General features: G+C 61.8%; 110 protein-coding genes, 1 pseudogene and 1 riboswitch (2 of these 112 cut by a window edge). Of the genes and pseudogenes, 72 read left to right on the top strand and 39 right to left on the bottom strand.

What is annotated here, in order from left to right:
• Positions 1–157, top strand: the 3' end of a protein-coding gene (locus ACOZJV_RS22965; protein WP_421548582.1) for a hypothetical protein. 443 nt of this gene lie to the left of the window's left edge; the window shows 157 of its 600 coding nt (coding positions 444–600); its start codon lies beyond the left edge, outside the window; the stop codon is at positions 155–157.
• The gene (locus ACOZJV_RS22960; protein WP_421548581.1) at positions 154–891 is read left to right on the top strand and encodes a hypothetical protein; all 738 of its coding nucleotides are present in this window, start codon (positions 154–156) and stop codon (positions 889–891) included. The genes ACOZJV_RS22965 and ACOZJV_RS22960 overlap by 4 nt, the downstream gene beginning before the upstream one ends.
• Before the next feature lie 963 nt (positions 892–1854).
• On the opposite strand, the gene ACOZJV_RS22955 is transcribed toward ACOZJV_RS22960, so the two are convergent.
• Both ACOZJV_RS22955 and gap read right to left on the bottom strand, forming a co-directional pair.
• Positions 1855–2319, bottom strand: a complete 465-nt coding sequence (locus ACOZJV_RS22955; RefSeq protein ID WP_020295785.1) for a methylglyoxal synthase — start codon at positions 2317–2319, stop codon at positions 1855–1857.
• Positions 2320–2361: 42 nt separating this feature from the next.
• Positions 2362–3366, bottom strand: a complete 1005-nt coding sequence (gene gap, locus ACOZJV_RS22950) for a type I glyceraldehyde-3-phosphate dehydrogenase (RefSeq protein ID WP_020295784.1) — start codon at positions 3364–3366, stop codon at positions 2362–2364.
• 222 nt (positions 3367–3588) lie between these two features.
• On the opposite strand from gap, the gene edd reads away from it, so the two are divergent.
• The 11 genes from edd to ACOZJV_RS22895 all read left to right on the top strand — a co-directional run bounded on the left by edd (position 3589) and on the right by ACOZJV_RS22895 (position 17142).
• Entirely contained in the window at positions 3589–5415 is a 1827-nt protein-coding gene (gene edd, locus ACOZJV_RS22945; RefSeq protein ID WP_078470932.1) for a phosphogluconate dehydratase, read from the top strand.
• Positions 5412–6368, top strand: coding sequence for a glucokinase (locus ACOZJV_RS22940; protein WP_421548580.1), 957 nt, complete (start codon positions 5412–5414; stop codon positions 6366–6368). The genes edd and ACOZJV_RS22940 overlap by 4 nt, the downstream gene beginning before the upstream one ends.
• Positions 6369–6442: 74 nt before the next feature.
• Positions 6443–7174, top strand: a complete 732-nt coding sequence (locus tag ACOZJV_RS22935; protein ID WP_078470930.1) for a response regulator — start codon at positions 6443–6445, stop codon at positions 7172–7174.
• Between the two features lie 31 nt (positions 7175–7205).
• The gene (locus ACOZJV_RS22930) at positions 7206–8633 is read left to right on the top strand and encodes an ATP-binding protein (RefSeq protein ID WP_421548591.1); all 1428 of its coding nucleotides are present in this window, start codon (positions 7206–7208) and stop codon (positions 8631–8633) included.
• 367 nt (positions 8634–9000) lie between these two features.
• A complete protein-coding gene (locus ACOZJV_RS22925; RefSeq protein ID WP_421548579.1) occupies positions 9001–10260 on the top strand; it encodes an AGE family epimerase/isomerase in 1260 nt (419 codons plus the stop codon).
• A 116-nt stretch (positions 10261–10376) separates the two neighbouring features.
• Positions 10377–11669, top strand: a complete 1293-nt coding sequence (locus tag ACOZJV_RS22920; protein WP_421548578.1) for an ABC transporter substrate-binding protein — start codon at positions 10377–10379, stop codon at positions 11667–11669.
• Positions 11670–11782: 113 nt separating this feature from the next.
• Positions 11783–12691, top strand: coding sequence for a carbohydrate ABC transporter permease (locus ACOZJV_RS22915; RefSeq protein WP_020295777.1), 909 nt, complete (start codon positions 11783–11785; stop codon positions 12689–12691).
• Positions 12684–13529, top strand: coding sequence for a carbohydrate ABC transporter permease (locus ACOZJV_RS22910; RefSeq protein ID WP_421548577.1), 846 nt, complete (start codon positions 12684–12686; stop codon positions 13527–13529). Before ACOZJV_RS22915 ends, ACOZJV_RS22910 begins: the two co-directional genes overlap by 8 nt.
• A 3-nt stretch (positions 13530–13532) precedes the next feature.
• Entirely contained in the window at positions 13533–14693 is a 1161-nt protein-coding gene (locus ACOZJV_RS22905) for an ABC transporter ATP-binding protein (protein WP_020295775.1), read from the top strand.
• A 90-nt stretch (positions 14694–14783) separates the two neighbouring features.
• The gene (locus ACOZJV_RS22900) at positions 14784–16133 is read left to right on the top strand and encodes a carbohydrate porin (protein ID WP_421548576.1); all 1350 of its coding nucleotides are present in this window, start codon (positions 14784–14786) and stop codon (positions 16131–16133) included.
• A gap of 154 nt (positions 16134–16287) precedes the next feature.
• A complete protein-coding gene (locus ACOZJV_RS22895; RefSeq protein WP_078470925.1) occupies positions 16288–17142 on the top strand; it encodes a D-hexose-6-phosphate mutarotase in 855 nt (284 codons plus the stop codon).
• 67 nt (positions 17143–17209) lie between these two features.
• On the opposite strand, the gene ACOZJV_RS22890 is transcribed toward ACOZJV_RS22895, so the two are convergent.
• Positions 17210–18070: a MurR/RpiR family transcriptional regulator gene (locus ACOZJV_RS22890; protein WP_177326756.1), complete on the bottom strand. Its 861-nt coding sequence runs from the start codon at positions 18068–18070 to the stop codon at positions 17210–17212.
• A gap of 207 nt (positions 18071–18277) precedes the next feature.
• Here ACOZJV_RS22890 and zwf point away from each other — a divergent pair, with 207 nt between their 5' ends.
• The 3 genes from zwf to ACOZJV_RS22875 are packed head-to-tail and all read left to right on the top strand — an operon-like array spanning position 18278 to position 21130.
• Complete coding sequence (zwf, locus tag ACOZJV_RS22885) at positions 18278–19747, top strand: glucose-6-phosphate dehydrogenase (RefSeq protein WP_078470924.1); 1470 nt, start codon at positions 18278–18280, stop codon at positions 19745–19747.
• Positions 19734–20447 carry a 6-phosphogluconolactonase gene (pgl, locus tag ACOZJV_RS22880; protein WP_201132050.1) on the top strand — a complete coding sequence of 238 codons (714 nt, stop codon included), beginning with the start codon at positions 19734–19736 and terminating at the stop codon, positions 20445–20447. The genes zwf and pgl overlap by 14 nt, the downstream gene beginning before the upstream one ends.
• A gap of 17 nt (positions 20448–20464) precedes the next feature.
• On the top strand, positions 20465–21130 hold the full coding sequence (locus tag ACOZJV_RS22875) for a bifunctional 4-hydroxy-2-oxoglutarate aldolase/2-dehydro-3-deoxy-phosphogluconate aldolase (protein WP_078470922.1): 666 nt from the start codon (positions 20465–20467) through the stop codon (positions 21128–21130).
• Between the two features lie 198 nt (positions 21131–21328).
• Here ACOZJV_RS22875 and ACOZJV_RS22870 read toward each other — a convergent pair whose 3' ends face one another.
• Both ACOZJV_RS22870 and ACOZJV_RS22865 read right to left on the bottom strand, forming a co-directional pair.
• Complete coding sequence (locus ACOZJV_RS22870; RefSeq protein ID WP_421548575.1) at positions 21329–22516, bottom strand: aminotransferase class V-fold PLP-dependent enzyme; 1188 nt, start codon at positions 22514–22516, stop codon at positions 21329–21331.
• Between the two features lie 11 nt (positions 22517–22527).
• Entirely contained in the window at positions 22528–22764 is a 237-nt protein-coding gene (locus tag ACOZJV_RS22865) for a DUF3820 family protein (RefSeq protein WP_421548574.1), read from the bottom strand.
• 209 nt (positions 22765–22973) lie between these two features.
• On the opposite strand from ACOZJV_RS22865, the gene ACOZJV_RS22860 reads away from it, so the two are divergent.
• The 4 genes from ACOZJV_RS22860 (at position 22974) to ACOZJV_RS22845 (ending at position 26650) form a co-directional block, all read left to right on the top strand.
• Complete coding sequence (locus tag ACOZJV_RS22860; protein WP_020295766.1) at positions 22974–23441, top strand: ferritin-like domain-containing protein; 468 nt, start codon at positions 22974–22976, stop codon at positions 23439–23441.
• A gap of 156 nt (positions 23442–23597) precedes the next feature.
• Entirely contained in the window at positions 23598–25586 is a 1989-nt protein-coding gene (locus ACOZJV_RS22855) for an FUSC family protein (RefSeq protein ID WP_421548573.1), read from the top strand.
• The gene (locus ACOZJV_RS22850; protein WP_020295764.1) at positions 25573–25779 is read left to right on the top strand and encodes a DUF1656 domain-containing protein; all 207 of its coding nucleotides are present in this window, start codon (positions 25573–25575) and stop codon (positions 25777–25779) included. Before ACOZJV_RS22855 ends, ACOZJV_RS22850 begins: the two co-directional genes overlap by 14 nt.
• A gap of 10 nt (positions 25780–25789) precedes the next feature.
• A complete protein-coding gene (locus ACOZJV_RS22845) occupies positions 25790–26650 on the top strand; it encodes an HlyD family secretion protein (RefSeq protein ID WP_078470919.1) in 861 nt (286 codons plus the stop codon).
• A gap of 131 nt (positions 26651–26781) precedes the next feature.
• On the opposite strand, the gene ACOZJV_RS22840 is transcribed toward ACOZJV_RS22845, so the two are convergent.
• Together ACOZJV_RS22840 and ACOZJV_RS22835 are read right to left on the bottom strand one after the other, a co-directional pair.
• A complete protein-coding gene (locus ACOZJV_RS22840; protein ID WP_020295762.1) occupies positions 26782–27252 on the bottom strand; it encodes a MaoC family dehydratase in 471 nt (156 codons plus the stop codon).
• Positions 27253–27300: 48 nt separating this feature from the next.
• Positions 27301–28245: an alpha/beta hydrolase gene (locus ACOZJV_RS22835; RefSeq protein ID WP_421548572.1), complete on the bottom strand. Its 945-nt coding sequence runs from the start codon at positions 28243–28245 to the stop codon at positions 27301–27303.
• Positions 28246–28456: 211 nt separating this feature from the next.
• On the opposite strand from ACOZJV_RS22835, the gene fadD2 reads away from it, so the two are divergent.
• Both fadD2 and fadD1 read left to right on the top strand, forming a co-directional pair.
• Positions 28457–30145 carry a long-chain-fatty-acid--CoA ligase FadD2 gene (gene fadD2 / locus ACOZJV_RS22830; protein WP_421548571.1) on the top strand — a complete coding sequence of 563 codons (1689 nt, stop codon included), beginning with the start codon at positions 28457–28459 and terminating at the stop codon, positions 30143–30145.
• A 358-nt stretch (positions 30146–30503) separates the two neighbouring features.
• Positions 30504–32195: a long-chain-fatty-acid--CoA ligase FadD1 gene (gene fadD1, locus ACOZJV_RS22825; RefSeq protein WP_421548570.1), complete on the top strand. Its 1692-nt coding sequence runs from the start codon at positions 30504–30506 to the stop codon at positions 32193–32195.
• Positions 32196–32256: 61 nt separating this feature from the next.
• Here the strand turns inward: fadD1 and ACOZJV_RS22820 are convergent, their stop codons facing one another.
• A complete protein-coding gene (locus ACOZJV_RS22820) occupies positions 32257–32634 on the bottom strand; it encodes a hypothetical protein (protein ID WP_421548569.1) in 378 nt (125 codons plus the stop codon).
• Positions 32635–32844: 210 nt separating this feature from the next.
• On the opposite strand from ACOZJV_RS22820, the gene ACOZJV_RS22815 reads away from it, so the two are divergent.
• The 3 genes from ACOZJV_RS22815 to def all read left to right on the top strand — a co-directional run bounded on the left by ACOZJV_RS22815 (position 32845) and on the right by def (position 34702).
• Positions 32845–33036, top strand: coding sequence for a CsbD family protein (locus ACOZJV_RS22815; RefSeq protein WP_010208215.1), 192 nt, complete (start codon positions 32845–32847; stop codon positions 33034–33036).
• Positions 33037–33212: 176 nt separating this feature from the next.
• Positions 33213–34160, top strand: a complete 948-nt coding sequence (locus ACOZJV_RS22810; RefSeq protein ID WP_421548568.1) for a YihY/virulence factor BrkB family protein — start codon at positions 33213–33215, stop codon at positions 34158–34160.
• 2 nt (positions 34161–34162) lie between these two features.
• Complete coding sequence (gene def / locus ACOZJV_RS22805; RefSeq protein ID WP_201132046.1) at positions 34163–34702, top strand: peptide deformylase; 540 nt, start codon at positions 34163–34165, stop codon at positions 34700–34702.
• A gap of 81 nt (positions 34703–34783) precedes the next feature.
• Here def and ACOZJV_RS22800 read toward each other — a convergent pair whose 3' ends face one another.
• The 3 genes from ACOZJV_RS22800 to gstA form a co-directional block, all read right to left on the bottom strand.
• A complete protein-coding gene (locus tag ACOZJV_RS22800) occupies positions 34784–35605 on the bottom strand; it encodes a class I SAM-dependent methyltransferase (RefSeq protein ID WP_201132045.1) in 822 nt (273 codons plus the stop codon).
• A gap of 56 nt (positions 35606–35661) precedes the next feature.
• Positions 35662–36099: a GNAT family N-acetyltransferase gene (locus tag ACOZJV_RS22795; RefSeq protein ID WP_078470911.1), complete on the bottom strand. Its 438-nt coding sequence runs from the start codon at positions 36097–36099 to the stop codon at positions 35662–35664.
• 329 nt (positions 36100–36428) lie between these two features.
• On the bottom strand, positions 36429–37031 hold the full coding sequence (gene gstA, locus ACOZJV_RS22790) for a glutathione transferase GstA (protein ID WP_421548567.1): 603 nt from the start codon (positions 37029–37031) through the stop codon (positions 36429–36431).
• Positions 37032–37135: 104 nt separating this feature from the next.
• Between gstA and ACOZJV_RS22785 the strand changes: the two genes are divergently transcribed.
• The 3 genes and pseudogenes from ACOZJV_RS22785 (at position 37136) to ACOZJV_RS22775 (ending at position 39816) form a co-directional block, all read left to right on the top strand.
• A complete protein-coding gene (locus tag ACOZJV_RS22785) occupies positions 37136–38005 on the top strand; it encodes a LysR family transcriptional regulator (protein ID WP_421548566.1) in 870 nt (289 codons plus the stop codon).
• 491 nt (positions 38006–38496) lie between these two features.
• Positions 38497–39222 (top strand): annotated as a pseudogene (locus ACOZJV_RS22780) (PAS domain-containing protein); the annotation flags it as partial.
• A 54-nt stretch (positions 39223–39276) separates the two neighbouring features.
• Positions 39277–39816 (top strand): methyl-accepting chemotaxis protein, encoded by a 540-nt coding sequence (locus ACOZJV_RS22775; RefSeq protein WP_371106516.1) that lies wholly within the window; start codon positions 39277–39279, stop codon positions 39814–39816.
• Positions 39817–39875: 59 nt separating this feature from the next.
• Here the strand turns inward: ACOZJV_RS22775 and ACOZJV_RS22770 are convergent, their stop codons facing one another.
• The 4 genes from ACOZJV_RS22770 to ACOZJV_RS22755 all read right to left on the bottom strand — a co-directional run bounded on the left by ACOZJV_RS22770 (position 39876) and on the right by ACOZJV_RS22755 (position 42492).
• Positions 39876–40385, bottom strand: a complete 510-nt coding sequence (locus ACOZJV_RS22770) for a hypothetical protein (protein WP_421548565.1) — start codon at positions 40383–40385, stop codon at positions 39876–39878.
• A 177-nt stretch (positions 40386–40562) separates the two neighbouring features.
• Positions 40563–41306, bottom strand: a complete 744-nt coding sequence (locus ACOZJV_RS22765) for an NAD-dependent epimerase/dehydratase family protein (protein WP_421548564.1) — start codon at positions 41304–41306, stop codon at positions 40563–40565.
• Between the two features lie 41 nt (positions 41307–41347).
• The gene (locus tag ACOZJV_RS22760) at positions 41348–41968 is read right to left on the bottom strand and encodes a glutathione S-transferase (RefSeq protein ID WP_421548563.1); all 621 of its coding nucleotides are present in this window, start codon (positions 41966–41968) and stop codon (positions 41348–41350) included.
• A 77-nt stretch (positions 41969–42045) separates the two neighbouring features.
• Entirely contained in the window at positions 42046–42492 is a 447-nt protein-coding gene (locus ACOZJV_RS22755) for a PACE efflux transporter (RefSeq protein WP_020295745.1), read from the bottom strand.
• 133 nt (positions 42493–42625) lie between these two features.
• Between ACOZJV_RS22755 and ACOZJV_RS22750 the strand changes: the two genes are divergently transcribed.
• Positions 42626–43534 carry a LysR family transcriptional regulator gene (locus ACOZJV_RS22750; RefSeq protein WP_078470905.1) on the top strand — a complete coding sequence of 303 codons (909 nt, stop codon included), beginning with the start codon at positions 42626–42628 and terminating at the stop codon, positions 43532–43534.
• 13 nt (positions 43535–43547) lie between these two features.
• Here ACOZJV_RS22750 and ACOZJV_RS22745 read toward each other — a convergent pair whose 3' ends face one another.
• Positions 43548–44579 (bottom strand): LacI family DNA-binding transcriptional regulator, encoded by a 1032-nt coding sequence (locus ACOZJV_RS22745; protein WP_078470904.1) that lies wholly within the window; start codon positions 44577–44579, stop codon positions 43548–43550.
• A 216-nt stretch (positions 44580–44795) separates the two neighbouring features.
• On the opposite strand from ACOZJV_RS22745, the gene ACOZJV_RS22740 reads away from it, so the two are divergent.
• Both ACOZJV_RS22740 and ACOZJV_RS22735 read left to right on the top strand, forming a co-directional pair.
• Positions 44796–45329: a gluconokinase gene (locus ACOZJV_RS22740; RefSeq protein WP_078470903.1), complete on the top strand. Its 534-nt coding sequence runs from the start codon at positions 44796–44798 to the stop codon at positions 45327–45329.
• 82 nt (positions 45330–45411) lie between these two features.
• A complete protein-coding gene (locus ACOZJV_RS22735; RefSeq protein ID WP_020295741.1) occupies positions 45412–46764 on the top strand; it encodes a GntP family permease in 1353 nt (450 codons plus the stop codon).
• 90 nt (positions 46765–46854) lie between these two features.
• Here the strand turns inward: ACOZJV_RS22735 and alaC are convergent, their stop codons facing one another.
• The gene (gene alaC, locus ACOZJV_RS22730) at positions 46855–48069 is read right to left on the bottom strand and encodes an alanine transaminase (protein WP_078470902.1); all 1215 of its coding nucleotides are present in this window, start codon (positions 48067–48069) and stop codon (positions 46855–46857) included.
• A gap of 245 nt (positions 48070–48314) precedes the next feature.
• On the opposite strand from alaC, the gene ACOZJV_RS22725 reads away from it, so the two are divergent.
• The 3 genes from ACOZJV_RS22725 to ACOZJV_RS22715 all read left to right on the top strand — a co-directional run bounded on the left by ACOZJV_RS22725 (position 48315) and on the right by ACOZJV_RS22715 (position 50436).
• Positions 48315–48977: a LysE family translocator gene (locus tag ACOZJV_RS22725; RefSeq protein ID WP_421548590.1), complete on the top strand. Its 663-nt coding sequence runs from the start codon at positions 48315–48317 to the stop codon at positions 48975–48977.
• 69 nt (positions 48978–49046) lie between these two features.
• Entirely contained in the window at positions 49047–49535 is a 489-nt protein-coding gene (locus tag ACOZJV_RS22720; protein WP_020295738.1) for a GyrI-like domain-containing protein, read from the top strand.
• 403 nt (positions 49536–49938) lie between these two features.
• Positions 49939–50436 carry a GNAT family N-acetyltransferase gene (locus ACOZJV_RS22715; protein WP_078470901.1) on the top strand — a complete coding sequence of 166 codons (498 nt, stop codon included), beginning with the start codon at positions 49939–49941 and terminating at the stop codon, positions 50434–50436.
• Positions 50437–50446: 10 nt separating this feature from the next.
• On the opposite strand, the gene ACOZJV_RS22710 is transcribed toward ACOZJV_RS22715, so the two are convergent.
• Positions 50447–50932: a GNAT family N-acetyltransferase gene (locus tag ACOZJV_RS22710; RefSeq protein ID WP_421548562.1), complete on the bottom strand. Its 486-nt coding sequence runs from the start codon at positions 50930–50932 to the stop codon at positions 50447–50449.
• A gap of 139 nt (positions 50933–51071) precedes the next feature.
• Here ACOZJV_RS22710 and ACOZJV_RS22705 point away from each other — a divergent pair, with 139 nt between their 5' ends.
• The 4 genes from ACOZJV_RS22705 (at position 51072) to ACOZJV_RS22690 (ending at position 53690) form a co-directional block, all read left to right on the top strand.
• A complete protein-coding gene (locus ACOZJV_RS22705) occupies positions 51072–51506 on the top strand; it encodes a YybH family protein (protein WP_421548561.1) in 435 nt (144 codons plus the stop codon).
• 68 nt (positions 51507–51574) lie between these two features.
• Positions 51575–51919, top strand: coding sequence for a YciI family protein (locus tag ACOZJV_RS22700; protein WP_020295733.1), 345 nt, complete (start codon positions 51575–51577; stop codon positions 51917–51919).
• A 26-nt stretch (positions 51920–51945) separates the two neighbouring features.
• Complete coding sequence (locus ACOZJV_RS22695; protein WP_020295732.1) at positions 51946–52437, top strand: SRPBCC family protein; 492 nt, start codon at positions 51946–51948, stop codon at positions 52435–52437.
• Positions 52437–53690, top strand: a complete 1254-nt coding sequence (locus ACOZJV_RS22690) for an RNA polymerase sigma factor (protein WP_421548560.1) — start codon at positions 52437–52439, stop codon at positions 53688–53690. Before ACOZJV_RS22695 ends, ACOZJV_RS22690 begins: the two co-directional genes overlap by 1 nt.
• Positions 53691–53725: 35 nt before the next feature.
• On the opposite strand, the gene ACOZJV_RS22685 is transcribed toward ACOZJV_RS22690, so the two are convergent.
• Positions 53726–54580, bottom strand: a complete 855-nt coding sequence (locus ACOZJV_RS22685; protein WP_078470895.1) for a LysR family transcriptional regulator — start codon at positions 54578–54580, stop codon at positions 53726–53728.
• An 89-nt stretch (positions 54581–54669) separates the two neighbouring features.
• Here ACOZJV_RS22685 and ACOZJV_RS22680 point away from each other — a divergent pair, with 89 nt between their 5' ends.
• From ACOZJV_RS22680 to ACOZJV_RS22660, 5 genes are all read left to right on the top strand, one after another.
• The gene (locus ACOZJV_RS22680) at positions 54670–55104 is read left to right on the top strand and encodes a multidrug/biocide efflux PACE transporter (protein WP_201132038.1); all 435 of its coding nucleotides are present in this window, start codon (positions 54670–54672) and stop codon (positions 55102–55104) included.
• 307 nt (positions 55105–55411) lie between these two features.
• Positions 55412–56020 carry a paraquat-inducible protein A gene (locus ACOZJV_RS22675; RefSeq protein WP_078470893.1) on the top strand — a complete coding sequence of 203 codons (609 nt, stop codon included), beginning with the start codon at positions 55412–55414 and terminating at the stop codon, positions 56018–56020.
• A complete protein-coding gene (locus ACOZJV_RS22670) occupies positions 56020–56634 on the top strand; it encodes a paraquat-inducible protein A (protein WP_078470892.1) in 615 nt (204 codons plus the stop codon). Before ACOZJV_RS22675 ends, ACOZJV_RS22670 begins: the two co-directional genes overlap by 1 nt.
• Positions 56627–58309 (top strand): intermembrane transport protein PqiB, encoded by a 1683-nt coding sequence (locus tag ACOZJV_RS22665; protein WP_078470891.1) that lies wholly within the window; start codon positions 56627–56629, stop codon positions 58307–58309. The genes ACOZJV_RS22670 and ACOZJV_RS22665 overlap by 8 nt, the downstream gene beginning before the upstream one ends.
• Positions 58306–58911, top strand: a complete 606-nt coding sequence (locus ACOZJV_RS22660) for a PqiC family protein (protein WP_078470890.1) — start codon at positions 58306–58308, stop codon at positions 58909–58911. Before ACOZJV_RS22665 ends, ACOZJV_RS22660 begins: the two co-directional genes overlap by 4 nt.
• A 5-nt stretch (positions 58912–58916) precedes the next feature.
• Here the strand turns inward: ACOZJV_RS22660 and ACOZJV_RS22655 are convergent, their stop codons facing one another.
• Entirely contained in the window at positions 58917–59834 is a 918-nt protein-coding gene (locus ACOZJV_RS22655) for a LysR family transcriptional regulator (RefSeq protein WP_421548559.1), read from the bottom strand.
• A 259-nt stretch (positions 59835–60093) separates the two neighbouring features.
• Between ACOZJV_RS22655 and ACOZJV_RS22650 the strand changes: the two genes are divergently transcribed.
• The 3 genes from ACOZJV_RS22650 (at position 60094) to ACOZJV_RS22640 (ending at position 62870) form a co-directional block, all read left to right on the top strand.
• Entirely contained in the window at positions 60094–60852 is a 759-nt protein-coding gene (locus ACOZJV_RS22650) for a 5-oxoprolinase subunit PxpA (RefSeq protein WP_078470888.1), read from the top strand.
• Between the two features lie 174 nt (positions 60853–61026).
• Positions 61027–61899, top strand: coding sequence for a 5-oxoprolinase subunit B family protein (locus tag ACOZJV_RS22645; protein WP_421548558.1), 873 nt, complete (start codon positions 61027–61029; stop codon positions 61897–61899).
• Positions 61896–62870 (top strand): biotin-dependent carboxyltransferase family protein, encoded by a 975-nt coding sequence (locus tag ACOZJV_RS22640; RefSeq protein WP_421548557.1) that lies wholly within the window; start codon positions 61896–61898, stop codon positions 62868–62870. The genes ACOZJV_RS22645 and ACOZJV_RS22640 overlap by 4 nt, the downstream gene beginning before the upstream one ends.
• Positions 62871–63016: 146 nt before the next feature.
• On the opposite strand, the gene ACOZJV_RS22635 is transcribed toward ACOZJV_RS22640, so the two are convergent.
• Together ACOZJV_RS22635 and ACOZJV_RS22630 are read right to left on the bottom strand one after the other, a co-directional pair.
• Positions 63017–64633, bottom strand: a complete 1617-nt coding sequence (locus tag ACOZJV_RS22635) for an inorganic phosphate transporter (RefSeq protein ID WP_078470885.1) — start codon at positions 64631–64633, stop codon at positions 63017–63019.
• 289 nt (positions 64634–64922) lie between these two features.
• Positions 64923–65945: a transporter gene (locus ACOZJV_RS22630; RefSeq protein ID WP_078470884.1), complete on the bottom strand. Its 1023-nt coding sequence runs from the start codon at positions 65943–65945 to the stop codon at positions 64923–64925.
• A 417-nt stretch (positions 65946–66362) separates the two neighbouring features.
• On the opposite strand from ACOZJV_RS22630, the gene ACOZJV_RS22625 reads away from it, so the two are divergent.
• Together ACOZJV_RS22625 and ACOZJV_RS22620 are read left to right on the top strand one after the other, a co-directional pair.
• Complete coding sequence (locus ACOZJV_RS22625) at positions 66363–67988, top strand: methyl-accepting chemotaxis protein (protein ID WP_421548556.1); 1626 nt, start codon at positions 66363–66365, stop codon at positions 67986–67988.
• A gap of 111 nt (positions 67989–68099) precedes the next feature.
• Positions 68100–68546 (top strand): hypothetical protein, encoded by a 447-nt coding sequence (locus ACOZJV_RS22620; RefSeq protein ID WP_201132033.1) that lies wholly within the window; start codon positions 68100–68102, stop codon positions 68544–68546.
• 15 nt (positions 68547–68561) lie between these two features.
• Here ACOZJV_RS22620 and ACOZJV_RS22615 read toward each other — a convergent pair whose 3' ends face one another.
• The gene (locus ACOZJV_RS22615) at positions 68562–69749 is read right to left on the bottom strand and encodes a GAF domain-containing sensor histidine kinase (protein WP_421548555.1); all 1188 of its coding nucleotides are present in this window, start codon (positions 69747–69749) and stop codon (positions 68562–68564) included.
• 190 nt (positions 69750–69939) lie between these two features.
• On the bottom strand, positions 69940–70257 hold the full coding sequence (locus tag ACOZJV_RS22610; RefSeq protein WP_078470880.1) for a PepSY domain-containing protein: 318 nt from the start codon (positions 70255–70257) through the stop codon (positions 69940–69942).
• 151 nt (positions 70258–70408) lie between these two features.
• Between ACOZJV_RS22610 and ACOZJV_RS22605 the strand changes: the two genes are divergently transcribed.
• Positions 70409–71296 carry a sterol desaturase family protein gene (locus tag ACOZJV_RS22605; protein WP_421548554.1) on the top strand — a complete coding sequence of 296 codons (888 nt, stop codon included), beginning with the start codon at positions 70409–70411 and terminating at the stop codon, positions 71294–71296.
• 1 nt (position 71297) lies between these two features.
• Here ACOZJV_RS22605 and ACOZJV_RS22600 read toward each other — a convergent pair whose 3' ends face one another.
• Together ACOZJV_RS22600 and ACOZJV_RS22595 are read right to left on the bottom strand one after the other, a co-directional pair.
• Positions 71298–71996 (bottom strand): helix-turn-helix domain-containing protein, encoded by a 699-nt coding sequence (locus ACOZJV_RS22600; protein WP_421548553.1) that lies wholly within the window; start codon positions 71994–71996, stop codon positions 71298–71300.
• 2 nt (positions 71997–71998) lie between these two features.
• Entirely contained in the window at positions 71999–73126 is a 1128-nt protein-coding gene (locus ACOZJV_RS22595; protein ID WP_201132029.1) for a glycerophosphodiester phosphodiesterase, read from the bottom strand.
• A 341-nt stretch (positions 73127–73467) separates the two neighbouring features.
• Between ACOZJV_RS22595 and ACOZJV_RS22590 the strand changes: the two genes are divergently transcribed.
• On the top strand, positions 73468–73803 hold the full coding sequence (locus tag ACOZJV_RS22590; RefSeq protein WP_078470876.1) for a DUF2025 family protein: 336 nt from the start codon (positions 73468–73470) through the stop codon (positions 73801–73803).
• A 12-nt stretch (positions 73804–73815) separates the two neighbouring features.
• Here the strand turns inward: ACOZJV_RS22590 and ACOZJV_RS22585 are convergent, their stop codons facing one another.
• Both ACOZJV_RS22585 and ACOZJV_RS22580 read right to left on the bottom strand, forming a co-directional pair.
• Positions 73816–74139, bottom strand: a complete 324-nt coding sequence (locus tag ACOZJV_RS22585) for an antibiotic biosynthesis monooxygenase family protein (RefSeq protein ID WP_421548552.1) — start codon at positions 74137–74139, stop codon at positions 73816–73818.
• On the bottom strand, positions 74136–74855 hold the full coding sequence (locus tag ACOZJV_RS22580) for a CTP synthase C-terminal region-related (seleno)protein (protein ID WP_421548551.1): 720 nt from the start codon (positions 74853–74855) through the stop codon (positions 74136–74138). The genes ACOZJV_RS22585 and ACOZJV_RS22580 overlap by 4 nt, the downstream gene beginning before the upstream one ends.
• 25 nt (positions 74856–74880) lie before the next feature.
• Here ACOZJV_RS22580 and ACOZJV_RS22575 point away from each other — a divergent pair, with 25 nt between their 5' ends.
• The gene (locus tag ACOZJV_RS22575; RefSeq protein ID WP_078470943.1) at positions 74881–75828 is read left to right on the top strand and encodes a LysR family transcriptional regulator; all 948 of its coding nucleotides are present in this window, start codon (positions 74881–74883) and stop codon (positions 75826–75828) included.
• Positions 75829–75832: 4 nt separating this feature from the next.
• On the opposite strand, the gene ACOZJV_RS22570 is transcribed toward ACOZJV_RS22575, so the two are convergent.
• The 4 genes from ACOZJV_RS22570 to ACOZJV_RS22555 all read right to left on the bottom strand — a co-directional run bounded on the left by ACOZJV_RS22570 (position 75833) and on the right by ACOZJV_RS22555 (position 80039).
• Positions 75833–76375 carry a DUF1003 domain-containing protein gene (locus ACOZJV_RS22570; protein ID WP_201132026.1) on the bottom strand — a complete coding sequence of 181 codons (543 nt, stop codon included), beginning with the start codon at positions 76373–76375 and terminating at the stop codon, positions 75833–75835.
• A gap of 89 nt (positions 76376–76464) precedes the next feature.
• On the bottom strand, positions 76465–77784 hold the full coding sequence (locus ACOZJV_RS22565; protein WP_421548550.1) for a methyl-accepting chemotaxis protein: 1320 nt from the start codon (positions 77782–77784) through the stop codon (positions 76465–76467).
• A gap of 363 nt (positions 77785–78147) precedes the next feature.
• The gene (locus ACOZJV_RS22560; RefSeq protein WP_421548549.1) at positions 78148–79218 is read right to left on the bottom strand and encodes a diguanylate cyclase; all 1071 of its coding nucleotides are present in this window, start codon (positions 79216–79218) and stop codon (positions 78148–78150) included.
• A gap of 212 nt (positions 79219–79430) precedes the next feature.
• Positions 79431–80039: a TetR/AcrR family transcriptional regulator gene (locus tag ACOZJV_RS22555; RefSeq protein ID WP_078470870.1), complete on the bottom strand. Its 609-nt coding sequence runs from the start codon at positions 80037–80039 to the stop codon at positions 79431–79433.
• A gap of 209 nt (positions 80040–80248) precedes the next feature.
• Between ACOZJV_RS22555 and ACOZJV_RS22550 the strand changes: the two genes are divergently transcribed.
• Positions 80249–81307, top strand: coding sequence for an MBL fold metallo-hydrolase (locus tag ACOZJV_RS22550; protein WP_421548548.1), 1059 nt, complete (start codon positions 80249–80251; stop codon positions 81305–81307).
• Between the two features lie 82 nt (positions 81308–81389).
• On the opposite strand, the gene ACOZJV_RS22545 is transcribed toward ACOZJV_RS22550, so the two are convergent.
• Together ACOZJV_RS22545 and ACOZJV_RS22540 are read right to left on the bottom strand one after the other, a co-directional pair.
• A complete protein-coding gene (locus ACOZJV_RS22545; protein WP_020295700.1) occupies positions 81390–81707 on the bottom strand; it encodes a helix-turn-helix domain-containing protein in 318 nt (105 codons plus the stop codon).
• Between the two features lie 128 nt (positions 81708–81835).
• A complete protein-coding gene (locus ACOZJV_RS22540) occupies positions 81836–82606 on the bottom strand; it encodes an AraC family transcriptional regulator (RefSeq protein ID WP_421548547.1) in 771 nt (256 codons plus the stop codon).
• A gap of 114 nt (positions 82607–82720) precedes the next feature.
• Between ACOZJV_RS22540 and ACOZJV_RS22535 the strand changes: the two genes are divergently transcribed.
• From ACOZJV_RS22535 to ACOZJV_RS22520, 4 genes are all read left to right on the top strand, one after another.
• Positions 82721–83536: a sulfite exporter TauE/SafE family protein gene (locus tag ACOZJV_RS22535; RefSeq protein ID WP_421548546.1), complete on the top strand. Its 816-nt coding sequence runs from the start codon at positions 82721–82723 to the stop codon at positions 83534–83536.
• A gap of 130 nt (positions 83537–83666) precedes the next feature.
• Positions 83667–84902 carry a hypothetical protein gene (locus ACOZJV_RS22530; protein WP_421548545.1) on the top strand — a complete coding sequence of 412 codons (1236 nt, stop codon included), beginning with the start codon at positions 83667–83669 and terminating at the stop codon, positions 84900–84902.
• Positions 84903–84948: 46 nt separating this feature from the next.
• The gene (locus tag ACOZJV_RS22525; protein WP_421548544.1) at positions 84949–86139 is read left to right on the top strand and encodes a hypothetical protein; all 1191 of its coding nucleotides are present in this window, start codon (positions 84949–84951) and stop codon (positions 86137–86139) included.
• Positions 86140–86189: 50 nt separating this feature from the next.
• Positions 86190–87371, top strand: a complete 1182-nt coding sequence (locus ACOZJV_RS22520) for a hypothetical protein (RefSeq protein WP_421548543.1) — start codon at positions 86190–86192, stop codon at positions 87369–87371.
• Here the strand turns inward: ACOZJV_RS22520 and ACOZJV_RS22515 are convergent.
• A complete protein-coding gene (locus ACOZJV_RS22515; RefSeq protein WP_421548542.1) occupies positions 87368–88360 on the bottom strand; it encodes a hypothetical protein in 993 nt (330 codons plus the stop codon). The two genes, ACOZJV_RS22520 and ACOZJV_RS22515, sit on opposite strands and share 4 nt — an antisense overlap.
• 223 nt (positions 88361–88583) lie before the next feature.
• Between ACOZJV_RS22515 and ACOZJV_RS22510 the strand changes: the two genes are divergently transcribed.
• Positions 88584–89429, top strand: coding sequence for a tetratricopeptide repeat protein (locus ACOZJV_RS22510; RefSeq protein WP_238596150.1), 846 nt, complete (start codon positions 88584–88586; stop codon positions 89427–89429).
• A 133-nt stretch (positions 89430–89562) separates the two neighbouring features.
• On the opposite strand, the gene ACOZJV_RS22505 is transcribed toward ACOZJV_RS22510, so the two are convergent.
• The 3 genes from ACOZJV_RS22505 to ACOZJV_RS22495 all read right to left on the bottom strand — a co-directional run bounded on the left by ACOZJV_RS22505 (position 89563) and on the right by ACOZJV_RS22495 (position 92213).
• Complete coding sequence (locus ACOZJV_RS22505) at positions 89563–90810, bottom strand: ribonucleotide-diphosphate reductase subunit beta (RefSeq protein ID WP_020295692.1); 1248 nt, start codon at positions 90808–90810, stop codon at positions 89563–89565.
• 518 nt (positions 90811–91328) lie between these two features.
• On the bottom strand, positions 91329–91622 hold the full coding sequence (locus ACOZJV_RS22500) for a hypothetical protein (RefSeq protein ID WP_421548541.1): 294 nt from the start codon (positions 91620–91622) through the stop codon (positions 91329–91331).
• A 327-nt stretch (positions 91623–91949) separates the two neighbouring features.
• Complete coding sequence (locus ACOZJV_RS22495) at positions 91950–92213, bottom strand: DUF2790 domain-containing protein (protein ID WP_020295690.1); 264 nt, start codon at positions 92211–92213, stop codon at positions 91950–91952.
• Positions 92214–92627: 414 nt separating this feature from the next.
• On the opposite strand from ACOZJV_RS22495, the gene acs reads away from it, so the two are divergent.
• The 14 genes from acs (at position 92628) to astE (ending at position 108718) form a co-directional block, all read left to right on the top strand.
• Positions 92628–94583: an acetate--CoA ligase gene (gene acs, locus ACOZJV_RS22490; protein WP_020295689.1), complete on the top strand. Its 1956-nt coding sequence runs from the start codon at positions 92628–92630 to the stop codon at positions 94581–94583.
• Between the two features lie 657 nt (positions 94584–95240).
• Entirely contained in the window at positions 95241–96014 is a 774-nt protein-coding gene (locus ACOZJV_RS22485; RefSeq protein ID WP_078470860.1) for an ABC transporter substrate-binding protein, read from the top strand.
• Positions 96015–96105: 91 nt separating this feature from the next.
• A complete protein-coding gene (locus ACOZJV_RS22480; RefSeq protein WP_020295687.1) occupies positions 96106–96795 on the top strand; it encodes an ABC transporter permease in 690 nt (229 codons plus the stop codon).
• Complete coding sequence (locus tag ACOZJV_RS22475) at positions 96792–97490, top strand: ABC transporter permease (protein WP_421548540.1); 699 nt, start codon at positions 96792–96794, stop codon at positions 97488–97490. The genes ACOZJV_RS22480 and ACOZJV_RS22475 overlap by 4 nt, the downstream gene beginning before the upstream one ends.
• 1 nt (position 97491) lies before the next feature.
• Complete coding sequence (locus tag ACOZJV_RS22470) at positions 97492–98604, top strand: succinylglutamate desuccinylase/aspartoacylase family protein (protein WP_421548539.1); 1113 nt, start codon at positions 97492–97494, stop codon at positions 98602–98604.
• A gap of 28 nt (positions 98605–98632) precedes the next feature.
• Positions 98633–99397 carry an ABC transporter ATP-binding protein gene (locus tag ACOZJV_RS22465; protein ID WP_020295684.1) on the top strand — a complete coding sequence of 255 codons (765 nt, stop codon included), beginning with the start codon at positions 98633–98635 and terminating at the stop codon, positions 99395–99397.
• 122 nt (positions 99398–99519) lie between these two features.
• Complete coding sequence (gene argR / locus ACOZJV_RS22460; RefSeq protein WP_078470857.1) at positions 99520–100500, top strand: transcriptional regulator ArgR; 981 nt, start codon at positions 99520–99522, stop codon at positions 100498–100500.
• Between the two features lie 449 nt (positions 100501–100949).
• Positions 100950–102170: an aspartate aminotransferase family protein gene (locus ACOZJV_RS22455; RefSeq protein ID WP_078470856.1), complete on the top strand. Its 1221-nt coding sequence runs from the start codon at positions 100950–100952 to the stop codon at positions 102168–102170.
• 132 nt (positions 102171–102302) lie between these two features.
• Positions 102303–103322, top strand: coding sequence for an arginine/ornithine succinyltransferase subunit alpha (aruF, locus tag ACOZJV_RS22450; RefSeq protein ID WP_078470855.1), 1020 nt, complete (start codon positions 102303–102305; stop codon positions 103320–103322).
• Between the two features lie 81 nt (positions 103323–103403).
• Positions 103404–104429, top strand: a complete 1026-nt coding sequence (gene astA, locus ACOZJV_RS22445) for an arginine N-succinyltransferase (protein ID WP_020295680.1) — start codon at positions 103404–103406, stop codon at positions 104427–104429.
• Positions 104429–105895: a succinylglutamate-semialdehyde dehydrogenase gene (gene astD, locus ACOZJV_RS22440; RefSeq protein ID WP_078470854.1), complete on the top strand. Its 1467-nt coding sequence runs from the start codon at positions 104429–104431 to the stop codon at positions 105893–105895. The genes astA and astD overlap by 1 nt, the downstream gene beginning before the upstream one ends.
• 99 nt (positions 105896–105994) lie before the next feature.
• The gene (gene astB, locus ACOZJV_RS22435) at positions 105995–107341 is read left to right on the top strand and encodes an N-succinylarginine dihydrolase (protein ID WP_020295678.1); all 1347 of its coding nucleotides are present in this window, start codon (positions 105995–105997) and stop codon (positions 107339–107341) included.
• Between the two features lie 63 nt (positions 107342–107404).
• Positions 107405–107695, top strand: coding sequence for a hypothetical protein (locus ACOZJV_RS22430; RefSeq protein ID WP_020295677.1), 291 nt, complete (start codon positions 107405–107407; stop codon positions 107693–107695).
• Between the two features lie 12 nt (positions 107696–107707).
• A complete protein-coding gene (gene astE, locus ACOZJV_RS22425; protein WP_078470852.1) occupies positions 107708–108718 on the top strand; it encodes a succinylglutamate desuccinylase in 1011 nt (336 codons plus the stop codon).
• A gap of 142 nt (positions 108719–108860) precedes the next feature.
• Here astE and ACOZJV_RS22420 read toward each other — a convergent pair whose 3' ends face one another.
• Positions 108861–109370, bottom strand: coding sequence for a 6,7-dimethyl-8-ribityllumazine synthase (locus ACOZJV_RS22420; RefSeq protein WP_078470851.1), 510 nt, complete (start codon positions 109368–109370; stop codon positions 108861–108863).
• 120 nt (positions 109371–109490) lie between these two features.
• Positions 109491–109661, bottom strand: a riboswitch (FMN riboswitch).
• 213 nt (positions 109662–109874) lie between these two features.
• On the opposite strand from ACOZJV_RS22420, the gene ltaE reads away from it, so the two are divergent.
• A protein-coding gene (gene ltaE / locus ACOZJV_RS22415) for a low-specificity L-threonine aldolase (RefSeq protein ID WP_421548538.1) crosses the window boundary here: on the top strand, positions 109875–110779 show its 5' portion. Its footprint extends 100 nt past the window's final position; only the first 905 of its 1005 coding nucleotides appear in the window; it begins with the start codon at positions 109875–109877; the stop codon falls past the right edge of the window.

Here is a 110779-nt window from a genome sequence, read left to right as displayed (position 1 = left end):
ACGTTTTTTTCAGGCGAATCCTGAAGTTTCTAAGGTGCCCGGAGACTGGGGGCAATACCACCAATCGTACGAGAAAAAAATTCTTGAAGATTACGGAACAACAAGGCAGATGACAGATGCCACTGCACGCTACCATGCGTTAAGGTCAAGGTTATGAAAGTATTGTCGTGTCTTGTCACTTCTATTTTTTTTATTACTGCTAATGCGAAAAGTCTGAGCGAGATGCCCTCCGACTTAGATCAACCTGCACGCGTGGAGTTGCTTAGGGAGAAGCGAGAGGTAGTGACAGGTGACGCATGTGGGAAGATTGATTTTTTTGATGAGTATTTCAACAATAAGCAAGCCGAAAAAACCTACATGAAGGTAAGGTTCTCAAGTGATAGGGTTACCACTGATTACATCGATTTGGGGCAGATGAATATTCCATTTGTTAAAGATGACCTATCTGGCCACTTTTCACCCTCTTGCAAGCTGGCCTGGGTAGGCGCGCTAGACAAGGGGGAAGTGACTGATGACACAGGTGAGGTAGTAGGAAATCATGAGCGTTACTATTGTGTTTTTATCGCGCTTCCCCAAGCCTGTGTATTGGCAATTCACACCGATATGATGTGTTCTGGGAAATTTGATCGCTCAGATCAATGGATCAGAGATGATGGTTATCCCTCTTTAGATCTACTTTCTAAAGGCTTTCCAAATATAAAGAAATATATAAGTGGTCCGAATAGTCGAGTGGATCCTACGCTTGATGTAAATAATGTACTTCGTTGTGATCCTGTCTCCCGGGATAACGTGGGAGATTATCTAAAGGTGGTTAATGACGAGCGCCTGGGTGTGAGTGAAAATTTAAGGGGTAAAATAAGGGTTGAGGTGGATGCGTTAAATATAAAGTAAGTTGTCCGTAAAGTGTGGAACAATTGCCCGGTTGTGTTTCGGATGCGGTGGAACCTCTGTAGTACGAAGGTGCCCAACAAAGGACTGTAGTATCCTACAGTAGGAGTAGAAGAGTGAAAAAATGTCAGCTTGTCTACTTGCGTTCTTCTCCGTATCGATATTTGCAAACGACCGCGGAGGTGACAAACACGAAGTGTCAACTCGAGTCACCCAGGTCATATACTCGGAAGGTTGGGTCGGCTGCTACAAAATAAGAAGCACACTGTACACTTCTCCTGTCGACGGGAAGTCCTGTACAGATGTTTTTGCTGATACGTTGAAAGTCGAGCTTGTCAGCCAAGGCTATAGAGTTAGTCTATATAGCATTCAAGCTAGCCAGAATGTCTGCTCTTTCTCTTTTGATATGAATGAAAACAATGGCAGTCTAGTGCGCATGACAGAATTCGGTCCTGTGTTTCTTAATAGCGTTAGTGATCACCTAGCGCTATCATCCAAAGGCACTGACCCAATAGCAATTGGTTTGGGTGTGTGTGGCATTGACGCCGAAGTCGACGGATTAAAATTTCCGTTATCCAGCAAACAAGATATAGCATCGATATGCCCCGACGGAACATAGCGAAGGTCTTCTGCATTTATGAATTTCACGACTATTCGAACTGCTGATTGTAATTCTGAGCTGGTATTAGGTTAACTTGTGTGCTGAGTATTTCAGTACTAAAGCAAGGCGAAATTCCGCTCGATATGTTCAAAAAATGCCGTGGGGGTTAAATGTAACTGAAATAACTATTTGTCCCCTTAAAAGGAAAACTGGGCGATTTCGAAATCGCCCATCTTTATTTCAATACGATCAACACCATCACTTCAGTTGTTGACGTTTGTACCTCATCTTGTAACTCGAACATCGCAACCTTCTGTTTGCCTATCCATACCCACATCTTCAAGCCGCATTAATCCCCGAGTAACTTACCCACGCCCAGCCAGGTAAGCCTGATAATCGGGAATCCGATGGGTATGCGCCTGGCTCATCAACGGGCTGCTGAGCAGGTAGTCGGCGCTGCACTCGTTGCAGGCCACCGGAATATTCCACACGGCCGCGACTCGCAGCAGGGCCTTGATGTCCGGGTCGTGGGGTTGGGGTTCGAAGGGGTCCCAGAAGAACACCAGCAGGTCGACCCGCTGTTCGGCGATTTGTGCGCCGAGCTGCTGGTCGCCGCCCAAGGGCCCGCTGATCATGCTTTGCACCGGCAGGCCGAGGCGTTTGGTCAGCAGCAGGCCGGTGGTGCCGGTGGCCACAAGGTCATGCTCGGCGAGCGTGTCCTTGTGCCGTTCGGCCCAGTCCAGCAGGAATACTTTGCAGTGGTCATGGGCGACCAGGGCGATGCGCTTGCGCGCCGCCATGGTCTTTTCGGTGAAGCTGATACCGATCATCGGTTGCTGTTCCACGCTATGTCCGTTATTCCCGCAATGCGCTTATTCGGCGTTGCACAGGGCCAGGCAGTTATCCAGCATGCGGTTGGAGAAACCCCATTCGTTGTCGTACCAGGCCAGCACCTTGAGCAGTCGACCGCCGCTGACCTTGGTGTGGTTGGCGTCGAAGATCGACGACAGCGGGTTGTGGTTGAAGTCGCTGGAGACCAGGGGCAGGGTGTTGTAGCCGAGGATTTTCGAGTGCTGGCTGGCTTCCTTGAGCAGGGCGTTGACCTCGTCGGCGGTGGTTTCGCGCTTGAGGTACAGGGTCAGGTCCACCAGCGATACGTTGATCACCGGTACCCGTACGGCCATGCCGGTCAATTTGCCTGCCAGTTCCGGCAGCACCAGGCCCACCGCTTCAGCGGCGCCGGTCTTGCTCGGAATCATGTTCTGGGTCGCCGAGCGCGCGCGGTACGGGTCGGTGTGGTAAACGTCGGTCAGGTTCTGGTCGTTGGTGTAGGCGTGAATGGTGGTCATCAGGCCGCTTTCGATGCCCAGCTCGCGGTGCAGCACCTGGGCCACGGGCGCCAGGCAGTTGGTGGTGCAGGAGGCGTTGGAGATGATCTGGTGCGATTGGCGCAGCAGGTCGTGGTTGACGCCATAGACCACGGTGGCATCGGCGCCTTTGGCCGGGGCCGAGATGATCACTTTGCGGGCGCCGGCGCTGATATGCGCGGCCGCCTTGGCTCGGTCGGTGAACAGGCCGGTGCATTCAAACACCACGTCGATCTTCTCGGCGGCCCAGGGCAGTTCGGCCGGATTGCGGATGGCGCTGACGGCAATCCGGTCGCCGTTGACGGTCAGGCTTTCCTGATCGTGCTGCACGTCTGCATCAAAAGTGCCGTGCACGGTGTCGTATTTGAGCAGGTGGGCATTGATCGAGCTGTCGCCCAGGTCGTTGATGGCGACGATCTGCAGGTCCTGACGGTAGCCTTGGGTATAAAGTGCGCGCAGGACATTACGGCCGATACGGCCAAAACCATTGATTGCGATTCGTAGAGTCATTGGAAAAGTGCCTGCCGTGGTTTTGTTGTTGGAATTACAAGATTATTCGCAAAAAAATAGAAAACAAGCCTTTTTAGTGGCAATATTTTGTCTTATCTACAACGAGTGACCTGAATCAACTGGTCCAAATGGTCAAGAAACCGCTGCGCCTTCCTGGCCTGACGGCGTTTTGATCAGCATAGACAAACAGGTCGCCACATCCGTTAGCCTGGAGTTCTACACATGCATCCCCGCGTTCTTGAGGTCACCGAACGGCTTATCGCCCGCAGTCGCGGCACTCGCGAGGCCTACCTCGCTCTGATTCGCGACGCCGCCAGCGACGGCCCGCAACGGGGCAGGTTGCAGTGTGCGAACTTTGCCCACGGCGTGGCCGGTTGCGGCACCGACGATAAAAACAGCCTGCGGATGATGAACGCGGCCAACGTGGCAATTGTTTCGTCATATAACGACATGCTCTCGGCGCATCAGCCGTACGAGCACTTTCCGGAACAGATTAAAAAAGCCCTGCGCGAAATCGGCTCGGTCGGCCAGTTTGCCGGCGGCACCCCGGCCATGTGCGACGGCGTGACCCAGGGCGAGCCGGGCATGGAACTGAGCCTGCCGAGCCGCGAAGTGATCGCGTTGTCCACCGCCGTGGCGCTGTCGCACAACATGTTCGACGCGGCGCTGATGCTCGGTATCTGCGACAAGATTGTCCCGGGGCTGATGATGGGCGCGTTGCGCTTTGGCCACCTGCCGATGATCTTCGTCCCGGGCGGGCCGATGGTCTCGGGTATTTCCAACAAGCAGAAAGCCGACGTGCGCCAGCGCTACGCCGAAGGCAAGGCCAGCCGCGAAGAGCTGCTGGAGTCGGAAATGAAGTCCTACCACAGCCCCGGCACCTGCACCTTCTACGGCACCGCCAACACCAACCAGTTGCTGATGGAAGTCATGGGCCTGCACTTGCCGGGCTCGTCCTTCGTCAACCCCAACACGCCGTTGCGCGATGCCCTGACCCATGAGGCTGCGCAACAAGTGACGCGCCTGACCAAGCAGAGCGGTCAGTTCACCCCGATTGGTGAAATCGTCGACGAACGCTCCCTGGTTAACTCCATCGTCGCCCTGCACGCCACTGGCGGCTCGACCAACCACACCCTGCACATGCCGGCCATCGCCCAGGCCGCCGGAATTCAGCTGACCTGGCAGGACATGGCCGACCTCTCCGAGGTGGTGCCGACCCTGTCCCACGTCTATCCAAACGGCAAGGCCGATATCAACCACTTCCAGGCGGCGGGGGGCATGTCGTTCCTGATTCGCGAGCTGCTGGAAGCCGGCCTGCTCCACGAAGACGTGAACACCGTGGCTGGCCGGGGCCTGAGCCGCTATACCCAGGAACCGTTCCTGGACAACGGCAAGCTGGTGTGGCGCGACGGCCCGATCGAAAGCCTCGACGAAAACATCCTGCGCCCGGTGGCTCGCGCATTCTCGCCGGAAGGCGGTCTGCGGGTGATGGAGGGCAACCTCGGCCGTGGGGTGATGAAAGTCTCGGCCGTGGCCCTTGAGCATCAGATCGTCGAAGCTCCGGCGGTGGTGTTCCAGGACCAGCAGGACCTGGCCGATGCGTTCAAGGCCGGCCTGTTGGAAAAAGATTTTGTCGCCGTCATGCGCTTCCAGGGCCCGCGCTCCAATGGCATGCCGGAATTGCACAAGATGACCCCGTTCCTTGGCGTCTTACAGGACCGTGGCTTCAAGGTGGCGTTGGTCACAGACGGACGCATGTCCGGCGCTTCGGGCAAGATCCCGGCGGCGATTCATGTCAGCCCCGAGGCCCAGGTCGGCGGTGCGCTGGCGCGGGTGCTGGATGGCGACATCATTCGCGTGGATGGCGTCAAGGGCACTCTGGAGCTTAAGGTAGACGCCGATGAATTCGCGGCCCGCGAGCCGGCCAAGGGCCTGCTGGGCAACAATGTCGGCAGCGGTCGTGAATTGTTCGGCTTCATGCGCATGGCCTTCAGCTCGGCAGAGCAGGGCGCCAGCGCCTTTACCTCTGCCCTGGAGACGCTTAAGTGAAACTGGCCCTGGTCGGTGATATCGGTGGGACCAACGCGCGGTTCGCGTTGTGGAAAGACCAGCAACTGGACTCGATCCAGGTGCATGCGACGGCGGACTACAGCAGCCCGGAACAAGCCATCAGCGCCTACCTGAAGGACCTGGGCCTGGCCCCGGGTTCGATCGGTTCGGTGTGCCTGTCGGTGGCCGGGCCGGTGGGCGGCGACGAGTTCCGCTTTACCAACAACCATTGGCGCCTGAGCCGTCAGGCGTTCTGCCAGACCTTGCAGGTCGACCAATTGCTGCTGGTCAACGACTTTTCGGCCATGGCCCTGGGCATGACCCGGCTGCAACCCGACGAGTTTCGTCAGGTCTGCCCGGGCACGCCCGAGCCGTTGCGCCCGGCCGTGGTGATTGGCCCGGGTACCGGGCTTGGGGTCGGCACCCTGCTCGACCTCGGTGACCAGCGCTGGATGGCCTTGCCCGGCGAGGGCGGCCATGTCGACCTGCCGTTGAGCAGCCCTCGGGAGACCCAGCTCTGGCAGCACATTTTCAACGAGATCGGCCACGTCAGCGCCGAGACCGCCCTCAGCGGCGGTGGTTTGCCGCGGGTGTACCGGGCGATCTGCGCGGTGGACGGGCATCCGGCCGTGCTCGACACCCCGGAGGCGATCACCGCTGCCGGGCTGGCCGGTGACCCGATAGCCGTCGAAGTCCTGGAGCAATTCTGCTGCTGGCTGGGCCGGGTGGCCGGTAACAACGTGCTGACCACTGGCGCTCGCGGTGGGGTGTATATCGTCGGCGGAGTGATTCCGCGTTTTGCCGACTTTTTCATCCAGAGCGGTTTTGCCCGCTGCTTTGCCGACAAGGGTTGCATGAGCGATTACTTCAAGGGCATTCCGGTGTGGCTGGTGACGGCGCCGTATTCAGGCCTGACCGGAGCCGGGGTGGCGTTGGAACAGGCGGCGATCTGAGGGCGTCGAGGGTCTCCTGTAGCGGGCCGTTTAGGCCATAATCGCGCTCCATTCCTAACAACAAGGACGACCAAGTGAGCTCAGTCAGTAAGTCGATTTTGTTGGTTGACGACGATCAGGAAATACGCGAACTGCTGGAGACTTACCTCAGCCGCGCCGGCTTCCAGGTGCGCAGCACGGCCGATGGCGCCGGCTTTCGCCAGGCCCTGAACGAGGCCCCGAGCGACCTGGTGATTCTCGATGTGATGCTGCCCGACGAAGACGGCTTCAGCCTGTGCCGCTGGATTCGTCAGCACCCACGGGTGGGCCAGGTGCCGATCATCATGCTCACTGCCAGCTCCGACGAAGCCGACCGGGTCATCGGCCTGGAACTGGGGGCCGACGATTACCTGGGCAAACCCTTCAGCCCCCGCGAACTGCAGGCGCGAATCAAGGCCCTGTTGCGGCGTGCGCAATTCGGCCAGGAGCGCGCCGGCGGCGAGGTGCTGTGCTTCGACGACTGGCGGCTGGATATGGTCAGCCACCGGCTGTTCCATACCGACGGCGAGGAAGTGATCCTGTCCGGCGCCGACTTTGCCCTGCTCAAACTGTTCCTCGACCACCCCCAGGAAATCCTCGATCGCGACACCATCGGCAACGCCACCCGTGGCCGCGACCTGATGCCCCTGGATCGGATCGTCGACATGGCGGTCAGCCGCCTGCGCCAACGCCTGCGTGACACCGAAAAGCCGCCGCGGTTGATCCGTACCGTGCGTGGCAGTGGCTATCAGCTGGCCGCCAACGTGGTGGCCGGCAATGCTCACTGACGGCCTGCGGCGTCTCGCGACCCGGGTCCCGGTGCCGCGTTCGCTATTGGGGCGGATGCTGCTCCTGACGCTGTTGGCGGTGCTGTTCGCTCAGGCCCTGTCCAGCGTGATCTGGGTCTCGCAGTTGCGCGCCACCCAGCTTGAGGGCCTGGTCACCAGTGCCCGCAGCCTGGCCCATTCGATGACCGCCAGCGTCAGTTACCTGCGTTCGTTGCCGGTGGCCTATCGACCCCTGGTGCTCGACCAGTTGCGCAGCATGGGCGGCACGCGGTTTGTGGTGACCCTCAACGACAAGCCACTGGGCATGGAGGTGCTGCCGCCGACACCGCGCAAGCAGGCGGTGCTCAAGGCGGTGGACGAGGTGCTGCGCCAGTCCCTGGGCAGCGAGGCCGATATCTCGGTGACCTTCGTCAGCCCCGAAGACCTGCGGATCTTCAACGGCGGCCTGAAGCTCGACGAACTGCCGCGCTCCTGGGCCCACTACGCGCTGACCCTGGAGCCGGTCAACCCGCCGGTGCTGGTCACCCAGATCCAGATGGCCCCCGGCGAATGGCTGTACATCGCCTCCTTGCTCCCCGAGCCCTATACCAGCCTTGAAGAGCAGGGCCTGCCGGCTCAGCAGGTGTGGTTTATCGTGCTCACCAGCGGCTTCTTGCTGTTGTTTATCGGCCTGTTGGTGCACTGGCAGAGCCGTCCGCTCAAGCGTCTGGCGCGGGCCGCGCGGGACATGTCCCTGGGGGCGGACGTGGAGCCGGTGGCCGAAGGCGGTGGCAGCGAAGTGGTGGAAGTCGGCCGCGCCTTCAATGCCATGCGCGAGCGTATCAGCCGCTACCTGACCGAACGCAGCCAACTGTTCAGCGCCATTTCCCACGATTTGCGCACGCCCATCACCCGCTTGCGGCTGCGGGTCGAACTGCTGGAAGACGAACAACTGCAAAACAAATTCGGCCGCGACCTCGACGAGTTGGAGTTGCTGGTCAAGGGCGCACTGCAATGTGTGAAAGACACCGACATCCACGAGAACATCGAATCGGTGGACCTCAATCAGGTCCTCGATTGCCTGGTGGAACCCTACCTCGCGCCCAATGGCAACGGCCGGGTCACCCAGCAGGGGCGGGCGCTGGCCGGTTATCCGGGCAAGCCTCTGGCGCTCAAGCGCTGCATGGGCAACCTGATCGACAACGCGCTGAAGTACGGGCAGAACGCCCACCTGCACATCGACGACGATGAAAACGCCTTCATGCTGCACGTGGATGACGAGGGCCCCGGGGTGCCGGAACAGCGCCTGGAGCAAGTGTTCGAGCCGCATTTTCGCCTGGCCGGCCAGCAGCAGGGCTACGGCCTGGGGCTGGGGATCGCGCGCAATATCGCCCATAGCCACGGCGGCGAAGTCAGCCTGCAGAATCTGCGCGAAGGCGGGCTGCGGGTGACGCTGTATCTGCCGCGTTCGTTTGATTGAGCGCCTGTCGAAGGCGGGGTTGGATCGCCCAGGCAGGGTGAGCGCTTGAGCGCACCCGCCCTCTGTGGCGAGGGAGCTTGCTCCCGCAGGGCCAGCCGGTGCACTGAAGGTTTTCAACCTTGAGCCGGGTTGGCGGGTTCCGCCAGATTCACCGCAGTCAGCGATTTTGCGCCGGCTGCGCCGTCGAGCGGGAGCAAGCCACAAAGAGCCTCGTTGTCCAGCAATCTCCCCTGGCCGCTTAAGCACCTTCTGCACAGCACGGTGGCTATGTCACCGGTTGGTGACATTTGCCGTGTGCTTCGTTACCTGCGGTGGATCGAGGCTTGATTAGACTCAGGCCTTCGATAAAAACAACAACAGGTCGCCCATGGACTCTCTTTCGCTGTCGTTCAGCAGTTGGCTGAACGCTCCCGCCCATCATGCCTGGCTCGCTGCCGAAGGCCTGCGCCTGCTGGATTTCGCCAAGGCGGCACGGCTCGCCGACGGCTTCGGCAATCTGGACGCCCAAGGCCGCCTGCCGGCCGACGCCCGGGCCGAAACCATGAACACCGCGCGCATGACCCACAGTTTTGCCATGGCCCATATCCAGGGTTTGCCCGGTTACGCGGCGCTGGTCGACCACGGCGTCGCCGCCCTGGCCGGGCCATTGCGCGATGCCGAGCACGGTGGCTGGTTCGCGGTGCAGGCAGCAGGGGATGGCAACACCGACAAGGCAGCCTACCTGCATGCCTTTGTCGCCCTAGCCGCCAGTTCCGCAGTGGTCGCCGGCCGCCCCGGTGCCCAGGCCCTGCTGGAGCAGGCGATCGAGGTCATCGACAGCCATTTCTGGAGCGAGGAGGAGGGCGCCCTGCGCGAGTCGTTCAATCGCGACTGGAGCGAAGAGGAAAGCTACCGTGGCGCCAACAGCAATATGCACGCCACCGAAGCCTTCCTCGCCCTGGCCGATGTCACACAGGACCCGCGCTGGCTGAACCGCGCCCTGCGGATTGTCGAGCGGGTGATCCACCAGCACGCGGCGGGCAACGACTTTATGGTGATCGAGCATTTCGACCGCCAGTGGCAGGCCTTGCCCGACTACAACTCGGCACATCCGGCAGACGGCTTTCGTCCCTATGGCACCACCCCCGGGCATGGTTTCGAGTGGGCGCGCTTGCTGTTGCACCTGGAGGCGTCGCGGGTGCGCGCCGGCATGTTGACCCCGGGCTGGCTGGTGCTGGACGCGCAAAGGCTGTTCGAGAGCAACTGCCGCCACGGCTGGGCGGTCGACGGGGCGCCCGGCATCGTCTACACCCTGGACTGGAACCATCGGCCCGTGGTGCGCCAGCGCCTGCACTGGACCCACGCCGAGGCCAGCGCCGCCGCCAGTGCCTTGCTCCAGCGCACCGGCGAGGCTCGCTACGAAACCTGGTACCGCTGTTTCTGGGAGTTTTGCGAAACCCATTTCATCGATCGCGTGCAGGGCAGTTGGCACCACGAGCTCGGGCTGGACAACAGCCCCAGCGCCGAGATCTGGGCCGGCAAACCCGACCTCTATCACGCCTGGCAGGCGGTGCTGATTCCGCGCCTGGGGTTGGCCCCAAGCCTCGCGTCTGCCCTGGCGCAGATGTCTGGCCCGCAGGTTATGTAACCATGCAGTGACATTCGCGCGTCCCTTCGTTACCTGCGAGGTTCGATGCGCTGTTTAAAATCCCGTGCAGCGCAAGCACCAGACTTGCATGCATAACAACAAGAAAGGTACTTCAGATGAATGCGATTTCTCGCCTCGCCACTGTCATTTCTCTCGCCTCGTTGTTTCCCTTGAACGCACTTGCCGCCGATTCCAAAGGTTCAGTGGAAGTCGTGCACTGGTGGACGTCGGGTGGTGAAAAAGCCGCGGTCGATGTTCTCAAGGCCCAAGTCGAGAAAGACGGCTTTACCTGGAAGGACGGTGCGGTTGCCGGTGGCGGCGGTTCGACTGCCATGACCGTATTGAAAAGCCGCGCCGTCGCCGGTAATCCGCCGGGTGTGGCACAGATCAAGGGTCCGGATATCCAGGAGTGGGGCAGCACTGGCCTGCTCAGCACCGACACCTTGAAAGACGTCGCCAAGTCGGAAAACTGGGACGGCCTGCTGTCGAAAAAAGTCTCCGACACCGTCAAGTTCGAAGGCGACTACGTCGCCGTACCGGTGAACATCCATCGGGTCAACTGGCTGTGGATCAACCCGGAAGTATTCAAGAAAGCCGGGATCGAAAAGGCCCCGACCACCCTTGCTGAATTCTATGCCGCAGGTGACAAACTCAAGGCCGCCGGCTTTATCGCCCTGGCCCACGGCGGCCAGCCGTGGCAGGACAGCACCGTGTTCGAAGACGTGGTGCTGTCGGTGATGGGCGCCGAGGGCTATCAGAAGGCCCTGGTCGACCTGGACCAGAAAACCCTGTCCGGCCCGGAGATGACCAAGGCCTTCACCGAGCTGAAAAAACTCACCGGCTACATGGACCCCAATCGCGCCGGGCGTGACTGGAACATCGCTGCCGCCGACGTGATCAATGGCAAGGCCGGCATGCAGATGATGGGCGACTGGGCCAAGAGCGAGTGGACCGCGGCGAAGAAAATCGCCGGCAAGGACTACCAGTGCGTGCCGTTCCCGGGCACTGAAAAAGCCTTCACCTACAACATCGACTCCCTGGCGGTGTTCAAGCTCAAGGCTGATCGCAAGGGCGACATCGCCGCTCAGCAGGACCTGGCCAAGGTTGCACTGGGCAAGGACTTCCAGAAGGTCTTCAGCATCAACAAGGGCTCGATCCCGGTGCGCACCGACATGCTCAACGACATGAGCGGCCTGGGCTTCGACTCCTGCGCCCAAGCGGCGGCCAAGGACTTCCTGGCTGACGAAAAGACCGGCGGCCTGCAACCGAGCATGGCGCACAACATGGCTACTTCCCTGGCCGTGCAGGGCGCGATCTTCGACGTGGTCACCAACTTCATGAACGACAAGGATGCGGACCCGGCCAAGGCCAGTGCGCAGCTGGCATCGGCCGTCAAGGCCGCCCAGTAATCCCCGATGCCACGGGTACGCCCGTGGCCGTTACTTGAAGGGTCTATCCCTGTGGGCGCTTGCTCCCACAGGGCACCACCTTCTGATCCCTACTTCACACCTGGATTATCCCGATGAGCTCTGTGGCGGTTTTCAGCAAAGCCTCACCGTTCGATGCGCTGCAACGCTGGCTGCCCAAGTTGGTGCTGGCGCCGAGCATGCTGATCGTGTTGGTTGGTTTTTACGGTTACATCATCTGGACGTTCATTCTGTCCTTCACCAATTCCAGCTTCATGCCGACCTACAAATGGGTCGGCTTGCAGCAATACACTCGCCTGCTGGACAACGACCGCTGGTGGGTCGCGAGCAAAAACCTGGCGCTGTTCGGCGGCATGTTCATCGGCATCAGCCTGGTGCTCGGGGTGTTCCTGGCGGTGCTGCTGGACCAGCGGATCCGCAAGGAAGGTTTTATCCGCACCGTGTACCTGTACCCGATGGCGCTGTCGATGATCGTCACCGGTACCGCCTGGAAGTGGCTGCTGAACCCGGGCCTGGGCCTGGACAAGATGCTGCGTGACTGGGGCTGGGAAGGCTTTCGCCTGGACTGGCTGGTGGATCAGGACCGGGTGGTGTACTGCCTGGTGATCGCCGCCGTGTGGCAGGCCTCGGGTTTTGTCATGGCCATGTTTCTGGCCGGCCTGCGCGGTGTCGATCAGTCGATCATCCGTGCCGCCCAGGTCGACGGCGCGAGCCTGCCGACCATCTACCTGAAGATCGTGCTGCCGAGCCTGCGCCCGGTGTTTTTCAGCGCCTTCATGATCCTCGCCCATATCGCGATCAAGAGCTTCGACCTGGTGGCGGCGATGACGGCGGGCGGACCGGGCTACTCCTCGGACTTGCCGGCGATGTTCATGTACTCCTTCACCTTCAGCCGTGGCCAGATGGGCATCGGTTCGGCCAGCGCCATGCTGATGCTGGGCGCGGTGCTGACCATCCTGGTGCCGTACCTGTATTCCGAACTGCGGGGCAAACGCCATGACTAACGCGCTCGGGAAACCGACCCTGAACTTCAGCCGCATCGCCATCTACGCCACCTTGCTGCTGGCGGCCGCGGTGTACCTGATCCCGCTGGTGGTGATGCTGCTGACCAGCTTCAAGACCCCGGAAGACATCCGCACCGGCAACCTCCTGAGCTGGCCCGCCGTGATCGACGGCATTGGCTGGATCAAGGCCTGGGACAGCGTCAGCGGCTATTTCTGGAACTCGGTGAAAATCACCGTGCCGGCGGTATTGATCTCGACCTTTATCGGCGCAATGAACGGCTATGTGCTGTCGATGTGGCGCTTCCGTGGTTCGCAGCTGTTCTTCGGCCTGCTGCTGTTCGGCTGCTTCCTGCCGTTCCAGACCGTGCTGTTGCCGGCCTCGTTCACCCTCGGCAAGTTCGGCCTGGCCAACACCACCACCGGCCTGGTGCTGGTGCACGTGGTCTACGGCCTGGCGTTCACCACGCTGTTCTTCCGCAATTACTACGTGAGCATTCCCGATGCGCTGGTCAAGGCGGCACGCCTGGATGGCGCCGGGTTCTTCACCATCTTCGGCAAGATCCTGCTGCCGATGTCGATCCCGATCGTCATGGTCTGCCTGATCTGGCAGTTCACCCAGATCTGGAACGACTTCCTGTTCGGCGTGGTGTTTGCCAGTGGCGATGCGCAGCCGATCACCGTGGCCTTGAACAACCTGGTCAACACCAGCACCGGGGCCAAGGAATACAACGTTGATATGGCAGCGGCGATGATCGCCGGGCTGCCGACCCTGTTGGTTTACATATTCGCTGGCAAGTATTTCCTGCGTGGGCTGACGTCCGGCGCGGTCAAGGGGTAACAGATGGCAACTCTCGAATTACGCAACGTCAACAAGACCTACGGCGCGGGCTTGCCGGACACCCTGAAAAACATCGAACTGAAGATCGATGACGGCGAGTTCCTGATCCTGGTCGGGCCTTCGGGCTGCGGTAAATCGACCTTGATGAACTGCATCGCAGGCCTGGAGAACATCAGCGGCGGGGCGATCCTGGTGGATGACGCCGACATCAGCGGCATGAGCCCCAAGGATCGGGACATCGCCATGGTGTTCCAGTCCTATGCGCTGTACCCGACCATGAGCGTGCGCGACAACATCGCCTTCGGTTTGAAGATCCGCAAGATGCCCCGTGCCGAGATCGACGAAGAGGTGGCCCGTGTCGCCAAGCTGTTGCAGATCGAACACCTGCTCAGCCGCAAGCCCGGCCAGCTGTCGGGCGGCCAGCAGCAGCGCGTGGCCATGGGCCGAGCGCTGGCGCGGCGGCCGAAGATCTACCTGTTCGACGAACCGCTGTCCAACCTCGACGCCAAGCTGCGGGTCGAGATGCGTACCGAAATGAAGCTGATGCACCAGCGCCTGAAGACCACCACGGTCTACGTCACCCACGACCAGATCGAAGCCATGACCCTGGGCGACAAAGTGGCGGTGATGAAGGACGGGATCATCCAGCAGTTCGGCACCCCGAAGCAGATCTACAACGACCCGGCCAACCTGTTTGTGGCGAGCTTTATCGGCTCGCCGCCGATGAACTTCATCCCCCTGCGCCTGCAACGCAAGGACGGCCGCCTGCTGGCCCTGCTCGACAGCGGCCAGGCGCGCTGCGAGCTGCCCCTGGGCATGCAGGATGCCGGGCTTGAAGACCGTGAAGTGATTCTTGGCATGCGCCCGGAGCAGATCGTCCTGGCCGGTGCCGAGGCCAACGGCCTGCCGAGCATCCGCGCCGAGGTCCAGGTCACCGAGCCTACCGGCCCCGACACCCTGGTGTTCGTCAGCCTCAATGGGACCAAGGTCTGCTGCCGCCTGGCGCCGGACGTGGCGCCGCAGGTGGGCGAGACCCTGACCCTGCAGTTCGATCCGAGCAAGGTGTTGCTGTTCGATGCCAAGAGCGGCGAGCGCCTGGGCGTGGCCGGTGTGCCGGCGGCGCAGGCCCCGGCGGGCAACGTGGCGCAGTTCAAGGGCCGCTGAATCCGTGACGGATGGCCTGTCATTCGTCGCAATCGCTGTAAACCGCGTTAGATAAAAACAGTTAATAACAATAAAGACGAGGATGTAGGGATGAAAAAGAAACACACCAATACCCGGCTGCTCTGCCAGATGTCAGCGGTGGCGGCACTGGTCCTGTCCGGCAATGCGATGGCGGATGAGGCGTTCGGCGCCGATTCCAAGTGGATGACGGGCGACTGGGGTGGCGAGCGGACCAAGCTCATCGAGCAGGGTATCGACATCAAGGCGGACTACGTCGGTGAAGTCGGCGGTAACCTGCACGGTGGCTACAACAACGACAAGACTGCGCGTTACAGCGATCAGTTCGGCCTGGGCGTGGCCCTGGACCTGCAAAAGCTGTTGGGCTGGGATAACACCCAAGCCAAGGTCCAGCTCACCAACCGTAACGGCCAGAACATTTCCAATGACCGTATCGGCGACCCGCGTGCCGGCACCCTGAGTTCCTCCCAGGAAGTCTACGGTCGCGGCCATATGGTCCGGTTGACCCAGTTGTGGGTCCAGCATCAGTTCCTGGATGGCAAGCTCGACGTCAAGGCCGGCTACTTCGGTGAAGGCGAAGACTTCAACACCTTCCCCTGCGACTTCCAGAACCTGGCGTTCTGCGGCTCCCAGGTGGGCAACTGGGCCACCGGCATCTGGTACAACTGGCCGGTCAGCCAGGCGGCGCTGCGGATCAAGTACAACATCACGCCCGAGTTGTACGCGCAGATCGGCGCCTACAACCAGAACCCGTCGCAGCTGGAGCACGGCAACGGCTTCAAGCTCAGCGGCAGCGGGACCAAGGGCACCGTGCTGCCGGTCGAAGTGGTCTGGTCGCCGAAGCTCAACAGCCTGCCGGGCGAGTACCGGGTCGGTTACTACAAGAGCACGGCCGATGCCAATGACGTGCGCGAAGACAGCAATGGCCAGGATGCAGCGAACAGCGGCGACGGCTATCGCGTGCACAACAGCAAGCATGGCTACTGGTTCGTTGGGCAGCAGCAACTCACCACCCACAATGGCGATGCTTCGCGCGGCCTGAATATCGCGGCCAACGCCACCTTCCACGACAAGGACACCAACGTCGTCGACAACTACCAGTCGCTGATGTTCGTGTACAAGGGCCCGTTCGACGCGCGTCCCAAGGATGACGTCGGCATCGGCTTCGCCCGGATCCATGTCAACGACGACGTGAAGAAAAACGCCGAGCTGGTCAACGCCGACAACGGTATCAGTGACTACAACGACGCGCTGTATGCGCCGCTGCGCAACACTGAATACAACTATGAAATCAACTACGGCTTCCATGTCACCAACTGGCTGACCGTGCGTCCCAACCTGCAATACATCACTCACCCGGGCGGTGTGGATGAAGTGGATAACGCGTTGGTGGCGGGTCTGAAAATTCAGTCGGTGTTCTGACGCGCTTGCGATAAGCTCCTTCTCTTTGTGCGCATTTCGCGGATGGCCAAGGCTGTCCGCTTTTTTTTGTGGGAACTGTAGCTCGCGACAGTTACAGCGTTTTGCGCAGCCCTCATGAGTATCGAGACAGCAATGATTTTCAGGACCGTGGCACATGCATGAGCATCCGCTGCAACGCTTTTTCAAATCCCTGCGCGAGCGTCCGACCTTTGCCTGGGAGCGCTACCAGCTGCGTGATGTGCTGGTAATCGACCACCCCCTGTGCCAGGCGGTGTTCAGTCGCCAGGGCGCGCAGTTGCTGCATTTTCAGCCGACCGGGCAAAAGCCCTGGCTGTGGTGCGCCGCCAAGTGGCCGCAGGTGGGGGCGATTCGGGGCGGGGTGCCGGTGTGCTGGCCCTGGTACGGCCGACATCCGAGCGAGAACGCCTGGCCGTCCCATGGCTGGGCGCGCTTGATCGACTGGAAGCTGCTGGACAGCAGCAGTGACGACGATGGCGTGCGCCTGCATTGGCAATTGCAGCTGTGCGATTGGCAAGTGGACCTGCACGCGCACCTCGGGGAAACCCTGGAACTGCGCCTGGGCACCGAGCATCAAGACAGTGAACCCTGCCAATTGAGCCAGGCGTTGCACGCCTATTGGCGTATTGGTGATGTTGGCGAGGTAGCGCTGTCTGGGCTGGATGGCGTGGAAGGTTATGACCAGCTGAATCGCCAGGCTTGCCAACAGAAGGGCGAGTTGCGGGTGCAGGGTGGATGCCAGCGGGTGTTCCAGCACGAGGGCGAATTGCAGCTCAAGGACAGCGCCTGGCAGCGCGAACTGTGCATCGACACCGGCGACAGCGCCGACACCGTGGTCTGGCACCCGGGCACGCGGCCGTTACTGGGGGTGAGCTGGAATGAAGTGTCAGGGTTCGTCTGCGTCGAAGCCGCCAGCGGCGGCACCGGCAGTGTCTGCCTGGCCCCCGGCGAACGCGCCCACCTGAGCCTGCAAGCCCGAGCCGTCGCCTGACCTTCGGCGGCATGGGCGCCTTGGCGTATCAGATGAATTGGCGTTGCGATGAGGGCCAACGTAGCCCTCAATTGAACTCGTCACCCACCGGATAGCGGCTGGCGTTGAGGCTTTCCTTGATTTTGCGCAGGTGCGGCTGGAAGTCGACGCCGCGGCGCAAGGTCATGCCGGTGGCGAGGACGTCGAGCACGGTCAGCTGGATGATGCGCGAGGTCATCGGCATGTAAATGTCGGTGTCTTCCGGCAGCGGAATATTCAGGCTCAGGGTGCTGGCCTTGGCCAGGGGCGAGCCGGCGGCGGTCAGGCCCAGGACCGAGGCGCCGTTTTCCCGGGCGATGCGTGCCACTTCCACCAGTTCACGGGTACGCCCGGTGTAGGAAATAATCACGAACAGCTCGCCGGTATGGGCCACCGAGGCAATCATGCGCTGCATCAGCACGTCGGCGTGGGCGGTCACCGCGAGGTTGAAGCGGAAGAACTTGTGCTGCGCATCCAGCGCCACCGGGGCCGAGGCGCCGAGGCCGAAGAAGTGGATCTGCCGCGCCTGGATCAACAGGTCGACGGCGCGGCTGATCAGGTTCGGGTCCAGGGCCTGGCAGGCGCTGTCGAGGGACGCAATGGCGCTGCCAAAGATCTTTTGCGTATAGGCTTCGGGGTTATCATCGGCTTCGACCGCGCGGCTGACATAGGCCGCCCCGCTGGCCAGGCTCTGGGCCAGTTGCAGTTTGAGTTCCGGGTAACCGCTGACGCCGAACGAGCGGCAGAAACGATTGACCGTGGGCTCGCTGACCGAGGCGGCCTGGGCCAGGGCGGCAATGCTGAAGCGCGTCGCCTGCTGTGGGTTGAGCAGGATCACTTCAGCGACTTTACGTTCGGCCTTGTTCAATTCTTCAAGGCGGTTCTGGATGTGTTCCAGAAGATTGCGCATGCGGTCCATTAAGGTTTCCTAGGTCGGCAATGCAAGGAAGCCGGGCTTAACCGGGCTTCGGCGGTGGCCTATCCTACTGATGGCCTGTGCCGACCACCACTCGGATTCTGTATTTTGCGAAAATGTTGTGGTTATTACTACATTTTCCCTTGAGTGATGCCTTGAAAAAAGGTATTTGTAGCTTAACTTGATAAAAGAACAAACATCATGCCTTCGATAACGGTTGAACCGTGCACCTTTGCCTTGTTTGGCGCGCTGGGTGATCTGGCGCTTCGCAAATTGTTTCCTGCCCTTTACCAGCTCGATGGCGCCGGTTTGCTGCATGACGACACGCGCATCCTGGCCCTGGCCCGCGAGCCGGGCAGCGAGCAGCAGCACCTGGCGTTCATTGAGGCCGAGCTGCGCCGCTACCTGGGCGACAAGGACATCGATGCCGTGGTGCTGGAGCGCTTCCTGGCGCGTCTGAGCTACCTGCATGTGGACTTCCTCAAGGCCGACGATTACCTGGCCCTGGCCGAGCGGGCCGGTCGCGAACAGCGCCTGATCGCCTACTTCGCCACTCCGGCCGCGGTCTACGGCGCGATCTGCGAGAACCTGTCCCAGGCCGGCCTGGCGGAAAACACCCGCGTGGTCCTGGAAAAACCCATCGGCTCTGACCTGGAATCCTCGCGCAAGGTCAACGATGCGGTGGCGCAGTTCTTCCCGGAGACGCGCATCTATCGGATCGACCACTACCTGGGCAAAGAGACGGTGCAGAACCTGATCGCCCTGCGTTTCGCCAACAGCCTGTTCGAAACCCAGTGGAACCAGAACTACATCTCCCACGTGGAAATCACCGTGGCCGAAAAGGTCGGCATCGAAGGCCGCTGGGGTTACTTCGACAAGGCCGGCCAACTGCGGGACATGATCCAGAATCACCTGCTGCAGCTGCTGTGCCTGATCGCCATGGACCCGCCGGCCGACCTCTCGGCCGACAGCATCCGCGACGAGAAGGTCAAAGTGCTCAAGGCCCTGGCGCCGATCAGCCCGGAAGGCCTGACCACCCAGGTGGTGCGCGGCCAGTACATCGCCGGCTACAGCGCTGGCAAGCCGGTGCCCGGCTATCTGGAAGAAGAGAATTCCAACACCCAGAGCGACACCGAAACCTTCGTCGCCCTGCGGGCCGATATCCGCAATTGGCGTTGGGCCGGGGTGCCGTTCTACCTGCGCACCGGCAAGCGCATGCCGGACAAGCTGTCGCAGATCGTGATCCATTTCAAAGAGCCGTCGCATTACATCTTCGCTCCCGAGCAGCGCCTGCAGATCAGTAACAAGCTGATTATCCGCCTGCAACCGGACGAAGGCATCTCCTTGCGCGTGATGACCAAGGAGCAGGGCCTGGACAAAGGCATGCAACTGCGCAGCGGCCCGTTGCAGCTGAATTTTTCCGACACCTATCGCAGCGCGCGGATTCCCGATGCCTACGAGCGTTTGTTGCTGGAAGTGATGCGCGGCAATCAGAACCTGTTTGTCCGTAAAGATGAAATCGAAGCCGCGTGGAAGTGGTGCGACCAGCTGATTGCCGGCTGGAAGAAGTCCGGCGATGCGCCCAAGCCGTATGCGGCGGGTTCATGGGGGCCGATGAGCTCCATTGCACTGATCACGCGGGATGGGAGGTCGTGGTATGGCGATATCTGAATTCAAACTGCCCGAGGGCGTGCGCGCCCACGAGTTTCAAAGCCCGACGCTGCTGGCCGAAGGCCTGGCGCTGAATGTGGCCGAACAGCTGCGCACGGCGATTGCCGCACGTGGCGTGGCGACCCTGGTGGTGTCCGGTGGCCGCAGCCCGGTGGCGTTTTTCCAGCACCTGGCCAAGCAGGCGCTGGATTGGTCGAAGGTTGTGGTGACCCTGGCGGACGAGCGCTGGGTACCGGTTGAGCACGCCGACAGCAATGCCGGGCTGCTCAAGCGCTACCTGTTGCAGGGCGCCGCGGCCGAGGCCAGGTTCGTCAGCCTGTACAGCCCCGCGCCGAGCCTGGAGCTGGCGGCCGAACAAGCCGAGCGCGTGCTGGCCGACTTGCCGGCCATCGACGTGCTGATTCTCGGCATGGGCGATGACGGGCACACCGCGTCACTGTTTCCCAACAGCCCGAACCTGACCGAAGCGCTGCAAGCCGACGGCAGCCGTCGCTGCTGGCCGATGCTGGCGCCGACCGTACCTCACCAACGCCTGACCATGAGTCGCGCGTTGCTGGCATCGGCGCGGTCCATCGTGTTGTCGATTTCCGGTCAATCCAAATTGACCACCCTGAGTGCGGCACTGGCCGGCGACCTGCTCGCCGAAATGCCGATTCGCGCCTTCCTGCAACCTCCGTTAGAGATTTACTGGTGCCCATGAGCCAAGGATCAGCCGCTATGAAAAACCCACGTCCAACCGTTTCCATGGCGGACAAAGTTGCCCTGATCGACAGTCTTTGCGCCCAGGCGCGAATTCTGCCGGTGATCACCATCGCTCGCGAACAGGACGTCCTGCCTTTGGCCGACGCCCTGGCCGCTGGCGGCTTGACCGCACTGGAAGTGACCCTGCGTTCCCAGTTCGGCCTCAAGGCGATCCAGATCCTGCGTGAGCAGCGTCCGGAGCTGGTGACCGGTGCCGGCACCGTGCTCGATCGCAGCATGCTGGCGGCGGCCGAAGCCGCGGGTTCGCAGTTCATCGTCACCCCGGGCATTACCCGCGACCTGCTGGAAGCCAGTGTCGACAGCGATATCCCGCTGCTGCCGGGCATCAGCAATGCCTCGGGCATCATGGAGGGCTACGGCCTGGGCTATCGCCGCTTCAAGCTGTTCCCGGCGGAAGTCAGCGGCGGCGTGGCGGCGATCAAGGCCTTGGGCGGCCCGTTCGGTGAAGTGAAGTTCTGCCCGACCGGTGGCGTCAGCCCGGCCAATATCAAGAGCTACATGGCGTTGAAAAACGTGATGTGCGTCGGCGGTAGCTGGATGCTTGATCCCGAGTGGATCAAGAACGGCGACTGGGCGCGGATTCAGGAGTGCACGGCCGAGGCCCTGGCCCTGCTGGACTGATTGGTTGTAAAGATTCGTTGGTGTTCTACGGCTTTACGGTGCGCTTGGTCGGTGCACCGTTTTTTTTTGCCCGGAGAAAAGTGCGAGGGGTCGGGTGCGGTTTCTGGGACGGGGGCGGCGAGTTCGGATGCTGTGCCTCCCGAACACCACTCGCACTACCCTGGGATCTCCGGCGTCCGGGCCGGCCAGCGCCAGCAGCTAGGGTTGCGCCAACTCGCCCAGGGCTTTGCTCAGCAACTGGATATGCGCCAGCGGCGTGGTAAAGCCCGGGGTGATGCGGATGCAGGAGCCAAAGGCGGCGCCCTGGCGCAGGGTGGTGAACAGGTTGTAATCGCTGAGCAGGCGATCGACCAGCGGTTGCTGGTCCTGGGTGTGCTTGAAGCGCAGGGAGGTGATGGCGCAATAAAGCCGCGGATCGTCCGGCGTCAGGATCTCGATGCCCGGCAGCGCTCGGGCCTCGCGTACCCACAGGTCGCGCAGGTAATTCAGGCGCGCACCCTTGAGCGCTGCACCGCCCATGGCCCGATGTTCATCGAATGCCGCGGGCAGGGTCATCAGCGCCGGGATGTTCGGCGTGCTGTACGGCGTGCGCGAACGTACATCGCTGGGCGGATAGTGGAACTCGTCCATGTCCGGATCGATGGCATCCAGGCGCGAGGGGTCGATATAAAGGAAGCCCAGGCTCAGCGGCGCGCCGATCCATTTGTGCAGGTTGAAACCGGCAAAGGCGATGCCCAGTTCAGCAAGGTTGAAGTCGATCTGCCCCAGAGCGTGGGCGCCGTCGAGGATCACGTCGATTCCATGCTCCCGGGCCAGCGCCGCAATCGCCTGGACCGGCATCACCAGTCCCGTGCGATGGGTGACGTGGGTCAGGGCCATCAACTTCAGCCGTGGGTAGCGCTCGAAGGCCTGGCGGTAGCTGTCCAGCAGGCTGTCGAAGCTGGCAGGCAAGGCGTGCTCGATTTCGATCACTTCCGCGCCCCGCTGACGGGCCAGCCAGCGCATGGCGCTTTTGACCGTGTCGTACTCCAGGTCGCACAGCAGCAGTTGATCCCCGGGTTGCAGCTGGTTGTAGTTGCGGATCAATGATTGCAGGGCATCAGTGGCGCAACGGGTGAAGGCCACGGCGTGTTCGTCCACCCCCAGCAATTGCGCCAGTTGGCGGCGGATCTGCTGGGCCTGGGTGCGCTCGAACTGCTGGCGCACATACACCGAATTGCTGCGATTGACGAAGGCGATATTGGCTTGGTAATCGTCGAGCACGCGCCGGGTCATGCGCCCGAAGTAGCCATTTTCCAGATTGATCGGTCCGGGTTCGACCTCATAGCGTTCGGCGATCGCCTGCCAATGGCGTTCATCGCGAAAGAGTTCGGCAATCTGCGGCATAGGGCGCTCTGTCAGTGGCGGGGCTTGGGTTTGCCGTGTTTGGCGCGTAGCGGGTCCAGCAGATCGGAGAGGCCGTTGTGATCGATTTCCTGCATGAGGGCCAGCAGGCCACCGAGTTCACCGTGGGGGAAACCCTCGCGGGCGAACCAGTTCAGGTACTGGCCGGGCAGGTCTGCCAGGATGCGGCCCTTGTATTTGCCGTAGGGCATTTCAAGGGTGATCAGCAGCTCGAGTTTTTCAGGATTCATGGCGATGGGATCTGTGGGTGATTCAAACACCCTGGAAAATACAGGCATTCTGCATGCAGGCCAAATGACAGATCATGCAAATAACGCGGGTACAGATTTTTGCTAAAAAGTTAACTAATTGAAAAATAACAAATAAATTCAAGATCCAAGTCTGGCACGGCGGGTGCAATACCTATTGCAACTCTCCCCCAACCTGGAAGGAATTGAAAATGACTGACTTGAACAAAGAATCCATTTCGGTGCTCAACGACCTGATCGAGACCAGCAAGGACGGTCAAGAAGGGTTCAAGACCTGCGCCGAAGACATCAAGCATCCCGAGCTCAAAGCGTTGTTCGCCAAACGCTCCACCGATTGCGCCACCGCTGCCGCTGAACTGCAAAGTGCAGTGCGCGCCCTGGGCGGCGATCCGGAAACTTCGACCAGTGTCAGTGGCGACCTGCATCGCCGTTGGGTCGACCTCAAGGCTCTGGTGACCGGCAAGGACGAAGAAGCTGTGCTCAATGAAGCCGAGCGCGGTGAAGACCATGCCCTCAAGGCTTACAAAGAAGCCCTGGAAAAAATCAACAAGCACAACCTGGTGGGTATTCGTGACCTGGTTGAACGCCAGTACCACGGCGTACAACGCAACCACGACCAGGTAAAAGCTCTGCGCAACCAGGCTCGCGCTCGCTCGTAAGCGTCGAAACCTGTCAAAAACGCCAGCCAGTCTGGCGTTTTTTTATGCCTGAAATTTAATGCTGGACCCTTATTAGTTAGCTAGCTAATAATTGCTTCCGGCCGACTTCCGGCTTATCCCGTCTATGGTTAATCGATCCATCCCGAGGTTCCTTGCGTGCGTACCACTCTGCAGGCGTTGCTTGCTCCCGACCTTCCCGCGTTGCAGTTCGCGATCAAAACCGTGCTCGGTGGCGGCATGGCACTGTGGCTGGCGTTGCGTTGGGGGCTGGAGCAGCCGGCCTGGGCCCTGATGACCTCTATCATCGTGGCCCAGCCGATGTCCGGCATGGTCCTGCAGAAAGGTCTCGCCCGGCTGCTGGGAACCCTGGTGGGGACGATCATGTCGGTGCTGTTCATGGGGCTGTTCGCCCAGACGCCCTGGCTCTTTCTGCTGGCCCTGGCCCTGTGGCTGGGGTTGTGTACCGCCAGTTCGACCTTGCTGCGCAGCGCCTGGTCCTACTCCTTTGTGCTGGCCGGCTACACCGTGGCGATCATCGCCTTGCCGGCCCTCAGCCACCCGTTGGGGGTATTCGACCAGGCCGTGGCGCGGTGCACGGAAATATCCCTGGGGATTATCTGCGCCACTGCCAGCAGTGCGCTGCTGTGGCCGATGCGCGTCGAACGGCAACTGGCCGATCAGGCCCGTGCCGCCTGGCACAGCGGGTTGCACGCGGCCCGCGCGACCCTGGCCGGGGATGCCCTGGCGCGCAAGGGGCTGCTGGAGATTCTCGGGCGTATCGTCGCCGTGGATTCGCAGCGTGAGCACGCCTGGTTCGAAGGTCGCCTGGGGCGCCAGCGGGCCCGCGCCATCAGTGGCCTGAGCCAGAAATTGCTGATGCTGCTGCGCATTTCGCGGTCGGTGCGCCGCCAGTGGCAGCAGCTCGACGCGCCCGAGGCCGGTCAATTGCAGCCCTGGATGGATCAGGTCCAGGCAGCCTTGACCGCGGCGGACGCGGCCACGCGGCAGGCGCTGCGCCCGCAACTGTTGGATGCCTCCCACGATCCGCAGGTCAGTTCGGCGCAAAGTTACTGCCTGGCCCGGTTCGCGCTGTTGCTGGACACCGCCCTGGCCGCCGGTGTCGCCCTGCAAGCGGTGGAGCAGGGGCGGGCGCCCGTGGAGCAACCGGCCTCGCTGACGCCGCACCGCGATCTGTCCCTGGCCCTGGTGTTCGGTGCGCGCAGTGCCCTGGCGTTCCTGACCGTGGCCACGTTCTGGCTGGCCACTGCCTGGCCGGCCGCCTCCGGTGCGATGTTGCTGACATGTGTGGTCTGTAGCCTGTTCGCCAGCCGCGAAAACGGCGCACAGATCGGCATGAGCTTCATGCGCGGGATCTTCCTGGCGATCCCCGTGGCCTTTGTGGTCGGGGAAATTCTCCTGCCGCAATGGAGCGGTTTCCCCATGCTGTGCATGGCCATGGGCGTGCCTTTGTTCCTGGGGGCACTGGGCATGGCCAAGCCACAGATCGGCGCCACGGCGACCTCCTTCTGTCTGCATTTTGTGGTGCTGATTTCCCCCTTGAACCGCATGCAGTTCGATGTCGCGACCTTCTTCAACAGTGCCCAGGCCATGGTGATCGGCGTCGGCGCGGCAGTGCTGGCGTTCCACCTGCTGATTTTGCGCAACCCGGTATGGCATGGCCGGCGCCTGCTGGCGGCGACCCTGCATGATCTGGTGCGCTTGACCCGGCGCAACCTGCGGGGCGCGGAAAGCTGGTTCGGCGGCCGCATGGCCGACCGCCTGCTGCAACTGGCGCGGCATTACCCGGAGTTGCCGCAACAGGCCCGCAGTCGCTGGGACGATGGTTTGCTGGCGCTGGATATCGGTGACGAGTTGCTGCACCTGCGCCTCAGCCTGGCGGTGGCCCAGGTGCCCCTGGGGGCGCAGCAGCGCGCCTACCTCGAACACCTGGAAAAGGTCTTGCAGCAAGGGCCGGCCGGCAGTCGCAGCGAGGCCCTGGTCGAACCCAGTACGGCCTTGTTGCAGGCCCTGCAACAACAACCGCCCAGCGATGCCTTGAAGCTGGCCCAGGGCGCGGTGGTGCAATTGCAAAACAGCTGGCGCACCTGGTGCCGGCAGCAGGAGGAACACCATGGGGCTGCGTGAGTGGTCGCTGGGCGGGATTCTGCTCAGTCCGTTTCTGATTTATGTCGTGTTGGCACTGCTGCTGACCGGGGCATTGCGCATGCTGTTGCGCATCACGCCGCTGGGACGCTGGATCTGGCACGAAGCACTGTTCGACTGTGCCCTGTACGTCTGTGTACTGACCCTGATCACCGTCGTCCTCGGACCCTTATAAGGAGTTGCCCATGCGTACTTCCGTACGTGTCGCCTTTACCCTGACCCTGGTGGCTGTGGCGTTGTTCGCCGGCTTTCACCTGTGGCAGTACTACATGCTGACCCCCTGGACCCGGGATGCGCGGATTCGCGCCGACGTGGTGGTGATCGCCCCCGATGTCTCGGGCTGGGTGCGCGAGCTCAAGGTCCAAGACAACCAACAGGTCAAGGCCGGCGAGCTGTTGCTGAGCATCGACCGCGAGCGTTTTGAAGCGGCGCTGGAAAAGGCCCAGGCGGTGGTTCAGACCCGTCAGCAGCAACTGAGCCTGCGTGAACACGAAGCCAGCCGTCGCGCCAGCCTCGGTCCGCAGGCGATCAGCGCCGAGCTGCGGGAAAACGCGCAGATCAACGCCGGCATCGCCCGGGGCGAGTTGCGCCAGGCCCAGGCTGAAGCCAAGGTCGCCGAGCTCAACCTGGCCCGCAGCCAGGTGCATGCGCCGCGCGACGGGCACATCACCAACCTGCGGCTGGCGGAGGGCAACTATGTCAATGCCGGGCAGCCGGTAATGGCTTTGATCGACGACTCGACCTTCTACGTGCAAGCGTATTTCGAGGAGACCAAGCTGCCGCGGATCAAGGTCGGGGACCCGGTCAAAGTCTGGCTGATGAGTGCCGGGGATGCCCTGGAAGGCCATGTGCAGAGCATCAGCCGCGGCATCACCGACAGTAACACCACGCCCGATGGGCAATTGCTGGCCGAGGTGCAGCCGACCTTCAACTGGGTGCGCCTGGCACAGCGGATCCCGGTCCGGATCCAGCTCGACAAGGTTCCCGAAGGCCTCAATCTGAGCGCGGGCATGACCGCCAGCGTGCAGGTGCAGGAAGGCCGATAGGACGGCGGGGCAGGGAGCTTGCTTCAGCTGTTATCGCGCAGTTGCGCACGGCCCCGAAGGGGCGCGCTGCAACCGGCCTCGGAACCGGCTGGCGCGGCATGAGCCAAGCGCAGCCGATGGTGAACGGGTTCTCAGCCGATGCTGATGGCCGGCAGGGTGGGCAGGGTCACGGTTTGCTGTTTGCGCGGGGCGAGGATTTCGGCTTCGCCATCGACCACCAGCTCATCGCGCTGGTTGAACACACGGGTGGCGATGCGCACGCGGAATTTCGGCAGTTTTTCGAGGATTTCCAGGCGCACGGTCAGGGTGTCGCCAATCTTCACCGGCTTCTGGAAGCTCATCTGCTGGCCGATATAGATGGTGCCCGGCCCAGGCAGCTCGCAGGCCACGGCGGCGCTGATCAGGGCACCACTGAACATGCCGTGGGCGATACGCTCCTTGAACATGGTGGCGGCAGCGAATTCGGCGTCCAGGTGCACCGGGTTGTGGTCGCCGGACATGGCGGCGAACAGCTGGATATCACGCTCTTCCACGGTTTTGCTGTAGCTGGCGGTCTGGCCGACTTCGAGGGCTTCGTAAGGGGTGTTGGTCACCTGGGTCATCTGTATCAAGTCCTGTGGAAAAAAGTGGGTTAGCGTGTGGCTTCAAGGTCATTCGGTCTTGGCCGGCCTGCGGTTTTGCAGGGCCTGGTCGAGCCAGGCCAGCAGATCGGCGGTCACTTCGTCACGATTGGTTTCATTGAACAGTTCGTGACGGGCCTCGGGGTAAAGGGTCAGTTGCAGGCACTGGTTGCCGGCGGCGCGCAATGCGTCGGCCAGATCCGTCAGACGCGTGCCATTGCTCACCGGATCACATTCGCCGCCCATCACCAGCAACGGCAGGCCCGGATCGATCTGGGCGAGATTGGACGCTTTACTGATTTGCTGCAACCCGCCCAGAAGGTCGATCCAGAGCTGGTTGCTGCAGCGATAGCCGCACAGCGGGTCGGCGACGTATTTATCGACCTCGGCGGGGTCGCGGCTGAGCCAGTCGAACGCGGTGCGATTGGGCTTGAAGGCTTTATTGAACGAGCCGAACGACAGCCAGTCGATCAGCGCGCTGCGACCTTGGCCGCCCTGGCGCCAGCGTTCGAAGCGGGCAATCAGGCGAGCGGCGCGGTACAGCGCCACCGGTTGGAAATTCGAGCCGCTGAGAATCGCCCCGTGCAGGCTGGCGCTGTGGTGCAGCAGATAGGCCTGGACGATGTAGCTGCCCATGCTGTGGCCAAGCAGGATGATGGGCAGCTCGGGGTGCAACTGGCCGATATGCTGCTGGAGGCTGGCCAGGTCGCCGACCACTTTGTTCCAGCCGTCCTGATCCGCGTAATGGCCCAGCACGCCTTGCTCGGCGGTCTTGCCATGGCCCCGCAGATCGGGGGCGTACACGCCATAACCCTCGGCGCACAGGGCGGTTGCCAGTCGCTCGTAGCGCGCGCTGTGTTCGGCCATGCCGTGGGCCAGCAGGATCAAGGCCTTGAGCGGCCTCTCGGGCAGCCACAGGTTGACGAAGAGGCGGCTGTGGTCGCTTGCGGTCAGCCAGAAGGTATCGTGGGTCATGGCGGTTCCTTTGCACAAAGACGCTGCATTGTATAGCTCATCGGCGCGCTGCCGGCTGATCAGTGGCCGCCTTGGAGGCAAGATTCACGGGATCTATGACGCCTTTGCGCATATTTGCCTGAATCGCCATTGCTGCTAACGTCCGATGAGCTCCGCCTTTGATAGCGTCAGAGATGCGGCCCGGTCAGCTCGAGTAAAGAGGACAAGAATAATGCAAGCTGATTTCTGGAATGATAAACGCCCCACCGGCGTTCCCCTGGATATCGATCTGGGTGCCTACAAGTCGGTGATCGAGGTGTTCGAACGTTCCTGCAAGAAGTTCGCCGACCGCCCGGCCTTCAGCAATATGGGGATCACCCTGACTTACGCCGAGCTGGAGCGCTATAGCGCAGCCTTCGCCGGCTACCTGCAAGCCAATACCGACCTGGCTCCCGGCGATCGGATCGCGGTGCAGATGCCCAACGTCCTGCATTACCCGATCGCGGTGTTCGGTGCCTTGCGCGCCGGGCTGATCGTGGTCAACACCAATCCGCTGTACACCACGCGCGAGATGCGCCACCAGTTCAAGGATTCCGGCGCCCGGGCCCTGGTGTACCTGAACATGTTCGGGCAGAAGGTCCAGGAAGTGCTGGCCGATACCGAGATCCAGTACTTGATCGAAGCCCGGATGGGCGACCTGATGCCCAGCGCCAAGGGCTGGTTGATCAATACCGTGGTCGACAAGGTGAAAAAGATGGTCCCGGCCTATCACCTGCCCCAGGCCATTTCCTTCAAGAGTGCGCTGCGCCTGGGACGTGGTCAGCCGATCCGGCCGCTGCACGTCAGCCTCGACGATATCGCGGTGCTGCAGTACACCGGCGGCACCACCGGCCTGGCCAAGGGCGCGATGCTCAGTCACGGCAACCTGGTGGCCAACATGCAGCAGGCCCGCGCCTGCCTCGGCCAGCTCGGGCCCGATGGCCACCCGCTGCTGCGCGAGGGCCAGGAAGTGATGATCGCGCCGCTGCCGCTGTACCACATCTATGCCTTCACCGCGAACTGCATGTGCATGATGGTGACCGGCAACCACAACGTACTGATCACCAACCCGCGGGACATCGGCGGCTTTATCAAGGAGCTGAAGAACTGGCGGTTTTCCGCGCTGCTGGGGCTCAACACCCTGTTCGTCGCGCTGATGGAGCACCCGGACTTCAAGACCCTGGATTTCTCCAGCCTCAAACTCACCAATTCCGGTGGCACTGCCCTGGTCAAGGCCACGGCCGAGCGCTGGCAGACTCTGACCGGCTGCCGTATCACCGAAGGCTACGGGCTGACTGAAACCTCGCCGGTGGCCTGCACCAACCCCTACGGCGACAAGTCGCGCCTGGGCACCGTGGGGATGCCCGTGCCGGGCACCACCTTGAAGGTGATCAGCGATGAAGGCGTCGAACAGCCCCTGGGCGAGCGCGGCGAGCTATGCATCAAGGGCCCGCAGGTCATGAAGGGTTATTGGCAAAAGCCTGAAGCCACCGCCGAAGTGCTGGACGCCGAGGGCTGGTTCAAGTCCGGCGACATCGGGGTGATCGACCCGGACGGTTTCGTGCGCATTGTCGATCGCAAGAAGGACATGATCATCGTCTCCGGCTTCAACGTGTACCCCAATGAAATCGAAGACGTGGTCATGGCCCACCCGAAAGTCGCCAATTGCGCGGTGATCGGGGTGCCCGACGAGCGCTCGGGGGAAGCGGTGAAACTGTTCGTGGTGGCGCGCGAGGAGGGGGTCAGCCTTGAAGAGCTCAAGGCTTACTGCAAGGAAAACTTCACCGGCTACAAAGTGCCCAAGCACATCGTGCTGCGCGATTCGCTGCCGATGACCCCGGTGGGCAAGATCCTGCGGCGCGAGTTGCGCGATATCGCCTGATACATCCGTTCGCCATTCTCTGCGGGCAAGCCCGCTTCTACCTGCACTGCGGTAGAGGCTGGCTTGCCCGCAGTCCGTTGTGCCAGGCGCAAAGCCGCGGGCCAGAGCGGATTCTCGACTTATAGAATCTTTGCTCTAAAAATGACCGTTCGGTTTTTATTGGTCACTAATGTGACTGGTGATGCCTTGCTTGGCTCTAGTCGGCCTTTGGCAAAGCTGCTACTCTCGGCGCGCTTTGTGACTTCTCGGCCTAGGTAAAAGCCAGACTCACCAACAAAAGACACCTGTAAAAAACCCAGACAAATAATAATCGCATCAAATGCGGTGATGAATTCGCGTTGCTGAGGAGTGGGCTTCCATGATCGAAGACTTTTGGAAGGATAAGTACCCAGCTGGAATTGCTGCCGAGATCAATCCAGACGAGTACCCGAATATTCAAGCGGTGTTGCAGCAGTCCTGCCAACGTTTCGCTAACAAACCGGCCTTTAGCAACCTCGGCAAGACACTCACCTACGGTGAGCTGTACGAATTGTCTGGGGCCTTCGCCGCGTACCTGCAGCAGCATACCGACTTGCAGCCCGGCGATCGAATTGCCGTGCAGTTGCCCAATGTCCTGCAATACCCGGTCGCGGTATTCGGCGCCATCCGCGCTGGGCTGATTGTGGTCAACACCAACCCGCTGTACACCACGCGGGAAATGGAACACCAGTTCAATGACTCGGGGGCCAAGGCCCTGGTCTGCCTGGCCAACATGGCGCATCTGGCCGAAGCGGTCGTGCCCAAGACCGGCGTCAAGCATGTGATCGTCACCGAAGTGGCGGACCTGCTGCCGCCGCTCAAGCGTCTGCTGATCAACAGCGTCATCAAATACGTGAAGAAGATGGTCCCGGCCTATCACCTGCCCAAGGCCGTCAAGTTCAATGACGTGCTGAGCAAGGGCCATGGCCAGCCGGTGAAGGAAGCCAACCCGGCCAGCAGCGACGTTGCCGTGCTGCAATACACCGGCGGTACCACCGGCGTGGCCAAGGGCGCGATGCTGACCCACCGCAACCTGGTGGCCAACATGCTGCAGTGCAAGGCGCTGATGGGGTCGGACCTGAATGAAGGTTGCGAGATCCTGATCACTCCGCTGCCGCTGTACCACATCTATGCCTTCACCTTTCATTGCATGGCGATGATGCTGATCGGCGGCCACAACATCCTGATCAGTAACCCGCGGGACCTGCCGGCGATGGTCAAGGAACTGTCGAAGTGGAAGTTCAGCGGTTTTGTCGGCCTCAACACTCTGTTCGTGGCGCTGTGCAACAACGAAGCGTTCCGCAAGCTGGACTTCTCGGCCTTGAAAGTCACCCTGTCCGGCGGCATGGCCTTGCAGCTGGCGGCGGGCGAGCGTTGGAAAGCGGTAACCGGCTGCCCGATCTGCGAAGGCTACGGCATGACCGAAACCAGCCCGGTGGCCACGGTCAACCCGAGCCAGAACATCCAGGTCGGCACCATCGGCATTCCGGTGCCTTCGACCCTGTGCTGCGTGATCAACGATGCGGGCGAAGAGTTGCCCCTGGGGGAAATCGGCGAGCTGTGCGTCAAGGGCCCGCAGGTGATGAAAGGCTACTGGCAGCGCCAGGACGCCACCGACGAAGTCATGAGCAGCGAAGGCTGGCTGAAAACCGGTGACATCGCGCTGATCCAGCCAGACGGCTATATCCGTATCGTCGACCGCAAGAAAGACATGATTCTGGTCTCCGGTTTCAACGTCTACCCCAACGAACTGGAAGACGTGCTGGCAGCGTTGCCAGGCGTGTTGCAGTGTGCGGCGATCGGTATTCCGGATGAAAAGTCCGGGGAAATCATCAAGATTTTCATCGTCGCCAAGCCGGGCGTGAGCCTGACCAAAGAGCAGGTGATGACCCACATGCGCGCCAACGTCACCGGTTACAAGGTGCCCAAAGCCGTGGAGTTCCGCGATGCGTTGCCGACCACCAACGTGGGCAAGATCCTGCGTCGCGAATTGCGTGATGAAGAGTTGAAGAAGCTCGGCCTGAAAAAGTAAGCCGAAGGCTGCATGAAAAAGCCCCGCAGAGGCGGGGCTTTTTTGTGGGCGCTGCCCAGGTTTACAGCTGGAACTGGGCGAAGTTCACGCCGGTGCCTGCCGGGCGCACGTCCTTGAGCAACGAATCCTTGTCCGCGCTCAGCTCAAGGCTCAGGGCCGCTTTGCGCTTGCCCTCGTTGCGGATCACCAGGCCTTCGAGTTTTTCCCGCAGGAACACCGTCGGCACCTTCAGGTGCAGCAGTTGGTCGGTGCCTGGGTTGTGCAGCAGCAGGTGCACCCATTCGTACTGACCGATGGCCAGGCGGCTGACCGGGATATCGAACCACCAGATGTTCTTGTTGCGGTTCAGCTCCGCGAAGTGGCAGTTGTTGACGCCCAGTACTGCACCGCCCAGTTCCTGGTTTCTGCGCGCAATGGCCAGCTTTTTATCGAGTTTCATAACATTCCTACGGGATTGGATCTTCAGCGCACAGCCTGAATACGTTGCGCATTCTCATGGGTTGGCCGGCAAACATAAAGCGCTACCTGCCCGAGCGGCGAAAAATACGCCTGTCGATGGTGCTAAAAAATAATTGAAACTCTGCGCAACGCTGGCGGGTCAATCCTTACGTAATGACCAAAACCCACTATTGTTCTTCGGAGAAATACCATGGGCAGCACAGCGGATAAGGCAAAAGGTTTGGCTAACGAAGCCGTCGGCAACATCAAGCAAGGTGTCGGCAAAGCGACCGATAACACCAAGCTGCAGACGGAAGGCAAAGTGCAAGAGAAGAAAGGCGAAGCCCAGCAAGCAGTGGGTAAAGCCAAGGATGCAGTCAAGAAAACCATCGACAAGGCCTGACAGTTCGGGCGGCTCGATGCAGTAAGACGGCCATCCAAGGATGGCCGTTTTTTTGTCGGCCGCCGCGTGGGCCAATGAATCGAAATGGTTCAAAGTCGCCAACTGGGCTAATTTGATGTAGAAAACGGCCTCTGAGTCGCCACCGACCCCGACCTTTTGCGGCGAAAGGAGACGCTATGATTTTCCCCCATTTGAAAGGCCTGTCCCTGCAGCGTGTGCTGGTGCGCACGGTGAAAGAGTTCGTCGACGACGAAATGTCGACCTACGCCTCGGCACTGGCCTACCAGATGCTGTTTTCACTGTTCCCTTTCATTCTGTTTCTGATCGCGCTGATCGGCTTCCTGCATCTTCCGGACTTCTTCAGTTGGCTGCGCCTGCAGTCGGAACTGGTGCTGCCGCCCCAGGCCCTGGAGCAGGTCAACCCGGTGATCGACCAGCTGCAGCAATCCAAGGGCGGATTGCTCTCGGTGGGTATCGTCATCGCCCTGTGGACCGCCTCGGCGGGTGTGCGGCTGATGATGAGCGCAATGAACGCCGCCTACGACGTGGTTGAGGGGCGGCCGATCTGGAAGCGCTTCCCGCTGTCGATTTTCTACACCATCGGGATTGCCGGCATGCTCCTGGCTGCGGCGGCGCTGATGGTGCTGGGGCCGCAGGTGATGGCCTGGATTGCCGGGCAAGTCGGGCTGGAGTACTTTATCGTCACCGTATGGACCATCCTGCGCTGGCCGGTGATTGTGATCCTGATGATGGTTGCCGTGGCCCTTATCTATTACGTGATGCCGGATGTGAAGCAGGAATTTCGCTTCATCACCCCGGGCTCGGTGCTGGCGGTGGTGGTGTGGATCGTCGCGTCGCTGGGCTTTGCCTTCTACGTAAAGACCTTCGCCAACTACAACGCCATGTATGGCAGTATCGGCGCGATCATCGTCCTTCTTTTGTATTTCTATATTTCCTCGGCAGTGCTGTTGCTGGGCGCGGAAATGAACGCGGTGATCGAACACATGTCGGCCGAAGGTAAAGACCCTGGAGAAAAGGTTCCCGACGAGCACGACTCCCAAAAACAACATGTTTCGGGACTGGGCCGGGACCACTCGCTCAAGCCGGACACTGATGAAGCCTGACCATGATTCGTGAAATTCTGAAAATGGGCGATGAGCGCCTGCTGCGCATCGCCCCACCGGTACCGCCCGAGATGTTCGACAGCGCCGAGCTCTGGCAACTGATCGACGACATGTTCCAGACCATGGAAAGTGTTGGCGGGGTTGGCCTCGCGGCGCCGCAGATCGGGGTCGACCTGCAACTGGTGATCTTTGGTTTCGAGCACAGCGAGCGCTACCCGGACGCCGAGGCGGTCCCGCAGACCATCCTGATCAACCCGTTGATCACCCCGCTGGGTCCGACCTTGGAAGAGGGCTGGGAAGGGTGCCTGTCGGTACCCGGTTTGCGCGGCGCGGTGCAGCGTTATCAGCACATTCGCTATGAAGGTTTCGACCCCAAGGGCGAACCTGTGGTGCGCATTGCCTCGGGCTTTCATGCTCGGGTGGTGCAGCATGAGTGCGACCATCTGATCGGGCGGTTGTACCCGTCGCGGATCGATGACTTCAGCAAGTTCGGCTTCACCGAGGTGATGTTCCCCGATCTTGAGCCCGGTTCGGACGAGTGAGCTGAAAGAGGGGATGCCCCTTGGCTGACCAATCCTCCCTCTTGCCGCCGGTGCCGGATCTCCCGGCCCCGGCGGTGTCGCTTACTTGGCTGGTTTGATAAAGCGCAGGGTCATGCGATCCGATTCGCCGATCGCCAGGTAGCGAGCCTTGTCCTGTTCACCCAGCTTGAATGACGGGGGCAGGGTCCAAACCCCCTCCGGGTAATCCTTGGAGTCCTTGGGGTTGGCATTGATCTCGCTCTGGCCATCCAAGACAAAACCGGCATCAGTGGCCAGTTGCACCACATAGGCCGTGGTCAGGTAGCCGCTGTGCTTGATGTCTTCCAGGGAAGCCCCGTCTTTAGCCCGATGATCGACCACCCCCAGCACGCCGCCCGGTTTCAATACCTTGAAGAACGCCTGGAACATGCTGGGTGCGGTATCGGCCATGACCCAGTTGTGCACGTTGCGAAAGGTCAGCACTGCATCGGCCGAGCCGGGTTGGCCCAGTACCGGGGCCTTGGGGTCGAATTCGACGAAGCGCGCCTGGGCATAGTGCTCGGGGTCGGCGGCGAATTTCTGCCGCAGGCTGTCCGCTGCCTTCTTGAAGTATTCACCACTGGCCGGCGCTTGCAGGGCCGCAATGTAGTGCCCCTTTTGCTTGAGCAAAGGGGCCAGGATCTCGCTGTACCAGCCGCCGCCGGGAGTGATTTCGATCAGGGTCTGTTGCGGGCGCAGGCCGAAGAACTGCAAGGTCTGTTGCGGATGCCGATAGACATCCCGCGCCGAGTTGGCCGGCGCGCGCCAACTGCCGGCCAGGACCTGAGCATAGTGTTGCGAGGTGACCGGGGCGTTTTCGGCGCCATGGCTGACGGCGGGGAGCAGCAGGGCAGTGAGGGATAAGGCCAGAAGCGTGGGTTTCATGTCGGGTCCTGAGAGGGGGCGGTTTGCCCCGAGGCTAACACGCAGTCCCTCCGGCCTTATGTGACCAAATCTTCAGTGCTGCTAACCAACGGTTCTATGCCCATGGCGATCATCGCCTTGTTGCGCCGGTAGCGAACCAGGCGCTCGGCCATGGCCTGGGGCAGGACCGAAGTGCAGGCAAAACCCATGGCTTCATACAGGCCTTGCAGGTCCGGATGACAGAACAGCCACAGCGGCCCGTCGAGTGGTGCCCTGGCCTGGGCCACCAGTTGCCTGGCGATGCCTTGCCCGCGGTAATCCGGGTCGACAAACAGCCCCGTCAACCAATAACCCTTCGACACCTTTTTTACACTCAGCCCGCCGACTATGGTTTCGTCTCGTGCGACCCAGAGCTCTCCATCGCTGGCGCGCATGGGCGAGTCATGGTCACGGTAAAACTTGTTCAGCAACGGCCGCAGGTCGTCGCTTAACTGGCTGATTTGAACGCTGGGCATGGGCTTTTCGGGTCGGGTTGCAGGAGGGCGCGCAATTATAAAGGACTTCGCTTGCACTATAGGTGGTATACCTCAAGGTCTATCCCGCATCAGTGGAGTGTGCATCATGTCCAAAGGTATGAACTCAAAGAAAAGCGTGAAGAAAAAACCGGCTAAAACAGCGGATGAAAAGCGCGCGGACAAGAAAACCAAGAAAACCGAAGTGAATGTTTTCGGTCATTGATTGCACTTGATGAAGCCCGCCTGGCGGGCTTCATACTCTTTTATCCACTGCCTGTTATCGCCCTGCCAGTTTCCCCCCCCTTCGCTAAAACCTTCTGCGCACGCTGTTACGCCAGTTCCACCGCCAGCGCGGCCTTGACTGAGGCGCGCACCTCGATCCGTGCCTGAAAACGAGCCAGTGCTGGCCATTGCCCCAGATCGATGGCAAAGCCCAGGGTCCAGCGCAGCACGGTAAACAAATAGGCATCGGCTACGCTGAAATGGCTTCCCAGCAAGTAGTCCTGCTGCTCCAGTCGCTGATTCAGCAGGTCAAGGCGTTTGAACAAGGTGTGGCGCAACAGCGTTTTGGCTTCTTCGCCAAGCTGGGTGCTGAACAGCCAGCCCAGGCCACCGTGGACCTCGCTGGAAATGAAGTTCAGGTCCTCCTGCAGGCGCACCCGCTCCCAGCTGCCATTGGCCGGGGCCAGGCCTGCGTCGGGCTTGAGGTCGGCCAGGTACTGCAAGATCGCCGGCCCTTCGGTCAGCACCTGTCCGTTGTCCAGTTGCAGGGCGGCGACGTAGCCCTTGGGGTTGATGGCGAGAAAGTCCGCGCCATCGGCAGTGAGCTTGCTGCGGTTGTCGACACGGATGGCGCGAAACGGCAGCTGCAGTTCACGTAACACGATATGGGCGGCGAGGGAGCAGGCTTGCGGAGCGTAATAGAGCTTCATCGAGTGCACTCAGGGGGGAGGGGGCGTTTGAATCAGTGTCATAGTCCTGGGTGCTCTGGGTAAAATTAATCTTTCAGAAAACTCCCATAAGGTCAGCTACTGGCATGATGAACCTGATGCATTGGCGGCTGTTGGTGGCGATCGCCGACAGCGGCAATATCACCCGCGCCGCGGAGCAGGTGGGCATGACTCAATCGGGCGCCAGCCAGGCCCTGGCGCTGGTGGAAGATACGCTCGGGGTGCAGCTGTTCACCCGGGAAAACCGCCAGACCCAGCCCACCGCCATCGGCTTCCAGGTGCTGGAGCAGGCGCGGCTGATGCTCGCGGCACTGCAGGCCATCCGTGAAACCGCGGAGCAGGCGCGGCCGATTCAGCGCGGCAGCATCCGTCTGGCCAGTTTCCCCATGGTGCTGGCGACCTTTCTGCCGCCGTTGCTGCGTCGTTTCAACCAGCTGTACCCGGGCATCCAGGTGCTGGCGCTGGAGGTCAGTGATGATGAGGTCGAGGCGCTGCTCGCTGCCGGCCTGACAGATGTGGGCGTGGTGCTCAATCCGCCTGCTGGAGGCCAGGCCCGATTGCTGGGGCTCGACAGCTGGGTGGCGGTGCTGCCGGTCGGCCATGCTTTGGCCCGGCGTTCGAATGAACAGGGCCTTGCCCTGGCGGAACTGGTGGCACAACCCTTTGTACTGGCCACGGGCGGCTGTTCGGTAAACGCCCGGAGCCTGGCGCTGGACGTCGGGCTCGCGCTGGCGGATGTGCGCGTCGAGGTCCGTGAGTGGAACAGCGCCTTCACCCTGGTTCGCGAGCAGGTCGGGGTCAGCCTGGTGCCCCAGAGCGCCTTGCCCGACAACCGCCAGGGTCTTCGGGTGTTGCCCTTGAGTGTGCCGATCGATCGCCGCTTTGCCCTGGTGCCGGCGCCGGGGCGGCCACCTTCGTTAGCGGTACAGGCATTGCTGGATATGCTCGACGGTTGATCCGCCACTAATGGCTGGCCTTTAGTTAGTTTGCGAAGGGTTTTAGAACCTGGAGAAAGTTGCCAATACTGGCTGACTAATGGCCTTGCGCGGTTGCCATGCCTGTCTATGCTCAGCGCTAATGGTTTATGTCGATCGCCATATCAACCGCTTGTTTTAGGCATCAGCCGGCATGTAACCGTTATGAAACAAAGCGCCTGAATACGTGAACAGCCTCAAGAGTGCGCAACTAAGGCACCGGGATCTGACGGAGTTTTTATTAAATGGAGTTATTTGCAATGTTGGGTTGGGCCCGGAAACGGGCCATCAAGAAAAGGATGGCTTGATAAGAGCGTTGCTCTATGGACACTCCGATTAAACATCATTTATCACCTGACACACTCTCTCCCGTGGAGCGAGACGCTTGCCATGTTCAAGGAAACAATGTGGTGGATCAATTGAAAGACTTGGAACTTCCGTCAATCAAAAGACAGCGTTAAAGGTGATACAACATGTTTAATTTACATCACAAGTCTGACCTGCTTGAAATTGAACGATTTACCTGTGCGCTGACCGAGGCCAAAGCCAAGTTGGCGGCGATCAGCCGTTCCATGGCGATGATCGAGTTCTCCCCGGATGGCATCGTCCTCGACGCCAACGAACACTTTTGCCAGACCATGGGCTATACCGCTGACGAAATTCGCGGCAAGCACCATCGGATCTTTTGCGAAGAAGAGTTCTACCGCAGCGAGGAGTACGCCAAGCTCTGGCGCGATCTGGCGCGCGGTGAGCCCATCAGCGGGACCTTTCTGCGCCTCGACAAGCGCGGCCACGAGATCTGGCTCGAAGCCAGTTACATGCCGGTGCTGGGCCCCGACCGGCAGGTGCAGAGCGTGATCAAGGTGGCGGCGGACATCTCGCAACGAATCCACACCGAACATGAAAACCAGAGCCTGCTCAACGCCATCGGCCGGTCCATGGCGGTTATCGAGTTTTCCCCGGACGGCAAGATCCTCACCGCCAACGAGAACTTCCTGAAGACCATGGGCTATTCGCTGAACGAGATCGTCGGGCAGCACCACAGCATGTTCTGCCATCGCGCCGAAGCCGAGTCCCAGGCCTACAAGTTATTCTGGGCTTCACTCAATCGCGGCGAGTACCACTCCCACCGCTTCGAGCGGGAAAACAAATACGGCCAGACCGTATTCCTGGAGGCGTCCTACAACCCGCTGTTCGATGCCAAGGGCCGCCTGTACAAGGTGGTCAAGTTCGCCAGCGACATTACCCAGCAGATGAACACCTTGCAGACGGCTGCCGACTCCGCCCATAGCACCTCGGTACAGAACGATGCCTGCGCGCAAAAGGGCTCGAAGGTCGTGCAGCAGACGGTGCAGATCATCGAGGAGATCTCCCGGGACCTCAACGAAGCTGCGCGCAGCATTGACGCGGTGAGCAAGCAGTCCGACATCATCGGCACCATTGTCCAGACCATCCGCGGCATTGCCGACCAGACCAACCTGCTGGCGCTCAACGCGGCGATCGAGGCGGCCCGGGCCGGCGAGCACGGGCGGGGCTTTGCCGTAGTGGCGGATGAGGTGCGCAGCCTGGCGGCGCGGACCAGCCAGGCGACCCTGGAAATTGTCGAGGTGGTGCGCAAGAACCACGATCTGTCCCTCAGCGCGGTGACCAGCATGCAATCAAGCCTCAGCCGCACCGGGCTCGGGGTGGAGCTGGCGAACGAGGCCGGTTCGGTGATCCTGGAAATCCAGCAGGGTTCGCGGCATGTGGTGGATGCCATCAGCCAGTTCAACTCGACCTTGCAGCTGCAATAGCCAGCGGCGGCACACAAAAAAAGGGTTCCCGAGGGAACCCTTTTTCAATGCAGCGACTATTACAGCGCAGCGAGAAACTTGTCCGCGACTTGCGGCGTGGTCACGCTCTCGGCTTTCTCGGTCTGCGCCAGCGTCATCTTGTCTTCGATGCGCTGGGCAATTTCCTTGCCGATGGCCAGTTGCTGCTCCGGTGGCATGCTCTTTATGTCGTCTTCGGTGATGCCCAGTTCCTTGAGGATGCTGTCGCGCATCCGCTGCTCGGGGCTTTTGCTCATGTAATCCTTGAAGTCGGTCATCGCGGCGCTTTGGGTCGCGGTGGTGGCTTCAGGCGTGGTGGTGGTCGGCGGGGTGGCCTGCAGCAGTACGCGGGTCTTGGCGAACGCCGCGTCGACATTGTCGGTCACGGTGTTGCTGGCCTGTTGCGTGGCCTGGGAGGCCTGGAACGTCGCGGCGTTCTGCACGTTTTGCATCATGCCGCTGTAAAGAGCGCTGGCGGCAGCCGTGGTCGGGTCCATATCGGATCGCTGGGTGGGCTGCACCGCGATATCTTTCTGTGCGTTGACCAACATGATTGGGCACCTGGTGGTAATGGCTATGCTGGGTAACAAGCAATTTACATACCGATAAACCCAGTCCTTATATATCAAGGGCTTGTGTGACTTTCGCGGTCCTGGCCAGGGCCAGGGCGGACAAGCCTTGCCGCTTTGCGGCAGCTGCCAGGGGCAATGGCCGCCGCGTGCAGATGGTCAGTAGCTGATGCCGATTCCGAAGTCTTCGGCAAAGGCATCATCCTGCGGCTGATAACCGAGGACCCGGGTGGTCTCGCTGAGGTCCAGGCGCTTGAAGCGGTTGTTGGAGATGCCATGACCGATCAAGTGCTGAACCCCCGGAGTTTCTACCGAGCGTTGCAGCAGCTGCACCGCGTCCCGCGGGCTCAACCAGGCGCTCAAGTCACGGGTGGTGGTCAGCTCGTGGTGTTCGGGGAACTCGAAGGCGCCGATGCGCAGGGCAATGCACGACAAACCGCGCTTGGCTGAATAAAAGGCACACAGCGCTTCGCCGTAGCATTTGCTGACGCCATACAGGTTGGCCGGCATCACCGGCATGCCCGGAGTGATCTGGCGGTCCACCGGGTAGCCTTCGATGGTTTGTGCACTGCTGGCGAACACCACGCGCTTGCAGCCGGCGGCCACCGCCGCTTCGAAGAGGTAGGTGGTGGCCAGGATATTGTTGGGCAGCAACTCGTCGAAGGACGCCGTGGCGTGGGGGATGCCGGCCAGGTGCACGATCACGTCGATGCCCTCCAGCAGCGACCCGATGGCCTGGGGATCGGTCAGGTCCAGGCGCAGGAAGCGGTGGGGTGCCGCGACCTCGAAATCCGCCTCGATGCGATCGGTTAGGGTGAAGCGGTAGCGCTCGCTGGAGGCCTGGAAAAAGGTTTTGCCAATCCTGCCGCAGGCACCTGTCAGCAGTACGTTGAGTCCGTTCATGAAAGTCTCTTTTTGTGGTTTTGTGAGGGGGCTGCGCTGCTTTACGGGATGCCGTTGCAGCCATGGAGCCGGAAACCCGGGCGTTGCCCGAGACGTTCGTAATACGCCATGACCGCGGGGTAGTCGGGGCGGGTCATGGGCGTCATCAGCCAGCGATTGACCGACAGCCCGAGCACGATATCGGCCAGGCTGAAGTGCGCGCCCGTGACATAAGCCCCGGTGGCCGCCAGTTGTTGTTCAAGAATCGCCATCTTGCTGTTCCAGCCTTGAATGCCGGCGGTGATCCGCTGCGGATCCTGGTATTCCGGGTTCTGCCGCACCAGGGCGACGAAGGCGTAGCTCCAGGCCGGATTGAGCTCGGTGGCTTGCCAGTCCATCCATTGCTCGACCATGGCCCGGGCGCGTGGCTCCCCGGGCAGCAGGTCGCTGTGGTGCGCCAGGTAGCGGCAAATGGTGTTGGATTCCCACAACGCGCCGGCGTCATCGATCAGCACCGGAACCTGGGCGTTGGGATTGAGCTGAAGAAACTGCGGGCTGTGGGTCGATTGAAAGCCGCTGCCCCAGTCTTCACGTTCGTATGAAAGATCCAGCTCAGAGCAGGTCCACAGGACTTTCCTGACATTGATCGATGAGGCTTTACCGAGAATCTTGCGGGAACCCATAACGCGTCCTTGGCAGTGCGTGGCTCCCGGAATTTACCAGCGTCGGAGCGCTGTTGTCTGTTGCTAACGGTTGCGCCTCAGCTGGCCTGCTGGGGTGTCGGGTCCGGCAGGGCCGAGGTGGGCAGGCCGAACACCCGATCGAACAGCCAGTTGAAGGCAAAGGCGTAGCACGGGATAAACAGGATCAACGCCAGGTCGAGCAGGAATGCTTGCGCCAGGCTGATGTTCATCCACCAGGCGATCAACGGAATCAGGAACACGATCAACGTCAATTGGAACCCCACGGCGTGGGCAATGCGCCGTTTGACCGTACGCGTGCGGGATGGCTGGCGACTTTCCCAGCGCTCGAACAGGCTGGTGTAGATGAAGTTCCAGGTCACGGCGATGCTGGTGATGACCACAGCCAGGGGCCCGGTACTGTGGGGCGAGGTGCCGGACAGCAGGGCCAGGCCGAGGGCCGAAAAGGTCATGCCGAACACTTCGAACAACGCCACATACACCAGTTTGCGTTTCACGCCTTGCATGGTTTTTCCTCTGTTTCAAATGCATCAGGCCAGCCTGTTGGCTACGGGTGGCTGGCGAAGGGCGCAAAAGATAGCTTCAATATGCCTGACAGAAAAAGTCAGTAGCTTTCAGTTTTTCTGATAGGTTGCGCTGATGAATTTCTCCAGTGACAGCATCCAGTTGTTTCTCGCCGTGCTTGAGCGCGGCTCGTTTTCCGCCGCTGCCCGGTCCCTGGGCAAGGTGCCTTCGGCCGTGAGCATGGGCATCGCCAACCTTGAGGCCGAGCTCGGTTATGCCTTGTTCGATCGCAGCCACCGCGAGCCGGTGCCGACGCCCCAGGCCTTGACGCTGGCACCCCATGCGCGGTTGATCGCCGACCAGCTCAGGCAATTGCAGGTGCATGCCATCGAGCTGTCCCTGGGGTTGGAAAGCCGTCTGTCCATCGCTGTGGTGGATGACCTGGACAAGCGCCGGGTGCTGGCGGCGATCAAGCTGATTGCCGAGCGCTACCCGTTGCTGGATGTCGAAGTGCTGACCGCGCCCCAGGATGACGTGCTGCAGCTTTTGCACAGCGGGAGGGTCAGCGTCGGGGTGGCGTTCGCCGAGCTGGGAGTGAGTGCGCGGCAGTTTTTCCAGTTCGTCGGCAGCGAGCACATGACGGCCTGCGTCTCGGCCCGGCATTCACCCTTCGCCGGCCCGGACGAGCCGCTGTACCTGGAAGAACTGATCAAGTCACGGCAGGTGGTGGTGGCCAGCCGGGACTTGCCGATCAGCGATGGTCGGGCACTGGTGGGCGAGTCGTTCTGGCGCACCGACAGCCTGGCCATGGCCCTGGATATGGTCGAGTCCGGCCTGGGCTGGGGCAATTTTGCGCTGTCGGTGATCGAACCCCTGCTGGCGTCCGGCCGGCTCAAGCGCCTGAGGTTCAAGAACATCGAGAACGGCTTGCTGCTGCCGGTGCACGCGGTATGGCTGAAAAACCAGCCGCTGCAAAAGGCGGCTCTGGCGTTTGTGCAATTGATGAGTGGTGAGGATCCGGCGCTCGACCACTCGCCACACTGAGGGATGACAGCGCTTAGGTACTTTCCCGCACCCGCAACTCGAACCCCATGTCCACCACCGGCTTGGCCACGGTATTGCCGGCCATCAGGGTCAGCATCTGCTCCGCGGCGCGGCGGCCGATGGCTTCGCGCGGGGTGCTGATGCTGCTCAGGCGCGGCACCATGTGCTCCGAGGAGGGCAGGTCGTTGAACCCCAGGATCGCCACCTGTTGCGGCACCTTGATCCCGTGACGCAGGGCTTCGAGCAGCGCGCCCTGGGCCAGGTCGTCGTTGCCGAAGAAAATCGCGTCCACCTGGGGGTGGCTGTGCATCATCTGCATAAACAGCTCGCCGCCCAGGCCCACGGAGGACGGGCGCGGGGTCAGCAGTTCGAGGTCCGGGTCATACAAGCCGGCTTTTTGCAGGGCCCGACGAAAGCCTTCGCCGCGCAGCAGGGTGCGTTGATCCAGCTGGGCGCCGATATAGGCCAGGCGCTTGCGACCACGGGACAGCAGGTGTTCGGCAGCGGTTTCGCCTGCGTTCAATTGCGAGAAGCCGACGCAGTTCAGGCCGGCGCCGGGGTCCAGTTCCATCATGTACACGCACGGAATATTGTTCGCCTCGATCATCCGGCGAGCACTCTCGGTGCGGTCGAAGCCGGTCAGCAACAGGCCCCGAGGCTGATAGGCCAGGTAGTTGCGCAGCAGATTTTCTTCTTCGTCGCGGGAATAGTGGTAGTTGCCGATCAGCACTTCGAAGCCCTTGGGACGCAGCACCTGATGGATGGCTTCCAGGGTTTCGATAAACAGCAGGTTGGACAACGAGGGCACCAGCACCACCACCGAATGGCCCTGGGCCGAGGCCAGGGCGCGGGCGGCGGAGTTGACCACATAGTTGAGTTCCAGGGCGGCCTGCTGGACTTTTTCCACCAGCTCAGCGGCCACGCTGCTGATGCCACGCAGGGCGCGCGACGCGGTGATCGGGCTGACCCCGGCCAGGCGCGCGACTTCATTGAGGGTCGGGCGTCCCGTGGTACGGGTATTTTTATCGTTCTTGTGAGTGGTCATCAGACGGCTTGCCAAACAAAATTCAAGTCACTAAGGTAGCGCTGTCTCGAAACAGCTGCAAATGTGTGAGCGCGGGTTGCCTGACCTGCGCTCTTTGGTTTCGGGGCCTATATACGCGGCAACCCACAAAAATGACAAGAAGGCGTCGGCAGAAACTATTTTTGCACTAGAGTTTCCAAGAGCGAAGGTAGCGCTGTCTGCGTGTTGAGGTGTTACATGAGTCAACCCATCACCGCCCTGGTCATCATGGGCGTTGCCGGCTGCGGCAAGTCCAGTGTCAGTGAGGCCTTGTGCCGGCACAGCGGCGCCACGGCCATTGAAGGCGATACGTTCCACCCTGCCGCCAACATCGCCAAGATGAGCGCCGGCATTCCCCTGGACGACGACGACCGTGCCGGCTGGCTCGACAGCCTGTGCGATGAGTTGCGCCGCGCCCTGGCCGCCGGTCAGATACCGGTGCTGACCTGTTCGGCGCTCAAACGCAAATACCGCGATCGCCTGCGCAGCGCCACGCCGGGCCTGGGGTTTGTATTCCTCGAGCTGACGCCCGAAGTGGCGGCTGACCGGGTATCCCATCGCCCTGGCCACTTCATGCCCTCGACCCTGATCGACAGCCAGTTCGCCACCCTCGAATCGCCGGTAGGCGAGGCCCTGACCCTGGCCCTGGATGCGTCGAACCACAGCGTCGACGAGTTGGCCGATCAAGCCCACCACTGGTGGCTGGAACACGGTTTGAAACTTGCGGTATGAATTCGATCTCAATAGATAGCGCTGTCCTGATGGCTGGCGAATTACCCGCTTTAATAACAACAACAATCAGGAGACACCCCTAATGTTTGGCATGTCCCACGAGACGTTCCTGCTGCTCGATGCAGTGGTCACGGTGATCGGGCTTATCGTCCTGATTACCCAGTTCAAGCTGCACCCGTTCATTGCCCTGATCATCGCCTCGGCCTTTCTCGGCCTGACCTCCGGCATGCCCATCGGCACCATCATCAAGGCGTTTCAGGACGGCTTCGGTGGCGTGCTCGGGTTTGTCGGCATCATCCTCGCCCTGGGCACCATGCTCGGCAAAATGATGGCCGAATCGGGCGGGGCGGATCAGATCGCCCAGACCCTGATCCGGGCGTTCGGCAAGGACAAGGTGCAGTGGGCCATGATGTTCGCCGCGTTCCTGGTGGGCATCCCGCTGTTCTTTGAAATCGGTTTTGTGCTGCTGATTCCCCTGGTGTTTATCGTGGCCCGGCGCACCGGTGTATCGATCATCAAGATCGGCATCCCGCTGCTGGCCGGCCTGTCCGCGGTGCACGGCCTGGTGCCGCCGCACCCTGGCCCGTTGCTGGCGATCGGGGTGTTTGGTGCCGACATCGGTAAAACCATTCTTTACGGCCTGATCGTGGCGTTGCCGACGGCGATCATTGCCGGTCCGATCTACGGCACCTTTATTGCCAAGTACATTCCGGGCCACGCCAACCAGGAACTGGTCGACCAACTGGCCCGCGAGCCGGATTCGGCCGAGCTGCCGAGCTTCGCCATCACCCTGGTGACCGTGCTGCTGCCGGTGTTCCTGATGCTGCTGAAAACCTTCGCCGACGTCGCCCTGCCGGATGGCAACTTCTTCCGCACCTGGATGGACATGATCGGTCACCCGATCTCGGCGCTGCTGCTGGCCTTGCTCCTGTCGCTGTACACCTTTGGTGCGCGCCAGGGCATCGATTCCAAGCGCATTCTCAAGTTGCTGGATGCGAGCCTTGCACCCACCGCCGCGATCATTTTGATCATCGGTGCCGGTGGCGGCTTCAAGCAGATGCTGGTGACCAGCGGCGTGGGTGATGTGATCGGGCATATGGCGGTCAACGCTCAGATTTCGCCGATCCTCCTGGCCTGGCTGGTGGCCGCGGTGATCCGCATTGCGACCGGTTCGGCGACCGTGGCCACCATTACTGGCGCGGGCATCGTGGTGCCGGTGGTGGGGATGATCCCGGGCGTCAACCGTGAGCTGCTGGTGCTGGCCACCGGTGCCGGTTCGTTGATCCTGTCCCACGTCAATGACGCCGGGTTCTGGTTGGTCAAGCAGTACTTCAACATGACCGTGGCCGAAACTTTCAAGACCTGGACCGCGATGGAAACCATCCTCTCGGTCGTGGGCCTGATCTTTATCCTGCTGCTGTCGCTGGTGGTCTAAACCACACTGGCAGCCACTGCCCCGGGTGGTGGCTGCACCGGCATAAAAAAACCGCATCGCTGCGGTTTTTTTGTGGCTGGGGTTCAGGCCTCAGGTACTTTTACCGACCAGGCCATCGGCGCGGAACATGCCGCGAATACCCCGTACCGCCTGGCGGATACGGTCCTGGTTTTCGATCAGGGCAAAGCGCACATGGTCATCGCCGTATTCGCCGAAACCTACTCCAGGCGAGACACAGACCTTGGCCTCGGCCAGCAGTTTCTTGGCGAATTCCAGGGAGCCCAGGTGAGCATAGGCCTCGGGGATCTTGGCCCAGACATACATCGAGGCTTTCGGGTTTTCGACCATCCAGCCCAGTTCGTGCAGGCCCTTGACCAGCACATTGCGCCGCTGCCGATACTGCTCGGCAATGTCCTTGACGCACTGTTGATCGCCTTCCAGCGCGGCAATCGCCGCCACCTGCAACGGGGTGAAGGTGCCGTAGTCGTGGTAGCTCTTGATCCGCGCCAGGGCGTTGACCAGCTCCGGGTTGCCGACCATGAAACCGATACGCCAGCCGGCCATGTTGTAGCTCTTGGACAGGGTGAAAAACTCCACCGCGATGTCCTTGGCCCCCGGCACCTGCATGATCGACGGTGCTTTCCAGCCGTCGTAGACGATGTCGGCGTAGGCCAGGTCATGCACCACCAGTACGTCGTACTGCTTGGCGAGGGCGATCACCCGCTCGAAAAAGTCGAGCTCCACGCACTGCGCGGTGGGGTTGGACGGGAAGCCCAGGATCATCATTTTCGGCTTGGGGATGGAGCCGCGAATCGCCCGCTCCAGCTCGGCGAAAAAGTCCACGCCTGGAATCAGCGGCACCGAACGCACCTGGGCCCCGGCAATCACCGCGCCGTAGATATGGATCGGGTAGCTCGGGTTGGGTACCAGGACCGTGTCGCCCTGGTCCAGGGTCGCCAGCATCAGGTGCGCCAGGCCTTCCTTGGAACCGATGGTGACGATGGCTTCTTCTTCGGGGTCGATATCGACCTCGTAGCGATCCTTGTACCAGCGGGAAATCGCCCGGCGCAGGCGTGGAATGCCGCGGGACGTGGAGTAGCCGTGAGTGTCTTCGCGCTGGGCGACGGTGACCAGTTTTTCCACGATATGCGGCGGCGTGGGGCCATCGGGGTTACCCATGCTCAAGTCGATGATGTCTTCGCCGCGCCGACGCGCAGCCATCTTCAGCTCGGCAGTGATATTGAAAACATAGGGGGGGAGTCGATCTATGCGCGCAAAGCGGCGCGGCGAACCTTGGTCGGCCATTGTTGCCTCGAAATACGTAAGCGCCCGGAACCGTCCGAGCGACGTTGGCCACTGCGGTGGCCTGCGGCGCTGACGATAAGGGCGTGGCTGGCTGTTTGTCCAGAGGGCGGAGATTATTTTTACGGCGGCGGTCGGGGCATTTGTGAGGCGCGGTGGTTTGCCGCTATAACGTGCACGCTTTTTGCCTTAGCAAGTGGCGCCCCATGATGGGGCCCTGTGTGCAACTGCCTTGAACGGGATGAATGATGGAGTTTACCAGCGGCTTTCTGCTGAGCCTTTCGCTGTGCCTGGACATCGGCGTGGCCAATATCGCGATGATTACCCTGGCCATGCAGCGCGGCTATTTTCAAGGTTTCTGCCTGGGCCTGGGGACCTGTGTCGGCGACCTGATCTATGCCGTACTGGCCCTGGCCGGGATGACCGTGCTGTTGCAGTACGAGAGCGTGCGCTGGGTATTGTGGGTCGGGGGCTCGGCGCTGCTGGTGTACTTCGCGGCGAAAATGATCTATTCGGCGATCCACCACAGTTCGGTGCTGGCGCAGGCGAGTGAGGGGAACAACGGCTCGCCGCGCAAAGAGTTCTTTCGCGGAATCTTCCTGGCCATGTCATCCCCCAGCGCGATCCTCTGGTTCGCCGCGGTGGGCGGCACCCTGATTGCCCGATCCGGTGGCGGCGGCATCGCCAGTTCCGGGTTGTTCCTGGCCGGGTTCTTCTGCGCCGGGCTGGTCTGGACCATGGGCTTGTGCCTGGCGGCGACCCAGGGAGGCAAGTTGCTCGGCGACAAACTGCTGCGCTACTCCTATCTGGCATCTGCGGCGATCTTCTGCTATTTCGCGGTCTACGTGATCCTATCCGGTTACCAGGAGTTTATCGGCGGCGGCGCCCTGGCAGAACTTCCAGCACTCTGACGAAGCAATTCGGGTTTGGCCTCTATACTTGCAGCCGAACCCGTTTCTTACCGGCAGGAGTGGCTTTTCATGGATGAGCAAAAACAGGGCATTGCCTCGCAACCGCGCTTCGAAAGAGGGCGTTTTCTGCTGCTTGCCGGTTTGGGCGGACGTTACGACCAGGCCAGCGCCGCGACTATTCCCCAGCTCTGGGAGCAATTTGCGCCCCATATCGGCCAGGTGCCGGGCCAGGTGGATGACGTGACCTACGGTATTTGCTGCAACGCCGATGGCCAGGGTGCGTTCGACTACGTGGCAGGTGTCGAGATCAGCAAGCTCGACGACTTGCCCGAGCGATATCGCTGGGTTGAAGTGCAGCCGCAGCACTACGCGGTATTCGAGCATCAGGGGCCGTTGCAGTCCTTGCCCCAGACCTTTCACTACATCTGGAAAACCTGGCTGCCGCAGTCCGGGCGCGAGGCGGCGGATGCGCCGGAGTTCGAGCGTTACAGCGCCGACTTCAACCCGGCCACCGGTGACGGTGTGCTGGAAATCTGGTTGCCGCTCAAGGCCGACTGAGGCGTTTTCGATGGCGCTCTGACGAGTGCTGCAACGGGCAGCGGCCAGGGGCACTCAGCGCTGTTTTTTATCCCGTCGTTCATGCAGAAAGTCGATGTACAGCGTGATGAAACCGAAGGTGCTGATGCCAAACAACAGAAGCAGGCCGATTTGGGTGTTGCTCATGGACAGGGCTCCGATAGAGGAGGCGGGCGCCCAGCCAGTTAAAGGCCGGGAGCACGCCGGGCACAGATAAATAGCCCCGTCGCCGGGCCTTGGCCAGGGTGTATATGGAGGTTTTACGGCCTGGCGAAGGATCCATATGCAACTGATACGTTTTTGTCCGGCAGGCAGTTGGCAACGCCCCGGCGTTGGTAGAATCCGCGCCTGCCCCTTCACCCGCCCGAGGTCCCCGTTGCCCGCCATGAATGCTTCCAGTCTTGAAATTCGCCAGGTCCTGCCCGCCGACCTGGACCGTTGTTTCGCCATCGAAACCCTGGCCTATGAGGGCGACGAAGCCGCCACCCGGGAAAAGATCGCAACCCGTATCGCCACCTGGCCCACCGGCTTTATCGTTGCTGAAGTGGACGGGGTGATCGCCGGCTTTATTAACTCCGGTGCGGCCTTTGAGGTGGAAATGGCCGATGAGGCGTTCAAGGAACTGATCGGCCACGACCCGGCCGGGCCCCATGTGGTGATCATGTCAGTGGTGGTGCACCCGGACTACCAGGGCCAGGGCGTGGCGCGGCAACTGCTGCAGGCGTTTATCGGCAACATGCGCGAACTGGGCAAGGCCAGCATCCACCTGATGTGCAAGGAGCGGCATGTGCCGTTGTACCAGCGCTTCGGCTTTGTCTACTGCAAAGCCTCGGCGTCGGACCACGGCGGCATGGCCTGGCACGAAATGGTGCTTGAGCTGTAGGCCTGCGGCCTTAGAAGTTCAGGGTCATCCTGCGTTCGTAGCCGATGCGGCCCTTGTAGGCCTCGCCGCTGTCGACCCAGCCCTGTTTCAGGTAGAGCTTGAGCGCGGCCTGGTTATCGGCATCCACCGACAGCATCAAGCCCTTGAGTTCCGGCCAGGCCAGGCGCGCCGCCTCGGGCAGCGCTTGCAGGCAGGCCTGGCCGTAACCCCGGCCCTGGACCCGATGGTCGACTTGCAGGGCATGCAGGGTGGCGGTGCCAGCACTGGCCCAGTGCGGCAGGAATGGCCCGTGCTTGAGCAGCAGAAAGGCCACCGGCCGTTCATCGGCGAGCAGAGCGAAGCCCTTGATGCCCGGCTCCGGCGCCTTGAGCAGGGTATGCAGGGCGGTGTAGATGTCGCCGGAAAAAGCCTTTTGTTCCGGGTGTACTTCAAGTCCGTCGAGTTGCTCGCGCTGGGTGGCGTCGAGCTGTTCGTAAGGCACCAGTCGGGTAGTCAAGGCACTGTCCATGTTGTTTTTGGAGGGGCGTCGATTTTAGCGATTTGCGGTGCGTGCGCATTTTTTTTCTTGGGCATGTCGATTGGCGGGGCGCGCAGACGACTAAGGGTGTCTTCACTCAATGGCAAGGAGTACCCCCATGAGCATGCACCCCAGTGAAACCCAGATCCGCAGCCTGATCGACGCCTGGCGCCAGGCGGTGATGGCCAAGGATATCGAGCGCATCGTCAGTTACTACGCCGATGACATCACCGCCTTCGACGCGGTGGGCGCCCTGCAATTCAAGGGCAAGCAGGCCTACCGCGATCATTGGCAGGCGTGCATGGAGTTCTGCCCCGGGCCGGGGATTTTCGATTTCGAGCAATTGCTGATCGTGGCCGCCGACGACATCGCCTTCGCCCACTGGCTGGCCCATTGCGGCGGTACTGATGAGCAGGGGCAGACCAAGGCCTGCTGGATGCGGGTCAGTGCCGGTTACCAGCGTATCGACGGACAGTGGCGGGTGCGGCATGAGCACTGGTCGGCACCGTTCGACATGCAAAGCGGCAGCACTCAGTTCGACCTGCAACCCTGATCGTCGGGTTTTTCGGCAAAGCGCCCAACAGCGGCCATAGTTGATCAGCCCGATCATGGAGAGCCCCCATGAAATACCTATGCCTGGTCTACAGCGACGAACAGTTGCTGCACAGCTTGCCCGACAGCCCGGCGGACGCCGAATGCATGGCTTACGCCGAAGCGGTGCAGGGCAGTGGCCGCATGCTCGCCGCCGAGGCGCTGGCGTCGGTGCAGAGCGCAACCACGGTGCGCATGCGCGCCGGCAAGCTGTCGATCACCGATGGCCCATTTGCTGAAACCAAGGAGCAACTGGCCGGTTTCTACCTGATCGAGGCCCGTGACCTGAACGAAGCCCTCCAGGTCGCCGGGCATATTCCGGCGGCGCGGGTCGGCAGCGTCGAGGTGCGCCCGGTACGTCAATTGAATCCCTGATAACAACCATAAACAGGAGTTTGACCATGACTCATGCGCAAGCAGGCCACGCGCCTGCCCAGTACCAACTGTCCATCAGCCGCCTGATCGATGCGCCTCGGCGCAAGGTGTTTCGTGCCTGGACCGAGCCAGCCCTGCTCGCTCAATGGTGGGGGCCCCATGGCATGACCACGCCCGAATGCGAGATGGACCTGTGGGTCGGTGGCCAGTTTCGCACCCTGATGCGCGCGCCGGACGGCCAGGAATACCCGACCATGGGGGTGTTCCTGGAGATCGTCGCGCCGCGCCGGCTGGTGTTTACCGACGCCTTTGTCCCGGGCTGGATCCCCTCGGCCAAGCCCTTCATGACCGCCGAAGTGACCTTCGACGAAGTCGATGGCAAGACCCTCTACACCGCGCGCGCCATGCACTGGAGCGAAGCCGATCAGAAGGCCCATGAGGCAATGGGTTTTCATGAAGGCTGGGGCCAGAGCCTGGACCGATTGGTCACCCTGGTCACCCAAGGCATGCCGGACTGATGCCCAGGCACGCGGGGCAGGCCGTCCCGGCACTGGTCGAGACGGTCTACCGCGAGCAGTCGCGGCGCATCCTGGCGACCCTGATACGCCTGCTGGGGGATTTCGACCTGGCTGAAGAGGCCATGCACGAGGCGTTTTTTGTCGCGGTCGAACGTTGGCAGCGCGATGGCGTGCCGGATAACCCCCGGGCCTGGCTGGTTTCGGTCGGGCGCTTCAAGGCGATTGACGGCCTGCGCCGGCGCGCGCGGTTTGCTGCGTCCCAGGCGGCGCTGGCCAGGCAGTTGGAACAGTTGGAGCAGACCGAGTGGAGCGAGGACGATGTGGAAGATGATCGCCTGCGGCTGATCTTCACCTGCTGCCACCCGGCCCTGGCGGCGGATGCGCAAGTGCCGTTGACCCTGCGCGAGATCTGCGACCTGAGTACCGAGCAGATTGCCCGGGCCTTTCTCACGGCCCCGGCGACCATTGCCCAGCGCATTGTGCGGGCCAAGGCCAAGATCCGTGAGGCGAAAATTCCTTATCAGGTACCGTCCCTGGGTGAGCTGCCGGAGCGCCTGGACAGCGTGCTGCGGGTGATTTATCTGGTATTCAACGAGGGTTATTCGGCGTCCGTCGGCACTGAGCTGACCCGTGACGAGCTGACCCGCGAGGCCATTCGCCTGGGGCGGCTGTTGCTGGAGCTGCTGCCGGAACCGGAAGTCATGGGCCTGCTGGCGCTGATGCTGCTGCATGAGTCGCGACGCCCGGCGCGGGTTTCCGTGACTGGCGAGTTGGTGCTGCTGGATGAACAGGATCGGCGGCTGTGGAACGCCGAACTGATCGTCGAAGGCTGCGCCCTGGTCGAGCGGGCGCTGGGCACCCGGCGCTTCGGGGTTTACTGCCTGCAGGCGGCGATTGCAGCCGTGCATGCCGAGGCGCCGACAGCGGGGCAGACCGACTGGGCGCAGATTGTCGGCCTGTATGACGTGCTGTTGCGGGCGCTACCATCGCCGGTGATCGAACTCAACCGCGCCGTGGCCCTCGCTCAGCGCGACGGTCCGCAGGCGGGGTTGGAGCAGGTAGAGGCGCTGCTGGCCCGTGGCGAATTGCAGGATTACCACCTGGCGCACTCGGCCCGGGCCGAATTCTGCCGCCAGCTGGGCCACGACGAACAGGCCCGCGAAGCGTACCTGCGGGCCCTGCAACTGACCCGCCAAGACCCCGAACGCCGCTTTCTCGAACGCCGCCTCGCTGCCCTGCCGCCGTCCTTGTAGCCGAGCCTGGCGGCAGCGGCTACAGGCTGGCGCCCTTACTCAAGCATCTGCCCCAGCAGCCAACTGCCTGCCGGGCCGGGCGGATGCAGGCGTGACCAGAGAGCATCCACTGCCACCTGGCGCGGCCAGCCACGGGCGTCGAGTTCATGCAGGCTGCCCGCGCCGAAGCGCTCTACCAGCCAGCGTGGCAAGGGCGCCCAGCCGAAACCGCCCTGGGCCATTTCCAGCAGCATCAGGTAGCTGGGGGCCGACCAGACGCGGCCCCGGGCACGGCTTTCGTAAGGGTTGATCACCGTCGCCAGGCGCAGTTCGCGATGCTGTTGCAAGGTCTCCTTGTCGACTTTGGCGAGGCTCGCCAGGGGATGTTGCGGCGACACAAACAGAGCGATTTCGGTGCGTTCATCGACGGTGGCCCAATCCAGGTCCGTGGGGTAGCTGGGCTGCATTTCGGCGAAGGCGATCTGTGCCCGCCCGCGTTGCACCAGTTCCACCAGGTCCTCGCATTCGGCGATCAGGCATTCCAGTTCAAGGTCCGGATAGCGTTGTTCGAACGCCTGCAGGGAAGCCTCGAAGCGGTCCGATTGATAGGTGTCGGACAGCGCCACCGTCAGCTTGGCCTCAACGCCCCGGGACAACTGGCTGGCGGCCATTTCCAGGCGACTGGTGGCCGCCAGGATCTCTTCGGCGCGCTGCAGCAGTACATGCCCGGCGGGAGTCAGCCCGGGCTTGCGACTGCTGCGGTCGAACAACTGCACATCCAGGTCGATCTCCAGGCTGGCGACAGCGGCGCTGATGGTCGACTGACTCTTGCCCAGCTTGCGCGCGGCAGCGGAAAACGAGCCCTGGGTGGCCGCCTGGACAAACGCCAGCAGCACTTCATGTGAAGCCATGAACTATCGCCTTGGTCGATGGTTATTGGTTATGAAGTATCGGTATCTGATTGGATCATGGCAACCACCTTCACCCCTGGAGCCGGACCATGAACTCCCAGAAATCCCTGAAAGAACGCGTTGCCCAGGCCGTTGGCTTCGAAGTCCTGGCGTTGCTGATCTGTACGCCGTTGCTGGCCTGGTTGATGGACAAGCCCCTGGTGAACATGGGCGCGGTGACCCTGGGCATCGGTCTGATTGCCCTGGCCTGGAACGTGGTGTTCAACAGCGTGTTCGATCGCCTGCTCAAGCGCCTGGCGTTGAGCCACAGCCCCTGGACCCGGGTCTTGCACGCCCTGTTGTTCGAAGGCGGGCTGGTGGCGGTCAGCGTGCCGCTGATTGCCTGGTGGTTGCAGGTCAGCCTGTGGCAGGCCTTGCTGCTGGATATCGGCGTGCTGCTGTTTTTCCTGCCGTACACCTACCTGTATCACTGGCTGTACGACCTGGCGCGGGAGCGCCTGATGCGCCTGCGAATGGCGAACTAATGTCACGGGCCTGGGTCATAGAGTCCGCTGCCGAGAGTCGATGGCCAAGCGGCGCGGCGCCTCAGTCAGCGTCAACAGAAGCGGCGTTGCTTTAAGCAGCAACCCGCGCTTGAGTTGGCTATGCTGCATTGCAGCCTGCAACAGCCCGATGCAGAGCCCTGATAGCGACCTTCAGGGTGACGCTCGAAGCGCACTCGGTCTTGGGGCTGCAGGCCTGGAGCCTGGAACCGGCCAGGGTGATGATTGATAGAAACGATGTGCCGGTTCATGTAACCGAATCTGCTGTTCCCTCGACTAGCTGAAGGCCATGACCCTTTCTCCATCCTGGATCATCTGCGAGCACTGCGATTCGCTGTATCAATCAGTGCCGCTTGGCAAAGGCCAGACGGCCCAGTGTTCACGCTGCGGCGCAGTGCTCGCCAGGGCCAGCCGCTGGAGCGTGCAACAGCTGTTTGCGCTGTCGATTACCGCTGCCGTGCTGTTTGTGTTCGCCAACGCCTTTCCAGTGATCAAGATCAGCCTCGAAGGCCTGAGCAACGAAGCCACCCTCTGGCAATCGGTCGAGGCCCTGGCCTATGGGCGGATCAGTCTGATTGCCGCTGTCACCGGATTGACCATCATCCTTGCCCCCTGCCTGCAGATCGTTCTGCTGTGCTGGTTGCTGGGCTTTGCCAATGTCGGCCGCGCCGCGCCGGGCTTCAAGATGTGCATGCGCACCCTGGAACACCTGCGGCCCTGGAGCATGCTCGAGGTGTGCCTGCTGGGCATCCTGGTGGCCATCGTCAAGCTGGCGGGCATGCTCGATGTGCACCCGGGCCTTGGGCTGTGGGCGCTGTCGATGTTGACGGTGCTGATTATCCTGATTTCCGGCAAAGACATCCGCCGGCTCTGGCACGACCTGGAGGGCCGCTATTGATGAGCGCGCCACCCTATGCCCGCGACCTGCAATTGATGCTCTGCCATACCTGCGGCCAGGTCTGCGCGCAAGACGTCCATCACTGTCCGCGCTGCGATGGCGCCGTGCACAGGCGCAAGCCCAACAGCCTGACGCGCACCTGGGCGTTCCTGCTGGCGAGTCTGATTTTCTATATCCCGGCCAACCTGTTGCCGGTCATGTACACCAGCATGTTCGGCAGCGGCAGTGAAAACACCATCCTTAGCGGCGTCTACGAGTTCTGGAGCCACGGCTCCTGGGACATCGCGCTGCTGATCTTTATCGCCAGCGTGGTCGTGCCCTGCATCAAGTTCTTTGCCCTGGCGACCCTCCTGATCAGTTGCCAGCGGCGCAGCCATTGGGCGATGCGCGAGCGCGCCCGGCTCTATCGGTTTATCGAAGTGATCGGTTACTGGTCGATGCTCGACGTGATCGTGGTCGCGCTGGTGGCCGCGCTGGTGCAGTTCCGCGCCCTGAGCTCGATCGAGCCGCGCATGGGCATTCTGTTTTTTGGTTTGGTTGTGGTGCTGACGATGTTGGCGGCCATGAGTTTCGATCCCCGGCTCATCTGGGATGTAGAGGTGGAAGATGTCTGATGATCCAGGTTCCAAGCAATCGCCTGCCCCAGGCACTCCGGCGGTCAGGACACGGCGCTTCAACGTATCCCTGGTCTGGCTGGTGCCGATTGTCGCGGCCCTGGTCGGGGTGTCGATGATGATCAACAACTCCCTGTCGGCCGGGCCGCAGATTTCCATCAGCTTCCTGACCGCAGAAGGCCTGGAAGCCAACAAGACCCAGGTCAAATACAAGAATGTGGTGATCGGCAAGGTCACCGCCATTGCCCTGAGCGATGACCGCAGCAAGGTCAACGCCACCGTCGAACTGGATCAGTCGGCCCAGCCGTTCACCGCCGATGATTCGATGTTCTGGGTGGTGCGACCCCGTATCGGCGCCAACGGTATCTCCGGGGTCGACACCTTGCTTTCCGGGGCCTTCATCGGCGCCGATGCCGGGCAATCAGGCAAGACCAGCAAACAGTTCGTCGGCCTGGAAACCCCGCCGGCGGTGACCTACGGCCAGCAGGGCAAGCGCTTCACCCTGCGCACCGATGACCTGGGTTCGCTGGACATCGGCTCGCCGGTCTATTACCGGCGGATCCAGGTCGGGCAGGTGATTTCCTATCAACTGGCCAGCGATGGCAAAGGGGTGGATGTGCGGGTGTTCGTCAACTCGCCCAATGACCAGTACGTCACCACCGATTCGCGCTTCTGGAACGCCAGCGGCGTGGACGTGACCCTGGGGGCCAACGGGCTCAAGGTCAACACCGAGTCCCTATCGTCGATCCTGGCGGGCGGCATTGCCTTTGTCGAACCCAAGTACAGCCCGAACCCGGTGCCTGCCGCCGAAAACGCCACCTACACCCTGTTCGACGACCAGGACACCGCGCTGGCCCCGCCCGATGGCGAGCCGCGCTACATGCGCATGCGTTTTGACCAGCCGTTGCGCGGGCTGGCGATCAATGCACCGGTGGAGTTCCTGGGGGTGAACATCGGCAAAGTGGTGTCGATGAACCTGGATTTCGACGAGCAGAAAAAGGACTTCTGGACCGTGGTCGGCGTGGTGATCTATCCCAATCGCCTGGGCAAGGTTCAGGAAAAGCTGCTCAAGGAATGGGGCGGAGAGGACGAGGCGCGCTCTGCAGAGTTGATCGCCGGCTTCGTCAAGCGCGGCCTGCGGGCCCAGGCGCGCAGCGGCAACCTGCTGACCGGGCAATTGCTGATTTCCCTGGACTTCATGCCCAACGCCAAGCCGGTCGCGTTCGATCAGAACGCCAAGCCGCTGGAGATTCCGACCGTGCCGGGCAGCCTCGACAAGCTGCAGGAGCAAGTGCAGCAAGTGGTCGAGAAAATCAGCAAATTGCCGCTCGATGCCATCGCCAATAACCTCAATTCCAGCCTCGGGGAAATGAACAAGACCCTGAAACAGGTCAACGGCGAGGTGCTGCCGCAGATGCGCGATACCCTGGTGCAGACCCGGAAAACCCTGGCCACCGCCAACGACAGCTTTTCCGAGGACTCGCCAGAGCGCCTGCGCCTGGGCCAGGCGATGGATGAAGTGCAACGCACTGCGCGTTCGGTACGGGTGTTGACCGACTTCCTCAGCCGCCATCCCGAGTCGTTGATTCGCGGTCGCCTCAAGGACAATCAGCCGGATGCCTACAAATCCACGTCATCCTCTGTTCGTGAACCCGAGCCGGAAGCCCAGCCATGAAAACCCCCATCCTGTTGTTGAGTGCGGTAGTGGGCCTGGCGGCCTGCAGTTCGGCGCCGACCCGTTACTACACGCTGATGTCGCCCGTGGCCGAAGGGGCCGCCGCCGGCGTTGCGGCGCCGGGGTTTCAATTCGAGATGGCGACGGTGCGCATTCCGGCCCAGGTCGACCAGCCACAGTTGGTGGTGCGCCAGGATGGCGGGACCTTGGCGATTCTGGAAACCCAGCGCTGGAGTGCGCCGCTGGTGGATGAGTTTCATGACGCCCTGGCCAGCCAGCTGGAGGTGAGGCTGGGGACACGCAACCTCGAAGGGTTGCCCAAGCAGGCCGGGCGCCCGGTGCTGTCGCTGCAGACGGATGTGCGGCGCTTTGATTCGTTGCCGGGGCGCTATGCCTTGATCGATGTGGTATGGAGCCTGCGCCTGCGCGGCGAGGGCGCACAGGCTCGGAGCCTGACCTGCAGCAGCCAGATCCGCCAGCCGGCCGGTGTCGAACTGGAGGCGCTGGTATTGGCGCACCAGCAGGCCATCGGGCAACTGGCGCAGAGCATTGCCAGTACCGCTCGGCGCTGGGCGCAAGTGCCATCCACCCCTTGCCCCTGAGCTGATCAGCGCCGAGCCGACAACTGCTGCGGTGCCAGAAACGCATCGTGGAAATAATCACGCAATGCCTGCATCGCCGGGGTGAAGTCCCGCTCGCGGTGCCAGGCCAGGCCCACGCTCATGGGCGTGACCGGGTCGGTGACGGTCAGGGTCTCGATGCGCTTGCCCTCCAGTGACCAGGGGCGATGCACCAGATCGGATAGAATCGCCACCCCGCTGCCGTTGGCCACCATGCTGCGCACCGCCTCCACCGAACTGGTGCGCACCCGGACCTTGGGTTGCTGCCGGGCGTGTTCCCAGTAGCGCATGGCACTTTGTTCAGCCTCATCCACGGTGAGCAGGATGTAGGGTTCGAGGGCCACGTCGGCCAGGCTGACCGCCGCCCGCTCGCACAGCGGGTGGTGGCTGGGCAGCCACAGGCGCCGTTCGGAGTTGAACAGAATCTCCGAGACGATAGCCGGGTGGGTCAGGTTGGCGGTCAGCACCACCGCCATGTCGAAGCGGCCTTCCAGCAGACCTTGTTCGATGGCCTGGCGCTCCTGCTCGTGGACCTCGATGGTCACGTCCGGGTGCCAGTGTTCCAGGCGTTGCAGGTGATGGGGCAGGAAATAGCCGATCACCGTGTAGCTTGCCGCCAGGCGCAGCACGCCGCTGGCGCGGTAGTCCGGCAGCGGGCTGTTCAAGGCGTCGTCGACGCTGCGCAGAATCACGTAGGCGCGGTTGAGAAAATGCCGCCCGGCATCGGTCAGGTTCATGCCCTGGGCCGAGCGCACGAACAGCTGCACCGCGAGCATGGCTTCCAGTTCCTTGATCGCCGTGGTCACCGCCGACTGGGAAATATTCAGGTGAATCGCCGCCTGGGAAATCTGTCCGATCTCGGCAGTGGCCACAAAGTAGCGCACCTGACGTAACGTCAAAGACATCAACAACTCCTCAAACCACCCACATTGATCCAATAACCGCCCGTAGCCGCTGCCGAGCCCCGCGAGGCTGCGCTGTGCCGAACAGGCACCGATAAACCCAACGCTCTGCATCGCCCACCGGGGCCAGCACAGCCTGCGGCAGCGGCTACAGTATTATCTGTTTTTCAGAAGATACCCTATCTGATAATAGATCTTCCCAAGGGGTCGGCCCGCAGCCTAATTTTGCCTGCAACCAGTCACGACAGGCGGAGCAACGGTGATGCAGGCAGTGGATTTCAATTCGGACATGGGTGAAAGCTTCGGCCCATGGACCATCGGCGATGGCGTCGACACCGAGCTGATGGGGTTTATCAGTTCAGCCAATATCGCCACCGGCTTTCATGCCGGCGACCCCGGCACCATGCGCCGCACGGTCGAGACCGCCAAGCGCCTGGGGGTGGCCATTGGCGCTCACCCGGGGTTCCGCGACCTGGTGGGTTTTGGCCGCCGGCACATCCATGCCCCGGCCCAGGAACTGGTCGACGACATGCTCTACCAACTCGGCGCCCTGCGGGAAATTGCCCGGGCCCAAGGCGTACCGCTGCAACACATCAAGCCCCACGGCGCGCTGTACATGCACCTGGCCCGGGATGAACAGGCCGCGAGGCTGCTGGTGGAAAACCTGCAACGCCTGGAGCCGCAGTTGCTGTTGTACTGCATGCCCGATTCGGTGATCTGGCGCGTGGCCCGCGAGCTGGGGCAACCGGTGATCCGTGAGTTTTACGCCGATCGCGACTACGACCTCAGCGGCTCCATCGTCTTCACCCGCCAGGTGCGCGCGCTGGATCCTGGCGAAGTCGCGGCCAAGGTCTTGCGCGCCTGCCAGAGCGGCCTGGTGCGCACGGTCGAAGGTCAAGACCTGCCCATCGCCTTCGATTCCATCTGCCTGCACAGCGACACCCCCGGCGCCCTGGCCTTGGTCCAGGCCACTCGCCAGGCGCTGGACCAGGCCGGTATCGAGGTGCGCGCGCCGCGCTGATGCCCTGAAACACCGAGTGCGCAGACCTCGGGTTTTGCTCAATGCGTTGAATTTTTTTGCCTGCCTTTCTACAAGTATTCCAAGAGGAACAGACATGGCCGAATACAGTGTTACCACCCAGGCCGTACCGGTCCCGGGCCAACCTGCGGTGATTGAGTGCCGAGCAGGTGAGGCATGAGCACAGCGATTCGCTACAGCTTTGGTGCCGATGAGCACCTGTTCGCCGAGGTCAGCGACAGCATGTCCCTGGAGGCGTTTTTCAAGGGCATGGCCGTGACCCGCGCCGTGGAGCGCCTGGCCCTGGATGGGGTGCTGGACATATGCCTGGCCAATGCTTCGTTCCAGATCCGTTTCGACCCCGACCGCATTGCGCCCCAGGCGCTGCTGGAGGCGGTGCGCGGCGCCGAGGCCGGAGCCGTGGCCGAACGCAGCTTGCATACGCGGATCATCGAGATTCCGGTGCTGTACAACGATCCCTGGACCCACGAAACCCTGATGCGTTTTCGTGACCGCCATCAGGACCCGAGCGCCACGGACCTTGAGTACGCCGCGCGGATCAACGGCCTGGCCGACGTCGAGGCGTTTATTGCGGCCCACAGTGGCGCGCCCTGGTTTGTGTCGATGGTCGGCTTTGTCGCCGGCTTGCCGTTCATGTTCCAGATGGTCGAGCGCGAGCAGCAGTTGCAGGTGCCCAAATACCTGCGGCCGCGCACCGATACGCCGAAGCTGACCCTGGGCCACGGCGGCTGTTTCGGCTGCATCTACTCGGTGCGCGGGGCGGGCGGTTATCAGATGTTTGGCGTGACCCCGGCACCGATCTACGACCCCGAGCAAACCCTGGCGTATCTGAAGGAGCACATGGTGTTCTTCCGACCCGGCGACATCGTCCAGTTCAAAGCCATGGACCGCGAGGCCTACGACCTGGCGGTGGCCGAGGTGGAGGCCGGCCGTTTCGACCTGCGTATCCGGCCGGTGGAGTTTTCACTGGATGCCTTTCTCGCCGACCCGGTCGGCTATCCGAAGTCGTTACAGGAGGCGTTGGCATGATCAAGGTCATCAAACCGGGCCTGGCCACATCGGTGCAGGATCTGGGGCGCGAAGGCTATTACCACCTGGGTATTCCGCCGTCCGGGGCCCTGGATCAATACGCCTTGAGCGCGGCCAACCAACTGGTCGGCAACCCGCCGGGTGCGGCGGCGCTGGAGTGCACGCTGGTCGGGCCGGAGCTGGAGTTTTGCCGCGATGCCCTGGTGGCGGTCTGCGGCGCGCACATGACGCCCAAGCTCGATGGGGTGGACATGCACCTGGACACGGCCTTTGCGGTCAAGGCCGGGCAAGTGTTGCGCTTCGACTTTCCCAAGGCCGGCGCCCGCGCTTACCTGGCGGTGGCCGGCGGCATCGATGTGCCGCTGGTATTGGGCAGTCGTTCCACTTACACCCTCGGCGCCCTGGGCGGTTTTCAGGGGCGGCGGTTGGCCGTCGGCGATGAGTTGCCAGTGGGTGTGGACAGCGGCAAGAGCCGGGTCGGTGCGAGTTTGCCCATGGCCTTGCGTCAGTCCCTGGGTGGCGAGGTCACGCTGCGGGTGGTGCCCGGCCTGTATTACGAGCGCTTGAGCGAGGCGGCCAAGGTCAGCTTTTTTGCCGAGCCCTGGACCGTGGGTTCCGAAGCTGACCGTATCGGCTATCGCTTCAAGGGCGGCAGTGCCTTGGGCTTTCAGCCGCGGGAGCAGCCGTTTGGTGCCGGCTCGGATCCGTCGAACATCGTCGACAGCTGTTACCCGATCGGTTCGATCCAGGTGCCTGCGGGGCTCGAACCGATCGTGTTGCATCGGGATGCGGTGTCCGGTGGCGGCTACGCCATGATCGGCACCGTGATCAGTGCCGACCTCGACCTGATCGGCCAGATGCAACCCAACCAGAAGGCCCGTTTCGTCGCGGTGACCCTCGAACAGGCGCTGGAGGCCCGGCGCTCCTACAAGAAAAAACTGGCTTGCCTGAGCAAGCTGTTTCCCTCCTGAACACCACGGCGGCTACACCCGTAGCCGCTGCCGCAGGCTCGGGCCGCGTTCGGACGCTGTCCGGATGCACCATTTCCCTCCCTGATACCCCGACCCACCTCAACCCACGTCCAAACGCAGCCCAAGCCTGACAACTACACGCCCGCTCAAAACAGTTGGGTAAACAACCAATACAAACTGCCCGACAACAGGATCGCCGCCGGCAGGGTCAGGACCCAGGCCATCAGCAGGTTGCGGATGGTGCGCATCTGCAGCCCGCCGCCGTTGGCGACCATGGTCCCGGCCACGCCCGATGACAGGACATGGGTGGTCGATACCGGCAGGCCGAACATGTCGGCGGCGCCGATGGTCAGCATGGCCACGGTTTCCGCCGAGGCGCCCTGGGCGTAGGTCAGGTGGGTCTTGCCGATCTTTTCACCGACCGTCACCACGATACGTTTCCAGCCGACCATGGTCCCAAGGCCAAGGGCGATGGCCACGGCGATCTTGACCCACAGCGGAATGAAGCGTGTGGCGTTGTCGATCTGTTGCTTGAACAGCTGCAGCTTGTCCTGGGTGTCGGCGTCAAAGTGGCCGACCTTGTTCTTGTCCATCAGGCGAATGGTTTCGCTGGTCAGGTACATGTCGTTGCGCACGTTGCCCATGGCCTCGGCCGGCACTTTGGACAGGGAGCCATAGCCCTTCACTTCGTTGCCGATATGACCGGCCAGCGCCGCCAGCGCCGGGATCAGCTCAGGCGTGGCCTGCTTGTTGCGCACGTAATCGGAAAGGATCGGCCGCGGATCGGCGGGCGCCGCCTGGGGCGAACCTTTGCTCAGGGCCTGCTGGGTGACTTCGGCCACCGCGGCGAATTGCAGGGCCTGGTCGGCCGGCATGGTGCGGTTCAGCGCGTAGGCCATGGGCAGGGTGCCGACCAGAATCAGCATGATCAGGCCCATGCCCTTCTGGCCGTCGTTGGAGCCGTGGGCGAAGGACACGCCGGTGCAGGTGAGGATCAGCATGCCGCGAATCCACCACGGCGGCGGGGTGTTGCCTTTGGGCGCCTTGTACAGCGCTCGGTTCTTCACGAACAGGCGCAGGGCCAACAGCAGCAGGGCGGCGAACGCGAAGCCGATCAGCGGCGAAAACAGCAGGGCGTACCCGACTTTGGTGGCCTGGCCCCAGTCCACGCCGCTGGTGCCGTCGCGGCCATGCATCAGGGCATTGGCCACGCCGACACCGATGATCGAGCCGATCAGGGTGTGGGACGAAGACGCCGGCAACCCCAGCCACCAGGTGCCGAGGTTCCACAGGATGGCGGCAATCAGCAGGGCGAAGATCATGGCGAAGCCGGCCGATGAGCCGACTTGCAGAATCAGCTCCACCGGCAGCAGGGCGATGATGCCGAAGGCCACGGCGCCGCTGGACAGCAGCACCCCGAGGAAATTGAAAAAACCCGACCAGACCACGGCGAAATGCGGCGGCAGCGAGTGGGTGTAAATCACCGTCGCCACGGCGTTGGCGGTGTCATGGAAACCGTTGACGAATTCGAAGCCCAGGGCGATCAGCAGCGCCACACCGAGCAGCAGGAACGGGGTCCAGGTGGTCACGGTGGTGCCCAGTTCGTGCATGTCGTGCATCAGGCTGTAGGCGGTGAACAGCAAGCCCATGGCCAGTACCGCGAAAAACATCACCAGGGTGAAGGGGCTGGCCTTTTTATCCAGCTGGGGCTTGGTTTCGCGGGCGGAAGAGGGGGCGGCGGCAGTCAGGGAAGGGGTGGCCATTGCCGGACAATCCTGTGGAGGGGAGGAGTGGGCTCCATGATCGTTGCCAAATGTTACAGAGAGACTGCGTCAGGTCAGTGTTTGTGCGATTGGGGAGGGCCGCTGATCTGAATGGACCTTTCTGCATACCGATACAGGCTCCGTGGTCGTCGGGGGGTATGGGGTGTCACGCAGGGCCAGCGCAGCCTTGCGGGCTCGGCAGCGGCTACTGGGTTTGTGGCGCCGGCCGAGGCAGGTGCTGTGGTGGTCAGAGGGTGATGAGGGGCATCTGGGGCCAGCGGGCCTTGGCTCAGTAGTCCTGGCGTTTGCGAAAGGCCCAGCGGCCGGCGAACAGGGTGAAGGTGGCGACCAGGGCCACCAGGATCCAGAAGCCTTCGGGGTCTGCGGAAAACGGAATGCCGCCTACGTTCATGCCGAAGAAGCCGGCGATGATGTTGATCGGCAGCGCCAGCACGGTGACCACGGTCAGGGTGAACAGGGTGCGGTTGGTCTGTTCGTTGAGGTTGGCGGCGATTTCTTCCTGTAACAGTTTGATCCGCTCCCCCAGGGCCGTGAGGTCGTTGATGATCAGCGCGAACTCCTCGGTGGATTTGCGCAGCTCCTTGACGTCTTCCTTCTGCAGCCATTGCGGCGGCCGGTTGAGCAGCCGCAGCAGCGAGCCCGGCTCCAGTGCCAGCAGGCGTTGCAGGCGCACCAGCACCCGGCGCATGGCCCCGAGTTCGGCGCGGTTGGTGGAGACCCGGGCCGCCAGCAGTTGGTCTTCGATCTGGTCCACGCTCTGGCTGGTCTTGCGCACGATCTGGGTCAGTACCTCGCCCTGGTCGCGCAACAGGTGCACCAGCAGTTCCAGGGGCGAGCGAAAGCGCTCGCCGGCCTTGACCGAGGAGCGCAGCTTGTCTACCGAGTGCAGGGGTTGCAGGCGGGCGCTGACAATCAGGCGGCTGCGGGCGCAGACCCACAGGGTCGATATATCCGAGGAGACCATGCTGCTGAAGTTGAACACCACGTCGTTGACCACCGCCAGCAGTGCCGAGTCCACATGCTCGATGCGGGTTGAGCGCGAGCCTTCATGCAACGCTTCGAAAAACTCTTCAGGCAATTCCAGGTGAGCCTTCATCCAGCGCTCGCAGGCCGCGTGGGCCAGGTTCAGGTGCAGCCAGAGAAACTCTTCACCGTCCCCCGCTTGTTTCAGGCATTCCAGGGCCTTGGCCGAGTCCAGCTCGCGGCCGGCTTGCCCCGGGAGAAAACTGAAGCCGTACAACAGGCCGAACAGATCGGAATCGCGATGGCTTTGGTCGATGCTGTGGTTCATGGAGTCTCGCTGGAGGGAAGCCATGCAGGCAGTGTGAAAACTACTGCGTTTGGCAATACTGCGTTAAAAACAGGCTCGGAATGCTCATTTACAGCCAGTAAACTCCGCTTCCTCGCCTGTTTTTGCCTTGTCTTGCCTTCACTCGCTACGTTTTCACACAGCCTGCACCTGTAGGCGTTTTACAGGTTCACTTGGGCTTTATCATCGCAAGGCTTTTTGATGTTTTTGTGACAGTTTCAGGTGCAGAATGCGCGCCCTGCTACCGGTGGTCGGAGGCGCTCAAGAAAGCCTGCTGCGCGCCGATCACGCTCACAGCAGTCGAGCATCGGCCCGTCGTCGATTGCCCTGACAGGGATGTCTGTGTGCCACCCACGTCCATTTCGGATGTGTTCCATCCCTGCCATGAGATCTCATTTGATGTTCTTGCAAAAATCCCTGCGCGCGCAAACGCTCGCCTTGTTGAGCGGCAGCCTGTTTGCGATGTTGTTGATCGCCCTGGCGTGTTTCAACTTCCTGTCCAATGGTGTGCAAAGTTATCGCAATCTGATCGAGGGGCCGCTGCGCACTTCGCAGCTGGTCGACGAGGCCAACCTGCAGTTCAAGAGCCAGGTCCAGGAATGGAAGAACGTCCTGCTGCGCGGCAAACAGCCTGAAGAGCGCAACAAATACTGGAAGTTGTTCGAAGACCGCCAGAGCGATGTCCAGGGCATTCTGGGCCAGTTGGCGATGGCCCCAGGTGTCGACGCGCAGTTGAAGAGCCAGATCGAACGCCTGCGTGAAGAGCATCGCCAGCTCGGTGCGGCCTATCAGAAAGGGCGCGATGCCTATGTGGCGGCGGGTGCCGATCCGGCGGCCGGTGATGTGGCGGTCAAGGGCCTGGATCGCGCTACCAGCGAGCAGATGAGTGAGTTGGTCGGCCAGTTGCGCAAGCAGGGTGACCAGCAGTCGCTGCTGATCAGTGCCGCGGCCGAACGCACGATCTGGATCGGGATTCTGGTGATGCTGGCGTCGGGCCTGATGATCGGCCTGTTCAGCCTGTGGCTGGTCAACCGCAACCTGGTGCAGCCGATCCGCACCCTGATCGAGTATGTCGCGCAACTGAGCCAGGGCCGTTTTGCCGAACGTGTCGCCAGTGACCGCCAGGACGAGCTGGGCCGCTTGGCCATGGCCGCCAACACCTTGCGGGATTTCCTCGCCGAAACCTTCAGCCGCCTGCAACGCAGCACCTCCGACCTGGACAGCGCCAGCGGCGAGTTGAGCTCCATTGCCGGGTTGATGGCCCAGGGCACCAATGAGCAGTTCAACCGCACCGACCAGGTGGCCACGGCCATGAACGAGATGTCCGCCACGGCCCAGGAAGTGGCGCGCCACGCCGCCGATGCGGCGCGCGCGGCCGACGATGCCGATCACTCGGCGCAACAGGGCGAACAGGTGATGCAGGGCACCATCCACACCATCACCCTGATGCGCGGCGAAATCGCCAACACCGCGAAGGTTATTCGCCAGTTGGAAACCGACAGCGGGCGCATCGGTAAAGTGCTGGAGGTGATCCGCGGGATTGCCGAACAGACCAACCTGCTGGCGCTGAATGCGGCCATCGAGGCGGCTCGCGCCGGTGAGGCCGGGCGTGGTTTTGCGGTGGTGGCGGACGAAGTGCGCAGCCTGGCGCAGCGCACGGCGGCCTCGATCATCGAGATCAACCAGATTATCCAGACCGTGCAGACCGGCGCGGTGGACGCCGCCCAGGCCATTGAAAGCGGCCAGTCACGCAGCGAGCAGAGCGTCGAGCAAGTGACCCAGGCCGGGGCGATGCTGGAGCGGATCACCGTGGCCGTGGAGGCGATCCGTGACATGAACCGCCAGATCGCCACGGCCGCGGAAGAGCAAACCTCGGTGGCCGAGGACATTTCGCGCAACCTGACCGAGATCACCAGCATCGCCAGTACCAATCTGGACAACGTGCAGCGCACCGAAGCGGCAAGCCGCAACCTGCATGGCTTGTCGGGGCAGTTGAACGAGGTCACCGCGCGCCTGGGCAACTGACCGCCGCGCCTTGTGTATCGGCCTGCTTACCAGGTCGGTACACAGTCACTCTCAAGTTGGCCGGGCTGGCGTCGATGGTAGGGCAAACCCCAACTCACGAGGCCCATGCCCATGGTCAGTATCAGCTCCGTTTCCATTACCCAACCCCAGGTCACCACCCGCAAGCTGGCGACCAGCGCCAGCGATGAGGCCAGCAGCACCGAGACCGGGGTTGCCTCGGCCAGTGCTGCCTCCGGCGACAGCAGCAAGGCGGCCGGCGCTTCGGGGGCTGCGGCGTCCGGCGGCAGTTCCAGCAGCAGCGACGAGTCGGATGCGGTCAAGGCGCTGCGCAAGCAGATTGCGCAATTGCAGAAAGAGTTGCAGGAGCAGCAACAGCAGCTGCAGGCCGCCCAGGCCAGTCAGGACAGCAAGGATGCCAAGGCCGCCGCGGTGGCTGCCGCGCAATCGCAGATCGCCTCCACCAGCGGCTCGCTGCAGACCGCCACCGCCGCACTGCTGCAAGCCTTGCAGGATTCGAGCAGCAGTTCGTCCGGCTCGCTGGTCGACACCACGGCCTGAGATCAGGCCCGGGTTTCAGGCCCGAGTTTCAGGCGCCAGGGGCAGGCTGAAGGTGAAGAGCGTGCCGTGCTCGGCGCTTGAGGCCAGGTCCATGCGCCCGCCGTGGGAGCGGGCGATCTGGTCGGCGATGTACAGCCCCAGGCCCAGTCCGGCCTGCGGCGTGTCGCTGGCCGGGCGCGAGTACGGCTGGAACAGGTAGGGCAGGATCGCCGGGGGAATCTGCCCCGGGTTCTGCACCGCCAGCATAAACACGCCCTCACGCACTTCGGCCCTGACCTGCACCGGGCCTTCGGGCGCGCCGTGGGTGATGGCATTGGCCACCAGGTTGGAGAGCAGTTGCGCGACCCGGTCGCGGTCGCAGTGGATGCCCTGCAAATCGCCGATCACACACTGGATGGGGCGCTCCGGGTGCACGCTCTGCACTTCTGCCACCACGTGATGCAAGGTTTGCTCCAGATCCTGGCTGGACGCGATGTTCAGTGTGATGCCGGGCCCCAGGCGTCCCCGGGCGAAGTCCAGCACGTCTTCGACCAACTGTGCGGCGCGCCGTCCACAGTTGAGAATGTGCTGCACGATCGGGTCGGTGGCCGGGTTCGGGTGTTTGCGCAGCAGGCGTTCGGCACCGACATTGATCGCGAACAGCGGGTTGCGCAGGTCATGGCCCAGCACGGCAATGAATTGCTCGCGCAGCTCGGCGGTCTGGCGCTCCTGCTGCAGCGCGGCTTCGGTCTGTTGCTGGCTTTCTTCGGCCTCGATCTGCAGCGACAGCAGGCGCGCGAACGACTCCATGGTGCTCTGGATGGCGCTGGCCTTGAGTGCCGCCGGGCTCGGATCGAGGGCGCAGATGGTGCCGAAGAAGCTGCCGTCGGTGCGAAACACCGGGACCGAGATATAGCTTTCGAAGCGGTACAGGCGTGGGGTGTGGTGATTATGGTAGTGCGGGTCTTCGCTGGCCTTGTCGATCACGACCGAGACGTGGGCCGAGCGGATTTCGTGGCACAGGGTGGTGACCAGGTCCAGTTCGCCGCCGACCTTGAGGCCGAACTCCAGGTCATCCAGGACTGCGCAGGCGTGCCACGAGGTATCGGTGACCCGGGCCACCGCGGCAAAGCGCAAGCCGGTCATTTCACGAATCACCTGCAACATCGCCGGCACTGCGCTGATCCGGCCGATGGTGGCGATGTCGGCTGCTGTCTGCCCCATTTCATTCTCTGCACAAAAGGCGCGACACCTTATGCGCCGCCGAACCTGGGTGTGATTCTAGCGAGCTGACGCGGGTGGGTGGCAATTTCCTTGGGCCCCCGGCGGATTTGTTTCTGGCGCCGGTTTGCCAGCGGCGCGCCACAAAAAAGCCGCGCGTCCCTGAGGACGCGCGGCCTTTATGTCGGTTGCCTTATTGGTCTTGCTTATTGCTCAGGACCTTGCCGCTCTTGGCGTCCAGGTCGATTTCCCATTTCACGCCTTTGGCATCGCGCAGTTCCACCTGGTACACGTAGCCGGCTGCGGCGGAGTGTTCCAGTTCGGTGTCGGTGATATTGGCGGCGGTGGTGCCGGGGTGTTGGGCCAGGGCGGTCTGGTTGAGTTTTTCCAGGTCCATGATGGTGCCAGCCTTGAGCAGCCCCGGAATCAGGTCGGGGCGAACGTCAGCCTGGGCCAGGCCAGCGGTCAGGGTCAGGGCGGTAGCGGCGAACAGGGCAGTCAACGTTTTCATCTGTGTATTCCTTGAAGTGAACTGTTTAAGTGGCCTCAGGTTAGCCGCTCGAACTTAACTCACCCTTAATTTGGCGCAACCTTTGCGCCGTTTGTTCAATTCCGTGACGGCGCCGGCTTGCATGCTGCGGGCTCGATCACGGGAGAACCTTATGAAAGGCTTGATGGGCAGTATCTATGCACCGTTGTTCTGGTTTGGCTTTATCGGGGCCGGGGTGTGGCTGGTGGGAGAGGGCGGGGTTGCACCGGGTTGGCTGGCGCTGTTGTTTGTCGGTGCGCTGGGGGTGTCGTTCATGGCCGAGTGGTGGCTGCCCTATGAGCCCTGCTGGAACTGCCCGCGTCAGGACCGCCTGCGCGATGTGCTGCATGCGTTGGTCAATGAAAGCTTGAACGCCCTGGGCCTGCTGCTGGTGCCGGGGCTGGTGGCGCTGCTCGGCCATGACGGCCTGTGGCCTCAGGCCTGGCCGTTGTGGGCCCAGGTGCTGCTGGCCATTGTGGTGGCCGATTGCGGAATCACCCTGGCCCATTACGCCAGCCATCGCCTGCCGCTGCTCTGGCGCCTGCATGCGGTGCATCACAGCGTGCAGCGCTTGTATGGCTTCAATGGCTTGATGAAGCACCCGTTGCACCAGTTGGTCGAAGCAACGGCCGGGCTGTTGCCGTTGCTGGCGCTGGGCCTGCCGTTGCAGGTGGCGCAGTTGCTGGCTTTTGCCATCGCCATCCAGCTGTTGTTGCAGCACTCCAATGTCGACATGCGCCTGGGGCCATTGCGGTGGGTGTTCGCCTGGGCGCCGATGCACCGCCTGCACCATATGAAGTACGGCCGCGCCGGGGATGTGAATTTCGGTTTGTTCTTCAACCTGTGGGACTGGCTGCTGGGCACGGCGTTTTACAGCCATGAATACCCGATTCGCGACGGCGACCTGGGCATCGGCAGCCGCCCGGATTTTCCGGTGGATTACTGGCCGCAGTTGCTCGACCCCTTCCAGGCGCCGACCCTGAGTCGCGAGCCGCAGGTGCCGCCGCCGTTGCGCCGTTGAGTCATTCCAGCAGGCGCAGCTCAATGCCTTGCAGGGCCTGGCGTGCGGTCACGCCGAACAGCGCCTTGAGGGTCCGCGAGAAGTGCGCCGAGTCGGCAAAACCGGCGCCATGGGCGGCGTCGGTCACCGACTTGCCAGCCAGTACCAGAGCCATGGCCAGGCGCAGCCGACGCCACAGCACCAGGCGCCGAACCGGCAACCCGACCTGGCTGGCAAACAGCCGCTCCAGCTGACTCAGGGAAAGATGGGCATGGGCCGCCAGGGACGCCGCCGGCACCTTGCCGACCAGGGTCGCGTCAAGCGCCGCCAGCGCCCGTTCGATGCGCGGATCCTGGATCGCCTGGCGCGGGCACTGGCGCAAGGCCTGCTCCAGTCCGGGCAGCGACAGTTCGGCATTGCGCACGGCGTCTTGCAGCGCCTGGGCATCGATCAGCAAGGGTTCGGCATAGACCGTGAACACCACGCCCGGTGCCTCGATGATCGCGTGGCTGCGCATCGCCGGAACAAACAGCTGGTGCCCGGTGTGCAGGGCGCCGTCAAGGCTGATGGTGAGTGGCTGTTCCACGGCCAGAAGCAACTGATGAGCGTAATGGGCGTGGGGCGTGGTACGCCCCAGCTCACCGTGGATCAAGCCATAGTCGCGGCCGAGCCACAGCTGTCCGGTCCACTCGGCTGCCGGCAGCCGTCGCCCGCTGCCCATGCTCAGTAACCGTTGGCTTCGAGCAGTTGCGCGACGCTGGCGCCAGCCGGGCGCTTGACGTACTTGAGCAACTCGCTCGTGCGGTTGGTGAAGATGCCATCGACGCCGGCATCCAGCACCTGCTTGAAGTCCACCGGTTCATCGACGGTGTAGGCGTGCACCAGCAGGCCCTGGTCATGGGTGTACTGGTTCATCCAGGGCTGTACCAGGTCGGAGTAACTCTGGTCGCCCAGGTCACTGAGCTGGGTCGAGGGGCCGGTGCCGATGGCTCCCTGGGCCTTGGCGTAGTCGACCCAGCGCTTGAATTCGGCCTCGTCCTTGGGGTGCTGTTTGGCGTAGAAGGCAGCCTTGGTTTTTTCGCCGCTCTCGGCAAAGGTCTGCCGGGATTGCGCTTCGATGCTGCCGGCACCGACCCACAGCAACAGGATCTTCGGCACCCGTGGCATCTCTTTTTGCAGCAACTCCAGGCTGTGTTTATCGAAGGTCTGCAACACCACCTTGCCTTTGCCCTGGCCGACCGCCAGTTCGCTTTTGGCCAGTTTCGAACCGGCCGGGCTCAGCCAGCCGCGGTCCTGGAGTTTTTCCCGGAGGTCGCGTTCGATGCCAGGAAACTGCCTGGGCTCCTTGGTCTCGATGTACAGCCCGGGTTTGTGTTGCGGGTTGCCCTGGGCGATGTCGATGATTTCATCCAGGGTCAGGATCTTCAGCCCGACGTAGGCGGGGCGCGCGCGGTCCGGGTAGGCCTGGTTGAACCAGCTGCCGGCATCCAGGGTTTTCAGTTCGGCCATGGTGAACTGGTTGGCCGGGCTGTCCTTGCGTTCGGGGAATTTGCTGGCGACGTCGGTGGTGCGTTGCAGGTTGTTGTCATGCAGGGCAAACAGCACGCCGTCCTGGCTGCGCTGCAGGTCCATCTCCAGGTAGTCGGCGCCCAGGTCGCGGGCCAGCCGGTAAGACGCCGCCGTGGACTCCGGCGCATCGAACGAAGCCCCCCGGTGGGCGATCACCGCCGGGTAAGGAATGCCATTGCTGGCGGCCAGTGCGGCGGGCTCCCGCTCGCTGGCAGCCTGGGCCTGGCCGAAGCCAAGCAGCAGGCTCAATAACAGGGCGCTGTGGGTGAAGGTGACCGGCATGCTCGAAGTCCTTTCGTGAGGGCATTGGCAGAGGCCTCTCTTTTAACAACTGCGGCGCGCCAGTGCTATCGCGGCAGCGACATAAAAGCGCCCCCTGCGACTAATGCCAGTCAGTTAAGGACGATCGCTGTACTCGCCACAGGTTATTTTGTGCTCGCTCTATCGCTTAACTGATCGGCATTACCCCCCTGCGACTTTTTTCCCACACGTTTGTGCAGCGCTTTGCAGTACTCTTGGGCCCTGCAGTTTCCCCGTCAGAGGGAAACCTCGAACATTCTTTTTCTTGCCCGGCGTGTAAACCATCGACCACGAGTCCTGCGGGACCCTCAGTGAGGTTTAACATGCGCATCACTTCCGAGCTTATCTGTCAGGCTGCCGACCAGCTCAAGGGCTTTGTCGGCTTCAATCGCAAGACCGGCCGCTACATCGTGCGTTTCAGCGAAGACTCCTTCGGCATGGACGTTGCGGACGACGCCATCATCCCCACCTGTGAATTCGTCTGGGCCCTGGGCAGCGGCCCGGCCATGACCCTCAGCCGCGAGCTGATCCAGCTGCTGCTGGACCAGAACATCGATGACCGGATCAACATCACCGAACCCCTGCGGGTGTACATGCGCCGCGACGACATGCCTGAGATTTCAGCGGTGCGCAGCCTGGTCAAGCACGCCCACGGCTGAGCCGGACCTGCCTCAGCGTTCGAACCCATAAGCGCGCTCGACCTTGCACACCCGGGTGTCGAACGACGCGTACCAGTCGCGGCGCCCGCGCTCGCGGGTGGCGCTGTGTTCGGCATGTTGTTTCCAGGCCAGGATCGCCGCCTCGCTGGCCCAGTACGACACGGTGATGCCAAAGCCATCCTCGCCGCGGGCCGATTCCACGCCGAGAAACCCGGGCTGCTGTTGCGCCAACTCGAGCATGCGTGTGGCAGCGGTCTCGTAGTCGGCGTCGAACTCGCGGCGCTGGGAGCTGAAAATCACCGCGTAGTAGGGCGGGGCGGGTGTTTGTCCGATCATTGGCGCGGCCCCCGGCAGGCGTTGAGCAGGGCGCTGACCAGAGGCGCAACGCTGCCGGCCAGGGCGGCGCGTTCCGGCTGGAACAGGGTGCCGATAAAGAACGGATGGCCTGCAAGCTCCACCGCCCGCAGATCGCCCGCCGCGTCATGGCCCACCGCATGCAGGCCCTGGCTCAGCAGCAGGGGGGCCAATTGCGGGTTGAGTCCGTAGCGGCAGTGATACCCCTCCTCGATCTTCAGGGTTGAGTAGACCTGGGCGATCTGGCTGCCTTCCTGCAAATAAACGGTGCCGCGGACCTCGACCAGGGCACAGCTCAACGGCGAGAGCACGGCGCGCTCGGCCTGTGGCGCAATCTCGCCGTGCTCGGCATCGCTCCAGCCCAGGGCATGACGTGCGTACTCCAGCAAGGCATGTTGAAAGCCGGCACAGGTGCCGAGGAAGGGGCGTTGTTGTTCGCGGGCAAAGCGAATCGCCCGCATCGCACCCTCGTAGCTGCGATAGGGGCTGCCCGGTACGCACCAGAAACCATCGAAACGCTCCAGCGGCGTGCCTGCATCTATCTGTTCAGTGGCCAGCCATTGCGCCTCGACCTTCAGGTCAAGGCTGGCGGCGGACAGTTCCAGGGCCTTGGGGATGGCTTGGTGGGCGGTAATCTGCGGGTCGTAGTCGCCGATCAGGGCAATGCGGACGGGGGGCTGGGGCGTGGTAAAGGGCATGCTCGAACTCCGGTGGGGCCAAGGCTTGTTGATTGCTGGACGCCACTATAGATTGGCGTCCACGCAATCAATATTGGCGTTTACCCAAGTGTTCAATGCAGCTACGCACTATCAACTGGACTACCCCGATCTCGCCCTGATCCTTGCCCTGGTCCGGGGTGGCTCGCTGGCCCGAGCCTCGGCGCTGCTCAAGGTCGATGTGTCGACCGTGTTTCGCGCCGTACGCCGCTTGGAGGCGGCCCTGGGTCAGCAGCTGTTCGACAAGAGCCGCGCCGGCTACCTGCCCACCAGCCTGGCCCAGGCCCTGGCGCAGCAGGCCGAGCGCGCCGAGCAGGCACTGGAAGCGGCGCGGGTCGGTGTCGAGCAGGGCGGTGAAGTCATCAGCGGCACGGTACGCCTGACCTGTACCGACTCGGTATTGCAGGGGTTGCTACTACCGGCCCTGGCGCGCTTCATGCCGGCCTACCCGGCGCTCGCGGTCGAGCTGTGCACCTCCAATGATTTCGCCAACCTCAGCCGTCGCGATGCCGACATCGCCTTGCGCCTGACCCGCACGCCGCCCGAGCACCTGGTGGGGCGGCGACTGGGGGCGGTGTCTTATCGGGTCTGCGCCAGCGACGCCTATCTGAAAACGCTGGCAAGTGTGGATCTGGAGCGGCTGACCTGGATCGCTCCGGACGATTTTCTCCCTGATCACCCGACGGTGGCCTGGCGCCGCCAACAGTGGCCCGGGGTGCGGCCCGCCTATCGCTGCAACAGCATGTTGTCGGTCAGCGAACTGGCTCGTGCCGGGCTGGGGGTTGCGGTGTTGCCGGACTTCCTGTTGGGCGAGGGCTCCGGTTTGCAGCCCTTGAGCGAGGCCTTGAGCGGCTGCGATACCGCCTTGTGGCTGCTGACCCGGCCGGATTGCCGCGCATTGCGCTCGGTGGTGACCTTGTTTGATGAGCTGGCGCGGGGCGTGCGCCTGCCTTGACGCCTCAGGCCTGTGGCGGTTCCTTGCGCACAAAGTGCTGGTGCATTTCCGTGGTCAGGCTTTCGATGCGTTCGGTCAACTGCTTGGTCATCTGCGTCAACTGAGTGTTCTGCTCCAGTAGCTCAAGCAACTGTGCGGTGTTTTGCGCGGCCTGGGCCTGGCGGTCGGCGTTGGCCACCGCGATGGCCTCGCGGTGTTGGGCATCGGCGTCGGCCTGGGCCTTATCGCGTGCCGCCTGGCGGGTTTGCGCCAGCAGGATCAGCGGCGCGGCGTAGGCAGACTGCAGGCTGAACGCGAGGTTAAGCAGGATAAACGGGTAGACGTCGAAGGTGGTCACGCCGGCCAGGTTGAGGCCGATCCACACCAGTACGATCAGAGTCTGGGCCCCGAGAAAGGTCGGGGTACCGAAAAAACGCGCAAAGGCCTCGGCCTTCAGGGCAAAGGTATCGTTGCCGAAGGTACTGGTGAGATGAGCGTGAGGACGGTGAAAGCGCAGGTGGTCGAGGGGGGCGGCAGGGCTGGCGGCTTCAGGTTTTTTCGGGCTCATGGGGTTCTCTGCAATGCACTGGGACGTTGGGCGACTATAGCCCTGTCAGGCATTGCCCGATGCCTTGGATGGCATCGGGCCGGCGCGAATTAGAGCGCCTTGCGCTCGCTGGCGAACATGCTCACCGCTTGCACTGCTTCGCTGGTGCCATCACGAATCTGCAGGATCACCGTGCCTGCCTGGTCGGCCAGGCCGACGCCCTTGGAGGCTCGGTCCCGGGTGCCTTGCATGCTTTTGATGGCTTGCTGGGTCTCGTTCTGGATCACGTCGATCATCGCGGAAATTTCCGCGGTCGAGCCACTGGTGCGGGCGGCCAATTGCCGGACCTCATCAGCCACCACGGCAAATCCTCGGCCTTGTTCCCCGGCGCGTGCCGCTTCGATGGCCGCGTTGAGCGCCAGCAGGTTGGTCTGGTCGGCAATCGCGCGGATGGTGTTGACGATGGCGGTGATCTGCTCGGAGCGCTCGCCGAGTTGGGCGATCAGGCTGGACGAGCCCTCGATGTTCTCGGCGATATGGCGCATTTCGCTGGCAGCCTGCTGGATCACTTCGGTGCCCTGTTCGGCGACTTTCCGGGTGGCAACCGAGATGTGGTAGGCCTGGGTGGCACTTTGCGCGTCCCGTTCGTGCTGCTGCACCATGGCCGTGACGTCGGAGGCGAATTTCACCACTTTGCACAGACGCCCGCTGGCGTCATACACCGGGTTGTAGTTGGCCTCCAGCCACAGGGTCTGTCCGCGCTTGTCGACGCGTTCGAACTGGCCGCTGAACAACTCGCCCAGATTGAGCCGGCGCCAGAAGTCCTGGTAGGCGCTGCTGTTGACCAGTTCTGCCGGGCAGAAAATCCGGTGGTGCTTGCCCTTGAGCTCGGCCAGGCTGTAGCCGAGGCGATTGAGGAAGTTCTGGTTGGCGCTGAGGATGTTGCCCGAGAGATCGAATTCGATCACCGCCATCGCCCGGTCGATGGCGTCCAGTTTGCCCTTGGCGTCGGTTTCCTGCTGGATCCTGGTCGTCACGTCGAGGGCGTATTTGACCACCTTCACCACTGCGCCCGAAGCGTCGCGGATCGGGTTGTAGCTGGCCTCCAGCCAGACCGAACGGCCCTTGCTGTCGAGACGTTCGAAGGTCCCGGACTCGAACTGGCCATTTTTCAGGCGGCTCCAGAGCTCGCGGTACTGATTGCTGCGGGTAAATGCCTCGGTACAGAACAGGCGATGGGGCTGGCCGATCACCTGTTGCTCGCGGTAGCCCATGGTCTGGAGAAAGTTGTCATTGGCGCGCAGCACATTGCCGTCAATGTCGAATTCCACCACTGCCATCGAGCGCTCGATGGCGTCGAGCATGCTGGCTTGTTGGGCGACGGTTTGCTGCAGGTTCTGGATGGTCTGGTTATGGCGTTTGAATAGCATGGTCGCGGGTGCTCAGTGGGAAAAACGGGGAAGTCGGTCCCTGTTCAAGTTCGCCTGCATACCGAAGCCTCGGGTGCCTCGGCATTGTCTGCTGATATCAGCGTTCCATGACTGACATAAAGCAAGGATGGATGTGATGCACGGGCGCGGTTTTTCCTCGGGTTTTCGCCATTTGTATAAGACGACGCACCTGCCAGGCAAATTAGGAGTACCAGGTGACAGTACGCGATCCATGGCGGCGACAGTTTGGGGTCTACGCGATGACATCATTATGCTGGCTAGCGCCAGGAGAAATCCAAATAAACTTGTACAAATAAATACAAAACGGCCTTTTTGTACAAGTTTTTTGACGAGCGGCAGGGCTCAGGCCAGTTTGGCCACGGGGTAATCCTGGGTGGGTTCGGCGCTGGCGATTTTGTTGCGGCCGGTGTTTTTGGCTCGGTACAGCGCCTTGTCGGCCTCGTTGAGCCAGGTGGCGGCATCGTCGAACCGGGGATGGAACGCTGCCAGGCCAATGCTCAGGCTGACCCGCAATTGCGGCACTTCGCTGTGGCGGTAGTTGCTGAACACCTCACGCAGCCGTTCCATCACTTCAGCGGCCTGATGCAGTGAGCGGCTCGGCAGAATCACGCAGAACTCATCGCCGCCGTAGCGCCCGGCCAGATCGTTCTCTCTCAGATTGCGCCGCAGATCACTGCTCAACTGGCGCAGCACGGCGTCGCCGACGATGTGGCCATAACTGTCATTGATGCTCTTGAAGTGATCGACATCAATCAGGGCAATCGTTGCCTGAGCCTGCTGTTGTCGACATTTGTGGAACTTGATGTGCAGCAGGTCTTTCCAGGAGCCGTGATTGAGCAGGCCGGTAAGGCTGTCGATCCGGCTCAGGGCGCTCAAGGCGCGCTTGTGCTCGGACAACTTGATTGCCAATTGGTAGCACACCATGCCCACGGCCAGGGGGTAGAGGGTCAGCATCGGCAGGCACGCGTAGATTTGCGCAGTACTGGCGTGGTTGACGAACCCCGGGCCGAACAGCATCCAGGAAATCAGTACTCCACCCAGTTGGGCCAGCGCACCGCGGATCAGCAGGCGCTTGCCGCCCGCTGCGACATTGTTCATCGCCATCATCGCGAGAATGGTCACCGTCGGTAGAGGGTTGAACTGCATGGTGGCGGCCCAGAAGCCGCCCAGTACCGAGTCGTACAGCAGATTGCGGCGCTCGGCCTGGTAGGGAAAGCTTGAACGGGTCGACAGCTGGTAGGCGATGTGCGGCCAGACGAAGCCATTGAAGATCAGCAGCACCCAGACCCAGTTGGGCATCGGCAGTGGGTAGAGCGCGGCGTATACGCTAAGGCAGCCGATCCCCAGGCCGACAATTCTTGGCATATAGATTCTTTTGGCAAATGACAGCCCTTTGCCGCGTTGGTTTTCCATTTTTCCCTGCACCGAATTGCTCTGAATCACTCGAGTGTTTATCCGATCGAACCGTTTATCGGATAAGCGCGGTGAATATTGTCATTTATTCCACGCAGAATAATCAGTGTCCTTCGAAGCCATTTCATTGCGGAACCGCCCTATCTGGGCGGTGTTCAAGCAGCGGGGCGGCGAATCCGTGGGGCTATATGGGCAGAAGGTGCCGCTCGGGCTCAGAGCTGGTAGCACGCCAGAAACATATCCAATGCCGACTCGATGACCGCTACCTGCTCCGTGGGCGGCAGGGCAGGCTGGCCCTGGGAGACTTGAGGCCAGAAGGCAAAGGCCTTGAGCAACCCGTGGATCTGGTGGGCGGCGAACTCCGGGGCCAGGGGTTTGAGTCGGCCATCATCGAGCGCCGCACGGATCCACTTGGTCAGTCCTTCCTCACGCTCCCCAAGGCGCGCGACCATGTTTTGCGCACGCTCGGGGGAGTGGATGGTGGCGGCTATCGCCACGCGCGCCAGATCGAGGAAGTTGTCGTCGGCGAGCATGTGCATCTTGGCCTGCAGCAGCTCCTGAAGTTGCTCGCGCAGAGGCCGATCCTGGCGGTAGACGGTGTCTGATTCGGCGCAGATGCTGGTCCACAGCTTATGCAGGATTTCGGCAAACAACTCTTCCTTGCTCGGGAAGTGGTTGTACACCGTGCGCTTGGAAACACCGGCCGTCGCGGCGATCTTGTCCATGCTGGTGATTTCGAAACCGCTGGCGCGGAATTCGCTGATCGCCGCCTGGATGATGGCTTCGCGTTTTCGGTCGGTGAGGCGCGTTGGAGCTGTCATAAGTGAGGTTCAAGGCTGATGGGGGAAATTGCACCGGGCAGTTTACTTCTTCTGCGTGTTGTTGCAATCTAGAAACTACACTGTGCAGTGTAGTTGTTGTCTGGAGAAAGCGCAGAACAATGATTGTCGGCTGACGCGTGCGTGCATTGGCCATTTCATCCCGCAGAGCATCATCGGAACCACGCCGCGTTCCTTGGAGTCACTTGGTCATGGCCACTCTTTCTTCCCGCGCCAACGGCGCCACTCGCCTTGAAACCTCGCGCCAGGAACAAGGCGCCTATCGCAATCACGCTCCGGTACAGCGTGAAGGCTTGCGCAAGACGTTGCGGATTTTCTGGAACATGCTTTTTCATAAACCGCGTAATACCCGTCCGGCCGGAGCTATCCCGGTACAACCGTTGAGCCGCGAGCAGTTGCTGGCTGCGCCCAATCACAGTGTGTTTCGCCTGGGCCATTCGACCGTCCTGTTAAAACTGCGTGACAAGTTCTGGATCACCGATCCGGTATTTGCTGAGCGCGCATCGCCGGTGCAATGGGCCGGGCCGAAACGTTTTCATCAGCCGCCCATCAGCCTTGAAGAGTTGCCGGCGCTCGAGGCGGTGATTCTGTCCCATGACCATTACGATCATCTGGATCATCAGACCGTACTCAAGCTGGCGGATAAAACCCGCTGCTTCCTGACGCCACTGGGAGTGGGCGACACCCTGATCAAATGGGGAGTGCCCGCCGACAAGGTGCGCCAGCTGGATTGGTGGCAGGGCACCGAAGTGGCCGGCATCCGCTTTGTCGCTACGCCTTCGCAGCACTTTTCCGGACGCGGGCTGTTCGACGGCAACAGCACGCTGTGGGCTTCGTGGGTGATGCTCGACGGCGCCACACGGATCTTTTTCAGTGGCGATACCGGTTACTTCGATGGTTTCAAGCGCATCGGCCAGCAGTACGGCCCCTTTGACCTGACCCTGATGGAAACCGGCGCCTACAACGTCGACTGGCCCCATGTGCACATGCAACCGGAGCAGACGTTGCAAGCCCATATCGACCTCAAGGGTCGTTGGCTGCTGCCCATTCATAACGGAACGTTCGATTTGTCGATGCACGCCTGGTATGAGCCTTTCGACCGCATCCTGGAGTTGGCCTGGGAGCGCAGCATCGCCATCACCACGCCGCAAATGGGCCAGGCCTTCAACCTGGAGCAGCCCCAGCGCGGTACGCCCTGGTGGCTGGACGTGGAAAGTACCGCGGCCCCGGTGCCCCTCAACAGCCTGTAACGCCCGTCAATCAGCACTTGCCGCAGGGGCATGCGGCAAGTGCTGCCGCAGTTGCCCCAGGTCCGCTGAATGCGTGGCTGAATCACTCAATCATGGCGTAGTCAGACCGTTCCTTGGGGTTAGGGGTGGCGCCGCGGATATTCATGCCACGGCCGGGCGAGAAACCGGGGAAGAACACCAGGCCCTCGGCCTCGAGGCAAAACGCCAGGGCCAGGCGGGTTACGTCGCGCAATTCGAAGCCAGCTTCGAAGCGCTGGATGGCCTGTACCGAGACGCCGGATGCTTGAGCCAATTGCTCCATGTCCCAGCCCAGCAAGTCGCGGGCCTGGGTGCAGTGTTCCGGGGTGAATTGATAGAGCGCGATACGTTCCAGGGTGATTTTCATCGCGAGGGAAGCCATGGTTTTCTCCGGGAGGATGACAGGTGGTTCGCTAAAGTACTGTTTATTTGTACAGTTGTTTGGCGACCGAATCAAACTCATTTTCAGCCTGGAGCCCGGCGGTTCGTGACAAGGCTTTTCCCGGGGCTCTAAAGCGGGTGGTTCAGATAGGTCGAGGGGGCTTGCCCCAGTACGCGGCGGAACATGGTCGAGAATGCCGCCGGGCTGTCGTAGCCGAAATCCATCGCGATCCGCGTCACCGGCTCCCCGGCGGCCAGGCGTGCCAGGGCCAGGACCACGCAGGCGCGCTGTCGCCATTGGACGAAGTTCATGTCGGTCTGTTGCCGAAACAGGCGATTGAAGGTCCGCAGGCTGATGTGCAATTGCTCGGCCCAGCGTTCCGGCGACTGATGGGCATTGGGGCGCTGCAGGAACGAGCGGCACAACTCCAGCAGGCGAGCGTCGGCCGGCAGGGGGATATGCAGCGGCAGGCGGGTGGTGCGCGCCAGCTCATGCAGCAGCAGGCTGACCAGCACCCCATCACGGCCGTCCTGCTGGTACTCCAGCGGCATCTCGACCGCCTCCAGCAGCAGTTGGCGCATCAAGGGCGAGACACTGATCACCTGGCACTCGCTGCCCAGCAACGGTGCGCGTGCCGGTTCGATGTACAGGCTGCGGGTGCTCACCCCGAGCATCAGCACCTCATGTTCGACCTGCGGCGCGATCCACACCGCGCGCTGCGGCGGCACCACCCAGTTGCCGTGGCGGGTGCTGACCTGCATGACCCCGGTGGCGCCATACAGCAATTGGGCACGGCGATGACTGTGGCGCGCCAGCAGATAGCCGTCGGGGTAGTCGGTGCCGATCGCCACCACCGGGCGCGGCGTGTGGTCCAGTTGGTTGATCGAAATATTGCGCATCCAGGCACCGTCCGGCAGTTGGCGTAAACGCGAATAGTATTGGCTGGCTTACGCAAGCAAGCCAAGGGTCTGCGCTCTATCGTTCGCGTTCTTTCTGCTGATGGACGGTGTTCGATGCTCTATTTACTCCTCGCACTCTTTGGCTGCCTGAGCGGTGTCACCGCGGTGCTGTTCGGGTTTGGCGGCGGTTTTGTGGTGGTGCCCTTGCTCTATCGCCTGCTGCTGGCCAGTCATGGCAGCGACAGCGCGATCAGCCAGTCGGCGATGCAGGTGGCGGTGGCCACATCGACCTGCGTAATGATCGTCAACGCGCTGCTCGCCACCTTCAAACACCGGCGCGCCGGCAACCTGCTCCGCGAGTATGTGTGGCCCCTGGGTGGCTATATCGGGCTTGGCGCGGTGTTCGGTGCGCTGGCCGCGAGCTGGGTGGATGGCGAGGTGATTCGCTACGCCTTTATCGCCTACCTGGGTTTGACCATCGCCGACTGCGTGCTGCGTCGCGGCTTTCTACAACCCTCAGCCAACGCCACGCCGCGCCTCCTGGGGCCGGCGCGGACGGCCGGCAGCGGCCTGGGGATCGGTGTCATTGCAACCTTTCTCGGCGTGGGCGGCAGCGTCATGACCGTGCCCCTGTTGCGCCGTTGCGGGCTGAGCATGACCCAGGCCACCTCCATGGCCAACCCGCTGAGTGTGCCGGTGGCCCTAGCCGGCACCCTGACTTACCTGGTGCTGGCCGGGTTCAGCGATTTCGACCTGGGCCCCTGGTTTATCGGCTATGTCGACCTGCTGGCCTTCACGGTGCTGACCCTTGGCTCGTTGCTGGGTATTCGCCTGGCGTCGCCGTGGATCGGGCGGATTGCCGATCGCCTGCATGCGCGGGTGTATATCGGCCTCTTGCTGCTGGTGCTGTTGAGCATGTGCTGGCATTGAATTCGCCTTCCCGACGCTTGAATCTTTAACGCGCCAGCAGTCGATTCTGCCGGCCAACCTCGCCATACTTCAGCGCCGTTATCAGGCAGGCAGGTCTCGTTCCTGTCACCCCCTGTTCAAGGAAGGCTGAATGTACAAAGGACGCTTCGGTTGGCGCGCACTCTGGGTCGCCATGGCGCTGCTGGCATTGTTGGTGGTGATTGGGTTGTGGCCATCTCGGCAGGCGCGGCCGGTGGACGGGTTGTATACCGGGACCCTGGACAGCACCCCGATTGTGCTGCAACTGGACCTGAGGAACCCGGCCAAGGTCAGTGGTCGTTACTTTGCAAAAAACGCCCCGCATGATCAGCGCTTTGCCGGCACGCTCGAAGCCGACCAGTTGCTGCTCGAGGAGCACGCCGAGGATCGCTACACGCCCTCTGCGCGGATGCGCCTAAAAAAAATCCCCGATGGTCGCTGGCAGGGCCAGTGGATGAGCGCTGAAGGACGGCAGACCCTGCTGACCCTCGATCCCGCTCGGGTTGACCCGCCACAGGCCGAGGCACAGCCGGTGTTCACCGAGACCTACCAGGCATCGCCCTACGATTTTCTGCGTTTGCAATGGCTGCAGCTAACGGCCGGTGAGCCGGTGGAGTACATGGGTTACAGCCTGCAATGGTGGACCGAGCCGACCTCGAAAATAAAAATGTTCGAAGTGCTTTCAGGCTATACGCCCGAGGAGCGCGAGCGGATCAACCAGCACCTGCGCCAGCGCCTGTGGTCCGAAGTGGCGGCGCATTTCACCTGCCTGGCCAAGGTCGGCGCTGATGACAGTTATCACCAGGCCAGTACTTCGGTCACGTTGCTGACCCCGGAGATCGTCAGCGCCAGCTTTTACATAGCCCGGCGTTGTGGCGACGAAACCCCCGACGAGGGCGAGCAGCCGGTCAACCTCGACGCCCACAGCGCTCAGCCGCTGTTTCTGGAAGACGTGTTGTGGGTGGGCCAGGGCCCGGCGATGAATGTGGGTGACCGGCGGAGCCAAGCTGACGGGCACTTGCCTGAAGCCCAGGCCAAGGCTTTCGACGATTACCGTAGCCAGGTGTTTGCGCCCTGGCTGGTGGCACAGTTGCAGAGCCTGTATCCGCAACCCATGCTGGCCCCGGAAGAGGCCGATCGAGTCTGTGATTTCAATAACCCCAGCCACTGGCGGAACCCGGCCTGGTACTTCACGCCCCAGGGCCTGTATCTGTCGCCGGTCTACCCGGAAAAACTGCAATGGTGTGGTGGCGTGGTCTGGTCGGTGCTGCCGTACCCGGTGTTGCAGCAGTATCCGGGCAAGGCCGGGCTGAAGCTGCCGGAGCCAAGCCTGTATGCCCGGCCCTGATCCCATCGCACCGTGGCCTGCGGCCTCTTTATTCAAGGATCATCCAATGCTCAAGGGACTGTTGCGCCAGCTGTCACTGGCCGCCGTGTTGTGTTTTGGGCTGTGCAGTTCGCTGTGGGCGGACGAAGGCCCCCGGGTCTACCGCGGCACCCTGGGCAAGATGCCGATTGTCCTGATGCTTGATAGCTCCAATGACAACGAGGTGAATGGCCGTTACTTCTACCAGAAGTACCACCTGGACCTGGTGCTCAATGGCCACCGCGACGGGCAACTCATCAGCCTGGTCGAAGGCGATGACCGGGGCGGGGATGGCAAGGCGTTGCCACACCTGCGCTTGCGCGAGACTGCCAGCGGCTTGCGGGGGCAGTGGCAAAGCCCCGAGGGCAAGCAACTCGAGGTCGAGTTGAGCCTGGCCCAACTGCCGCCTCTGCCCAGTGATGCGCTGCCGTACCTGGCCACGCTCTACACCGGCGCGCCTTATGAATACCTGCGGCTGCTGGGCCTGACCCTGCAACCGGGCAAGAAACAGGTGTTCATGGGCTACACCCTGCAGTGGTGGCGCGAACCGCAGTCCAACGTCAGCCTGTTCGAAGTGGTCGAAGGTTACCCAACTGAGCAGCGCACACGGATCAATCAGCAACTGATGACGCGCCTGTGGCGCGACGTGGAGCAATACCACGAGTGCCGGCTCAATGGCGGCGAGGCAGCGGTTTACGAGCAGCAAGCTCGCCCCAAACTGCTGAGCCCGGCTTTGCTCAGTGTCAGTATTTCCAGGAGCTGGGATTGCGGCGGGCCGCACCCGGACGAAACCGAGGCCGGCTTCAATCTGCAGGTGGACACCGCCCGGGAACTGACCCTGGAGGACCTGTTGTGGCTCGGTGAGGGCCGGGCATTTCGCTACGTGCGAGATGAGAATGGCTGGGGCGAGGAGGAGTCCGATGTCGACTCCAGCGGTTTTGCCGAGTATCGCCGGCAGCGTCTTGCCCCCTGGCTGATCAGCCAGCTCCAGGCCCTTCACCCCCAGGGCCTGACCCCTCCAGCAAGCGATCAGGAGGGTTGCGACTACAGCAATGTGGAGCGCTGGGTGTACGTCAATTGGTACCTGGGAATAGAGGGATTGCATGTGCTTCCGGCTTTTTCCCACAGCGAGGGCGGGTGCCGGGCTCCGGTGTGGAGCGTATTGCCCTACAGCCTTGTCAGGCAGCATCCCGGTCGCCTGGCGTTGCCATTACCCTGAATCGCTTATTTCATCTGCCGGGCGCCTGCTCGTTTTTCAAGGACCGTTCAATGTTCAAAGGACTGCTGCTGCGGACCTGTCGCTTCGCGCTCTACTCGATGTTGCTGACGGCCCCGGTCTGGGCCAGCGAGGGCAAGCAGGTATTCACCGGCACCCTCGGCCAGGCACCGATTGTTGTCGAGCTGTTCGAGGACATGGCGGGGGATGTTCAGGGGCGCTACTTCTACCGCAAGTACCACAAGGACCTGCGCCTTGAAGGCAAGCGCGAGGGCGATGCCATGGTGCTGGAGGAAAGTCGCTGGGGCAGCAGTGGCGCCCACCCCGGTTTGCGCCTGGAACCTTCGGCCAAGGGCTGGCAAGGCGAATGGAAAGGCGCCGATGGCAAGAGCCTCAAGATCGAATTGAGCCCGGCGCGGATCCCGCCACTGCCGGCCGAACCGATTCCGTACCTGGCCTTGATGCACGACATGGCGCCCTATGATTACCTGCGTTTGCTGGAGCTCAAGCTCAAGCCCGGTAAAAAGCAGAACTTCATGGGCTACAGCCTGCAATGGTGGAGCGAGCCCGAATCCGGCGCGACCCTGTTTGAAGTGGTTGCCGGTTACCCGCAGCCGGCGCTCAAGGCCATCAACCTGCAGCTGTCGAGCAGCTTGTGGCAGGCGGTGGTGGCCTATCACGGCTGTCTGCTGGCCGGCGGTGACGAGGGTTCTTTCGAGCAGACGGCCAAGCCGATGCTGCTGACGTCCTCGGTGATCAGCGTCAGTGTCAGCCATGAGTTCATGTGTGGCGGCGCCAGCCCCAATCAGGATCAGTTTCCGATCAACCTGGATGCCAGCACGGGCCGACCCCTGACCCTGGAGGACGTGATGTGGATCGCCGAGGGCGAGCCGATTCACTACGAGGAATTCATGCCAGGGCGCGACCATTACCCGGCCGAAATCACTGACGCCTACTACGACTATCGCAACACCCTCTTCGGTCGCTGGCTGGTGGGTTACTTCCAGGAGCTGTACCCGCGACAGATGAAAGACGCCGGCGAGCAGGGCGGTTGCGACTACGACAATGAGCAGCGCTGGAAATTTGCCAACTGGTACTTCACCGCCAAGGGCCTGTATTTCAACCCTGATTTCGTCCAGGCGGCCTCGGCCTGCCGTTGGCCGAGCTGGAGTTACCTGCCGTACTCCATCGTCAAAAAGACCCCGGGCGGGGTCCCGTTGCACCTGCCTGACTAAGAGCCTGTGGCTGACTGCGCCTTGAGCCCCGGGGCTTCACGAATGATGAAGTGCTCAAGGCTTTCGATATTGGCGCTGAACACCTCGAACGTCTGATCGGGGCTCTTTTTGCTCGGCACCTGCTTCAGCTCCGGCGTCACCCCGTAAAAGAAGCAATACAACTCCCGCTTGCTGTCGATGGCGTGCTTGATCTCCTCGAGGAAAGCGTTGCGCTTGCGGTAGTTGTCGATCAGTTTCTTGCTCAGGTAGACATTGACCGAATAGGGCTTTTTCTTGGCGTCGGGGTCTTTCTTGAGCCAGACCTTTTGCTCGAAATCGATGCGAAAGCTCAGGTTGTAGTCCTTGATCTCCTTGATCCTGCCCCAGTAGATCAAGCCCCTGTTGTCTTGCAGGTACTCGATCTTCTTGAAAAACGTGGCATAGGACGCGCTGTGCTCGCCGATCTTCAGCGGCATGCGCTTGAGCAGCTCCTTGTCGTCGATATTCGACACAAAGCATTCCACTGGATGGGCGAAGACGCTGGTTTTATCCGGCGCAGTGTCTCGAGCGGTGTAGGGCGTATCGCTGCGGGAGGCGGGCGCGGGAATGTCCTGAGGGGCGTGGACTGCGTCGGTCCTGGCGGCAGGCTTGCGCTGGTATTCGCGGCGGGCCAGCAACAGCTCGGACGGGAAGTGCTCTTCACGCGCGTCCTCGTTCTCGCTGCTGTCCAGTTCGCCAGCCAGCGTCCTGCTGCCATAAGGGCAGCCCTCTATATGCAGGGTGCCCGGCAGGTTCTTGAAGTGCGGGGTGCGGATGTAATTGATGTTCTTTGCGTTGAAGGTACCCAAGCCGTTGCCGGCCTCGAACGCGCTGCGGCAGGCATCGTTGGGGCACTGGAACTGTTCTTTCGCCGAGTCGAAGGCCAGAGTCTCGTCGAAATTCAGATCGCGCACGTCATAGATCGACAACTTGTCGTCGAGGCTGATGCAGTAGGCGAGGTCGAATTTCATGGGGCCGGATCCTTGAGCGAAGAGGGCCTTTTATAGCGGTAGCACCGGTTGGCTGCACGCATTCTTTGCATGCCGTGCCCGATCAACCGGATCGGCTGCCTTGCTGGCGAACAAGCAGGGCGAGTAGGCTCTGTCCACCCCGGATCATCACGCATCCGCCGTTGTACCCACCTTTACAAGGACGTTGCTTATGACGCGCTGCCCACGCTGGTTGCTCTATGTGATGCTCGGCTTTACTTCCCTGACCGCGCATGCGGCTCAAGCCGACGATGCACTGCCTTTCACCGTCGAGGCTGCCGAGGGCTATGAGCAGGAGATGGCGCTGATCAAAAAGGCCGACGAAGGCGATGTCGCCGCAGCCTTTAACCTGGGTTACACCTATTACACCCAACAGAATTATCCCGGTGCCATACGCTGGTACGGCAGGGCTGCGGAGCTGGGCAACGACCGCGCGGCCTTCGAGATCGCGATCATTTACCGCGACGGCCTGCTCGGCGAGCCCGACCAGAAGAAAATGATCAAGTACCTGACGCTTGCCACCAAACACGGCCTGGACCTGGCGCTCATGGAACTCGCCGCCAGCCATTTGCAGGGAACCGGCGTCAAGCAGGACGTGAAAACCGCCATGTACTTCTACGAACAGGCAGCCCAAAAAGGCAATGCCGAAGCCCAGTTCGCCTTAAGCAAGCTGTATTGGAGCGCTGACCGAGGCGTCGAGGACGCCTTCGCCTCGGCCGATGGGCAACTCGATGAATGGGACGCGCGTTACAGCAGCGACGATCGCAAAGCCGGGTATTGGCTGTGCCAGTCCGCCCAACAAAACTATGCCCCCGCGCAGTACGCGCTGAGCTACGCCTACGGCTTTGGGCAAGGGGATATCCCCCTGGATCAAAAACAGCGAAAACTCTGGCTGCACAAAGCCGCTGCCAATGGCTCGGAACAGGCACAGCAGGAGATCGCCAACTCCAGCGTCGCCTGGTACACCGCCGCCGAGCGCTGGGCCAAGGAATTGTTCGAGACCACGCCTGAGCCGACGTGCCCGAATGATGCAGGGGTGTTGAAGGGCTGAGGTGCTTAAGGCTTCGGGCAGTAATCGCCCAGCGACCGACCCGACCGCCCATAAAAAAGCCCTGACCAGGTCAGGGCTTTTTGGTGTTCACCGATTCAAATGATGATCGGAAAACTCAGGCGAGCTTCTGGAATCAATCCCAGCTCAACGCCCCACCGGTCTGATACTCGATAACCCGAGTCTCGAAGAAGTTTTTCTCTTTCTTCAAGTCCATGATTTCGCTCATCCATGGGAACGGGTTGGTGGTGCCTGGGTATTCTTCTTTGAGGCCGATCTGCGACAGGCGACGGTTGGCGATGAACTTGAGGTAGTCCTCCATCATCGCTGCGTTCATGCCCAGTACGCCGCGCGGCATGGTGTCGCGAGCGTATTCGATTTCCAGCTGGGTGCCTTGCAGGATCATTTGCGAGGCTTCTTCCTTCATCTCGGCGTCCCACAGGTGCGGGTTTTCGATTTTGATCTGGTTGATCACGTCGATGCCGAAGTTCAGGTGCATGGATTCGTCGCGCAGGATGTACTGGAACTGCTCGGCGACGCCGGTCATTTTGTTGCGACGGCCCATGGACAGGATCTGGGTGAAGCCGCAGTAGAAGAAGATGCCTTCCAGAACGCAGTAGTAGGCGATCAGGTTGCGCAGCAGCTCTTTGTCGGTGTCGACGGTGCCGGTTTCGAACTTCGGATCGGAGATCGAACGGGTGTACTTGAGGCCCCAGGCGGCTTTTTTAGCGACCGATGGGATCTCGTGGTACATGTTGAAGATTTCGCCTTCGTCCATGGCCAGCGATTCGATGCAGTACTGGTAGGCGTGGGTGTGGATCGCCTCTTCGAACGCCTGGCGCAGGATGTACTGGCGGCATTCCGGGTTGGTGATCAGGCGGTACACCGCCAGGACCAGGTTGTTGGCAACCAGGGAGTCGGCGGTGGAGAAGAAGCCCAGGTTGCGCATCACGATGCGGCGTTCGTCGTCGGTCAGGCCTTCCGGGTCTTTCCAGAGGGCGATGTCGGCGGTCATGTTGACTTCTTGCGGCATCCAGTGGTTTGCGCAGCCATCCAGGTACTTCTGCCAGGCCCAGTCATATTTGAATGGCACCAGCTGGTTGAGGTCGGCGCGGCAGTTGATCATGCGCTTTTCGTCGACGGCCACACGGGCAGAAGCCCCTTCGAGCTCGGCCAGGCCTTCGGCGACGTCGAGCTTGTCGAGGGCGGCCTTGGCGCGAATGATCGCGGCGGAGTCGTTGGCGGTTACTGCGCGAGCTTCGAGAGCAGCGGCACCGCCGGCGCTGTCGAGGCGGTCCATGTTGGCTTCAGAAGCGTGGCCGGCGTTGGCGCCTTTAGCGGCAACTTCGCCTTCTTCTTTGTCGAATTCGTCCCAGCTCAGCATGACGTGTCGTCTCCTGCATGAGGGCCAGATGCCCGTGTGAAAACAAAAGGGTTGGCTTTTCACACGGCCTCACTTGGCCGCATTTGATCTATAGAAAGTCGTTTGTTGCAGCAGCTGAACGCAGGCAATAACGGAATATGTGTACGGAGGTCTGGAACGGCCGTCGGGTGGAACTGAGGTTGTCGGCTCGTGCGCGGGTCCAGCCGGTGACTGCAATCCGGTAAGGGAATGTTGCGGCCCCGTTTTGAGGACGCATTATAGGGATTTTTTCAGGCCTGTGGGGCGACCAAGTAGCGCAGGTTGGCTCACAAAGGGAGGGCACTGAGGGCGAAGCGAGGGTTTACAGGGCTTTGGCCGTGGAAGGGGGGCTGAAGATTTTTTTTTGACGGTGAAAATAGAGGCCGAAAAAGGCCGGAAAATTGGGTTTTTTACTAGATGTAGTGGTTTGAGGTGGTTTTGGTCGGCTTCAAACACTACTAAGCCCGACCGGAGTCGGGCTGTGAAGTCGCCTGCCGGGATCAGCCAAGGTTGGCCGAACCGGTGCGATCGTAGCCGTCAGCGGCGAAGGTGGCGGAGCCAGTACGGTCGTAGCCATCTTCGGCAACAGTGGCCGAGCCGGTGCGGTCATAGCCGTCTTCGGCAAAGGTGGCCGAACCAGTGCGGTCATAACCGTCCTCAACAAAGGTGGCGGAACCTGTGCGGTCATAACCATCGGCGGCAATGGCCGAGCCGGTACGGTCATAGCCATCAGCGGCAAATGTGTTGGCGGCCAGTACAGAGAGGGTCAGGGCGAGGATCAGTTTGGTTTTCATGTCGGTAGCTCCGGGTGTTGTTCGTTTTGTGCGGTGGGTGTGAAGCTCATACTAATCGGATTAAATTGATTAAAAAGCGCAAAAAATGCCGTTTAATAATCGATTATATCGATCTATTTGTGATGGCTTCTCCACGCATGGCCGGCAAGGGCTGCAAGGCGTTAAACGAAATTTCAGGGAATCGGTCGAGTGCGAGTGCCGTGTTCGCGTCTCGATTAGGCGATGCTCTGCAACAGTTCCGTGAGCCGGTGTGTGGCGGGCATCTTTGCCGCAAGAGTGATTTCTTGCGGCCGGCAGTTATAAAGTCTTTTGAAACTAACTTGGCTCTCAGCCGTTAGAGCAGCCGCTGCCCATGACGCGATATTGCAGAATATGTCTTTGGCCGTTGGAGTCTTCGTACTCCATTCGCGCCGGTACAACTTCACACACACTGGGAACTTCGCTCATGGAGATAACTTTGGCGATGTCCAGGTCGGATGAGTAAGAGTATTCCTCTACCGGTGTTTGCTGGCTGGCAACATCAGTCGGGATCTCGTCAGCCATCGCAGTGACGCAAAGACTGCTGAGGGCCAGAACTAATAAAGCTTTCATTTCAAATTTACCTTTCTAAGGTCGTGTGGGGTCACGCAACCTTTTTGGGGTTGCGTGTGGAACTTGAGTAAGTGTTTTGGATTAACTGCCTTCGTGGGGGCTGCAACTTGGTTAATCACTTTGCCTTGTTGGCGAGACCGATTTTAGGCGCCTGGGCGGCCGGCATATAGCCGTGCTTTTGATAAACACTATTGACGGATTTTGTAACAATCCCCCCATTTTCGGGCCGCTGGCCCACATCCGGGTCTTTTCAATATCACCCGGAATCGGCTACAGCCTGCGTGCTAGAGCGGCTGATGAGGTAAATAGGACGTTTTGTAGGGGCTTGTTACTACCATCGTCGAATGGTTCTATAGGCCCGCCCCGGCTAAAACAGGGGCATACAACAACAACTATGTCACCGAGGTAAGAAAGATGAGTGCGGCTTCTCTGTATCCCGTTCGTCCCGAGGTTGCGGCCAATACGCTGACTGACGAGGCGACCTACAAGGCCATGTACCAGCAGTCGGTCGTCAACCCCGACGGCTTCTGGCGCGAGCAGGCCAAGCGCCTCGACTGGATCAAGCCTTTCACCACGGTGAAGCAGACCTCCTTCGACGATCACCATGTCGACATCAAGTGGTTTGCCGACGGCACCCTCAACGTTTCCTACAACTGCCTGGACCGGCACCTGGCTGAGCGCGGCGATCAGATCGCGATCATCTGGGAGGGCGATGACCCTGCCGAAAGCCGCAACATCACCTATCGCGAGCTGCACGAAGAAGTCTGCAAATTCGCCAACGCCCTGCGTGGCCAGGACGTACACCGCGGCGACGTGGTGACTATCTATATGCCGATGATCCCCGAAGCCGTGGTCGCGATGTTGGCCTGTACCCGCATCGGCGCCATCCACTCGGTGGTATTCGGCGGCTTCTCGCCTGAAGCCCTGGCCGGTCGCATCATCGACTGCCGCTCGAAAGTGGTGATCACCGCCGACGAAGGCATTCGCGCCGGCAAGAAGATCCCGCTCAAGGCCAATGTCGACGACGCCCTGACCAACCCGGAAACCAGCAGCATCCAGAAGGTCATCGTGTGCAAGCGCACCGGTGGCAGCATCAAGTGGAACCAGCATCGCGACATCTGGTACGAAGACCTGATGAAGGTTGCCGGCACCGTCTGCGCACCCAAGGAAATGGGGGCTGAAGAAGCCCTGTTCATCCTTTATACCTCCGGCTCCACCGGCAAGCCCAAGGGCGTGCAGCACACTACCGGCGGCTACCTGTTGTATGCGGCCCTGACTCACGAGCGCGTATTCGACTACCGCCCGGGGGAAATCTACTGGTGCACCGCCGACGTCGGCTGGGTCACCGGCCACACTTATATTGTCTACGGCCCGCTGGCCAATGGCGCGACCACCCTGTTGTTCGAAGGTGTGCCGAACTACCCGGACATCACTCGGGTGGCGAAGATCGTCGACAAGCACAAGGTCAACATCCTCTACACCGCGCCGACTGCGATCCGCGCCATGATGGCCTCCGGCACCGCCGCCTGTGAGGGGGCCGATGGCAGCAGCCTGCGTCTGCTGGGTTCGGTGGGCGAGCCGATCAACCCGGAAGCCTGGGACTGGTACTACAAGAACGTCGGTCAATCCCGTTGCCCGATCGTCGATACCTGGTGGCAGACCGAAACCGGCGCGACCCTGATGAGCCCGTTGCCGGGCGCCCATGCGCTGAAGCCGGGTTCTGCCGCGCGGCCGTTCTTTGGCGTGGTGCCGGCCCTGGTCGACAACCTGGGCAACATCATCGAGGGCGCTGCCGAAGGCAACCTGGTGATTCTCGATTCGTGGCCAGGCCAGGCGCGCACGCTCTATGGCGACCACGACCGGTTCGTCGATACCTACTTCAAGACCTTCCGTGGCATGTACTTCACCGGTGACGGTGCACGTCGTGACGAGGATGGTTACTGGTGGATCACCGGGCGTGTGGACGACGTACTCAACGTTTCCGGGCACCGCATGGGCACCGCCGAGATCGAGAGCGCCATGGTCGCCCACCCTAAAGTCGCGGAAGCCGCGGTGGTCGGGGTGCCGCACGACATCAAGGGTCAGGGCATTTATGTCTACGTCACCCTCAATGGTGGCGAAGAGCCGAGCGAAGCGCTGCGCCTTGAGCTGAAGAACTGGGTGCGCAAGGAGATCGGTCCGATTGCCTCGCCGGACGTGATTCAGTGGGCGCCAGGCCTGCCGAAGACCCGCTCCGGGAAGATCATGCGGCGTATCCTGCGCAAAATCGCAACTGCCGAGTACGACGGCCTGGGGGATATCTCGACCCTGGCTGACCCGGGAGTGGTGCAGCACCTGATCGAAACCCACAAGACGATGAACGTCGCGTAACACGCGCTGCCTGTCATCGAGCCCCGCCCGGCCTTGCGCCTGGCGGGGCTTTTTTTGCTTGGCTCGGTGCTTGTAAAGACCTCGATGAGCCCTGGGGGGGGCTGAGGTGCCGGGTCCGGCCAGCGCAACCTGGCAGCAGCGGCTACGGGGCGGTTGCGGGCATTGGGGCAGCGGCTACAGAGATGATAAATATCGGTTTTGTCCATCGGACGTATCTGAATGTTACCGGGATCGCCCAAGGTGTAACCCCGCGCCCAATAGCGGGGCAATGGGAAACGCCAGGCCCCATTTTCGGGCTGGTTTTATCCAGGTAAAAAATAAGTCATTACGCTGAGCTTGCCGGAATAGAAGGCTTTGCCAATAATAGGCCCGCAATTTGCAGCATGTATCGGTTCCATTTCTTTTGCTCTTGCATAAACCTGAAGAGCTGTCAATGCGCCTGGCCGGCTTTCTCGATGCTTGTGTAATTTGTTGTCGCATTGAAGAAATATCGGCTTCCGGCCTGTCGTTAGAATGCCGATCACTCGCTCGTCGTCGCCTGTGCTGGATTTTCGCCGGGCTGCCCAGGACGCTGCGCCGCTAATCAGGTTCCACCCATTCGCATATTGGGCTGTCGCTCACTCTGCCGTTTTCGCCCTTTACCGATGGAGTCCTAAGATGAAGAAACTCGTGCTTCTTGGCGCCCTGGCACTGTCCGTGCTCTCCCTGCCGACATTCGCTGATGAAAAGCCCCTGAAAATTGGTATTGAAGCGGCTTACCCTCCGTTTGCCTCCAAGGCGCCGGACGGCAGCATCGTCGGTTTCGACTACGACATCGGCAACGCCCTCTGTGAAGAGATGAAGGTCAAGTGTGTATGGGTCGAGCAAGAGTTCGACGGCCTGATCCCGGCCCTCAAGGTTCGCAAGATCGACGCCATCCTGTCGTCGATGTCGATCACCGATGATCGCAAGAAGTCCGTGGACTTCACCGGCAAGTACTACAACACCCCGGCACGTCTGGTCATGAAGGCTGGCACTCAGATCAGCGATGGCCTGACCGAGCTCAAAGGCAAGAACATTGGCGTGCAACGTGGTTCGATCCACGAGCGCTTTGCCCGTGAAGTGCTGGCGCCATTGGGTGCCGAGATCAAGCCTTACGGTTCGCAGAACGAAATCTACCTGGATGTGGCCGCCGGTCGTCTCGATGGCACCGTGGCCGACGCCACCCTGTTGAACGACGGTTTCCTGAAAACCGATTCCGGCAAGGGCTTCGCCTTCGTGGGTCCGGCCTTCACCGACGTCAAATACTTCGGCGACGGCGTAGGGATTGCAGTGCGCAAGGGTGATGCGCTCAAAGACAAGATCACCACTGCCATCGCCGCCATTCGTGCGAGCGGCAAGTACAAGCAAATCCAGGACAAGTACTTCGACTTCGATATTTACGGCCAGTAATACGTCGAAGCAGTCAGTCCGAGATGGCGCAAGCAGCAGAATCTCTGAAGTTTGCGCCATTTTTTCATCCCAATTTTCGAGGACCTGAATCATGTTGAAAGGCTACGGGGCTGTCATCCTCGATGGCGCTTGGCTGACGCTTCAGCTCGCCTTGTCGTCCATGGCCCTGGCCATTGTTCTGGGTCTGATCGGGGTCGCGCTGCGCCTGTCACCGGTGCGCTGGCTGGCCTGGCTGGGCGATCTGTATTCGACGGTGATCCGTGGGATTCCCGACCTGGTGCTGATCCTGCTGATTTTCTACGGCGGCCAGGACCTGCTCAACCGCGTCGCACCGCTGCTGGGTTTTGACGACTACATCGACCTCAACCCGCTGGCAGCCGGTATTGGCACCCTGGGTTTCATCTTCGGTGCCTATCTGTCGGAAACCTTCCGCGGCGCCTTTATGGCCATCCCCAAGGGGCAGGCCGAAGCCGGCATGGCCTACGGCATGAGCAGTTTTCAGGTGTTCTTCCGGGTACTGGTGCCGCAGATGATTCGCCTGGCGATTCCCGGCTTCACCAATAACTGGCTGGTCCTGACCAAGGCCACCGCGCTGATTTCGGTGGTGGGCCTGCAAGACATGATGTTCAAGGCCAAGCAGGCGGCAGACGCCACCCGCGAGCCTTTCACCTTCTTCCTTGCAGTGGCGGCGATGTACCTGGTGATCACCAGCGTCTCGTTGCTGGCACTGCGTTACCTTGAGAAGCGCTACTCGGTAGGCGTAAGGGCGGCTGATCTATGATCTTCGACTACAACGTCATTTGGGAGGCGATGCCGCTGTACATGGGCGGCCTGCTGACCACCTTGAAACTCCTGGCCCTGTCGCTGTTTTTCGGCCTGCTGGCGGCCTTGCCCCTGGGGCTGATGCGGGTCTCCAAGCAGCCGGTCATCAACATGACCGCCTGGCTCTACACCTACGTGATCCGCGGCACGCCGATGCTGGTGCAGCTGTTTCTGATCTACTACGGCCTGGCGCAGTTCGAGGCGGTGCGTGAGAGTTTTCTCTGGCCGTGGCTGTCGAGTGCGACCTTCTGTGCCTGCCTGGCCTTTGCCGTGAACACCAGCGCCTACACCGCTGAAATCATCGCCGGCAGCCTGCGGGCCACGCCCAATGGCGAGATTGAAGCCGCCAAGGCCATGGGTATGTCGCGCTACAAGATGTATCGCCGCATCCTGCTGCCGTCGGCCCTGCGCCGGGCGCTGCCGCAGTACAGCAACGAAGTGATCATGATGCTGCAGACCACCAGTCTGGCCTCCATCGTGACCCTGATCGACATCACCGGCGCCGCCCGGACCGTCAACGCCCAGTACTACCTGCCGTTCGAAGCCTACATCACCGCTGGCGTGTTCTACCTGTGCCTGACCTTTATCCTGGTGCGCCTGTTCAAGTTGGCCGAGCGCCGCTGGCTGGGCTACCTGGCGCCGCGGAAGCACTGATATGGAACGTATCGATCATTCATTGCCCTGGAGCCATTTGGGCTGCGAGCGCCAGGTCTCGGTGTTTCGCTTTGGCCATGGCGAGCGCAAGGCCTACATCCAGGCCAGCCTGCACGCCGATGAGTTGCCCGGCATGCGCACCGCCTGGGAGCTGAAAAAACGCCTGACCGAGCTGGAAGCCCAGGGCGCGCTCAATGGCGTGATCGAGCTGGTGCCGGTGGCCAATCCGATCGGCCTCGGGCAGTTGCTGCAAGGCAATCACCAGGGGCGTTTCGAGGCCGGCAGCGGCAAGAACTTCAACCGTGATTTCGTTGAGCTGAGTGCGCCGGTTGCGGCGTTGCTGGAAGGGTGCCTGGGGGATGATCCCCACGCCAATATCCGCCTGATTCGCCAGGCCATGAGCGACGCCCTGGCGGCCTTGCCGGCCCCGACCAGTCAACTGCAAGGCTTGCAACGGGTGTTGCTGAGCCATGCCTGCGGTGCCGACGTGGTCCTCGACCTGCATTGCGATGCCGAGGCAGCGCTGCACATGTACGCTTTGCCGCAGCACTGGCCGCATTGGCGTTCCCTGGCTGCGCACTTGAATGTACGGGTCGGCCTGCTGGCCGAGGAGTCGGGCGGCAACTCGTTTGACGAGGCCTGTTCGCTGCCCTGGCTGCAACTTTCCCGGTTGTTTCCCGAGGCGCAGATTCCATTGGCGTGCCTGGCGACCACCGTCGAGCTGGGTGGACAGGCCGACACCGGCCGCCCGCAAGCCGAGGCTCATGCCGAAGGGATCCTGGCGTTTCTGGCCGAGCAGGGTTTGATCGCTGGCGAGTGGCCCAAGGCCGCCCAGGAAGCCTGCGAAGCCATGCCCTTTGAAGGCACCGAGCTATTGTTTGCGCCCCACGCGGGCGTGGTGAGCTTTCTGCGTCCGGTTGGCAGCTGGGTGGAGAAGGGCGAGCCTATCTTTGAAGTGATTGACCCCTTATCCGATCGGGTCAGCATCCTGTGTGCTGGCACCAGCGGCGTGTTGTTTGCCGTGGAACGGCTACGTTATGCCCAATCCGGTTTCTGGCTGGCCAAGGTGGCGGGGCGCGAAGCGCTGCGGCACGGGCGCTTGCTCAACGACTGACTGACAGCTTTTTGTGAGAACCGACAGCATGTACAAACTTGAAGTCCAAGACCTGCATAAACGCTATGGCAGTCACGAAGTGCTCAAGGGCGTGTCCCTGAAAGCCGCCGCCGGCGATGTCATCAGCATCATCGGCTCCAGTGGCTCCGGCAAAAGTACCTTTTTGCGCTGTATCAACCTGCTTGAGCAGCCCCATGCGGGCAAGATCCTGCTGAACAACGAAGAGCTCAAGCTGGTGGCGAACAAGGACGGCGCGCTCAAGGCCGCCGACCCGAAACAACTGCAGCGCATGCGCTCGCGGCTGTCGATGGTGTTTCAGCATTTCAATCTGTGGTCGCACATGACCGCGTTGGAAAACATCATGGAAGCGCCGGTCCATGTACTCGGCATGTCCAAGGCCGAGGCGCGGGAAAAGGCCGAGCTGTACCTGGCCAAGGTCGGCGTGGCGCACCGCAAGGACGCCTACCCGGGCCATATGTCCGGTGGTGAGCAGCAGCGGGTGGCGATTGCCCGGGCCCTGGCCATGGAGCCGGAAGTCATGCTGTTTGACGAACCGACCTCGGCGCTCGATCCGGAATTGGTGGGCGACGTGCTGAAAGTCATGCAGGCCCTGGCCCAGGAAGGTCGGACCATGGTCGTGGTCACCCACGAAATGGGCTTTGCTCGCGAAGTGTCGAACCAGTTGGTGTTCCTGCACCAAGGGGTGGTGGAAGAGAGCGGCAACCCGCGTGAAGTGCTGGTCAATCCGCAGTCCGAGCGGTTGCAGCAGTTCCTGTCGGGCAGCTTGAAGTAACAGCTGATTTAGCGCTGCCGTTGTGCACCTTTTTAGGGCATGCTGCGCCTCGCGCAGACTGGTCTATGTTGGTGCTGCCGCCCTCGGTTTTTTAACACTGTTTTCGTTTCGGATCGCACGCCATGACTGCCCATCGAATTGGTTTCCTGATTTGGCCCAGCACTAAAGCCTTGACGCTGGCGCTGGCTGAGGAGGCCTTGCGTGTTGCTCAGCGCGTGCATCCGGATGTTGTCTACGAACTCTCGTTCCTGCAGGCCGAGGCTCCGGCTGAAGGCGCCTGGCAACTGCCGGGTGAGCCTTGGGCGGGCAAGCTTGAAGGCTGCCAAAAGCTGTTTTTGCTGGCCGATGAGCCGCCGGCCTCCATAGCGCCGGCCCTGAGCAGCGCGCTCAAGCAGCTGGTGCGAGCCGGTTGTGTGATCGGTGGCTTGTCGGCCGGGGTCTACCCGCTGGCGCAGTTGGGTTTGCTCGATGGTTATCGGGCGGCGGTGCACTGGCGTTGGCAGGATGATTTCGCCGAGCGTTTTCCCAAGGTGATTGCCACCAGTCATCTGTTTGACTGGGATCGTGATCGCCTGACCGCCTGTGGTGGTATGTCGGTGCTGGATCTGCTGCTGGCGGTGCTGGCCCGTGATCACGGCGCCGAGCTGGCGGGTGCGGTATCGGAAGAGTTGGTGGTGGAGCGGATTCGCGAAGGCGGCGAGCGCCAGCGTATTCCGTTGCAAAACCGCCTGGGCTCCAGCCATCCGAAGCTGACCCAGGCCGTGCTGCTAATGGAAGCCAACATCGAAGAGCCGCTGACCACCGATGAAATTGCCCAGCACGTTTGCGTGTCGCGTCGGCAGTTGGAGCGGATCTTCAAGCAGTACCTCAATCGTGTGCCCAGCCAGTATTACCTGGAGCTGCGCCTGAACAAGGCGCGCCAGATGTTGATGCAGACCAGCAAGTCGATCATTCAGATCGGCCTGTCCTGCGGCTTCTCCTCGGGGCCGCATTTCTCCAGCGCCTACCGCAACTTCTTCGGCGCCACCCCTCGCGAAGATCGCAATCAGCGGCGCAGCAGCAGCCCGTTCGAGTTGTCATCGGTGCCGTCCGAGCGCGGTTGATCCGATCCGGCGGGTTTGGTTGCCCTGGCGTTCAACGCATTTCAGCAAAGATTGCCCGGCGTCTGCTTCAGCCAGCGCAGCCTACGGCAGCGGCTACAACTCAAACATGTGCCGCTGCCGCCAGGCTGCGTTGGCTCTGAACCCCGGCGCATTTTTCCACGGATTACACGACGCCTGCCCTGCCCAGCGCCCAAGTGTGGCTCAAGCCTATGGCAGCGACGACAGATCATTGGCCGACGCAATTGCGGGCAGAGCTGCCGCTAAGGGCTGTCGGCAGTTTAAACTGCGCCTTTGCGACGCTATTTGTCGCATTGCCGTAAACCCGTCTAAATCCGGGTTTGGCGCTATAAGAAGTTGTCGCTTGGCGGCAAGGCCGGGCTGAAAACTGTCCTTACAATCCCCCCATCGCTCGCCAGTTTCAGGCAGGCGTTCCTCTTCAGGAGACTCCGATGTCCGTTGAGCAAGCTCCGGTGCAACGCGCCGATTTCGACCAGGTCATGGTTCCCAACTATGCGCCTGCGGCTTTCATTCCAGTGCGTGGCGCCGGGTCCCGAGTCTGGGATCAGTCAGGTCGAGAGCTGATCGACTTCGCCGGCGGCATCGCGGTCAACGTCCTGGGTCATGCCCATCCGGCGCTGGTCGGTGCGCTGACCGAACAGGCCAACAAGCTGTGGCACGTGTCCAACGTCTTCACCAACGAGCCGGCCCTGCGCCTGGCGCACAAGTTGATCGACGCCACGTTCGCCGAGCGCGTGTTCTTCTGCAACTCCGGCGCCGAAGCCAACGAGGCCGCTTTCAAGCTGGCCCGTCGCGTAGCCTTCGATCGTTTCGGCACTGAGAAGTACGAAATCATCGCCGCGCTCAACAGCTTCCACGGCCGTACCCTGTTCACCGTCAACGTCGGTGGCCAGTCGAAGTACTCCGACGGTTTCGGTCCTAAAATCACCGGCATCACCCACGTTCCTTATAACGACCTGGCAGCGTTGAAAGCCGCCGTTTCGGACAAGACCTGCGCCGTGGTGCTGGAGCCGATCCAGGGCGAGGGTGGCGTACTGCCGGCCGAGCTGGCTTACCTGCAAGGTGCCCGCGAGCTGTGCAACGAGCACAACGCGCTGCTGGTGTTCGATGAAGTGCAAACCGGCATGGGCCGCAGCGGCAAGCTGTTCGCCTACCAGCACTACGGTGTGACGCCGGACATCCTGACCAGCGCCAAGAGCCTGGGCGGTGGTTTCCCGATCGCCGCCATGCTGACCACTGAAGCGCTGGCCAAGCACCTGGTGGTCGGTACTCACGGCACCACCTACGGCGGCAACCCGCTGGCGTGTGCTGTCGCGGAAGCGGTGATCGACGTGATCAACACTCCTGAAGTGCTGAGTGGTGTCAACGCCAAGCATGACAAGTTCAAGACCCGCCTGGAGCAGATCGGCGAGAAATACGGCCTGTTCACTCAGGTGCGCGGCCTGGGTCTGCTGCTCGGTTGCGTGCTGAGCGATGCCTGGAAGGGCAAAGCCAAAGACATCTTCAACGCCGCTGAAAAAGAAGGCCTGATGATTCTGCAAGCCGGCCCGGATGTGGTGCGCTTCGCCCCGAGCCTGGTGGTTGAAGACGCCGATATCGACGCCGGCCTTGACCGCTTCGAACGCGCCGTCGCCACGTTGACCCAAGCCTGATTCAGGCCGCAGTACTCCTCGGCGTTTATCCTCGCGGATAGGCGTCGAGCCACATTTCTGTGCCGGGCTATCCCGGCATTTTTTTCCTGAGTCGGCCTGTTTGCCGACCTGTTTCGAGTAAGGAGTGACACCATGCTGGTGATGCGCCCCGCGCAAATGGCTGATCTGGGCGAGGTACAGCGTCTGGCTGCGGACAGTCCGATTGGTGTCACTTCCTTGCCGGATGATGTCGAACGCCTGAGCGACAAGATTGCTGCCTCCGAAGCCTCGTTCGCTGCCGAAGTCAGCTTCAACGGTGAAGAGAGCTACTTCTTTGTCCTTGAAGACACCGACAGCGGCAAGCTGGTGGGCTGCTCGGCCATCGTCGCTTCGGCCGGCTACTCCGAGCCGTTCTACAGCTTTCGCAATGAAACCTTCGTTCACGCCTCTCGCGAGCTGAAGATTCATAACAAGATTCACGTCCTGTCCCAGTGCCATGACCTGACCGGCAACAGCCTGTTGACCAGCTTCTACGTGGTGCCGGAATTGGTGGGTTCGTCGTGGTCGGAGCTCAACTCCCGCGGCCGCCTGCTCTTTGTGGCCAGCCACCCGGAGCGCTTTGCCGATTCAGTGGTGACCGAGATCGTCGGCTACAGCGACGAGCATGGCGACTCGCCATTTTGGGACGCCATCGGACGTAACTTCTTCGACCTCAACTACGCTGCCGCCGAGCGCCTGTGCGGGCTGAAAAGCCGCACCTTCCTCGCCGAACTGATGCCGCACTACCCGATCTACGTGCCGCTGCTGCCGGACGCCGCCCAAGAGGCGATGGGCCAGGTGCACCCGCGGGCGCAGATCACGTTCGACATCCTGATGCGCGAAGGCTTCGAGACCGATCATTACATCGACATCTTCGACGGCGGCCCGACCCTGCACGCACGGGTTTCGGGCATTCGCTCGATCGCCCAGAGCCGCGTGGTGCCGGTGAAAATCGGCGAGGTGAGCAAGGGCGGCGGACGCCAGTATCTGGTGGCCAACGCCCAGTTGCAGGATTACCGCGCGGTGTTGCTGGAGCTCGACTATGCCCCAGGCAAACCGGTGACCCTGGACTTGCAAGCGGCCGAAGCACTGGGTGTCGGCGAAGGTGCCAGCGTGCGCCTGGTAGCGGTTTGACGCCTGCTTTTGCCCAGAGAAAATTGCCCAGAAGGCAGCGAGTTTCACGGGTGGCGTTAGCGGCCCGTTTGAGGAGATAGCATGATCGTTCGTCCCGTACGCAGCAGCGATTTACCCGCGCTGATCGACCTGGCGCGCAGTACCGGCACCGGCCTGACCACTTTGCCGGCCAACGAAGAGCGCCTGACCCACCGCGTCGGCTGGGCCGAGAAAACCTTTCGCGGCGAGGCCGAGCGCGGCGATGCCGACTACCTGTTCGTGCTCGAAGACGACAACGGCCGGGTGGTGGGCATCTCTGCGATCGCCGGTGCGGTCGGCCTGCGTGAGCCCTGGTACAACTTCCGGGTCGGCCTGACGGTCAGCGCCTCCCAGGAGCTCAATATCTACCGCGAGATTCCGACGCTGTTCCTGGCCAACGACCTGACCGGCAACTCCGAGCTGTGCTCGCTGTTCCTGCACGCCGATTACCGCACCGGCCTCAACGGTCGCATGCTGGCTAAGGCGCGGATGCTGTTTATCGCCGAGTTCCCGCAGCTGTTCGGCAACAAGATCATTGCCGAAATGCGCGGCATGTCTGACCCCGCCGGGCGCTCGCCATTCTGGGAAAGCCTGGGCCGGCACTTCTTCAAGATGGAATTCAGCCAGGCCGACTACCTGACCGGGGTGGGCAACAAGGCGTTTATCGCCGAACTGATGCCCAAGTTCCCGCTCTACACCTGCTTCCTTTCCGAAGACGCGCGCAGCGTGATCGGCAAGGTGCACACCGACACCGAGCCGGCCCTGGCCATGCTCAAGAGTGAAGGCTTCAGCTATCAGGGCTACGTCGACATCTTCGACGCCGGTCCGGCGGTGGAATGCGAAACCAGCAAGATCCGCGCGGTACGCGACAGCCAGGCGCTGGTGCTGGCGATCGGCACTCCAGGCGATGACGCCACGCCGTTCCTGATCCACAACCGCAAGCGCGAGGATTGCCGCATCACGGCCGCTCCGGCGCGCTTTGCCGCCGGCACCCTGGTGGTCGATCCCCTGACCGCCAAACGCCTGCAACTCAACGCCGGCGACCAGGTCCGCGCGGTTCCGTTGTCTGCTTCCCGGGAGTCCAAGTAATGAATGCGCAATACATCGCTGGTGAGTGGCTGGCAGGGCAGGGCGAAGCCTTTCAATCCCTGAACCCGGTAACGCAGCAGGTGCTGTGGACCGGCAACGGTGCCACCGCCGAACAGGTTGAATCCGCTGTCCAAGCCGCGCGCCAGGCATTTCCAGCATGGGCCAAGCGCTCCCTGGACGAGCGTATCGCAGTGCTGGAAGCCTTTGCCGCCAGCCTGAAGAACCACGCCGACGAACTGGCCCGCTGCATTGGCGAGGAGACCGGCAAGCCACTGTGGGAGTCGGCCACCGAAGTCACCAGCATGGTCAACAAGATTGCCATCTCGGTGCAGAGCTACCGTGAGCGTACCGGCGAGAAGAGCGGCCCCCTGGGCGACGCCACCGCCGTGCTGCGCCACAAGCCACACGGCGTGGTGGCGGTGTTCGGTCCTTACAACTTCCCGGGCCACTTGCCCAATGGCCATATCGTCCCGGCCTTGCTGGCGGGCAACAGCGTGCTGTTCAAACCCAGCGAGCTGACGCCCAAAGTCGCCGAGCTGACCGTCAAGTGCTGGATCGAAGCCGGTCTGCCGGCCGGTGTGTTGAACCTGCTGCAGGGCGCGCGGGAAACCGGCATCGCCCTGGCTGCCAACCCGGGTATCGACGGGCTGTTCTTCACCGGCTCCAGCCGTACCGGCAATCACCTGCACCAGCAGTTCGCCGGGCGCCCGGACAAGATCCTGGCGCTGGAGATGGGCGGCAACAACCCGCTGGTGGTGGATCAGGTCGCGGACCTGGACGCGGCGGTGTACACCATCATCCAGTCTGCATTCATCTCCGCTGGCCAGCGCTGCACCTGCGCCCGCCGCCTGCTGGTGCCGCAGGGTGCCTGGGGCGACCAGTTGCTGGAACGCCTGGTGGCCGTCAGCGCGACCATCGAGGTCGGTGCATTCGACCAGCAGCCTGCGCCGTTCATGGGCTCGGTGATTTCCCTGGGGGCTGCCCGCGCCTTGCTCGACGCCCAGGAACAACTGCTGGCCAATGGCGCGGTGGCGCTGCTGGCCATGACTCAGCCCCAGGCCCAGGCCGCACTGCTGACCCCGGGCATTCTCGACGTGACGGCCGTGGCCGAGCGACCGGACGAGGAGCTGTTCGGGCCGTTGCTGCAAGTGATTCGCTACGCGGATTTTGCCGGTGCGATTGCTGAAGCCAACAACACCCAATACGGCCTGGCTGCGGGCCTGCTCTCGGATTCCGAGGCGCGCTACCAGCAGTTTTGGCTGGAAAGCCGGGCCGGCATCGTCAACTGGAACAAACAGCTGACCGGCGCCGCCAGCAGCGCACCTTTCGGTGGCGTGGGCGCGTCGGGCAACCATCGGGCCAGCGCCTACTACGCGGCAGATTACTGCGCGTACCCGGTGGCCTCGCTGGAAACCCCGAGCCTGGTGCTGCCGAGCGCATTGACCCCAGGTGTGCGCTTGTCCTGAATGTGTGGGAGCTGTTGTGGCTGGGGAGCACGCTCTCTGGCCACAGGTTGATCCGCTTTTAACGCCTATAAAAATATCGATGTTCGTGGAGCCTCGCTGATGAAATCCTATGAAGTCAATTTTGACGGTCTAGTGGGGCCGACCCATAACTACGGTGGTCTTTCCTACGGCAACGTCGCCTCCCAGAGCAACAGTCAGCAGTCTTCCAACCCCAAGGAAGCGGCGCTGCAAGGCCTGGCGAAAATGAAAGCGCTGATGGAAATGGGCTTTCAGCAAGGCGTGCTGGCCCCGCAGGAGCGGCCGGATGTAGCGGCCCTGCGCAGCCTCGGTTTTGCCGGCAGCGACGCGCAAGTGATTCAGCAGGCCGCCAAGCAGGCCATGCCGCTGCTGGTTGCCAGTTGCTCGGCGTCGAGCATGTGGGTGGCCAACGCCGCCACCGTCAGCCCGAGCGCCGACACTGCCGATGGCCGCGTGCATTTCACCGCCGCCAACCTCAACTGCAAATACCACCGCAGCATCGAGCACCCGACCACCAGCCGCGTGCTGGGGGCAATGTTCGCCGACCAGAAGCACTTCGCACACCACGCGGCGTTGCCGGCAGTGGCGCAGTTTGGCGACGAAGGCGCGGCCAACCACACGCGCTTCTGCCGTGAGTACGGCCAGGCCGGGGTCGAGTTTTTTGTGTTCGGGCGCAGCGCCTTCGACACCCGCTACCCGGCACCGCAGAAATACCCGGCCCGCCAGACTCTGGAAGCCTCGCAAGCCGTGGCTCGCCTGCACGGCCTGAGCGACGATGGCGTGGTCTACGCCCAGCAGAATCCGTCGGTGATCGACCAGGGTGTGTTCCACAACGACGTGATCGCGGTCGGTAACGGCGAGCTGCTGTTCCACCACGAAGATGCCTTCCTCGACACTGACACCATGCTCGCCGAGCTGCAGGGCAAGCTGGCCAAGTTCGGCGGCAACTTCCAGTCGATCTGCGTGCCGCGCTCCCAGGTCACGGTGGAGGACGCGGTGCGCTCCTACCTGTTCAACAGCCAGCTGCTGTCCCGTGCCGATGGCACGATGCTGCTGATCGTGCCCGAGGAATGCCGCGCCAACGAACGCGTCTGGCAGTACCTGCAAGGCCTGACGTCTTCGGCCGGGATGATTCGTGAAGTGAAGGTCTTCGACCTCAAGCAAAGCATGCAGAACGGCGGCGGCCCGGCGTGCCTGCGACTGCGGGTCGCGCTCAACGAAACTGAGCTGGCGGCGGTCAATCCAGGGGTTATCATGACCGCGCCGTTGTACGACACCTTGACCCAATGGGTCGGCAAGCACTACCGCGACCGCCTGGCCGAAAGCGATCTGGCGGATCCGCAATTGCTGCTTGAGTGCCGGACGGCACTGGATGAACTGACGCAAATCCTTAAACTGGGCGCGGTTTATCCATTCCAGATCAATTGAAAGCCCGCGCCCGTCTCTGTTGAGTCGGGCGCGCCGCTTTATCTCCAGATGAGAGCGTAATAAATGAGCGATACCCTGCAGCTGATCCTTGAAGACACCGACGGCACTCAACTGGAAACCTCCTGCACCCGTGTTGCGGTGATGTGGCAAGGCAAAGAGTTGTGGATCCAGCAGGACGGCCGTGGCCAATTGCTGATCGGCGTGGACGTTGAAGAAGGTGATGCCGAATACGCCAACCTGCTGCTGCGCCCGCTGGCGACCAACCTGGTCAGCCTGCAACTGGAAATGGAACCGGCCGACGCCGGTGACGAAGACGATCACGTGCACGGCCCGGATTGCGGCCACGCTCACTAAGGAACTCGTTCTATGCTCGCCCTCGGCAAACTGCTTGAACTGACCCTCGCCGGTCGCGAACCGGCGGAGAAGACTCAACTGACTGTCGAAGGCGTGCGGATGCGCTGGTTGAGCGAGGGCGCGCTGGAAGTGCGGCCGCCCGAAGCTCGCGACAATGGCATGGACCTGCTGCTGTCGGCCGGCATCCACGGTAACGAGACCGCGCCGATCGAGTTGCTCGATCGGTTGCTGCATGACATCGCCCGGGGTGACCTCAAGCCTCGCGCACGTATTCTGTTCCTGTTCGGCAACCCCGAGGCCATGCGCCGCGGCGAGCGTTATATCGAGCAGGACGTCAATCGGCTGTTCAACGGCCGTCATGAACAAAGCAGCGGCAACGAAGCCCTGCGTGCCTGCGAACTGGAGCGGCTGGCGGCGAGCTTTTTCAGCCTGCCCGAGCGCAGTCGCCTGCACTACGACCTGCACACCGCGATTCGCGGCTCGAAAATCGAGCAGTTCGCCCTCTATCCGTGGAAGGAAGGCCGCCAGCACTCGCGCGCTGAACTGGCCCGCTTGCGTGCCGCTGGCATGCAAGCGGTGCTGCTGCAGAACAAGCCGTCGATCGTGTTCAGCTCCTACACCTACGACAAGCTGGGTGCCGAGTCCTTCACCCTGGAGCTGGGCAAGGCCCGGCCTTTCGGCCAGAACCAGGGCGTCAACGTCGAGCGCCTGGAAACCCGCCTCAAGCAGATCATTGAAGGCCGCGAGCCGCCGTTGGCCGAGCAGAGCCTGGACGGTTTGCAGCTGTTCAGCGTGGCCCGGGAAATCATCAAGCACAGCGACGCTTTCCACCTGCACCTGCCGGCGGACATCGAGAATTTTTCGGAACTGGAAGTGGGTTATCTGCTGGCCGAGGACATCGCCCAGACCCGTTGGGTGGTCGAAGAACCCGGTGCCCGAATCATCTTCCCCAACCCTAAGGTCAAGAACGGCTTGCGCGCCGGGATTCTGATCGTTCCCACTACAGACGCCGAGCTGGCCTGACCCTGTAGCTACTGCAGGCTCGGGGCGCGTTCGGGGTCTGCTTGCGTCATCTCGGTTTCAATGACGGTCAGCGCAGCCTGCCGCAGGCTGCGCTGTCCTCAACTGACACCGTAGGGTGTCAGGGCTATCTCTCTACGGTGCTTCAGACCGCTACTGCACGTTGCTCATGACGGCGCAGGGCGCGGGTCTTGTGCAGGGTATCGGCGCAAGTCTTCGCCGCTTCCTGGCCTTTGTGCACGAAGTGGTCGAAGAAGAACTTCTGGTGCTCTTCGCCGGCATGGAAGTGATGCGGGGTCAGCACCACGGAGAATACCGGCACTTCGGTTTCCAGCTGCACTTGCATCAGGCCGCTGATCACCGACTGGGCGACGAACTCGTGACGGTAGATCCCGCCATCCACCACCAGGCCTGCGGCGACGATCCCGGCATAACGCCCGGATTTGGCCAGCAGCTTGGCGTGCAGGGGGATTTCGAAGGCGCCGCCGACTTCAAAGAAGTCGATGTCGCTTTCCTGGTAACCCTGGGCCAGCATTTCGGCGACGAAACCCTTACGGCTCTGATCGACGATTTCCTTGTGCCAGCAGGCCTGGATAAACGCGACGCGCTCGTTCGAGTGGCTTTTGCTTTTGCTATCGATTGCGGTGGGTTGCATGTTCTGACTCCTGTTTGTGTGAAAAACAGGGCGTTATGAATCGAATGGGATTTAAGGGTACGTGCCAGACAGACCTGTGATTACTCACACGGCTGCTCCGGTTCGGCCCTTTGGCGCCAATCCCGTTCTCTCTTCATCCGGACTATGACCGTCGGCCCCGGGATCACACCGGGTCTGCTGACCTTGCCGCCACTCACCGTAAAGCCGTGGGTGTCGCCAAGCGCTCGCGGGCTATGCGCATTGCGCGCAATTACCGCCGGTGGGGAGTTACACCCCGCCCTGAGAACGTTTGCCGCCGGATTATTCGGCGGCGGTGAGTTTTTAACACATATTTTTTGCTGCTGCATCGCTGCTTTTGGATGATAGGCATCGATTTTTTGCAGGGTTAGGCGGGTTTTTCCGCTGCGGCCCTTGATTAATCGTGGTGTCGACCGTAGAAAAACAGCTCGCCGCAGACTTTACTGCCGGCATCGACTTACCCGTCCTATTGATGAGGCCCGCCCCATGAGTGTTATCGATCTTCGCAGCGACACGGTCACCCAGCCCAGCGCAGGCATGCTTGAGGCGATGGCCGGTGCCAGGACCGGGGATGATGTGTACGGCGAGGATCCGACGGTCAACCAGCTTGAGGCCGATCTGGCGCAGCGCCTGGGTTTTGCCGCCGCGCTGTTCGTACCCAGCGGCACCATGAGCAACCTGCTGGGGCTGATGGCCCATTGCGAGCGTGGCGACGAATACATCGTCGGCCAGCAGGCCCACACCTACAAATATGAAGGGGGCGGTGCGGCGGTGCTCGGCTCGATCCAGCCACAGCCCCTGGAATTTCAGGACGACGGCTCGCTGGACCTGGTTCAGGTGGCGGCCGCGATCAAGCCCGACGACTTCCACTTCGCCCGCAGCCGCCTGCTGGCCCTGGAAAACACCATGCAGGGCAAGGTGCTACCCCTGACCTATCTGGCCCAGGCGCGGGCTTTCACTCGTGAACACGGCCTGGCCCTGCACCTGGACGGCGCCCGCGTGTACAACGCGGCGGTCAAACTGGGGGTCGATGCACGGGAGATCACTCGGCACTTCGACTCGGTGTCGGTGTGCCTATCCAAAGGTCTGGGCGCACCGGTGGGTTCGGTGCTGTGCGGCTCGGAGCAACTGATTGCCAAGGCACGCCGCCTGCGCAAGATGGTCGGTGGCGGCATGCGCCAGGCGGGGATTCTCGCGGCGGCCGGCCTCTATGCCCTGGAGCACCAGGTGCAGCGCCTGGCCGACGACCATGCCAACGCCCGCCTGCTGGCCGACGGCCTGCGCGAGGCCGGCTATAGCGTCGAGCCGGTGCAGACCAACATGGTGTACGCCCAGGTCGGTGACCGTGCCGAAGCCCTCAAGGCCTTTGCCGGCGAGCGCGGGATCAGGCT

It is taken from the genome of Pseudomonas sp. QD4, assembly GCF_049199125.1.
Taxonomy (GTDB): Bacteria; Pseudomonadota; Gammaproteobacteria; order Pseudomonadales; family Pseudomonadaceae; genus Aquipseudomonas.
Note: the sequence above shows the minus strand (reverse complement) of the source record. Positions and strands in the feature narration are given on the sequence as shown.

What these genes read in the sequence shown, in the direction of transcription:
- ACOZJV_RS22960 (WP_421548581.1), top strand. Translation starts at nt 154, where the DNA reads ATGAAAGTATTGTCGTGTCTTGTCACTTCTATTTTTTTTATTACTGCT.
- ACOZJV_RS22955 (WP_020295785.1), bottom strand. Translation starts at nt 2,319, where the DNA reads ATGATCGGTATCAGCTTCACCGAAAAGACCATGGCGGCGCGCAAGCGC.
- gap (WP_020295784.1), bottom strand. Translation starts at nt 3,366, where the DNA reads ATGACTCTACGAATCGCAATCAATGGTTTTGGCCGTATCGGCCGTAAT.
- edd (WP_078470932.1), top strand. Translation starts at nt 3,589, where the DNA reads ATGCATCCCCGCGTTCTTGAGGTCACCGAACGGCTTATCGCCCGCAGT.
- ACOZJV_RS22925 (WP_421548579.1), top strand. Translation starts at nt 9,001, where the DNA reads ATGGACTCTCTTTCGCTGTCGTTCAGCAGTTGGCTGAACGCTCCCGCC.
- ACOZJV_RS22920 (WP_421548578.1), top strand. Translation starts at nt 10,377, where the DNA reads ATGAATGCGATTTCTCGCCTCGCCACTGTCATTTCTCTCGCCTCGTTG.
- ACOZJV_RS22915 (WP_020295777.1), top strand. Translation starts at nt 11,783, where the DNA reads ATGAGCTCTGTGGCGGTTTTCAGCAAAGCCTCACCGTTCGATGCGCTG.
- ACOZJV_RS22910 (WP_421548577.1), top strand. Translation starts at nt 12,684, where the DNA reads ATGACTAACGCGCTCGGGAAACCGACCCTGAACTTCAGCCGCATCGCC.
- ACOZJV_RS22905 (WP_020295775.1), top strand. Translation starts at nt 13,533, where the DNA reads ATGGCAACTCTCGAATTACGCAACGTCAACAAGACCTACGGCGCGGGC.
- ACOZJV_RS22900 (WP_421548576.1), top strand. Translation starts at nt 14,784, where the DNA reads ATGAAAAAGAAACACACCAATACCCGGCTGCTCTGCCAGATGTCAGCG.
- ACOZJV_RS22895 (WP_078470925.1), top strand. Translation starts at nt 16,288, where the DNA reads ATGCATGAGCATCCGCTGCAACGCTTTTTCAAATCCCTGCGCGAGCGT.
- ACOZJV_RS22890 (WP_177326756.1), bottom strand. Translation starts at nt 18,070, where the DNA reads ATGCGCAATCTTCTGGAACACATCCAGAACCGCCTTGAAGAATTGAAC.
- zwf (WP_078470924.1), top strand. Translation starts at nt 18,278, where the DNA reads ATGCCTTCGATAACGGTTGAACCGTGCACCTTTGCCTTGTTTGGCGCG.
- pgl (WP_201132050.1), top strand. Translation starts at nt 19,734, where the DNA reads ATGGCGATATCTGAATTCAAACTGCCCGAGGGCGTGCGCGCCCACGAG.
- ACOZJV_RS22875 (WP_078470922.1), top strand. Translation starts at nt 20,465, where the DNA reads ATGAAAAACCCACGTCCAACCGTTTCCATGGCGGACAAAGTTGCCCTG.
- ACOZJV_RS22870 (WP_421548575.1), bottom strand. Translation starts at nt 22,516, where the DNA reads ATGCCGCAGATTGCCGAACTCTTTCGCGATGAACGCCATTGGCAGGCG.
- ACOZJV_RS22865 (WP_421548574.1), bottom strand. Translation starts at nt 22,764, where the DNA reads ATGAATCCTGAAAAACTCGAGCTGCTGATCACCCTTGAAATGCCCTAC.
- ACOZJV_RS22860 (WP_020295766.1), top strand. Translation starts at nt 22,974, where the DNA reads ATGACTGACTTGAACAAAGAATCCATTTCGGTGCTCAACGACCTGATC.
- ACOZJV_RS22850 (WP_020295764.1), top strand. Translation starts at nt 25,573, where the DNA reads ATGGGGCTGCGTGAGTGGTCGCTGGGCGGGATTCTGCTCAGTCCGTTT.
- ACOZJV_RS22845 (WP_078470919.1), top strand. Translation starts at nt 25,790, where the DNA reads ATGCGTACTTCCGTACGTGTCGCCTTTACCCTGACCCTGGTGGCTGTG.
- ACOZJV_RS22840 (WP_020295762.1), bottom strand. Translation starts at nt 27,252, where the DNA reads ATGACCCAGGTGACCAACACCCCTTACGAAGCCCTCGAAGTCGGCCAG.
- ACOZJV_RS22835 (WP_421548572.1), bottom strand. Translation starts at nt 28,245, where the DNA reads ATGACCCACGATACCTTCTGGCTGACCGCAAGCGACCACAGCCGCCTC.
- fadD2 (WP_421548571.1), top strand. Translation starts at nt 28,457, where the DNA reads ATGCAAGCTGATTTCTGGAATGATAAACGCCCCACCGGCGTTCCCCTG.
- fadD1 (WP_421548570.1), top strand. Translation starts at nt 30,504, where the DNA reads ATGATCGAAGACTTTTGGAAGGATAAGTACCCAGCTGGAATTGCTGCC.
- ACOZJV_RS22820 (WP_421548569.1), bottom strand. Translation starts at nt 32,634, where the DNA reads ATGAAACTCGATAAAAAGCTGGCCATTGCGCGCAGAAACCAGGAACTG.
- ACOZJV_RS22815 (WP_010208215.1), top strand. Translation starts at nt 32,845, where the DNA reads ATGGGCAGCACAGCGGATAAGGCAAAAGGTTTGGCTAACGAAGCCGTC.
- ACOZJV_RS22810 (WP_421548568.1), top strand. Translation starts at nt 33,213, where the DNA reads ATGATTTTCCCCCATTTGAAAGGCCTGTCCCTGCAGCGTGTGCTGGTG.
- def (WP_201132046.1), top strand. Translation starts at nt 34,163, where the DNA reads ATGATTCGTGAAATTCTGAAAATGGGCGATGAGCGCCTGCTGCGCATC.
- ACOZJV_RS22800 (WP_201132045.1), bottom strand. Translation starts at nt 35,605, where the DNA reads ATGAAACCCACGCTTCTGGCCTTATCCCTCACTGCCCTGCTGCTCCCC.
- ACOZJV_RS22795 (WP_078470911.1), bottom strand. Translation starts at nt 36,099, where the DNA reads ATGCCCAGCGTTCAAATCAGCCAGTTAAGCGACGACCTGCGGCCGTTG.
- gstA (WP_421548567.1), bottom strand. Translation starts at nt 37,031, where the DNA reads ATGAAGCTCTATTACGCTCCGCAAGCCTGCTCCCTCGCCGCCCATATC.
- ACOZJV_RS22785 (WP_421548566.1), top strand. Translation starts at nt 37,136, where the DNA reads ATGATGAACCTGATGCATTGGCGGCTGTTGGTGGCGATCGCCGACAGC.
- ACOZJV_RS22775 (WP_371106516.1), top strand. Translation starts at nt 39,277, where the DNA reads ATGAACACCTTGCAGACGGCTGCCGACTCCGCCCATAGCACCTCGGTA.
- ACOZJV_RS22770 (WP_421548565.1), bottom strand. Translation starts at nt 40,385, where the DNA reads ATGTTGGTCAACGCACAGAAAGATATCGCGGTGCAGCCCACCCAGCGA.
- ACOZJV_RS22765 (WP_421548564.1), bottom strand. Translation starts at nt 41,306, where the DNA reads ATGAACGGACTCAACGTACTGCTGACAGGTGCCTGCGGCAGGATTGGC.
- ACOZJV_RS22760 (WP_421548563.1), bottom strand. Translation starts at nt 41,968, where the DNA reads ATGGGTTCCCGCAAGATTCTCGGTAAAGCCTCATCGATCAATGTCAGG.
- ACOZJV_RS22755 (WP_020295745.1), bottom strand. Translation starts at nt 42,492, where the DNA reads ATGCAAGGCGTGAAACGCAAACTGGTGTATGTGGCGTTGTTCGAAGTG.
- ACOZJV_RS22750 (WP_078470905.1), top strand. Translation starts at nt 42,626, where the DNA reads ATGAATTTCTCCAGTGACAGCATCCAGTTGTTTCTCGCCGTGCTTGAG.
- ACOZJV_RS22745 (WP_078470904.1), bottom strand. Translation starts at nt 44,579, where the DNA reads ATGACCACTCACAAGAACGATAAAAATACCCGTACCACGGGACGCCCG.
- ACOZJV_RS22740 (WP_078470903.1), top strand. Translation starts at nt 44,796, where the DNA reads ATGAGTCAACCCATCACCGCCCTGGTCATCATGGGCGTTGCCGGCTGC.
- ACOZJV_RS22735 (WP_020295741.1), top strand. Translation starts at nt 45,412, where the DNA reads ATGTTTGGCATGTCCCACGAGACGTTCCTGCTGCTCGATGCAGTGGTC.
- alaC (WP_078470902.1), bottom strand. Translation starts at nt 48,069, where the DNA reads ATGGCCGACCAAGGTTCGCCGCGCCGCTTTGCGCGCATAGATCGACTC.
- ACOZJV_RS22725 (WP_421548590.1), top strand. Translation starts at nt 48,315, where the DNA reads ATGGAGTTTACCAGCGGCTTTCTGCTGAGCCTTTCGCTGTGCCTGGAC.
- ACOZJV_RS22720 (WP_020295738.1), top strand. Translation starts at nt 49,047, where the DNA reads ATGGATGAGCAAAAACAGGGCATTGCCTCGCAACCGCGCTTCGAAAGA.
- ACOZJV_RS22715 (WP_078470901.1), top strand. Translation starts at nt 49,939, where the DNA reads ATGAATGCTTCCAGTCTTGAAATTCGCCAGGTCCTGCCCGCCGACCTG.
- ACOZJV_RS22705 (WP_421548561.1), top strand. Translation starts at nt 51,072, where the DNA reads ATGAGCATGCACCCCAGTGAAACCCAGATCCGCAGCCTGATCGACGCC.
- ACOZJV_RS22700 (WP_020295733.1), top strand. Translation starts at nt 51,575, where the DNA reads ATGAAATACCTATGCCTGGTCTACAGCGACGAACAGTTGCTGCACAGC.
- ACOZJV_RS22695 (WP_020295732.1), top strand. Translation starts at nt 51,946, where the DNA reads ATGACTCATGCGCAAGCAGGCCACGCGCCTGCCCAGTACCAACTGTCC.
- ACOZJV_RS22690 (WP_421548560.1), top strand. Translation starts at nt 52,437, where the DNA reads ATGCCCAGGCACGCGGGGCAGGCCGTCCCGGCACTGGTCGAGACGGTC.
- ACOZJV_RS22685 (WP_078470895.1), bottom strand. Translation starts at nt 54,580, where the DNA reads ATGGCTTCACATGAAGTGCTGCTGGCGTTTGTCCAGGCGGCCACCCAG.
- ACOZJV_RS22680 (WP_201132038.1), top strand. Translation starts at nt 54,670, where the DNA reads ATGAACTCCCAGAAATCCCTGAAAGAACGCGTTGCCCAGGCCGTTGGC.
- ACOZJV_RS22675 (WP_078470893.1), top strand. Translation starts at nt 55,412, where the DNA reads ATGACCCTTTCTCCATCCTGGATCATCTGCGAGCACTGCGATTCGCTG.
- ACOZJV_RS22670 (WP_078470892.1), top strand. Translation starts at nt 56,020, where the DNA reads ATGAGCGCGCCACCCTATGCCCGCGACCTGCAATTGATGCTCTGCCAT.
- ACOZJV_RS22665 (WP_078470891.1), top strand. Translation starts at nt 56,627, where the DNA reads ATGTCTGATGATCCAGGTTCCAAGCAATCGCCTGCCCCAGGCACTCCG.
- ACOZJV_RS22660 (WP_078470890.1), top strand. Translation starts at nt 58,306, where the DNA reads ATGAAAACCCCCATCCTGTTGTTGAGTGCGGTAGTGGGCCTGGCGGCC.
- ACOZJV_RS22655 (WP_421548559.1), bottom strand. Translation starts at nt 59,834, where the DNA reads ATGTCTTTGACGTTACGTCAGGTGCGCTACTTTGTGGCCACTGCCGAG.
- ACOZJV_RS22650 (WP_078470888.1), top strand. Translation starts at nt 60,094, where the DNA reads ATGCAGGCAGTGGATTTCAATTCGGACATGGGTGAAAGCTTCGGCCCA.
- ACOZJV_RS22645 (WP_421548558.1), top strand. Translation starts at nt 61,027, where the DNA reads ATGAGCACAGCGATTCGCTACAGCTTTGGTGCCGATGAGCACCTGTTC.
- ACOZJV_RS22640 (WP_421548557.1), top strand. Translation starts at nt 61,896, where the DNA reads ATGATCAAGGTCATCAAACCGGGCCTGGCCACATCGGTGCAGGATCTG.
- ACOZJV_RS22635 (WP_078470885.1), bottom strand. Translation starts at nt 64,633, where the DNA reads ATGGCCACCCCTTCCCTGACTGCCGCCGCCCCCTCTTCCGCCCGCGAA.
- ACOZJV_RS22630 (WP_078470884.1), bottom strand. Translation starts at nt 65,945, where the DNA reads ATGAACCACAGCATCGACCAAAGCCATCGCGATTCCGATCTGTTCGGC.
- ACOZJV_RS22625 (WP_421548556.1), top strand. Translation starts at nt 66,363, where the DNA reads ATGTTCTTGCAAAAATCCCTGCGCGCGCAAACGCTCGCCTTGTTGAGC.
- ACOZJV_RS22620 (WP_201132033.1), top strand. Translation starts at nt 68,100, where the DNA reads ATGGTCAGTATCAGCTCCGTTTCCATTACCCAACCCCAGGTCACCACC.
- ACOZJV_RS22615 (WP_421548555.1), bottom strand. Translation starts at nt 69,749, where the DNA reads ATGGGGCAGACAGCAGCCGACATCGCCACCATCGGCCGGATCAGCGCA.
- ACOZJV_RS22610 (WP_078470880.1), bottom strand. Translation starts at nt 70,257, where the DNA reads ATGAAAACGTTGACTGCCCTGTTCGCCGCTACCGCCCTGACCCTGACC.
- ACOZJV_RS22605 (WP_421548554.1), top strand. Translation starts at nt 70,409, where the DNA reads ATGAAAGGCTTGATGGGCAGTATCTATGCACCGTTGTTCTGGTTTGGC.
- ACOZJV_RS22600 (WP_421548553.1), bottom strand. Translation starts at nt 71,996, where the DNA reads ATGGGCAGCGGGCGACGGCTGCCGGCAGCCGAGTGGACCGGACAGCTG.
- ACOZJV_RS22595 (WP_201132029.1), bottom strand. Translation starts at nt 73,126, where the DNA reads ATGCCGGTCACCTTCACCCACAGCGCCCTGTTATTGAGCCTGCTGCTT.
- ACOZJV_RS22590 (WP_078470876.1), top strand. Translation starts at nt 73,468, where the DNA reads ATGCGCATCACTTCCGAGCTTATCTGTCAGGCTGCCGACCAGCTCAAG.
- ACOZJV_RS22585 (WP_421548552.1), bottom strand. Translation starts at nt 74,139, where the DNA reads ATGATCGGACAAACACCCGCCCCGCCCTACTACGCGGTGATTTTCAGC.
- ACOZJV_RS22580 (WP_421548551.1), bottom strand. Translation starts at nt 74,855, where the DNA reads ATGCCCTTTACCACGCCCCAGCCCCCCGTCCGCATTGCCCTGATCGGC.
- ACOZJV_RS22570 (WP_201132026.1), bottom strand. Translation starts at nt 76,375, where the DNA reads ATGAGCCCGAAAAAACCTGAAGCCGCCAGCCCTGCCGCCCCCCTCGAC.
- ACOZJV_RS22565 (WP_421548550.1), bottom strand. Translation starts at nt 77,784, where the DNA reads ATGCTATTCAAACGCCATAACCAGACCATCCAGAACCTGCAGCAAACC.
- ACOZJV_RS22560 (WP_421548549.1), bottom strand. Translation starts at nt 79,218, where the DNA reads ATGGAAAACCAACGCGGCAAAGGGCTGTCATTTGCCAAAAGAATCTAT.
- ACOZJV_RS22555 (WP_078470870.1), bottom strand. Translation starts at nt 80,039, where the DNA reads ATGACAGCTCCAACGCGCCTCACCGACCGAAAACGCGAAGCCATCATC.
- ACOZJV_RS22550 (WP_421548548.1), top strand. Translation starts at nt 80,249, where the DNA reads ATGGCCACTCTTTCTTCCCGCGCCAACGGCGCCACTCGCCTTGAAACC.
- ACOZJV_RS22545 (WP_020295700.1), bottom strand. Translation starts at nt 81,707, where the DNA reads ATGGCTTCCCTCGCGATGAAAATCACCCTGGAACGTATCGCGCTCTAT.
- ACOZJV_RS22540 (WP_421548547.1), bottom strand. Translation starts at nt 82,606, where the DNA reads ATGCGCAATATTTCGATCAACCAACTGGACCACACGCCGCGCCCGGTG.
- ACOZJV_RS22535 (WP_421548546.1), top strand. Translation starts at nt 82,721, where the DNA reads ATGCTCTATTTACTCCTCGCACTCTTTGGCTGCCTGAGCGGTGTCACC.
- ACOZJV_RS22530 (WP_421548545.1), top strand. Translation starts at nt 83,667, where the DNA reads ATGTACAAAGGACGCTTCGGTTGGCGCGCACTCTGGGTCGCCATGGCG.
- ACOZJV_RS22525 (WP_421548544.1), top strand. Translation starts at nt 84,949, where the DNA reads ATGCTCAAGGGACTGTTGCGCCAGCTGTCACTGGCCGCCGTGTTGTGT.
- ACOZJV_RS22520 (WP_421548543.1), top strand. Translation starts at nt 86,190, where the DNA reads ATGTTCAAAGGACTGCTGCTGCGGACCTGTCGCTTCGCGCTCTACTCG.
- ACOZJV_RS22515 (WP_421548542.1), bottom strand. Translation starts at nt 88,360, where the DNA reads ATGAAATTCGACCTCGCCTACTGCATCAGCCTCGACGACAAGTTGTCG.
- ACOZJV_RS22510 (WP_238596150.1), top strand. Translation starts at nt 88,584, where the DNA reads ATGCTCGGCTTTACTTCCCTGACCGCGCATGCGGCTCAAGCCGACGAT.
- ACOZJV_RS22505 (WP_020295692.1), bottom strand. Translation starts at nt 90,810, where the DNA reads ATGCTGAGCTGGGACGAATTCGACAAAGAAGAAGGCGAAGTTGCCGCT.
- ACOZJV_RS22500 (WP_421548541.1), bottom strand. Translation starts at nt 91,622, where the DNA reads ATGAAAACCAAACTGATCCTCGCCCTGACCCTCTCTGTACTGGCCGCC.
- ACOZJV_RS22495 (WP_020295690.1), bottom strand. Translation starts at nt 92,213, where the DNA reads ATGAAAGCTTTATTAGTTCTGGCCCTCAGCAGTCTTTGCGTCACTGCG.
- acs (WP_020295689.1), top strand. Translation starts at nt 92,628, where the DNA reads ATGAGTGCGGCTTCTCTGTATCCCGTTCGTCCCGAGGTTGCGGCCAAT.
- ACOZJV_RS22485 (WP_078470860.1), top strand. Translation starts at nt 95,241, where the DNA reads ATGAAGAAACTCGTGCTTCTTGGCGCCCTGGCACTGTCCGTGCTCTCC.
- ACOZJV_RS22480 (WP_020295687.1), top strand. Translation starts at nt 96,106, where the DNA reads ATGTTGAAAGGCTACGGGGCTGTCATCCTCGATGGCGCTTGGCTGACG.
- ACOZJV_RS22475 (WP_421548540.1), top strand. Translation starts at nt 96,792, where the DNA reads ATGATCTTCGACTACAACGTCATTTGGGAGGCGATGCCGCTGTACATG.
- ACOZJV_RS22470 (WP_421548539.1), top strand. Translation starts at nt 97,492, where the DNA reads ATGGAACGTATCGATCATTCATTGCCCTGGAGCCATTTGGGCTGCGAG.
- ACOZJV_RS22465 (WP_020295684.1), top strand. Translation starts at nt 98,633, where the DNA reads ATGTACAAACTTGAAGTCCAAGACCTGCATAAACGCTATGGCAGTCAC.
- argR (WP_078470857.1), top strand. Translation starts at nt 99,520, where the DNA reads ATGACTGCCCATCGAATTGGTTTCCTGATTTGGCCCAGCACTAAAGCC.
- ACOZJV_RS22455 (WP_078470856.1), top strand. Translation starts at nt 100,950, where the DNA reads ATGTCCGTTGAGCAAGCTCCGGTGCAACGCGCCGATTTCGACCAGGTC.
- aruF (WP_078470855.1), top strand. Translation starts at nt 102,303, where the DNA reads ATGCTGGTGATGCGCCCCGCGCAAATGGCTGATCTGGGCGAGGTACAG.
- astA (WP_020295680.1), top strand. Translation starts at nt 103,404, where the DNA reads ATGATCGTTCGTCCCGTACGCAGCAGCGATTTACCCGCGCTGATCGAC.
- astD (WP_078470854.1), top strand. Translation starts at nt 104,429, where the DNA reads ATGAATGCGCAATACATCGCTGGTGAGTGGCTGGCAGGGCAGGGCGAA.
- astB (WP_020295678.1), top strand. Translation starts at nt 105,995, where the DNA reads ATGAAATCCTATGAAGTCAATTTTGACGGTCTAGTGGGGCCGACCCAT.
- ACOZJV_RS22430 (WP_020295677.1), top strand. Translation starts at nt 107,405, where the DNA reads ATGAGCGATACCCTGCAGCTGATCCTTGAAGACACCGACGGCACTCAA.
- astE (WP_078470852.1), top strand. Translation starts at nt 107,708, where the DNA reads ATGCTCGCCCTCGGCAAACTGCTTGAACTGACCCTCGCCGGTCGCGAA.
- ACOZJV_RS22420 (WP_078470851.1), bottom strand. Translation starts at nt 109,370, where the DNA reads ATGCAACCCACCGCAATCGATAGCAAAAGCAAAAGCCACTCGAACGAG.